A 115,343-nucleotide genomic window follows, 5' to 3' on the forward strand; every position below is an offset into this window, starting at 1 on the left:
CATCAATCAATACCAAAGGCTTTTTTACACCTGCTTTGAAATCAGCATAAGTTGAGTAGTTTTTCAAAACCACTTCTTTGATTGAGCCACCAAGTGTACTAAAAGTAAATTTAGTATCTTGGTTTTCTATGACAATATCTTGCGAAGTTCCAGTTGCAGCAGTGGCAAAATCACCAAACGCAGCTTTCAGAGCAAGTGTATCATTGATGACGTTGGGAGCAGCTATGGTTTTAACGGCAGCTTTTGGGGCAACTGGTGTAGGCTTTTCGGGAGGAGTCTGAGGCATAAAATACATATACCCTGCCCACATACACATCAACAACACTATGCCGATAAGTTGATTTCTATCTACTAATTTTTCCATTAATTTTTGTAATACTTAAAAATACTGTGATTAAACTGATAGTCTTTTGATAAAAGATAGTAATTTGTTTAATCCTAAATAATTCTAAATTTGTGATAAATTGATTTTTATACTAAAAACACTACAAAATTCGCAAAGATTCATTATAATTCCTAATGGCTATTTTTTGTTTGATGAATACTCAATTGCTGCCTTTACAAAATTGACAAAAAGAGGATGAGGATTCATTACAGTACTTTTCAATTCGGGGTGAAACTGTACACCAATAAAATAAGGATGATTAGGTAATTCTATGATTTCAACTAAGCCACTTTCTGGGTTTATACCAGAAACTACCATTCCTGCTGCTTCATAATCTTTCAAATATTTATTGTTAAATTCCCAACGATGGCGATGACGCTCGCTAATATTGGCTTTTCCATAAATTTTACGAGCAAGGGTCTTATCTTTTACTTTACAACCGTATGCTCCTAAACGCATCGTGCCACCTTTATCTGTGATTGTTTTTTGTGCTTCCATTAAGTCAATTACTGGAAATTGCGTTTCTGGATACATTTCTGTTGAATGTGCTTCTTTCAAGCCAATGACATTTCTGGCAAATTCGATACATGCCATTTGCATTCCTAAGCAGATACCGAAAAAAGGAATATTATTTTCACGTACATATCGCACGGCTTCAATTTTTCCTTCAATACCACGCTCACCAAAACCTGGTGCTACTAATACACCATCTAATCCTGCAAATTTTTCTGCTATATTATCTAATTCTAAACTTTCTGAATGAATCCACTCCAAAACAACCTTACATTTGTTGGCTGCTCCAGCGTGAATAAAGGACTCAATAATTGATTTATAGGCATCTTTCAATTCAATATATTTACCTACTAAACCAATTTTTACTTGCTCGACAGGATTTTTAAATCTATCTAAAAAGCCTTTCCATGCTTCCATGTCGGCATCTTGGTCATTATATATGTCAAGCATATATAAAACTCTCGTATCAAGTCTTTCTTTTTGCATCAACAAAGGGACATCATAAATCGTTTCAGCATCCATCGCCTCGATAACCGAATTCTGCTCAACATTACAGAAAAGTGCTATTTTCCTACGAATTTCGGCAGGTAAAGAATGTTCTGTACGACAAACAATAATATCAGGTTGAACGCCAGATTCCTGCAACATTTTTACGGAGTGTTGTGTAGGCTTGGTTTTTAACTCACCTGCCGAACTCAAATATGGAATAAGTGTCAAATGTATTGTTAGGAGATTATCAGAGCCTAAATCCCATTTCAATTGGCGTACAGCTTCCACAAATGGAAGTGATTCTATATCGCCAACACAACCGCCGAGTTCGGTGATTATTATGTCAAAATTGCCCGTTTCACCCAATTGAAGGATATTTCTTTTAATTTCGTCAGTAATATGGGGAATTACTTGAACAGTTTTTCCTAAATAATTGCCTTTACGTTCGTTAGTGATTACATTATAATAAATGCGACCTGTGGTAACGTTATTAGCTTGTGAAGTAGGAACGTTCAAGAAACGCTCATAATGGCCTAAGTCAAGGTCAGTTTCTGCACCATCATCGGTTACATAACATTCGCCATGTTCGTAAGGATTGAGTGTTCCTGGGTCAACATTGATGTAAGGATCAAATTTTTGGATGGTTACTGATAAACCTCTGGCTTGCAGCAATTTGGCAAGTGAGGAGGCGATAATGCCTTTTCCGAGTGAAGATGTTACGCCGCCCGTAACGAAAATATACTTTGGGTTGCGTGTTTGCCCGTTTACTGACATGAGGTTTGTTGTCTTTGATTACGGGATACAAAGGTACGGAATTTTGATGAAATCTCTGTGTTAAAGTTTTAGAAGTTTTTTGACTTTTCTACTAAGTAGCTTATTACCAATTAGTTAATTGATATATTTGATTTTAAAATTACTTTTTTATTTACAATCATAGACATAAGTTTCTTCGTAGTTTTGTTCTTGCCCATCACCTTTACGAGTAACTTTTGTTTTTATAACATAACCCTCAGGATTGTATTCATGCTTGTAATTATAGAGAATATCTCCGTTGTCAGAATAAATTTTTGCAGAAGTGACATTATTTCTATTAGAGAAATAAGTGGTATTTTCAGCTCCTATCGTAGATGAAAAAATAATAAAATAGGCCATAACATTGGCAAAAGGGGTATTCAAATAAGGAGATTTCTTATCATCAAATGTTAAGTTTTCTAATACCGTTCGAGTTTTTGTACCTTCTATTAAACTGATTTTTTTTGTATTGCCAATGGCATCATATTCTATTTTAGTTACTACTACCTCATCAAAAACTGGCAATAATAGGTCTATTTTCTCAATCTGTTTTTTTGTATTCGTATAAACCTTGCTCTTAAATTCAAATGCTTTTCCTCGGCTATCTTTCCCAACAAAACTGATTTGTGATAATGCTCCTTTGGCATCATAATCAAAACCTACATAATATGATTTATCCAATGAATTTGTCGCTTTCTTTGGCAAACCATTTTCATAAGTAATAAAATCGAAATCAGGAAATCCTTCTATTTGAGTTAACTGATTTTTAACATCATAACTAAAGTTATAAATAATGCCATGTCCTTGGTTTGCACTTTTTAGATAACATAATTTTTCTTTGACTATTACCTCCTGATCTTTTAACAGCTTTATTTCATTTTTACCACATGCGAAAAGTAGAACCACTATAAAAAGTGAGCAAAATATCGCCCTGAGGTAAACATTTTTTGAAAATATCATTCTTGAATTTTGGTTATTGAGCTTAGTTCTAATGACTCAAGATAAGATTTATCTGAAACAAAAATCGTGCAAAAAACTTAATTACCGATGTTATATTGGAAAAATATAAATGCCTATTCAATTAATTGTCCATCCATCAAACATTTTTTGGTATTTAACTGTTGAATAAGTATCCAATGATTTAATGAGCATGACCGTAAGTTTAGATTTAGCAAAGTACCGTACAATAGGTGATGGTGATGCCGACGAAATTATACGGAAATTAGTTGAAATCGAAGGTGTTACTTTTTTACGTCAATTAATGCCTTTTTTGTCTGATTTTCAAGATACTAACTTTCTAAATCAGCCAGCAATTCTTCAAAGTTTTTTAGCCAACAATAATTCTTACCCATCTTTTTATGATAAAAAAATGCTCATTCGAGCAACAGACTTTTATCGTGAGAATCAACAAAATATAGGTTTGATTTTAGGGCTTTACTCACTCCCCTATTGCTATTTAGGTGCTGATGGGGCAAAGGTACTCTATTTTTCGGAACGTATAAGGAATGATACTTACAAGCGATTGCTTGAAACGGGTAATTTTTTGAAAGCTGTAATGAATTATGATCATTGGTCGGAGCAACGCATTTTTGCTATTTGCCTGAAAGTCAGACTTTTACATGCAGCTATTCGATATTTTACATTACACAGCAACCGTTGGAACATAGATTGGGGCTACCCAATCAATCAAGAAGATATGTTAGGGACAAATTTGGCTTTTTCGCTCATTGTTTTGCGTGGAATGGAAAAACTAAGTTATCCAGTTGATCATTCTTATGAAACTGCTTATTTAAATACTTGGAATGTGATTGGTTTTTTGTTGGGAGTGAAAGCCGAAATTTTGCCCAAAAACTACCTTGAAGCTGTGAAAGTTGATAAACAAATTGCCAATCGACAATTTAGGCAATCAACTGAAAGTCAGGAACTTATGTCATCTCTGCTTCATGTTATTCGAGGTTTTGCACCTAACTCATTAACTGCTGATTTATTGCAAGAACAATCACGGATGTTACTTGGCGAAAAATATGCTAAAATGCTTGGCATTGCCGAAACAAATATCCCCAACACTTTGTTGAAAGTATATAACACAACATCGGCTTTAATAGCAAAAATATTTTAAAAATACGACGGAGTTTCTACCGCTGCGGCGGACCGCTCCGTCTGATAGCTTAGTTTAAATTGACGGAGTAGGAACTCCATCATACGAAAAATCATGACACAAGAAAAAATAAGACAAGCCTATACTGAATATTTGCTCGAAAATGGCAAACAACCTGAATCAGTTTATACGTTTTGCAAAAAGTTAAAAATCAAAGAAGTTGATTTTTATCAAGAGTATTCTTCATTTCCACAAATAGAAAGCGAAATTTGGAAAGTATTATTCATCGAAGCTCGTAGCTCTGCCGAACAAGAGGAAGTCTATCAAAACTACTCGGTAAGAGAGAAATTATTAGCATTTTTATATACTTGGATAGAGGTTTTGAAGAAAAATCGTAGTTATATATTAAAATCTTACGAAGGTTTTGATAAACCAATCTATGCCAAACGTAATGCACAATTAGTGGATTTTAAGGCTTCATTCTATGACTTTATCAATGAACTTTTGATGGAGGCTAAAGAAACGCGTGAGGTAGAACAGCGGGCAATTCCACAATTATTGCAACGTTATCCAGATTTATTTTGGGCAAAAACGCTCTTTATTTTAGATTTTTGGATTAAAGATACCAGTAAATCATTTGAAAAAACAGACACAATGATTGAAAAAACAGTCAATACGGCTTTCGATTTATTAGGTCGTTCGCCACTTGATTCCTTATTTGATTTAGGTAAATTTATATTTCAGAATCGTAAGTAGAACAAGTTTCAAACTTTTTCTACTCAATAAAAAAAACAAGTCTTAGATTTGTTCTACAAATAAATATGAACTCACAAGAAAGTATCCCCACATCGAAAGTTGCTCGTGCAACGCAGTTTGCTAAAGCTGGTGTAAAAGTTGGTGGTAATTATATTAAACATTATAGCAAAAAAATCTTTGATTCTTCACTTACCAAAGAGCAATTACACCAAGATAATGCCGCTGATGTTTACGATACCCTCAGCAATTTGAAAGGGAGTGCATTGAAAGTAGCTCAAATGATGAGCATGGACAAAAATCTACTTCCGAGAGCCTATACCGACAAATTTGCTATGTCGCAATATTCTGCTCCGCCCTTGTCTGCCCCTTTGGTTATCAAAACTTTCAAAAAATATTTCGACAAATCTCCTACTGAAATTTTTGATACATTTGATTTAAAAGCTGAAAATGCTGCCTCTATCGGTCAAGTACACAAAGCGACCAAAGATGGCAAAAATTTAGCCGTTAAAATTCAATATCCTGGCATTGCTGACAGTATCAGTTCAGATTTGAAAATGGCTCGTCCTTTGGCTGTTCAGTTATTAAATTTGAATGATGCTGAAATTGATAGATATTTTAGAGAAGTTGAAGATAAATTACTCGAAGAATCAAACTATGATTTAGAATTACAACGTTCCGTAGAAATCACGAATGCTTGTAGTCATATTCCTGATTTGTTTTTTCCTAAATATTATCCTCAATATTCATCCAAAAGAATCTTGACGATGGATTGGATTGAAGGCCAACATTTGAAAGAATTTTTAGATACAAATCCTTCACAAGAAGTACGCAATAAAATTGGACAAGCGATGTGGGATTTCTATGATTTTCAGATGCACACGCTGCGTCAGGTACATGCCGATCCACATCCAGGCAATTTCTTGATGACTCAAGATGGTCGTTTAGGTGTGATTGATTTCGGTTGTGTAAAAGTGATACCTGAAGATTATTATACGAATTATTTTGCCTTAATTAACCCTGATACACTGCAAGATGAAGCTGAAATCCAACGTATTTTTTGGACTTTAGAATTTATTGTTGAAGAAGACTCTCCTTCGAAACGAGTCTTTTTTTCAGATTTATTCAAGAAAATGATTGAATTATTAGGGCGACCTTTCAATGTCAATACCTTTGATTTTGGTCAAACTGGATATGTTGATGAAATTTATAATTTCTTTGAATATGTTTCAAAACTTCCCGAACTGAAAGATTCAAAAGCGGCTCGTGGTTCGCAACATGGCTTGTATGTCAATCGAACGTATTTTGGTCTATATACCATTTTGAATGATTTGAAAGCAGAAATAAATACCACCAAACCAGATTGGGTAACACCAAAGCATTTGAAGGCGACCTTGGTTTGATAGATCTATCAAGATTACCGTTTAAATATTGAAGGATATTTGTTCTCCTCTCTCCTACTTGAGAGTATAGAATAAATATCCTTTATTAGTTTAACTTGTGTATTAGTGTGCTTTACTATTTTCAACCCTGGAAGAGTTTATTGTACTAATAAACATCTACGACTTCATAAATTTTGTTTATTCGTCTTTTCTTTTCCCAACAGAATTTACGTTATTCGCACCTCAAAAAAATAAAAATTATGTTTACAGGAATTGTAGAGGCTGTAGCCCAAGTTATTGATATTCATTCAGAAGGGACAAACCTAACTTTTACCTTCGAGTCATCCATTGCTAACGAACTAAAGATTGACCAAAGTGTCTCACATAATGGAGTTTGTTTGACAGTTGTCAGTTTGACAGTTGTCAGTTTATCAGAGTCCACAGTCCACGGTCAACAGTCAACAGTTATTAAATCACCAAACTCAAAACTCAGAACTCAAAACTCAGAACTCTATAAGGTTACTGCCATTGATGAAACTTTGAAAAAGACAAATTTAGGAAAACTGAAAATCGGTGATAAAGTAAATTTAGAGCGTTGTATGCCTGCCAATGGACGTTTTGACGGCCATATTGTACAAGGTCATGTTGACCAAACAGGTATTTGTACCGCTATTGAAGATCAAAATGGAAGTTGGTTAATTTCGTTTGAATATGATACAACAAACAAAAATATAACAGTCGAAAAAGGTTCTATTTGTGTCAATGGTATAAGTCTAACCGTAGTCAATTCAAAAGATAATGGTTTTAGTGTAGCCATAATCCCTTATACCTGGGAACATACTAATTTTCATCAATTGAAAGTTGGAAGTATTGTGAATTTAGAATTTGATATTCTTGGAAAATATATGCAGAAGATATTGGCGAGAAGATGATATAGTATTAATACTGGCAGGGTTCTAAACCCTGCCAGCGTTAGAAATTAACGATTTTCTATCGGCACAAATGGACGAAGCGTTGCACCAGTATAAATCTGACGAGGACGACCAATTGGCTCTTTGTTGGCTCTCATTTCTTTCCATTGACCAATCCAACCTGGCAAACGACCAATTGCAAACATTACCGTAAACATATTGGTAGGGATGCCTAAAGCACGGTAAATGATTCCAGAATAAAAATCTACGTTTGGATAAAGTTTTCTTGAAACGAAATAATCATCGTGTAAAGCTGCTTCTTCTAAACCTTTAGCTATTTCCAATACTGGATCATTTACACCTAACTTACCTAAAATATCATCAGCCGCTTTTTTGATGATTTTGGCACGTGGGTCGAAGTTTTTATAAACTCTATGTCCAAAGCCCATCAATCGGAAACCTGAATTTTTGTCTTTTGCTTTATTAACAAACTTCATTACATCGCCACCATCAGCTTTGATATCTTCCAACATTTCAATCACTTCTTGGTTTGCCCCACCATGAAGTGGACCCCAAAGTGCTGAAATACCTGCTGAAATAGAAGAATATAAATTTGCCTTCGATGAACCAACTAAACGAACAGTTGAGGTTGAACAGTTTTGCTCGTGGTCGGCATGAAGAATCAGTAATTTATTGATTGCTGCTGAAACAACTGGGTCAACATGATAATCCTCGACAGGCAATGAAAACATCATACTCAAGAAATTCGAGCAATAATCCAAAGAGTTTTTAGGATAATTGATTGGATGTCCATGTGATTTTTTATAACACCATGTTGCCAAAGTTGGGAATTTTGCCAACAATCGAATGATATGTAACTCAGTACGGTCTGGAGCTTTGTCATCATAAGAATCAGGGTAAAAGCCACTCATCGCACTCACCAATGAAGACATTACACCCATTGGGTGAGCATTAACTGGGAAGCCATCGAAAATTCTACGCATATCTTCGTTGACCATTGTGTGGGTACGAATATCATGTTCAAATTTGCCATACTGCTCTTTGTTTGGCAATTCTCCATAAATAAGTAGATAAGCAACTTCCAAAAAATTGGCTTTTTCGGCAAGATCTTCTATCGAATAGCCACGATAGTGTAAGATTCCCAACTCACCATCCAAAAAAGTAATGGCACTTTTCGTTGCACCTGTGTTTTTGTAACCGCTATCAATAGTAATGTAGCCCGTTTCATCACGAAGCTTGGCAATATCAATTGCTTTCTCACCTTCCGAACCTTCGATGGTTGGATATTGGTATGTTTTACCGTCAAGTATTATTTCTGCTGTACCAGCCATAAGAAACATTAAAATTATTTTGAAATTACTGAGTTTACTGATGAATTATTTTGCAATTCAGTGACAATAATAGTAAAAAAACTCTAAAATATACCATCAGCCGAAAAATATTTGTTGTAACAACAATGATTTAATTTTGTACCACCAATTTCTCTTATTTTTTTACAAATTCTGATACTTTTATAACCACTTAATCCGTAAAAAAGTTTAGAATTTATTAGGAATGATTTTATATTTCAATAAATATTCGTAGTTTCACTTTTCAGAAAAATAGCCAAACTATGCTTACCGTAATCTTAATTGACGATGAAAAAGGGTGCCTGGATTCCCTCGAAATTGAACTACTCAATTATTGCCCTGATGTAAAAATTTTAGCTAAATGCCAATCAGCCGAAAAGGCACTTGAAGTGTTGGAAACGCTAATACCTGATATGATTTTTTTGGATATTAGTATGCCCCAAATGAATGGTTTTGATTTTTTATTAAAAATACCTAAAATAAATTTTGAAGTTATTTTCTGCACTGCTTATGATGCCTTTGCTCTCACAGCCTTTGAATTTTGTGCCATCGATTATTTATTAAAGCCTGTATCCAAAGATAAGTTGATTCGGGCGGTTGATAAGGTTCGTCAGAAGCAACATAAGCAAGTTGATTTACAAAATTTAGACTTACTGCTGGCTAATATGCGAGGCGGCGTACATCACAAGCCCAATATCGCTGTACCTACTCCCGAAGGTTTGGAGTTTATCGCCATTACAGACATCGTTTATGCCGAGGCGGATGGCAATTATTCCAGAATTTATATGGTTAATAAAGAAAAAACTTTGATTTCTCGCACCCTTAAAGATTTAGAATCGCTGTTATCGAATCATCCTTTTGTACGTATTCATCAATCATATTTGGTTAATTTGACCTATATCAAAAAATACGTAAAAGGAGAAGGGGGCTATGTTGTAATGAATAATGGAACAAGCTTACAGGTTTCAAGAGCTAATCGTATAAAATTAATGGACTTAGTTAGATAACAAATTTGCATTTGCGATTATTTTCACTGCTCATATTTTACCAATTAATTGGTCTTACACTCAGTTTTGCACAAAAAACTGATACTATTTTTCTTTCCCAAAAGCTAAATGATGAGGGCTTCATTGATGCTTCAAAAAAAACGACACTTTTTATTGACTCTACAAGTAAAATCTCTTTAGAAAATATTGATAATCAAGTATTTACAAACTTATCAAATTTCAAATTTGAGCAATTTTCATTTTCTTATAGTCAATATAATTTTTGGCTTAAATTGACAGTAATCAACCCTACCGACTCATTAATAAACATTTTATTTACTACTGGGATACATAAAAGTATGGACGTTTTTATGAAAGTGAGGGGTCAATATCAAAAAATCCAAGAAGTCAAACAAGAATGGCTACCAGATAAGCGACCTTTTCGATTTGATGAAAAATATGTTCCACTGACATTCCAGCCAAATAAAACTTATCAATTACTTATAAAAGTGAGAGAGCATCCTCAATTATATTTCAAGTTAAATCCCACGTTTGTGAGCTATGATTGGGAATATGAAGATAAAGTTAGAGCATTCTTCGATGAATATTTCATCTTGACCCAGGATGGTTTGTACATTTCGGTGTTGGTGTTTGTGGCTATATATATGTTCATCATGTTTTTTGTGGAAGGGAAAAAATATTATGTTTATTATGGTTTTTACCTTTTTTTCTTGGTTTTATTTTCTTTTTGGGCCATTGAACACTCGCCATATACCATCATCATTTTTAGTTATTTTCCTGCTCTCAAATTTTCTGGCAACAACAACACCTATTTGCTCATTACCAATATTTTCTATTTCCTTTTTCATTACGAATTTCTTGAACTACCAAAAATTGCTCCAAAATTTAGCAAAGTTTTGGTCTTTTATATCAAGGTTCTCATTAGCCTATTAATCGTTGACACTTTTGTCAATTTTGTTTTGGAAGATTATTCTTTAGGGGGAAAAATCTGGATTTTAACCCAACCAATTATTGCCATATTTGGTATTTATGGCACTATCCAGCTTTATAAACTGAAAGGACCTTTGCTCCGCTACATTCAGATTGGTAGTACCGTATTGGTTCTTGGTGCTATTTTTGGTTTTCTTGAACAATTATTATTGATAAAGCCGGCTAATAATGTCATCATGCGATTAGCTCCGAGTATTCCATTCAACATCGGTGTTTTGATCGAACTATTCTGCTTTTCAACAGCTTTGGGTTATAAGACTTGGCTTACGCAACGTGACCGAAATCACTTGATGAAATCTGTAAAAGAATCAGAGTTAAGAACGCTACGTTCGCAAATAAATCCTCATTTTGTATTCAATAGCCTTAATTCCATTAAAAGCCAGATTTTACAAGACCGTTCATTAGAAGCCTCCGAATACTTGACTGACTTTGCGACTTTGATGCGTTCGATTTTACAGTTTTCTAAAGAGAAATTTATTTCATTGAGTGATGAATTAGAAACCGCAGTACTTTATATAAAGTTAGAAAAACTAAGGTTTGAAGAAGGTTTTGATTTTCATTATGAACTTCAAGAAGGTATTGATACTGACGAAATTCTAATTCCTCCAATGCTTTTACAGCCTTATATAGAAAATGCCATCAAACACGGTCTCATGAATAAAGAAGGAAATAGAAGCCTGACATTAAGCGTAACTTTAGAGAACCATCAAGTAGTTATAAGTATTGATGATAATGGAATTGGACGTGAACGTGCATCTTTATTAATAAAAAACTCCCCTAAACACCAATCTATGGGTATTAATATCAATAAAGAAAGAATTGAATTATTGAGTTTGACTAATGATTTGCATATCCATATTAATATTATTGATAAGAAATTACCCGATGGAAATGCGGCTGGAACAAAAGTGATAATTTATTTACCTTTTTAAAAACCTTCATTTGCTAAATGAATAAACGAGAAATCATATTGAATCTGATAAGCAATCGTCTTTTACTAAAGATTATGTTTTACGCATTCTTTATATTTCTTAATACTTACTCAGCTTCGGCACAAGTCAAACTTTATTCTACTCTTGAAAAAAAAGGATTTTTAGATTGTTCCAACAATACAATGCTTTGGGTAGATTCTACCGCTAAAGCTCCTATTCAACATATCCCACAAAAGAAATTTGTTGATTTGGAGAAAGTTAAACCTCCAAAAAACTTTTTAAGTGAATATCGTTATGATTATTGGTTAAAAATTACAATCGAAAACCCTACCATTGATACGCTTGATTTATTATTCACAACAGGAGTACATCAATCAAGTACACTTTTCCAAAGTATAAATAATCACATAGTTGCAATTGCCCAAACACAAGAAAAACGATTGACTGACCAACGTTTATTTAGAGCAGATGATCAATATTTTCCAATTCGTTTTTTTCCTAAAACCCAAAGGTTATTTTTTATAAAAGTAAACGATTATCCTAAAGAAAAATTTATTCTTAAACCACTTTTAGTGAGTCGATTTTGGCAGAATCATCACCAAGTTCGGGCATTTTATGAGGAATATATATACATTATTGCTTATGGTTTCTTGATTGCAGTATTATTTTTTGTAGCTTTTTTTGTGTTGATGTTCTACGTGCTTGACCGTCAAAAATATTATTTATTTTATGGTTTTTATACCATATCAATCGCATTATTTAATCTTTGGGAATATGAACATTCGCCCTATTTTCATTTTATTTTTAGTTATTTACCTTTCTTGAAATTTACAGGAAATAGTAATATTTATGCTTTTTTGACTCACATTTTTTATTTTTTATTCATTTTTGAATTTCTCGGACTCAACCAAACTTTTCCTCGAATAGCAAAAATCTTTCAATGGGTCATTGTTTTTTTGACAATAACGTTATTCGCTGATATTATTATCTTGTTTATTATCAAACGTTTAGATTGGAGCATGTGGCTTTATGAGCTTTTCCAAAATATTTTCCCAATCCTCAATATTTTCTTATTAGTGATGATATTTCGAGCAAAAGGGCGTGTTGCTCGAAATATTCAGATTGGGAGTAGTTTTTTAATGTTGGGTGGTTTAGCTGGTTTTCTGACTCATTGGTTTAATAATACACCATTTGTCTTACTACGCATCGACCCGAGTATCTTGTTTGTATTTGGTACACTTCTCGAAGTATTTTTCTTCTCAATTGCGATAGGAATTAGGAGTTATCAAGTTCAAAAAGAGAAAAATTCTTTATTCAAGGCGGTCAAAGAATCAGAGCTTCGCACACTTCGTTCCCAAATTAATCCACATTTTGTGTTTAATAGCTTGAATTCTATCAAAAGTTATATTCTCACCCATCGCTCAGTTGAAGCGGCTGAATATTTGACTGATTTTTCAACCTTGATGCGGTCGATTTTACAGAATTCAAAAGAACAACTCATTTCTTTAAGAGATGAACTCGAAACAACCTTACTTTATATTAGATTAGAACAGTTAAGGTTTGAAGATAATTTTGAATTCATTTATGACTTAGATGTCAATATCAGAACCAATGAAATACTCATTCCGCCTATGCTTTTGCAACCATATATAGAAAATGCTATCAAACATGGACTGATGAATAAAGAAGGCACAAAACGTTTAATTTTAAAAATTGAGCAATCTCAGAAAATCATTATTAGGATTGAAGATAATGGTATTGGAAGAGAGCAATCCTCTTTGTTAAGAGTAAATACACCCAAGTATCAATCAATGGGTATGCACATTAATAATGAGAGAATTCATTTACTAAGCCAAACAAATGATTTACACATTGAAATAGAAATTATAGATAAAAAATCAGCTACTGGAAAAACCGAAGGGACATGCGTAGTAATACAAATACCGATTGAGTAAAAACCCTTTTTAAAAATTTTAGGATTTCCAAATACTCAATCAAACCTACCAAATATCAAGTAAACCTACCAAATAATAATTCTGACTATTTTTATAAATGCTTTCTGTTCAATTTTGGGTATCAATAAACAGCCAAAAAAATAGACATGAAAACATATTATACAAAACCCTTAGTTTGCGACCCACACATGATTTGGTTTGATCACGGAAAAACTTGCATTCAGCCTGAAGAAGTAGTTTATTTGAGTAGCCTTGAAAATTATACTGAATTTCACCTTAGATGTGGTAAAAAAGTAATTTCTTCTCGCACCTTAAAAATTCATGAAGTACAACTTTTAGAAAAAGGATGTTTTGCCCGTGTTCATAGAAAATTCATGCTAAATCTTCAGTATTTAAAACATTTCGAATCAAATGGCGAAGAACATTTCGCACATCTTACCACAGGCGATAAAATTATCGTTTCCAGGAGGAAAGCTAAAAAGTTTGGGTATTAGTGATTAGAAAATTGGTTAATAATAAATAACAACGGCATTAGACTTGTTTCCTATACTATACTCAATCTTTCCATTCGATTGGTCGTTTGGCTGTGCGATAGGCACTTTCATTACAAACCGCACAATCTGGATGGAATGGATAATTAGGTGCTAATTCAACAAATGGCTGAACTCCAACACCGTTGCGTTGAATATATGCTACTTTTTGTGTTACTGCCGATACTTGAAAAAAGCCCAACATAGGCTTTGTATCATCGGAAAGATTTTTGATATTGCCCCGAATAGTAGCGGGTGCAGTATCAAAAATGCCGCCTGAATTGTTGGCTTGTGCATCAATACTTTTCCAAAAGTTATAGGCTTCCCTCGACAAACTCATTTGTTCAATTAACAAATAATAAGGTGTAATATCATCATAAGGAATTTGGGCAATATTTTGTTTTGCCAATATACGACCATTCACTAAATTGTCGGATGCGACCTTTACACATCCTATACATTGTGTAATATTCCAGCAATCTTCGCAACATTTTTTATAAAACCGAACAGGTGGGTCGGTTCGTGGAACTGTATATAGTTCGCAATTACTGGCTTTTTGATAATTTTTCCAGTTCCAACGATAAAAATCGCCCTCTGTTGCAGGGTCTTTTACATCAATATAAATATTGAAATTACCTCTATATTTTGGTCTTGGAGTTGTTGTTAGCTTAAATTCACTATATACTCTATCAATTGGCGGTGAAGGTCGCATCGTTTCGGTAGTACTTGCGTATTCTACGCCATCGCTGGTACGAATATGTAAGGTATAAGATTTACCTATTTGCCCCTGAAAACCATCAGGTGTACTAAATTGCCCACGATTCAAATCCAATAAATCTGTTCGCACATTTTTTTCATCAGTTATCCAAACCTTTGCTGCATTTACAAATCTATCAAATACACTTTCTTTACTATTATATCCTGCCGAAAAACTCAATACAAAATAATGCGGTCCAGGTTGATCGGTTAGTGTACCTTCAAAGACAATTTGAACATCTTTCCCAGTGAGTTGTGGGTCGAAAACATCGACACAAGCAATAAAAATTACACTTAAAAGGGCAATAACGATTTGAGTAATGAATTTCATGAATTTTCTTTATTAATCTATCCAATTGAGTGGCCGTTTGGCGGTTCTATATGGGCTTTCTTTACATTCTTCGCATTCTGATAAATAATTATAATTTCCACCTACATAAAATCCAAATGGTATTATTCCGATATTATTTCTTTGAATGTAAACTACTTTCTGAGTAACTGCCGAAACTTGAAAATAGCCAAGCATTCCATCTGTTTCATCATTCACATTTTTGATATTACCTCTAATCGTTGCAGGTGCTGTATCAAAAATACCGCCTGAATTATTGGCTTGTTCATCAACACTTTTCCAAAAATTATACGCTTCTCTTGACAAACTCATTTGCTCAATCAGCATATAGTAAGAAGTGATATTATCGAATGGTATTTGAGCAATGTACTGCCTTGGTAAGGTTTTACCATTAACAAAATTATCAGATGCCAAAATAATGCAACCCAAGCAAGTATTCACATTCCAACAATCTCCACAACATTTTTTATAAGACAAACTCCCTTCTCCATTTACTACGTAGGCTGCACAAAAATTCGCTTTTTCGTAATGTGACCATTTCCAACGGTAAAAATCTCCTTCGGTCGCTGGGTCTTTTACATCAAGATAAACATTAAAATTTCCTCTATATTTTGGTTGCAGTGTGGTTGTAAGTTTGAATTCTGTATAAACTTTATCGATGGGTGGCGAATACCGCATGGTTTCTGCTTTGCTTGCATAGCTTGTTCCATCGCTCAATTGAATATGCACTTGGTAAGTTTTACCAACTTGCCCACGAAAACCCTCTGGCGTACTAAATTGCCCTTTGTTGAGGTCAATCAAATCTATACGCACATTTTTTTCATCAGTAATCCAAACTTTTGCTGCATTCACAAATTTATCGAAAACACTTTCTTTACTGTTATAACCAGCCGAAAAACTCAACTGAAAGTATTGAGGAATAGCTTGGTCGGTTAAAATTCCTTCAAAAACTATTTTAGGTTTTCCTCCTGTCAATTTTGGGTCATAATTATCAATGCAAGCTGTTAAGCATACACTCAAAATTGCTATGAAAAGCCGAGAGGTGAATTTCATTTTTTAAAATTAAGGTAAAATTCTTAAGCTAAAAATACTCCTATTTTTTAGCATACAATTTACTTTTTATATCATTTCAAATAAGTTTTCATGCTTGTCTAAATCAAAATCTGTTAATATTCAACTTCTATTCCCTAATTCCTATTCAAAACTTAAAATTATAAGAAATCGAAGGAATCATTGAGCCTAAGATCGAAAGTTTGTAAATATCTACCCGATTATAGTATTGGGCATATCGACTTTTAGTTCGAAAGAAAATCGAATAAGCATTTCGAGTATTGAGTGCATTGTAGAGCGAAAAATTCCAACTGCCTTTAAAACGTTGTGTTTTATAAGGATTTGCATCAATATTCATTGCCAAATCTAAGCGGACATAGTTTGGGATATTATTTTGATTGCGATTGGCATAATAAGGTACAACCAATCCTCCTACATAAATCTTTGCAGCAGGATAAGTTATCGGACGCCCTGTACTATAAGTAAAATTGGTAGAAAATGATAGCCGCTTAGTAACTTGATAACTCGCAATCATATTCAAAATATGTGGTTTATTATAGTTTGGTGGAAAATACTCGCCATTATTGATGGTTTCTTCGTCATATTTCCCTTTCACTAAAAATTCTGTTTGTGAATAAGTATAACTCAACCAACCCGTTACCAAACCAATATTTTTCTTTACATATAATTCTGCACCATAAGCACGCCCTGTTCCTTGCAAAATAGATGCTTCTGGAAATTTGTCAAGTAGTAAGTTTGCTCCATCCTTATAATCACTCACATTCGTTAGTTTTTTATAGAAAAATTCTATCGAAGCTTCAATCTTATTATCCTGCAAATTTTGGAAATAGCCTATCGAAATTTGGTCAGCAATTTGTGGTTTCATATAATTATCCGACGACTTCCAACGAGCAGTTGGTAAAGCAGCGGTGGTATTTGAAATCAATTGAATATATTGCCTCATACGGTTCAAACTAAATTTGATAGAAGCGTTTTCATTCAATGAATATTTTGCCGAAAAACGTGGTTCTAAACCTCCATAAGTTTGTGAAAAGCCTTTTCCATTAAGTGTAGAATCAATAATCGTTTCTTTACTTTTGGGTACACCCTCTTGGTATTTATAACTATAACCAGTACCATTATTACCAAAATATGAATACCGTAAACCCAGTAAAATTGAAAACTTTTTGCTTATTTCAATCTCATCATTAGCATAAATGGCTGACTCTAAGGCTCTTTCATTGCGTAAAGTAATTGCATTTATTTGCGAAGCAGAACCATTAGGTGTCAATTTTCCTGGTTGAATTTGGTAATCAATGACACTGACCCCAAAATCAATTTTTTGTTTTTCAGAAGGCAAATAATTGTAATCAACTTTGAAGTTTTTATAAACAATATTTGAAGCCAATTTGAAGGCTAAAGCAGTATCTGGGTTAATGATATTGGCATCATAACGGCTTAATACACCAGAAATTTTTGAAGTCAATTTTGCATTATATGAATGAACCCAAGCTAAAGTAGCATTAGTTGTACGCCAGTTAAAAAGCGATGAAGAAGCATTCACCTCAAGATTTGCCAGTGAGTCGCCTGCGACTTTAAATTTATCAAAACCTGTAAAAGCAGTAAGGGCTATTTTATCTTTTTTCGTGGGGCGAAACTCCAGTTTCGCCGTAATGTCATAAAAATCTGCCTTTGTATTTTTAATATTTTCTTGAGGCAATAATTTAAATAAATACCCAACATAAGAAAAACGACTTGCTACGAAGAAGGACATTTTATCTTTAATTATCGGAGCTTCAACCATCAATCGGCTACTCACCAAACCCACACCCCCTTGCATCGAAAATTGTTGAGCATTGGCATCTTTTAGATTGATATTCAGTACCGATGCCGTTCGTCCGCCATATTGTGCAGGAATACCACCTCGGTAAAAATTCATATCTCGCAAAGCATCTGGGTTAAATACTGAGAAAAAACCCATCAAATGCGAAGAATTGAAAACTGGAGCATTGTCCATCAAAATAAGATTTTGGTCAACATTCCCTCCTCTAACATTAAATCCCGAGGCTCCTTCCCCCACACTTGCCACTCCTGGTAATGAAAAAAGACTTTTAATAATGTCTAATTCACCCAAAAGTGTCGGTAATTTTTTGATATTTTTAATGCTCAAATTCGTTACGCCTGTCTCCAAACGTTTAACATTTTGGGAAGCACTATTGGCCGAAACTACCACTTCATCTAAATCATTGGCCCTTTCATCCATCAAAATATCTAAGGATAAATTATTACTAATATCAACTCGCTGATGTTTTGTAAAAAAACCTTGATACGTAACAGTAATATTGAAAGTGCCTTTTGGAATGAGCAATTGATAACGTCCAAGTGTGTCTGACAACGAGCCATAGCCAGTTTCGTCAATATAAATAGCTGCTCTGGGCAATGGTTTTTCGTTGCTTGTTTGCCGTATCACTCCTGAAAGTGTAAATTTTCGTTGTGCAAAAGTTACTGATAGTGAGAAACTTAAAAAAATAAAAAGAAAACTAATTCCCCAAAGTATAGCTTTTTTCATAAAAAATTGTTGGTATTTTTAAAATTCATTTCTATCAATTACTCATTCAATCATTGGCTTTATTCAAACCTCAAGTGCTTCACTGACTCACCCGAATTGGCCAATTCATTCAACGAATCAATACCGATTTGCAAGTGTCTTTCCACAAAAGCCCCTGTTACTTTTTTATCACTCTCTTCGGTTTTTACTCCATCTGGTATCATCGGATTGTCAGAAACTAATAATAAGGCTCCATGAGGAATAGCATTGACGAAGCCAACTATAAAAATCGTAGCGGTTTCCATATCAATGGCCATTGCCCGAAGTTCACGAAGATAATCTTTGAAAGTTTCATCATGCTCCCAAACTCGACGGTTAGTGGTATAGACAGTACCTGTTTGATAGTCAAGCTCATGTTTTTTTATCATCGAACTCACTGCTCTCTGTAAACGAAACGATGGTAGAGCTGGTATCTCTGGTCGAGCATAATCATTACTTGTTCCTTCACCTCTGATAGCGGCAATGGGTAAAATCAAATCTCCCAATTTTGTTGATTTCTTCAACCCTCCCACTTTTCCTAAAAAAAGCACTGCTTTTGGAGAAACTGCCGTCAGCAAATCCATTATCGTAGCGGCTACTGCACTGCCCATTCCGAAATTAATAATGGTAATATTGCCTGCTGATGCTGTTTGCATTGCTCGGTCTTTGCCTTTTACTTCTACACCATACATTTTGGCAAACATATCAACGTAATTGCCAAAATTTGTTAATAAAATATAAGGTTTAAATTCATCTAAAGGCGTACCTGTGTATCGTGGTAACCAGTTTTTTACAATTTCTTCTTTTGTTTGCATAATCTTAATGACGTAAATTTGTTGTAAAATGCTGTGTTTTGCTTAATCTTAGCAAAGAGCATATTAGAGATTTAAAGCCAAAAACTCATTAAATAGTTCCTACCACTAAAATATTTCCCAGATGACTCCGCTCAATCTCCCATCTTATGATTACAAAACTAAAGAAATTGATGGAAAAACCTATATCCATGATGCCATCAGAAAAAAATATTTGGTTCTGACTCCAGAAGAGTGGGTTAGGCAACATTTTATTCATTTACTCGTAACACATTATGGCTATGCTAAAAGTCTGATTCGTCTCGAAGGAGGACTTGCCTACAATCGTCTGCAAAAACGTTCAGATATTGTGGTTTTTGACAGAGATGGAAAACCATTTTTATTGGTGGAATGTAAGGCTCCAGAAGTAAAAATCAATCAGTCTGTGATTGAGCAAGCTTCACGCTATAACCTTACTTTACGATGTCCTTTTGTAGTAGTTACTAATGGTTTAAACACTTTTTGCTTTGAAATAGACTTTGAAACAGAAAAATTTATTCAATTAAAAGACCTTCCAACGATAGAACGAAGCTAATAAAGCTAATTTTTAAGTTTTTTTATAAATTTTTCATTCTACATTCTGCATTATACATTATTTTTCTTACCTTTGCACCCTCATTTTTGAGGAAAATAAATTTTATCATTAAACACTGTTTTAGTATGTTTCAAAACCAGTATGAGACGGTTTTCATTCTAACTCCCGTTTTATCTGAAACTCAGATAAAGGAAGCTGTCGAAAAATTCAAAAAAACATTGACTGATACAGGTGCAGAGATAGTTCATGAAGAGCATTGGGGTCTTCGTAAATTAACTTACACCATTCAGCACAAGAACACGGGGTACTATGAGTTGATTCAATTTAAAGCAGCTCCTACTACAGTAGCTACTTTAGAAACTGAATACAAACGTGATGAGCGTGTAATGCGTTATTTGACTACGAAATTAGACAAATATGCCATTGATTATAGCGACCGCCGTAGCAAAGGCTTAGTTGGCAGAAAAAATGTAGAATCAGCTCCTGCAGAAAAAGCAGCGGCATCAAACGAAACTAATGACTAAGATGAGAAACAACGCAATGTCACTCGTAAACGACCCTGTAGATAGAAAAGATCAGGCTCGCAAAAAATATTGTCGCTTCAAAAAAGCAGGTATTAAATATGTAGATTATAAAGACGCAAACTTCTTATTGAAATTTGTAAATGAGCAAGGAAAAATTCTTCCTCGTCGTCTTACTGGCAATAGCCTTAAATTTCAGCGTAAAGTGGCTGTCGCTATCAAGCGTGCAAGACACTTGGCATTATTGCCTTTCGTAGCTGATGGACTTAAATAGTTCTGAGTTTTGAATTCTGAGTTCTGAGTTTTTTACTCAAAATTTCTAATTCATAATTTATCATTCATAATTCAAATTGAAATGGACATAATATTAAAAACTGATATTGTTGGTCTTGGATATAAAAACGACATGATTTCTGTAAAACCAGGTTATGCTCGTAACTATCTTATTCCACAAGGTTTTGCTCAGATGGCTTCTGAGTCAAATCGCAAGATTTTAGCAGAAAATCTTAAACAAGCTGCTCACAAAGCAGAAAAAATCAAAACTGCTGCCTTGACATTGGCAGAAGAAATTGGAGATATGGTTATCACGATTCCGATGAAAACTGGCGAAAGCGGTAAAATTTTCGGACGTGTGACTAACACTCAAATTTCTGATTACCTAAAAGATAAAGGTTTCGATATCGACCGCAAGAAAATTGCTATGGAAGATGTGAAATTTGTAGGTGATTTCTCAGCAATTCTTGATCTTCACAAAGAAGTGAAACACAAAGTTGCTGTGAGCGTAGTTTCTGAAGCGTAAGATTCTTACCAAGAAAATATAAAAAGCGTACATTTCGAAAGAGATGTACGCTTTTTTCATATCAACCTCTCAGTAATAGCCAACTTAATCAACTGAGCAGTATTCTGAACATCATATTTAGCAAGCATATTTTTACGATGACTGCTTACAGTGCTGACATCAACAAAAATTAAATCGGCAATTTGCTGATTAGTGAGACCATCAGCAATTTTGATGAGAATTTCTTTTTCTCTGCGTGTGAGCGTAGGTATCGGAGCTTTATCTTGTTTTTTGAGAGCTTGTGAGGCAGAAATACTAAAATAAGTTTTTCGCTGAACAACCGCCTTAATGGCATCAACGATTTCGTATTTAGCGGCATCTTTCAGAATATAACCACTTGCACCGTTATCCATCATTTTTTTGATAATGCTTTTTTCATTATTGATACTCAAAGCAATCACATGAATAGTCGGAAATTTTTCTTTGACCATCTTGCATAACTCTATTCCATTGATGTCAGGCAAATTAATATCCATCACAATCACATCTGGCTGAATATGATTCAGTTTTGCTAAAAAATCCTTCCCATTATCAAAATAATCTGTGCAGTTTATTTCTTTTTCACGTTCAAAAATCGCTTTGATGCCTTCAGTAACAAGCGGGTGGTCTTCTACCAAAAATAAATTAATCATGACTTAGTGGAATTTCGATGTAATACGAACAACCATCATTGGGTTTGGTTTGCAAATCAATTTTACCTTTGAGGTAATCAATACGGTTATAAAGATTCTGAATTCCCATACTCTTTGTTTTATTTACCTGATGTACATCAAAACCAATACCATTGTCCTCAATCGTAATATTAATCTGATTATTTTCTGCTATCACCTGCACCAAGGCTTCTTTTGCCTTTGCATGACGAATAATATTCGTTGTCAATTCTTGAATAACCCTAAATATAGTAGTTTTATAGATATTTTCTAATTCAATCGTATCCAAACCAAAACTTTGATAGGTAAATACAACACCCGAATTTTCAGAAATAGTTTGTATATAATCTTTGAGAGCCTCTTCAAGTCCCAATTTTACTAAACTTTCTGGCATCATATTGTGCGAAACCCGCCTTAATTCTGACAGCGATTCATCTAATAGACTCATGCTTCGCTCAAAAGCTACAGCGTGTTCGTGTTGTAAGATAAATGATGTTTTCATGTTTTGAAATGAGTATTTTACACTTGATAATATACCGCCAAGGCCATCGTGCAAGTCCTTCGCCAATCGACTTCTTTCTTCGTCTTGTCCTTGCAAAACTGCTCGTCCAGCCAAAATTTGTTTTTCATTTTCAAGTTGCCGAAGTTTTTGTTCGTGTAAAATCTGTTCTTGTTTACGTATGCGATTGCGGTTATGTATCCACAGACCAAAGAATATTAAAGCCCCTACCAAAATAACAATCGAGAAAATAAGCAGGCTATTCAGTCGCTTTCTGTATTGGTTTTCATCAGATAATTGATGCAAAGCAACTTCCTTTTTTTCGGTTTCATATTTGGTTTCAAGTTCTTTAGTATTTTTCAGAATAGCGTTGTTCAGACTGATATTTCGCAGTGAATCAGCCAATAAATTATATCTTTCAGCCAAAATTGGGTCTTGATTATTGATCAAAAGCAACTTGGCATATTGTGTATAATATTGCTGTAAATGGTTGATATTTTTAAGTTTTTCGTCTTTTTCAACGGCTTTTTTGATATAACTGAGTGATAATGGATAGTTATGGTTATAGTAATGTGCCACCGAGAGCCAATAATCGGCTAAAGAAGTTCGCTCGGCCGATTGGAGTTGTGGACTTAATTTAGCCAATTCAGTAGCGTGTTTTAGCAGGCTTTCATAATGTTGGGTTTCGACATCGTGGTAACAAAAATTCTGTAAAGCATCAGCCATTGCGATTGCATCATTGAGTTTTTTTGCCAACGCAATTATCTGATTATTAACCGTTTCGGCTTCTTTTCTTCGTTTAAGTTTCCACAAAATGCCTTCTTTGTTTATCAAATGACTCAAATAAAAGCCATCTTCAAACATTTTACTGATGTCTATTGCATGATTGATATATTTTAGGGCAGTCTCTTGTTTATCAGTTTGGGTAAAAATAGAACTTAGGTCATTATATACGTTGGCAATTTTCACACTATCATTGACAGCCTCAAAAATCTTTAAAGATTTAAAATAGTAATTTGTTGCCGAATCAAGTTTTTGCATCAAAGCAAATGTATTCCCCATGTTTTCGTACATAATTCCTTCACGCATTTTATCTTTTTTCTCGACACTAAGCCTTACTCCTTCTCGCAGCAAAACCAAGGTTTGGTCATATTTACCTTCGAGGTTTAGCAATTCTCCTTCGCTCGAAAAATATCGAACAATTCCTCGTAAAAATGACAATTTCTTACTCAACTCATAGCCTTCGAGGTAATATTTACGTGCCGTTTTTATGTCATTATAGGCATATTCATCTCCAATTTTATTCAACAATTTCACTCGATTCGTATCGGGTTTCGAGGATTTTAGTTTTTCGAGCAGCGGAGCCGGCTCGCCTGTTTGTGCCATTGATTCAAAGCACAAAAACGAAATAAAAAAGACATATAAAACTCTGTCTATCAGCTTCATAGTTTCAAGATTCAGCTTCTGAATAATATTTCAAAGATAGGGGTTTATCAACTATTAAAATTCCCCCTTTTGGTGGAAAAAAAATAATTTTTCACCCTATAATTTTGACCCATCAATAAAAAAATCGAATCAACCATGAAAATACTACTTTCTATTGCTCTGCTATTTTTTTCAATACTCACAAATGCACAAAATTCAATTATTAAACTGATTATGGTTAGTGGGCCAAATGCTGGAAATTATACAGCAAATTCAGATAAAACTACTTGCAGTTGTGGACTTACAGGTGAAAAATCTTTTGGGAATCAGTTTTCCCAAAAAGTTGCTAAAGACAATGATTTTTCGAGCCTTCAATTAATTGTTGATGATAAAGATGCTGCTCTAAAAGGCACAAACAATTTTTATATTAAGGTTGCTTTTGGAAAAATTCTAGTTGGCAAAAAATATGAAATTGATGGAAGAAACAGCGGAATTGGATTTACTAAAAAAATGGGAAAAGGTATTTGTACACTAACCAAACATGGTAAAAGTTACGATGCTCATATTGTTGGGGAAACAAGCGATGGCGTAAAGATAGATGCCACTTTGGTCTGTAATAAAACAATGTTTAAGAAAAACGAACAATATATTGAAGAATAGACATGAGAAAACTACTTTTTATACCTATCGCATTGATTATTAGCCATTTAGGGTTTGCTCAATTATCAAATAAATTCCCACCCGAAACAATGGGTTATAAACCTGTTGATAAAGCAGATTGCAATTCGCTCAATATGGCAGGCATTCCACCCATGAATACTTGTTCACAAAAATATAGTAATGGAAAACTGACAATTACTATTACTCTGACTGAATACCCTAAAGGCAATCCAACTATTGTCAATGTCGGTGGAAATGACCAAGGAGATGACCCTTCAGCAGGCTCATATTCTTACGAAAAAATTATAGTCGGAAAAGCAAAAGGAAGCATCACATTTATGAAAAGTAGCAAAATGGCCACTGCTTCAATGGCTATTGACGACAAAATAATTATTGATGTAAATGGAGCCAATCAACCAAATATTGATGCCGTAAAGGCATTAGCTAAAGCAATCAAATTATAAATAAAGCCCCTTAATTACAATGAAAACAATCTTATATATTGTATTTTTTATTGCACTTCTTAGCAAAACTTCAGCCCAAGAAGGTCGCCCTGCATTGGCTTCGGAGACAAACGAGGATGAAAGAGTAAAAAATATTATCAAAAAGGCTTTCCCACACGATTTAGAAAATTGGGAAGTCGAAGACGAATCCAAAACCGATGGAATCACATGGTTTCATAATGGTGGAGAAGCGGCTAATAGCCCATTTATACACCAATATAAAATTAATTATAAACGTAAAAACGTAAGTGAGCAAGAACGCGAAAAGTGGAAGAAAGTAGCCGTTGATGTGCTTGGCATTCAAAAAATGATGGCAGAGACCGAATGCGAAATAGTTGTTACAGTCAATACTTTTTTTACAGAATTTGAGGCCGAAAATCTACAAACAAAAGCCGTATCGCCATTTAATCTTAGCATGGTAGGCCCATTTGAGGCCAAATACTTCGTGGGAAATGGGTGGAAATTAAGCAAAAATGAAACTTTAGAAGAGAATCGCAGAAATTATGTAGTAGAAGCTGCAATTAATAAGACTGTTCCGATGACTCAAATTCAAACCATTCACTTAGATTGTACTGGCTCACCGACTGTTATTGATTTCTTTCTAAAAAATACTGATTTAAAAGCAATACAAGCTCTAGTTGGACAAAACAAAATCATCCAACCAACTAATAATCAGTTAGTTATAAAAGAAAAACCACTCGCCAAACCACTCGAAGGGAACAATGAAATTGAATTTACACTCAACGGAGGTGATTTTAACAATCGAGCTTTCAAGCTAAGACATTCAAAAGATGGCGAATTTGGATATCTACTTAACAACCATCCAAATCCAGCGATTACAGATAATGCTATCACAAGAATTTTGATTCAAGAAGACGACGATTTTGCGACCAAAAACAAAACGGGCTTTCTTGATATTACCATTCCGTTCATTAGAAAAACAGGAGAATTTGAGGTTTTTAAAGGGGCAGAAAAAGCCTCGTTTACTGGTGGAATAAATTGCTGGGATGGGTGTGAATATAGTTTCGATGCCGATGGTATGAAAGTTAATGTTTCGAGATATGATGCAGTTGGTGGTTTTATTGAAGGAACGTTTGAAGGAGAAGTGACTGTGGGATACAAAATAAATCAACCACTTGATAATGACCAAAAAAAACGTCCAAATGCACAAATCAAAGGGAGATTTAAAGTCCATCGAAAAGAAGACAGGTATTGAAAATTTATTTATTTAGATTTAAACTATGAAAAAACTTATTCTACTACTGCTCATAAGCATCTTTGTTGATGAGCATATTTATGCCCAAACCCCTGAAGGCTGGACCAAAGAACAATGGGACGAAGCCGTTGCAGGAAAAGCCTCAAAGTTGTATTTATACTCAGACAAAGATTTGTTGGAGGCATCAGAAGCCTGCATGATTAAAATTCAGTTAATCAAAATTCCGAATGCTGATCCAAACAATGAAACGCCTTCGCTACAAAAAGAGTATCAATATCTTGATTTGCCTCTTGGCGAAGCAAATCCATATACAATTAGCAATTGGAGAATAGTAGAAGGTGGTGGGAATATAGTCGGAATAGACAATAATACTATCAGTTATACCGCTCCCAAAAACAGACCTACGGCAGGTAAAATGCTTATTTCGGTTGATTTAGTACCTAATAGCTCAAATCTTCCCAAAGTACAATTACTAAAAACCCTTTTTTTTGTAGAAAACGAAAGTTCTTTTACGCTTAATATTCCTGTTATTGGCATCATCAATGCAAAATTTACTAATACCAGCAATGGTGGAGTTGCGGGATTAGCAAAAGGTAATATTCCACAAATGGCTTATGACGTAGCAAAATCTAAAGGATACGACCTCAATGCACTTACCAATAATGCTATGTATATCTATAATGCCAGCGAAAATACTTCGGCTATTACATTCTCTGGATTAACTCTTGAGGGCATTGATGGGGGAAATAAAGAGGCTATTCCGAACGCAGGAATATTGGGAATATCCTATAAAGGGAAAGGTGTAGGCAGCTTCCCTTTGGCAGTAGAGCAAAAAGGAGAAAATATTGGAGTAGTGATGAGCTTTATGCAAAAAGGCTGTGGGTGTAGTCGTGATGCTTATTCTGACGATGAAATATATAACTGCACAGGAAAAATAGCAATTACAAAAGATGACAGCAAAACTATTGAAGGAAAATTTAACACAGTTATTTTTTCAGACGATGGTAATGGGCATGTTGTTCGAGGTCGATTACAAGGTAAATTTAAAGCAATGAAAGCCAACTGAATTTGGATTTGGGAATTCGAATTTAACTAACAAAAATTTATACTTATAAATATCATGAAAAAACTTATTCTGTTTTTAATTTTTACTTCTCCTTTAGGGTGGATCGGCATTTCAACTGGGGAACTTTTTGCCCAAGACATTAAAGCCTACCAAAATTATGATTTTGTGGCTGGTGATAAAATCATTTTTTCTGATGATTTATCAGATTCACAAACTGGAGAATTTAGTACACATTGGAAACTCAATGGCGGGCAGGGTGTAGTCAATATGGCAGGAGAAGAAAAAGCCTTTTTTATTACAAAATACTATACAGCTCTTTCGCCAAGGGTTAAAACGCCCAACTACCTACCCAAAGAATTTACAATTGAGTTTGATACTTGGCTTGATGCTGCTTATGATTCAAATAATGGATTAAGCATTTGTTTCAAAAATGGAGAAGATTGTCCTGTAAGAATCATCACAAATAATAGCCAGTGGGTTTGCGAAAACCCAGAAGGTAAACTAACTGGCGAGTTGCCTAAAGGTATTGTAAATGAAGATTATTTCAATAAATGGCATCATGTTGCCATTGCAGTCAAAGGTGGGCAAATCAAAATTTATTGTGACCAATATAGGGTCTTGGTAGTACCCGAAGTCGCCTTCAAAGCCACCACAATAGCTGTTTTGGGAGATGCAAGTGATGGCATGAATATGATGTTTAAGAATTTTAAATTAGCTTCAGGAGGTGATATGAATATGATTGGCAAAGCATTTACTGATGGAAAGTATATTTCGCACGGAATTAATTTTGATGTAAACAAATCTACCATTAAACCTGCTTCGATGGGAGAAATCAATGCTATTGCTAAAATATTGAAAGATAATCCAACCTTGAAATTTGAAGTAGGTGGGCATACAGATACGGATGGCGATGATGCAAGTAACATAAAATTGTCAGAAGCAAGAGCCAATGCAGTAAAGGCTCAGTTAGTAACCTTGGGAATTGACACAGGTCGACTGACAACCAAAGGCTATGGCGAAACCAGACCTATTGCAGATAACAAAACTTTTGAAGGAAAAGCTGAAAATAGAAGAGTGGAGTTTGTGAAAATGTAAAATTAAAATGCCGTCGTTTTTGTTTCAACGGCGGCATTTTGATCAAAACCCAATTCTTCCTCTCGATTTTCTTCTATCCCCTTTTTCGATGTATTCTCGCATATCGGTTAATTCTTTTTCAAATCCCCCTGATAAAATCGGGAAGCGACACCAGCCTCGTGGGTCGAGATTATAGCTATCTAAGTGAAAACTCGGTGCATAACGCTCACGTTTCCATTGGTTTCTACTCCACATTCTAAAGAATTTTTCTACCCAATTGGCCAAAGTTGCTTGATCGAAACGCCCAGCATATTGAGCTTCCATAAACAATAAACATTCCAATGGAGGCTTTTTATCTCTGATAGCCACTCCTTCGATTGAATTCAGCACTTCATAAGGCATCAAATCTTTTTCATCTGTTTGTTTGGTCTCCAATGGTCGTAACTCGGCAGTTGGTTGAAGGCTGTTTACTTTATTTAAACCCTCAATCTTGATATGTTTTCCTTTTACATCACATCCAACAGTTTCGAGCCAAACCAACCATTTTTTTAGCCAAAATTTATCAATTCCTGCAATCGGATTGATACTTCCAGCAGTGTCGCCGTCCATTGTACAATACCCCACCGCAACTTCTGAACGATTTGAAGTAGCAATTAATAAATGATTATGTAAATTTGTTAACAACCAAACACTTGGAGCTCGAACCCTGGCTTGAATATTTTGTAATGCTAAATCGTCGGTTTCCCAAGTTAAATCTCTTCCTATTTGTTTTTCAATAAGGTCTTTATATGTTTCTACCAATCCATTGATATTGACATTATAAAAAGTTGCACCGATATTTTTTGCTAAACTTTCTGCCGATTCATAAGTATCTGTCGAGCTATTTTCAGTGCCTTGATAAATGCTATGAATCATTTTTTCGGCAATTTGCTCAACTGTTGTGCAATCTTGTATTTTTTTAATGAAAAAAAGTTTTTTCTTGAATGCTTCCAAACCAATACTCTCATCAGCCAAACGAATCATCAGACCACATAAAGCTACACACGCACAAGAATCTGCTCCACCCGAAAGCGAAACGGTGAAACCTTGTGAACGAGATTTACGAAGATAATCAAACAAGGCCAAACTCACCGCACGAGCAAATTCTTCTTCTTTTAAAAATCCTCCTCTTTCAAACTTTTCAAGTTCAGCAACTTGTGGAAAAACTGGCTTGATTTCTGGAAAATCAAATAAAGCTGGCACTTTCCAATTCCCTTGCGTTATTGGCGATTTTACTTGCGAGTGATTGACTTTGGGCATTTCTACATCTATCACGGCACTTGTTACATAGAAATCAGCATAACCAAATCGAGGTGAAGACACCAACAAATTTCCGTCAGAAGCAATCATGGCATCTCCATCAAAAATCAAACGACCAGATTCGTTACCAAGTAAATTGGTATAAATATAACTACAAGCAAACGAACGGCTTCCATCAATGACAAATCGCTCACGAGTCACAAATTTTGAAAACGAAAATGGGCTTGCACTTGGATTAAGTATAATATCAACTCCCCTATCAAACATCGCACGTCCAGGACGATTGGCTACCCAAGCATCCTCACAAATCTCAAAGCCAATTCGAACCCCACTCAATTCAAAAACCAAATCACCAATTGGATACTTGAATTCGTCAATTTCGATTTCGTCTCGCACACCCGCCTGCCAACGATGAAACCAACGGTCTTCGTAAAATACGCCATAATTTGGCAAATGTTGCTTACAAACAAAACCTAATATTTTTTTATTAGCTATCAAACAAGCTGTGTTATATACCTTATTATTATATCGAATTGGTAAGCCTACCGAAACAATCATACCCGAAGTATGCTGAACGATTTCAAGCAGGCTTTCTTTGGCTTGTTCAACCAAATCCCATGAATAGAAAGCATCTTCACACCCATAACCCGTGATACATAACTCGGGTAAGCATAATAAACTAATATCCTGTTTATCAGCTTCCTTGATACAATCAATAATATTTTTTTGGTTTTGTTCCCAAGCCAAAGGTGTTTGGTTGAGTGTTCCTGCCGCTACTTTTATGAGTTTCATTAAATAATGAGTGTATGAGTGAATAATTGAATGAGTGAATTAATCGCAATTCTCATTAAATACTCAGGTTTATAAAATATGAACTTAGCCTTATCTGATTATCGCTACAAAGATAACAAAAACTGTGAGGGCTAAGTTTGCAAACACTTTGTTTGTAACACAATTTTCCAAATTGTAATAAGAAAAGGAACAAGTTAGAAATTCATCTTACAAGATAAAAAAATGCTTATCAATATATATTTATTAAAAAACAGAATATATTTATTGTTTATCAATAAATAATTTTTACATTTGTGTCATCAATCATTTAAAAACATAAATATTATGAAAGCACAAACCAAAACAATTTTAGAAATAATCAAATATTTAGCCCTCATAGGTGCAATTGGCTTCTCGATTGAATGTGGAAGTCAAATTTTTTCATTGATAATCAGTTTTTTTAAGCCTGAAGTAGCCGCAAAATTTTATAAAGTAAGTCCAAAAATCTATGAATTAAGAAATTTTGACCTACGGCATTTTGGTTTCACTATAACCTTGATTATTAGTTTCTCCGCCATGAAGTCCTACATTTGGTATTATCTCTTTGATTTTCTAAATAAATTGAGCTTGAAAAATCCTTTCACTATTGAAATCTCAGCAAAGATTCAAAAAATTAGTTATTTGCTATTCGAACTTTGGGTCATTTCATTTATTGGCAATAGTTATATTGGTTTTGTAAGTAAAGAATCAGGTATTGATTTAGCCAATCATTTCAATCATGGTGAATATTTCTTCATGGCAGGAATTGTTTACATCATTTCACAGATTTTCAAACGTGGCGTAGAATTACAAGAAGAAAATGAATTAACCGTTTAAAACCAACTACCATGCCTATAATCGTAAACCTTGATGTGATGCTTGCCAAACGCAAAATGCCATTGTCAGAATTGGCCGAAAAAGTAGACATCACCTTAGCAAATCTTTCTATTCTAAAGACTGGCAAAGCGAAAGCTGTTCGTTTTTCTACTTTAGAAGCCATTTGTGAAGTCCTCCATTGCCAACCAGGCGATATTTTAGAGTTTGTTGCAGAAGATATTAAATAATTTTAAAATAGACGCAACCCTCTTCTCAAGATTTGCATCTAACTATAAACTGCTAATTTTTGCGTGTCAAACCGCTCATCACAAAATAAAAACCACTTGTGTAATAACTATTACCTTGTATTACAAAGTACCGATATATTTGTATCATAAATTATGAAAAAGAAGAGTTAATAATAAAGTAAAACATAAAACTATCTCATTTTGAGATAGTTTTATCTATCAAAATCTGTAACTCAGCGTTTAATTTTTGCATCTAATATTTGAATTTACACAGTATCTATAAAACCAAAGAAAAAATTGAGGATGAGATACGAGATAAAAGGTAATTCGTGAAAAAAGCTATTTCACTAATTCTTAATTTCTATACTCATTTCTAAAACTAAAAGCTATTACAAAACAATTACTTTAATGAAAAAGCTATTACTAACAATGTTACTCGCAAGTGCGAGCCTACTTTCCTTTGCTCAAAACTCTCAAGTTTCATACAAAGGAAAAATTTCGGGAAGCCTCTTCGATGAAAAAAAACAAGCTCTGCCTTTTGCCAATGTTCTACTTTTAAAGGTAAAAGACTCAACGCTCACTAAAGGTGTTGTGAGTGATTTAGATGGGAAATTCAATTTTGACCAAGTTGCCGTCGGGAATGAATCTCAATATATCGTTTCTGTATCAATGGTTGGCTATAAGAAATATTTTTCACCAAAAATTGCTTTAAGCGATGAAAATTTAGAAGTAAAATTATCAACCATTCAACTTGAATTAGACACAAAAAATCTAAAAGAAGTCAGCGTTACGGCAAAAAAACCATTCATAGAACAAAGAGCAGATAAATTGGTTGTCAATGTCGAAGGAAGTTTGGTAGCAACTGGCAATACGGCCTTAGAAGTGTTGCAAAAATCACCTGGTGTATCGGTTGATAACAATGATAATATCAGTGTAAAAGGCAAACAAGGCGTACTTGTTTTGATGGATGGTAAGCAAACGTATATGTCACAGAGTGATTTGGCAACCTTGCTCAAAAACATGAGTAGCGATCAAATTGAGAAAATTGAAATTATCTCAAATCCTTCGGCACGATACGATGCTGCTGGGAAGGCCGTAATCAATATCGTAACCAAGAAAAACAAAAATTATGGTACAAATGGCAGTATTTCAGCAGGATTTTCGGCAAGTTTTCCACCAGTATTAGAGTCTGGACTAAGCAATGACTTCAGTAAAACTGAAACTGTTAAACCTGGTATGATGCCAAAATACAATTCGAGTTTAAACCTCAATAACCGTCAAGGAAAAGTAAATACTTTTGCAAACTTGACTTTTTCAGACAATCAACGTTTCAATAACAATGTTTTGACTCGTGATATTGGTGGCAAAATATTTGAGCAATACGCCGTTCGTTACAATGAAAGTCAGAACTTCAGTTATAAAATTGGCTCTGATTACTATGCCAACAAAAAAACTACGATTGGATTCTTGGTAAATGGTAGTGCTGGAATCTGGCAAAATAATCCAAATACGCCTGTTATAAACACTACTTACATCAAACATGCTGGTAGTACAATTCCTGATTCAAGTCTTCGTACAACTGCCAGTAGTTATCAAACTTGGAAAAATGTAACGCTCAATACAAACTTCAAGCATACGTTTGATTCAACTGGTAAAGAATTAACTGCCGATGTGGATTATTCAATTTATAGTAATTTGAGCCGTGAAAGAGGCATGGATACTCGTTTCTATAAATATATTGATAATAAAGAAACTGAATATGCTTTGCCACTAAACATCACCAGTCATATTCCTAATAAATACAATATTTTTGCATTAAAAACTGATTATGTACACCCTTTGGCAAAAGCAAAGGCTCGTTTGGAAATCGGAGCAAAAAGTAGCTGGGTAAGGTCTGACAATGATATTCAATTTTTCCAAAATGGCTTAGCTGATAAAGGACGAACAAATTTCTTTATTTATCAAGAAAATATCAATGCAGCCTATGTCAATTTCAATAAAGAATTGAGCAAAAAATTGAGTTTACAAGCTGGTTTACGTATGGAACATACACATTCTAAAGGCGAGTCGGTTACACTTAATGAAAGTCGTGAACGTAATTACGTAAAGCTTTTCCCAAGCGTATTTTTAACACAAACAATTAACAAAAACAACCAACTTTCGTACTCATATAGTCGCCGCATCGAACGCCCAGATTATGGTTCTTTGAATCCTTTTATTAATTTCCTTGACCCTTATACCTATCAATTAGGAAATGAATATTTAAAGCCACAATATACCAATTCATTTGAATTGACTCATAGTTTCAAACAAGCTTTTGTAACAAGTGTCGGTTATAGTGTTACGACCGATTTTATGACAGAAGTAATTAAAAATGCAGTAAACGAACCTTTAATCTTAGCAAAAATCAAAAAATACAATAATATTGAAGGCATTGATCCTGAGAAAATAACTTTTGCAACAAGAGACAATATTGCAAAATTTGAAAACATTAATGCGAATTTTAGTTTTCCAATTCCAATTACTAAATGGTGGTCGTCACAAAATAATGTATCGGTATTTTATAATAAATATTCAGGAGCATTGTTAGGTCAAAATCTCAATACTGGACAATGGGCTTATAATTTTTATACCAGTCAAAACTTGAAACTACCGAAAGAATTATCGGCCGAAGTATCTATGTGGTATAACTCTCCCAATATTTATGGGATGATGCAAGGAAGAGCCCAATATGCTGTCAACGCAGGTTTACAAAAAAGTTTTTGGAATAAAAAAGCCAGCCTTAAACTCAACATAAACGACCTCTTCTTGACAAGTTTCTGGGGTGGAAAAACCGATTTTGCTAACGTAAAACTGAACATCCGCAATCGTTGGGATAGTCGTAATGCTCGCTTAACTTTCACCTATAAATTTGGAAATCAAAATGTAAAAGCTGCTCGTCGTCGTAGTACTGCCACTGAAGCAGAACAAGGTAGAGTAAGAACTGGAAATTAAACTATGTATTCTATGATTTCAAAACCTGTAAGGATTAAAAAAATCCTTACAGGTTTTTTATTTGATAAGTCGGTTGTGTGACAACTTATTTTAGGGCGGGACAGTAACTAAATACAAAAAGCCCCAAACTTTCATTTGAGGCTTTTTGCAAGAACTTAAACTATTCTTATGCTTCTTTCGCTTCTTCTCCTTCAACTGATGGAGTTTCGTCTTGAGATGGCTCAACTACGTCAGCAACAGTTTCTACTGGAGCAACTTCGGCTATTGGAGCTTCTTCTACAACCACTGCTGATGATTCATCAGCAATAGTAGCAGTTTCAGTAGTACCTTCAGCTTTTTTACCACCACGACGGCTACGACGAGTTTTAGTAGATTTTTCTTCTACTGAAGTCAATAATGCTTCGTTATAATCAACCAATTCAATCAAGGCAACTTCAGCATTATCACCGAAACGAGTTCCTAATTTGATAATACGAGTATAACCCCCATTACGATTAGCTACTTTCTCAGCAATTTCACCGAATAATGTTTTTACAGCCTCTTTGTCTTGCAAGTAAGAGAAAACAGTTCTACGTGAGTGAGTGCTATCATTTTTCGATTTCGTAATCAAAGGCTCAACATATTTACGCAATTCTTTTGCTTTCGCCAAAGTTGTTTCGATACGTTTGTATTGAATTAATGAAATCGCCATGTTTTGCAACATCGCCTCTCTGTGAGAATGAGTTCTCCCTAAATGGTTGATTGTATTTCCGTGTCTCATTGTTATTTTTTCGTAAGTAACGGTCAAAAAAGCCTAACGCAGTCTCAGCAATTCCACCTATCACGATTATTAATTAATTTACTCGATTACTGCGGTACGATAATATAAAAAAATATCTCCTCACTTTTTACGGCGAGGAGATGATTTAATATCAATCTTCGTCTAACTTGTATTTCATTACATCCATTCCGAAATGTAAGCCTTTATCAGCAACCAATTGTTCTAACTCCGTTAATGACTTCTTACCGAAGTTACGGAATTTCATCATATCAGCTACTTCAAGTCTTGCCAAATCGCCTAATGTACGAATATCAGCAGATTTCAAACAGTTGTAAGCACGAACCGACAAATCAAGGTCTTGCAATGAAGTTTTCAATAACTTACGCATGTGTAAGAATTCTTCATCAACAATATTGTCTTCGTCGTCTTTCTTGGTATCAAATACCATGTTTTCGTCCGTAAACTTCAAGAAGTGTTGAATCAAAATATGAGCAGCTTCTTGCAAAGCTCTCTCAGGATGGATTGAACCATCAGTTTTGATTTCAAGCAATAATTTTTCGTAGTCAGTACGTTGTTCTACACGAGTATTTTCAATGCTATACTTCACATTTTTGATCGGAGTATAAATTGAATCTACAGAGATAAAACCGATAGGCAAATCATTTTGTTTTTGCTCATCAGCAGCTACGTAACCACGTCCTTTGTCAACAATGATTTCGATCTCAACCTCCTTTTGGTCGTCCAAACGAGCGATTACTAAGTCAGGATTTAAAATCTGAAAACTTTGAGTGAATTTACCGAGGTCTCCCGCAGTTAAAACACTTTGATTTTTGATTCTAACTGTAAATTTATTATCTACATAGTCAGAAACTTTTTTGAAACGAACCATTTTAAGATTCAAGATGATTTCAGTTACATCATCTACAACCCCTTCAATGCTCGAAAATTCGTGTAATACCCCCGGAAATCTTACAGAAGTAATTGCGTAACCTTCTAAAGAAGATAACAAAATACGACGAAGTGCGTTTCCGATGGTCACACCATACCCTCTTTCGAGTGGTTTAAACTCGAAAAAGCCATGGAAGTCGTCAGCTTTTTCCATGACAACCTTGTCAGGCATTTGAAATGCTAATATTGACATACGTATGCAGTGTGTTTGTTTTCGTTAACTAAAAGGTGGTTAGCTACACCACCAATAAAAAAACGTAGCTGTGCCACTGTCGTTTTTTTCGACAATGGCACAACCACAAGACAAATATTATTTGTTATATAACTCGACGATTGCCTGCTCGTTGAAGTTTTCAGGTATTTGGTCACGCTCAGGATAGCTGATAAATTTACCAACCATTTCTGTTGCATCCCACTCTAACCAATTGTAACGTTTTGTATTGCGTGCTTTCAAACTATCAGCGATAGTCAATAAGGCCTTTGATTTTTCACGCACACCAACAATTTGGCCTGGTTTTAAAATTAAAGAAGGCACATTTAATACATCACCATCAACCGTAATATGACAGTGAGTTACTAATTGACGAGCAGCACGACGTGTAGGAGCAATACCTAAACGATAAACTGTGTTATCTAAACGACCTTCACAAAGTTTCAACAAGTTATCACCAGTACGTCCTTCTTTCACTGAAGCAAGGTGAAAGAAACGTGCAAATTGACGTTCTAATATACCATAAGTATATTTCACTTTTTGCTTCTCAATCAATTGTTGACCGTACTCTGATTTTTTACTTTTACGACCTTTTCCGTGTTGTCCTGGAGGGTACGCTTTTTTTGTTAATGCTTTACTTGGACCCATTACTGGCTCTCCAAATTTTCTTGAAATCCTTACCTTTGGACCTGTGTATCTTGCCATTTTAATTGATTTTTAAATGAAATAGAGATTGATTAGCCCCAATGTCCAAACTATCAATCGCTTCAATAAGCTGATTTTCAGCAATGAAACAACGGCGAACCGTTTTCTATCTCTAATCTCGTTGGTAAACGAGAGACGTTTTGAATTATTATATACTAAGACAATAAAAGAATGAAAACTTTAAAACGTAAATTTAATGTAAAAACATTAGATTTAAGCTTATCATTTACATTCTTCTATTATTTATTAAACTCTTCTACGCTTAGGCGGGCGACATCCATTGTGTGGAAGTGGCGTTACGTCAGTAATTGTAGTAACTTCGATACCTGAGTTTTGAATAGTACGGATAGCAGACTCACGTCCTGAACCCGGCCCTTTAACAAAAACTTCAGCTTTACGCATTCCTGCTTCGTAAGCTACTTGAGCACAACTCTGAGCTGCCATTTGTGCAGCATAAGGTGTATTTTTCTTTGAACCTTTGAAACCCATTTTACCTGCTGAACCCCAAGAAATTACTTGACCTTGGCTGTTGGTTACAGAAATAATGATGTTGTTGAAAGAAGCTCTGATGTGTACTTGACCTACGGGTTCAACTACGACAATTCTTTTTTTTGCTTTATCTTTTCTTTTTGCTTGTGCCATTGTGACAAAACATTGTTAAATGATTGGCAGTACAGAAAAACCTGTACTCTGTTCGATTTTCTTCCCCTAAAAATAGTGAAAATCCAAATTTTAATCCCATTTAGGAATTGGGGTCTCTTACTTAGTAGCTTTCTTTTTGTTTGCTACAGTCTTACGTTTACCTTTACGGGTACGTGAGTTGTTTTTGGTACGTTGTCCACGAAGTGGTAAACCTTTACGGTGACGAACACCACGGTAACAACCAATGTCCATCAATCGCTTGATAGCCAATTGGACTTCTGAACGCAATTGACCTTCAACAGTCATTTCTTCCGTAATAATACCACGGATGGCATTTGCTTCACTGTCATTCCATTCGCCAGCTTTTTTATCAAAACTGATATTAGCTTTTGTTAAAATCTTTTGTGACGCACTACGACCAATACCGTAGATGTACGTAAGGGCGATTTCGCCTCTTTTTTTGTCTGGGATATCAACACCTGCAATCCTCATAGAAATTAGCCTTGTCTTTGTTTAAACTTAGGATTCTTTTTGTTAATAACGTAAATCTTACCCTTTCTGCGGATAACTTTACAATCAGCACTACGCTTCTTTACCGACGCTTTTACTTTCATTTCAAAATTAAATTAATGAATGAGTGAAAGATCGAATGAGCAAAATAACTTTAAAATAATTCACTCATCCTATCAAAATTACTTATAACGATACGTAATTCTTGCTTTACTTAAATCATAGGGTGACATTTCTAATCTAACTTTGTCACCTGGCAAAATACGGATATAATTCATTCGCATTTTACCTGAAATATGGGCAATTAACTCATGTTGATTCTCTAAACGCACACGAAACATGGCGTTTGAAAGAGCCTCAGTGATAATGCCGTCAACTTCGATATTTGATTGTTTTGCCATTAAATAATTTTTTGGTTATTTGAAAGTGGATATTCGGTGATTTGAAACTTTTAATACTCAAATCGCAACGGCGAACCGTTGACACATCACTACGGCGAACCGTCTCCAAATTTTCAAATTATTTTAATTATGCAATAAATAAATTTTTACTTTTTAAAACTTCTTCGATGTATTGAAAGGTAGTCAATATTTCAGCTTTTCCTTTTCTTACAACTACTGTGTGCTCATAATGAGCTGCTTGCTTACGATCTTCAGTACGAATTGTCCAACCATCGTTTTCTTGTACAACTCCTCTTCTTCCTAAAGTAATCATTGGCTCTATTGCTATTACCATTCCTTCTTGTAATCTTGGCCCGTTTCCACGCTTACCAAAATTAGGTACTTCAGGCGATTCGTGTAAATGTCTTCCAACTCCATGTCCTACTAATTCTCTTACCACACCATACCTAAACTTTTCCGCATAAGATTGAACCGCAAAACTAATATCTCCAACTCTGTTACCTGTTCTTGCTTGCTCAATTCCTTTGAAAAGTGATTGATATGTTTGTTTAAGCAACTCTAACACTTCATTATTTACTTCTCCTACTGTGTAGGTATAAGCACTATCAGCGTGATAACCATTTTTGAAAACACCACCATCAACTGAAACGATGTCTCCATCTTTCAAAACTCGATTACTTGGTATTCCATGTACCACCACATCATTTAAAGAGATGCAAAGACTTGCTGGAAATCCGTATAATCCTAAGAATGAAGGCTCTCCACCGTTATCTTTAATATAATCGAAAGCTACTTTATCTAATGCTTTAGTCGTAACTCCAGGTTCTATCAATTTAGCTACTTCAGCATGAGCTTTACCTAAAATTTCTCCATTCTTACGAATAATTTCTAACTCCTCTTCCGACTTTAGATAAATTATATTATCTTTTTTGCTCATGTTATTTACCTTAGACTGGTATATTTGAAACAGTCTGACGACCTTGAATCCTTCCTGATTCCATCAGACCTTCGTAACGTTTCATCAATAGATAACTTTCAATTTGTTGTAATGTATCTAATACAACACCTACTAAGATTAACAAAGAGGTACCACCGAAGAACGATGCAAATCCTTGTGTCATTCCTAATAAACCTGCTAATGCTGGTAAGATTGCTATTACTGCTAATAAAACACCGCCAGGTAAAGTAATTCTATCTAAAATATTAGCGATAAAGTCTGATGTTGGTTGTCCAGGTTTAACTCCTGGAATAAATCCACCACCTCTCTTCATGTCGTCAGCAATTTGATTTGGATTAATCGAAATCGCTGTATAGAAGAATGTAAAACCAATAATCAAAATAGCATAAATGATACAATATTGCCAAGAGGTAGGGCTATTCATGATAATTGCCCAGCTTTGAAAAGTATCACTTTTTGTACTGTCAGCTAAATAAGTCAGAACTAAACCTGGTATAAACATCAATGCTTGACCAAAAATGATTGGCATTACACCTGCGATATTTAATTTTAGTGGTAAATATTGACGCTGACCTGTCACTACTTTATTCCCAACGATTTGTTTAGCATACTGAACAGGAATTCTGCGGGTTGCTTGTGTAATGGCCACAGCAAACAAAACAACCATAAATAAAGCTACAATTTCAAGAATAAAAAATAAGATTTGACCATTTCCACCTCTTGATTGTGCCTCACCAATAATTGCTCCAGGAAATCTTGAAACAATACCAATCATAATCATCATTGATATTCCATTTCCGACGCCCTTTTCTGTCATTCTTTCACCTAACCACATACACATCACTGTGCCTGCAACAATAAGTAATACTGAACTTACATAGAAAAGGCCTTGACCAATCATAATTGCATCAGTTGGGATCGTTGCACGTACGTAAGTAAGTGCTTGAGCCGCAGCAACCGCAATTGTTAACCAGCGAGTAATTTGATTCAATTTTCTACGACCTGACTCACCTTCTTTTTGTAATTTACTAAAATAAGGCAATGCAAGCGTTAATAATTGAATAGCGATTGACGCTGAAATATAGGGCATAATACCCAATGCCATAATTGAGGCATTCTTAAAAGCACCACCAACTAAAGTATTCAAAAGACCTAATAAGCCATTGCTTTCGGTAAGGTCTTTGAGTTTAGCTACATCAACACCCGGTAAAACCACGTGTGAACCAATTCGGAAAATAAGAATAATCAAAATGGTTTGAAGAATACGATTTCTTAATTCTTCAATTGACCAAATGTTTCGGAGTGTCGTAATGAATTTGTTCATTTTTTTAGGAAAAACAAGGCGTTTAAGTGAAATTACTCAGCTTTACCTGCGTTGAGTTTGTCTTGCAATTCCTTCAACTCATCCCACTTACCATCACGAGCTAATTCAGCTTGAGATGCCCAAGTAGTTGGGTCGTGCATAGCAAATTTTGAACCTGCTGCATCAAGAATTTCTTTAACTTTCTCTGCTGGTGTTGCTGCTAAATCTGCAAAAGTAATAACTCCTGCGTTAATTAGCAAATCTGCAATTTTTGGACCAACACCTTCGATTAATTTCAAATCATCTCCTTCTGCTACTTTCTTTGCTTTTTTAGGTTTTGCTTCAACAACTGCTTCTTCAACTATCGGTGCAGCAACTTTAGCAACAGGAGCAGATGCTTCCTTATTGAAAGTAGCATCTACAGTTGCAGAACCACCTAATTTTTCAATGGCTGCGATAGCAGATGTTGAAAAAGCATTGGCACGTAAGTTAACAACTGCTGTCAATTCACCACGACCTAAGATTTTAACTAAATCTGATTTTGAAGTAAGACCATTGTTGTACAATACTCCTAAATCTATATTATTAATACCTGTTTTATCAAAAAGAGCTTGGATTGTATCTAAGTTAATCGCTTTGTATTCTACACGATTGATATTTTTGAAACCAAACTTAGGAACACGACGTTGTAAAGGCATTTGACCACCTTCAAAACCACGTTTTTGGCTATATCCTGAGCGAGATTTTGCTCCTTTATGACCACGTTTTGCTGTTCCGCCACCGCCAGAACCATGTCCACGTCCTACTCTATCATTTGCTTTTACTGAACCTTTTGCGGGTTGTAATGACTCTAATTTCATTGTAATACGATTATTTTAATCGGTTATTAAATACGCAATTCCGATTTTCGGAACTACTCGGCTATGCCTTTGGTAATTATTAATTAGTAATTATCATTTTATTAGAAAAATCTAAAATGATAGAACTCTTTTATAATTACCAATTTTAAGAATAAAACTTTGAATAGCTTACGCTTCTTCAATGACTAACAAGTGTTTCACTGAGTTAATCATCCCTTGCATTGCAGGATTCAGTTCTTTTTCTATTGTACGGTTCAGTTTTCCAAGTCCTAAAGCAGCAATCGTGCGTTTTTGAACTTCTGGTCTGCCAATTGTACTTCTTACTTGAGTAATTTTTACCTTTGCCATTTTATTATTTATTCAAAGGTTCAAAATTCGATGTTCGATGCTCGATGTAAACATCGAACGTTGAAGACTGAACTTTGAACTAATAAATTATCCGTTAAATACTTTATTCATTTTCACACTACGTTGGAAAGCAATTGTATGTGGTGCACGCATTTGACTAAGTGCATCAATTGTTGCTTTTACAACGTTATGAGGATTTGATGAGCCTTTAGATTTTGCCAATACATTGTGTACACCGGCTGCTTCTAAAACTGCACGCATCGCACCACCTGCAATAATACCTGTACCAGGAGCTGCTGGTTTTACGAACACAAATCCACCTGAGAATTTACCGTGGATTTCATGAGGCACAGTATCATTGATAATTGGCACAGAAACTAAGTTTTTCTTAGCATCTTCAATTGCTTTTGCAATTGCGTCAGTTACCTCATTTGCTTTACCAAGGCCTTGTCCTACAACTCCTTTGCCATCACCTAAAACGACAATTGCAGAGAAACTAAAACGACGTCCACCTTTTACTACTTTTGCTACACGATTAATGGCGACTACTCTTTCTTTGAGTTCTGCCTCGTTTACTTTTGCTTTGTTCATTGATTCAGAATTTCAAGATTAGAATTTTAAACCGCCTTCTCTGGCACCTTCTGCCACAGCCTTCACGTTACCATGATATAAATAACCGTTACGGTCAAATACACAAGCTAAAATACCTTTTTCAGTAGCCTTTTCAGCTATTTTTTTGCCAACTTCTTTAGAGTTATCAACTTTCACACCTTTCAAACCCAACTCCGTAGTTGAAGTAGCAGCCAAAGTAACACCTTTTGAATCATCAATTAATTGGGCGTAGATGGCAGTATTTGAGCGGAATACCGACAAGCGAGGTCTCTCAGATGTACCTGAAACTTTGCGACGGATACTCCATTTTATCTTTTGTCTTCTATCAGTTTTTACACTTGACATTGTTTTTGCTATTTTGAGATTTTCAGAAATAATCGAATTATTTCTTTCGTCTTGTGTCTAATGATTATTTCTTCTTACCTGAGGTTTTACCAGCCTTACGACGTATAACTTCACCAACAAAACGAATACCTTTTCCTTTGTATGGCTCAACTTTACGAAGTGATTTGATTTTTGAAGCTACCAAACCAATCAGTTGTTTGTCTGTACCTTCAAGCGTAACCATCGGGTTTTTACCTTTTTCCATTGCAGTTGTTACTTTCAACTCTGATGGTACAACGAAATAAACGTTGTGAGAAAAACCTAAGCTAAGATCAAGGACATTACCATTATTAGTAGCCTTATACCCTACCCCAACAATCTCCATTTCAGTTTTGTAACCTGTACTTACACCAATAACCATGTTATTAATTAAAGAACGATACAACCCATGAAGAGCTTTGTGACGTTTTTGTTCAGTTGGTCTGTCAACTTTCAATTCGCTACCTTCGATAGCAATTGACATATCTGGATCAACTTTTTGTGTTAGTTCTCCCTTCGGTCCTTTTACAGTAACGATGTTTTGTGCATCTACTGAGATTGTTACACCACCTGGAAGGGTAACTGGTTTTTTACCAATTCTTGACATTTTTTGATAGTTTAAGGCTTCAGAACACTTTCGTCGAAATGACGAGTTATTAAGAGCGGTCAACGAAAAAGAACTATTTTAATGGATTAATACACGTAGCACAATACTTCACCACCTACTTTCAATGCACGAGCTTCTTTGTCTGTCATTACTCCTTTTGAAGTCGAAACGATAGCAATGCCTAAGCCATTGATTACACGTGGAATTTCGGTTGTACCAGCATATTTACGTAAACCTGGTTTTGAAACACGCTTCAATTCTACGATTGCAGATTGTTTCGTAACTGGATTATACTTTAATGCGATTTTGATTACACCTTGAGGAGCAACTTCTTCGAATTTATAACTTTGAATAAAGCCTTTATCGTAAAGTACTTGAGTAATCGCTTTTTTGATGTTCGAAGCAGGAATTTCTACCACTCTATGACGTGCCTTTATGGCATTTCTGATTCTGGTAAGGAAGTCTGCTATTGGATCCGTTGTAATCATTTTTGATATTTAATTTTGGATACCTAAGCCAACATTAAGTAGTATCGTGAGCACGACTTTCTTAATTGGGCTGCAAAATTAGAGAATATTTTTATAAATAGTATTATAATGAAACTTTATTATTGCTAAAAAATAAATATTCTTGAATAAACATAATATTTTCAAAGAATATTAATATTGAGCAGCAACAATTAAATCATTATTACCAAGATGCTTTGGTAACGCCAGGGATTAACCCTTTACCAGCCATTTCACGGAAGGTAACACGGTTGATTCCAAATTTACGCATATAACCTCTCGGACGACCTGTGAGTTGACAACGATTGTGTAAACGAACTGGTGATGCGTTGCGGGGTAATTTGTCTAAGCCAATAAGATCACCTGCTTCTTTCAAGGCAGCACGTTTGGCAGCATATTTTGCTACACAAGCCGCTTTTTTTCTATCTCTTGCTTTTATTGATTCTTTTGCCATTGTATGACTAAATTATAAATATCGAAATCTGAATATTATTTCTTAATGCTTGCAAATGGCATACCCATTGCTTTCAATAGTTCGTATCCTTCTGCATCAGTTGTTGCTGTCGTTACAAACGTTATATCCATCCCTTGGATTTTTGAAATTTTATCAATTGAAATCTCAGGGAAAATGATTTGTTCTTTTACACCAAAGGTATAATTTCCACGACCATCAAATCCTTTATCACTGATACCTTTGAAGTCACGTACACGTGGAAGAGCAATGGCTGTCAAACGATCAAGGAATTCGTACATTTTATCTCCACGCAAAGTTACTTTTACACCGATTGGCATATTTTCACGAAGTTTGAAGTTTGATACGGCTTTCTTTGAAAGGGTTGCTACTGCTTTTTGACCAGTAATCGTGGTAATTTCTTCCAAGCTACTATCAATTAATTTCTTGTCTCCAGTTGCTGCACCAACGCCACGGTTAACTACAATTTTTTGTATTACCGGAACTTGCATCACTGATTTGTAGCCAAACTTCTCTTTCAAAGCTGGAACTACTTCTTTTGTGTATTTTTCTCTTAAACGTGCCATTTTTACTTGGTTTTTTACTGAGGATTTCCGACCCTCACCCCTATGCTTAATTTAATAGATACTTCCGAAATAGAAGTAAAATTAATTCAAACATTTAGGAGAAATTATTATATAAATTTACCTGTCTCTTTCGAGAATCTTTGTAATTTACCTTTGTCGTTTTCTTTACGTCCTGTACGTGTAGCATTGCCTGTTGAAGGATCAACTACCATTACATTACTGATGTGAATCGAACCAGGGAATTCACGGATTTCGCCTTGTGGTGTTGAAGCAGAAGGTTTTACGTGTTTTTTGTGGATGTTTACACCATCAACAACAACACGTTGTTTTTCAGAGATCACCTCGATGATGCGACCACGCTTTCCTTTTGCGTTACCAGCGATAACTTCAACAGTATCGCCTGAGCGTACATGTTGTTTCTGCTGCTTATTGAATTTTCTTTCCATTACTTTTGAATTTGAAAATTTTGAAATTTTATAATTTGAGAATGAAATAGTGGAAACATAAATTTCCCAATCTCAATTAATTCAAATTAAAGAACTTCAGGAGCCAGAGAAACGATTTTCATGAATTGTTTCTCACGCAATTCGCGAGCAACAGGTCCAAAAATACGAGTGCCACGTGGCTCATCTTGGTTGTTTAATAGTACGACTGCGTTGTCTTCAAATCGAATATATGTACCATCCTTGCGACGAACTTCTTTCGTTGTTCTCACAACAACAGCTTTCGACACAGTACCTTTCTTCATATTAGAAGAAGATAGGGCTGATTTCACAGTAACGACAACTTTATCACCGATTGAGGCATAACGTTTGCGTGTGCCACCCAATACACGGATGACAAGCACTTCTTTTGCACCACTATTATCGGCAACACCTGCTCTTGATTCTTGCTGTAACATTGTTTTATTGCTTTTGGGCTGTTAGCTATTGGCAATTAGATATTAACCATCATTAATGAAAGTCAAATACTAAAGGCTAATCGCTAAAAGCAAAATAATTACTTCGCTTTTTCTACGATTTCTACTAATCTCCAATTCTTGTTTTTGCTCAATGGACGAGTTTCCTGAATCTTAACAGTATCACCGATACCAGCTTCATTCTTTTCGTCATGGAACATAAACTTCTTGGTTTTGAGCATAAACTTTCCGTATTTCGGATGCTTCAATTTACGAACAACAGTTACAACACCAGATTTGTCCATCTTGTTGCTTACTACCGTTCCGATACGCTCTTTTCTAAGATTTCTTTCCATTGTTCAGATACTTAATTTCCTGATTTATCAGGGATTTCTATAATTTATCTTGCGTTCAATTCGGTCATCAATTGAGCTATCAATCGGCGAGATTGACGAATACGCATCGGATTTTCGATGGGTGTAATTGCATGAGCAAATTGTAATTTTAAAATTCTGTCTTTTTCAAGAGAGATATTTTGCTCAAGCTGCTCAGACGACAATGCTTTGATTTCTGACTGTTTCATTTGATTATTTAAACTTAACTGAGTCAGGAATTAGGAATTAGGATTTAGGATTTAGGATTTTAAACCTATTGCCTTTTACCTATACTCAGAACTCAGAACTCAGAACTATTATTATTATTCTGCTTCTTCTTGGTAGTCTCTGCGTACAATGAATTTTGTTTGAACAGGTAGCTTTTGAGCAGCTAAACGAAGTGCTTCGCTTGCTAATTCAACTGATACACCTGTTGCTTCAAATAAAATTGTACCTGGTTTAACACTGGCTACCCAGTATTCAGGAGCACCTTTACCTTTACCCATACGAACCTCTAAAGGTTTCTTTGTGATAGGTTTGTCAGGAAAAATACGAATCCATACTTGTCCTTCACGCTTCATTGCACGGGTAACACCGATACGTGCTGCTTCAATCTGACGAGAGGTAATTCTACCTGGCTCCAAAGATTTGATAGCGAATGTTCCGAAAGCGATCTCGTGTCCACGAGTGGCAAGACCTTTGATTCTGCCTTTTTGTTGCTTACGGAATTTGGTTCTTCTTGGTTGTAACATGACGCTATTATATTTTCAGCACTTTGTGCTTAGTTTCAAGTTTCAGATTTTAAAGTTTCAATGGTAAACTCGAAAATTCGAAATTCGTCACTTGAAACCATTTAGTCTGTTTATCTCTTATTTGGACCTGTACCTCTATTGTTATTGTTACGGTTGTTACCGCCTTGACCACCGCCACGATTATTGTTGCGACCGCCTCTATCTCCACCTTTGTCATCACGACCACCTCTGCGATCATCACGACCTCCATCACGTCCGCCGCCTCTACGGTCATCACGTCCGCCACGATTTCCACCGCCTTCGTTTCCTCTTTCAGAGTTAGCTTGGGCAGTACCACCACCTGCTGGAGTCAAATCACGTTTTCCAAAAACTTCTCCTTTGAAAACCCAAACTTTAATACCGATTTTTCCGTAAACAGTTAAAGCTTCTGAGATAGCGTAGTCGATGTCTGCACGAATTGTATGCAAAGGAATACGACCTTCTTTATACATTTCATTACGAGCCATTTCGGCACCTGCCAAACGACCACCTAATTTAACTTTAATACCTTGAGCACCTACACGAACAGCGGCTTGGATAGCTTGTTTCATGGCACGGCGGTAAGAGATACGAGCTTCGAGTTGTTGTGCAATTGATTCTCCGATTAATTTCGCATCCAATTCTGGACGTTTAATTTCGTAGATGTTAATTTGCACATCTTTACTCGTCAATTTTTTAAGCTCTTCCTTGATCTTATCGACCTCGTTACCACCTTTTCCAATGACAACGCCTGGGCGTGCAGTATGGATAGTAAGCGTGATACGTTTTAAGGTACGCTCGATAACTACTTTCGAAATGGCACCTTTTGGAATACGAGCTGAAACGTACTTACGAATTTCTTGATCCTCGACGAGTTTCTCGGCAAATGTTTTGCCACCATACCAATTGGAATCCCAACCTCTGATATAGCCAAGTCTAAAACTTACAGGATTTATTTTTTGTCCCATTGGTAATTTTCTTTACTTTATTAAGCAATACGAGTAGTATATCGTTTGCTATTTGATGAATTAAACTGCACTATCTACAACGATTGTCAGGTGATGTGAACGCTTGCGGATACGATGTCCACGTCCTTGCGGAGCTGGTCTCATACGCTTCAACATACGACCACCATCAATGAAAATTGTTTTTACGATTAAATCGGCGTCTTCAATTTTCGTGTCTTCGTTCTTTTGTTGCCAGTTGGCTACAGCTGATAATAAGACTTTTTTAATGACTGGTGCGGAATGTTGAGGTTGAAATGTCAAAATCCCTAAAGCCTGACTTACCTTCATGCCTCTGATAAGGTCGATTACTAATCTTGCCTTACGAGGTGTGGTAGGGTAATCACTAAGTTTTGCTACTGCTTCCATTTTTTGAATTATGAATTTTGAATTATGAATTATGAATGAAAAGAGTATTATGAACAAGAATTCAAAAACTCATAATTCATAACTCATAACTCATAACTATCTTTTACCTTTATCTTTCTTTGCTACGTGACCACGGAAGTTACGGGTTGGTGAAAACTCACCAAGTTTGTGTCCTACCATGTTATCAGTTACATAAACAGGAATAAATTTATTTCCGTTGTGTACTGCGAAGGTGTGACCAATGAAATCTGGAGAAATCATTGAGCGACGTGACCACGTTTTGATTACTGATTTTTTGCCTGAGTTATTCATATCAACAATTTTCTTGTCGAGGCGAAAATCAATATATGGTCCTTTTTTGAGTGAACGAGCCATTTTATAGTTCTAAGTTCTGAGTTTTGAGTTCTGAATTCTAAAGAAATCAAAACTTTAAAACTGCTTAATGATTATTTACTTCTTCTTGAAATGATTAACTGAGTTGAAGGCTTAGTTTTGTCACGAGTCTTCTTACCTTTCGCTAATAAACCGTTACGTGAACGTGGATGACCTCCCGAAGCACGACCTTCACCACCACCCATCGGGTGATCAACTGGGTTCATAGCTACACCACGAACTCTTGGACGAACACCTAACCAACGCTTACGACCTGCCTTTCCGTAGGTTACGTTCATGTGGTCTGCATTTGAAACAGTTCCAACAGTTGCGATACAAGTTGCTAAAACCATTCTCATTTCGCCTGATGGCATTTTCAAAGTAACATATTTGCCATCTTTCGCCAATACTTGAGCGTATGTACCTGCACTACGTGCCATTTGAGCACCTTTGCCAGGTTGTAACTCGATATTGTGAATGATTGTACCAAGTGGCATATTGCCGATTGGAAGTGAGTTACCAATTTCAGGAGCAACTGATGAACCTGAGATGATTGATTGACCTACTTTCAAACCTTGAGGAGCAATGATATAAGCTTTTTCGCCGTCTGTATATTGTACTAAAGCGATACGAGCCGTACGGTTTGGATCATACTCAATAGTCTTTACTTCAGCCGAAACATCAAATTTATTTCTTTTGAAGTCAATCAAACGATATTTGCGTTTGTGGCCTCCACCGATATAGCGAGCTGTACGGTGTCCTTCGTTGTTACGTCCACCCGACTTTTTGATTGATACGATCAAACTTCTTTCAGGCTTGCTTGCCGTGATTTCAGAGAAATCAGGAGCAATGCGGTGACGTTGACCGGGTGTGTTTGGTTTAATTTTCTTGATACCCATTGTTTCAATACCTTGTGTCTTAAAGACAGTAAGGGAATTTTAATTTGCGTTTGAAATTTTGCACCTACTTAAAGTAGATATACTTTTTTCTAAGCTCTTATTATTTTACTCCTTTAAAAGAGTAGGCTTACAAATTTTCGTAGAAGTCAATCATATCTCCTTCTTTAAGCGTAACGATTGCTTTTTTGAAGGTTGATGTTAAACCTGATGATGCTCTTCCACGTGTCATTCTCGATTTCTTTTTGCCGATTTGACGAACAGTGTTTACGTCTGTAACGCTAACACCATACATTTTCTCAACTGCTTTTCCGATTTCGATTTTGTTTGCGTTCATGTCCACCTCGAACACAAATTTACCAGTTGTGGTAAGCTTTTGTGATTTTTCGGTAACGATTGGTCTTTTGAGTACGCTCATTTCTGTATAATTTATGAATTAAGACTAAAGCTTAGTTCAATATTGATTCAATTTTTGATATTGCACCTTCGCTGATTAAGATTTTGTCAGCATTAATCAAGTCATACGTACTTACTTCGTCTGCACTTAATACTTTTGTTTTTGGGATATTACGAGCCGATAAGTAAACATTATCATCATAAGTTGGAATGATAAACAATGTTTTGCTACCTGTCAATGACAATGCACCAAGAAATGTTAAGTATGATTTTGTTTTTGGAGCAGAGAAAGTAAAGTCTTCAATGATTGAAACATTATTTTCTTTTACTCTTGAAGAAAGAACTGATTTACGAGCTAAAACCTTGATTTTTTTATTCAATTTGAAGTCGTAATCACGTGGAGTTGGACCGAATACACGACCACCACCTACGAAAATTGGAGCTTTGGTTGAGCCGTGACGAGCACCGCCTGAACCTTTTTGACGAACAATCTTCTTAGTAGAACGATTGACTTCTGCTCTTTGTTTTGCCTTGTGCGTACCTTGACGTTGGTTAGCCAAATAGTGTTTTACATCTAAGTAAACTACGTGTTGGTTTGGCTCGATTCCGAAAACATCGTCTGCCAACGTTGCCGTGCGACCTGTTTCTTTTCCGTCTTTGTTTATTACTGATAAATTCATTGGTATCTACTGCATTTTTTCGATGTCGTTCAGTTTCGACCTTTAGCCCTTAATTTCTAAATAAATAGAAAATCAGTTTGGGTATTATTTATGTAATGTAATGTAAGAGTTCTTTGCTCCTGGAATTGAACCATTCACAATGATCAAATTTTGCTCTGTCATCACTTTCAATACTTTCAAGTTTTGAATTGTAGTACGAGTATTACCCATACGACCACCCATTCTAACACCTTTAAATACACGTGATGGGAATGAACAAGCTCCAATCGAACCTGGGTGACGACCTCTGTTGTGCTGACCGTGTGTTTGACCACCAACCCCAGCAAATCCATGACGTTTCACAACCCCTTGAAAACCACGTCCTTTAGAGTTTCCAGATACATCTAAGAAATCTCCTTCTGCAAAAACATCTTCTACACGAATTGTTTCTCCAAGACTATATTGTTTTTCAAATTCTTTGAACTCAATCAATTTACGCTTAGGTGTTGTACCCGCTTTTTTGAAGTGACCAACAAGTGGACGGCTCGTGTTTTTCTCTTTCTTTTCGCCGTAACCTAATTGAATGGCAGTGTAGCCATCTTTCTCTTCGGTACGAACCTGAGTTACAACACAAGGACCTGCTTCTATCAAAGTACAAGGTACTGCTTGACCTTCTGCGTTGAAGATAGTTGTCATTCCAACCTTCTTTCCAATAATTCCAGACATGGTATTTTACGCTTTATTTTGCTAATGTAACCTATAAATCTAATCGTTCCGGCACAGTCTTTCTGAACTGGGGTGCAAAATTCGTAAAAATTTTGCTTGATAACAAATTATAGGCCAAAAATAATTTACTTTTTTTCAGAGGTTGATTTTCATCAACTTAAACTTTGCACAACAAACCACTTGGGTAAGGTCGTAATAAGGTGCAGGATGATTCCTTGTTGCCTTGTTGTGATTCCTGTAAATGTTCAATAGCTTTCGGAGACCGTTTCAAATGAGTGAATTCTGAAAGAGCAATGCCCTTTATTTTACTCTCAACAGTCAATAGTCAAATTGGTTTCCTGAATGATTCAAGACTTCATTTGACCACAGAAGATTACTCCGTTTCTTAATGAGGATGCAAAGGTAGGATTTTGTTTTTTTATATGCAAATATTGTGTGAAAATATTTTTTAAATTATTTACGGGATATCTCTATTCTATTTTTTTTGAAGTTTTGTTCTGAGTGTTTTTTTATACTCTTCTATGTTTTTACATTTCCCACAGAGTAAAATCGCCCTTTCTTCCGCTTGAATTGCCTCATCATATTTTTTCAATCTGTTCAAAATGTGTGCTTTTGTGTCAAAATATTCTGGTTCTTCTTTTATTTTAATTGCTGTATTTATTAATTTAAGCGAAAGGTCAGTGTACATGTCTTCCTGATAGATATTCCATGAAATATTATTCATGTAATTAATAACACGCCATTTTACTCTTGTGATAAGATATTTTTCAAGTTCTTTTTCAGGCAAGTTTTTTATTCCATAAATCGTAAGGAGTCTTTTAAAAAAAGTGATCGAAATCTCTTCTATTTTTTGCTTATCAAGTGATAATAATTTATTTGTGTATTTGACTAAAAGCGAGTCTCTGCATTTACCATCATAATAACTATTATCTTCTAATAATTCATAAATTTTATCATTTTCTAAAGAGGTCAATCTCCCAAATAAATCTGCATTTGATTCTATATCCAAATCGAGTCCTTTCAAATCATTCCACTGTTGAGTACAAAAATCACTTAAATACAAATTTTCAATACTTTGTAAAAATCTTCTATAAGTAATCATATCTCGAAAATACTTATTTTTAGAAGATTTTAATGACATATTTTTAAAATATTGAAAACATAAATCATTTACATCTCTTGACCAAGTTATTATAATTGGCAGAAAACTCTCTGAAAAAATAGAATCTTCAGGCATTACTTTCAAATAATTTATCAGATAATCATTTTCTCTATTGGCAAAATCATAGATTGATTCATTTATTGCTAAACTTTTCACTAAAATAGGTTTTAGTAATGTTTTATCTTCTGATATTTTATATTGGTACTTTAGAACCCATAAATCACCTAAATATTTCTTTAATTCATTGTCTGAATATTCTGCTCTTTCTTTTAAATCATAATGTCCTTTGAAATCAAGAATGTCATCAAACTTTTCTTTTAGATGCTTTTTTGGGTCATTTTGTACTGATACTTTTATTTCGTTGAGAATAAATTCGCTATCTATTTCTTGTGAAAAAGAACTTACTTGTATAATAAAACTTGTAAGTGACACTAAATATATTTTCCTTAAAACCATTTTACTTCTTATTTAAATAAGTGGTAAAATAACCACATTCATGTATAATTTCTTGATAGTATTTAGTTGATTTAAAATTGGTTTTTAATTCAGCAAAGTATTTCCCTGCTTTAAAATCACCTTTATAGTTTTTAGGTCTGATCCGATAAAACTCATTTTGCTCGCATTTTGCAAGCATAAATGTACACATTGCTTTAAATTCAATATTATTACTTGTTACGAGGGCTTTTTTGTAATAATTAGAGGCTAATTGACAATCATATATCCTACTATTTAACCTACTCCGTTCTTCGTCAGACTGATAGTCTAAATAGTCGAAATTAACGTCATAATTAAAGGCAATGCCTGTTTCATAAAATATTCGAGCATTACCAAAATTCGTAATATTGTAATAACCATTAGCCACTTCAAATAATAAGCGTGCTTTTTCTTCCGCATTTGTAAGTCTATTACTCTCCCTTTTTTTATTATCCATTCTTTTCAAAAAAGATAAAATCGTAAATTTCTCTTTTTGTTCTGCTTCATGGTCACAATCATGACAATCGTTGATATGTATAAGAAATGGGTCGCCTAATAAAATATCATTTCCAGCTTTTGGATTTCTTTCGAGTTTTATTATTCCTTCTGATATATTATCATCATAAACATTGATAATAGCTTGGGTTTCTAATAGTCTATCTTCTGAATAAGCATATTGCTTTTTTAAGAGTTTTTCATATTCATTCTTAGCAGGTGTATTGATAAATTTTATAGTTTTCTCAAGATTGTTATAGTCTTCATAAAAAAACTTTACACAATGAGTTTCCCAGCATTCTGCTTTCAAATATTCTTTTTGTTTTTTATAAATCATTGAAAAACGACTACTTAACCACTGTTTAGCTGTAGTTTTTCTTAAATAAATATCTGCTTCATCCTTTAATATTAATTGAATTGCAGGTAATAATTCTATTTCTGTTTTTTCATTTAACACTGTTTGGGCTTTTATCTTATTAATAGCCCGATATAATGTTATACTATTTTTCAGAAGTGTATTAGATGATTTGCTTTCTGCTTGTGCAAATTGTATTTCTGCATTTTTCAAATCATTTGATAGACTAAATAGATAGCCTAAAGCCAAATGCCAAATAGCTACTTTTTTATTTTGTTGATATAATAATCCTTTTTGAATTGTCTGTATTAAATCAACACTGAGCTTTTCATCTACCAACGCTATTGCTGAGCCATTTAAAATTCGTTCCTCTTCTTTATTTATAGCACGAGTTAGTAATACATCAAGATAAGGACTATCAATATTTAGTGATGCTATTTCTTTAATTGCACGAACCTCGTCGTTTATATAGCCCATCATAAATAGCAGAGTGGATTTTTCTTTATTGTTTTTTGCTAAAAGCAATGATAACTTAAAATCGGCTTCCTCTTGAGGATGAAAACTCCACAAAGCAGTTTCTTGCATCAATTGGCAATTTTCAAAGATTAATGAATAATAATAATTTGAAGTAGCATACTCTTTCCTTTTATATAATGCAGCAGCTACATACCCCAATGCTCTATAATAAGTGTTACTATTAGAGCTAAAAATAGCTTTGTTTTTTATGAAAAAAGCCTCACATCCTTTATAATCTTCATTGAAATACAATAAACGTATTACTTGAAAAAGATAACGTTCTTTGATAAAAACAGATTTAACATTTGCTTCTTGCCTACTGCCTCCCTTAATCAATTTTAAAAGCAAATCATTGTTTTTAAATGTAAGAGGTTCGTAATTCCAATTGCTATTAGCATGATTAGAAAATATTTCACAACGAAGAGCAAAGCCCAAATAAAACAAAAAATCAAGGCTTTTATCTTTATCATCATAAGTCAAAATAGCATTTTTCCTTAAATGTTCACTAATTTGAATATTGGGATTTTTTAAGAAAAAAATCAGTGTATCTATTTGAGGTAATGTGCTTGAATACAACATTTTTTTGATAGTTGTAGTATCAAGTTGTTTATCAAAATAATTATACCAATCAGTAGTGTTTTGTTCATAAAATCCTTGAATTCTTTCAGTATCACCATAATATGAGGATGTTGGTGTTCTGAAAAAAGGCTCAAGTTTTTTTTCTTGAATAAGTTCTGGTGCAAATAGAGAATTATCATAATCTCGACCATATCCATTACTAAAAAAATCACCATCGGCACAAAATGCAAAAAATAAAACGACACTAACGGAAAAGAGAACTGACTTGAAAAAATTCTTCATGTGAAAAATGTGAAATATTTGCAGAGTCTAAGTCAAAAAATATAGTATTTGAAGGATGTTTTATATATTTTGAAAGCAAATTTGCCGCGTGGAAAAGCTCTTTTTGGGTGATTTTTTCAATAACAATTTCATCATTTTTTTGAAAATAAATCCCTTTCCAATACATCCCTTCTAAAAATTGAAAATGTTGTTTATCAATTTGTTTTATAAAAATTTGTCGCTTTAATTCTTCATCATCAATTTTTGAAAGTAAATTAATAATTCTACGATTTCTCAAAACATATCCCCAACGAAAAATTGGTAAAGCAACATCCAAAAACAATGGGTAATTTTTAACATATTTGACATATTGGCTTGCATCATAGTTATTATAAATCGAATTTCTATCAAGATTTCCGAGTTTACCCATATTATAAAACATTAGGACTCCTTTATCGCAAGGAGGAATTCCAGTTTTTGAGTAATATTTTATTTGATGTAATCGAATAGTGACAGAAATAGTATGCTCATATTTCTCTTTTAAATTCTTCAAGAAATCAAAATATTTAGACTTTGTTTCATCGCTCCAGTCACAATCTATCTGAATTTCTTTGTTACTCTTAATGCCAATTATTGTATTAATTTTATCTAGCAATTCGAGTGTTCGATTAGAAAGGTCTCTTATTTCTTTCTCAGAAATATTTGTAAAAACCTCATTTTTAATATAGATAACTGGAGTTATTGAAGTGTTTTTGAAGGAGAAATTTGTAAAATCAACTTTAGCTACTGGTATTGGTTTCTTGTCCCATTTAATATCAAAATACCTAACATAGATAGTACGTACATTAGTCAATAAGTCAGTTTCATTCTTAGTTAAAGAAACTGAAGTCTTCCAATAGTAAAATGAATATCTTCCATCGCCATTTGTTGTTTTATTACAAGATAATAAACATGAAGTTAATATTATTAAATACGTGAATGTGGATTTCATAAATTTTATACAATATCAACTTCTATCCTGACCCTACTTCAACTTCACCGTCCAAACCTCAAAACGAGTCTTATTCGGACTATAGATAAATAGTTTATTATAAGCCTCCAAATAAGAAATGGCTGGTAGTCCACTGGCTTTCAAGGGTTTATCGCCTAAAGTATTTCCTTTTATATCGAAAACTGTATTGTTTTTCCCATCAAAAACAGCAATTAATCTTAAATCATTACCCAAATCGAAATAACGTAATTGCGATTTCATAAAATTGGTGCTTTCGATTTTAATGACCGAATTGCCTTGTTTATTGAAAACAACCAAAGAAGTTGGTGTTCGACGAACGATAAACCAATCTCGGCGATTTTGGTCAAATAATACTTCAAAAACAGTTGCTTTATCGGGGCGTTCTATTTGAATATTTTCATTCTCACGATTATTTCCCGCCATATCTACCTTTTTGATTTCACCAATTTCCGAAACTAATGTTAAGATAGAATTTTGGTCTTTGCCTTCTTCAATGACCATCGAAACGGGACGAGCCGTAAGTGGCACCTTCGGAAACCCTTTCAAACTATGCCCTTGCTCATAGATAATATCCAAAGTGCCGTCTTTCTGTAAAACAGCCAAATAAGTATTATTTTTGAATTTTACGGGCAAAATTTGTATAATGTCATTGAAATTTCCCGAGGTATTTATTTTACTAATTTTCTGCGTTTCTTCATTAATCATAAAGATATTGCCTGTACCATCTGCTACATAAATCTTTGTTTCACTGGCTGCAACGGCTTTTACACCTCCACTAACAGGTACATTCGGAAAGTTTGCGACCAAACCCGTAGCATTATCACGAGTAAAAAACACTAAATTGTTGGGCGTGGTACTTAAATAATGTAACAAACCATTTTGAAAATAATCCGTAGGGATTAAATAACTACTTGTCAGTGGCTGATTGACAGCTACTTTATTGATTGCTTTGGCAGCATTGCTAACCATAAGAACTTGATTATCAGCCTGCTGCAATAATATTTCGTCGGCTGCATTTAATGGATTTTTAATGACGTTTGGATAACCCACAAAAGCGGCATTGCTTGTGAGGCTATCTTGCAGGAAGTATTTATTAACTAATATTTCACGTCGAGTTTGAGGGATTTTTTCAATCAAAAACTTTGTCCCGAAGGTGCTGTTGATGACAAAGTTTTCAAAAGCCATGAATCGAATCGCTTTGGCTCTCGCTTCATGTTTAATCGTAGCACTTTGCCATTTAGGAGGTAATGAATAATAGATATTATTCCAAACTCTTTGTGGACTAATGATTCCTGTAAACTGAGCTTGTGGACTTAATTTCTCAATAAAATCTCGATAAATACCTAACTTTGCCCAAGTTTGACCAGTGTTCAGATTATTTAAGTACTCTCGCATGGCATCATCGCTACTGGCAAGAATAATATAATCATCTTTTTGTGTGTAATAACAGTCGGAAAAACCTCTAAAAATTGAGCCGAAAAGCATCGCTGGCAATTGACTAATTTCAATTTTTCGTACATAATTATTCAAATAAGTAAAAGGTTTGGGCTTGAAATAAGAAGATAATTTTTCGGAAGAATTGGCAAAATCTTCAAACAATGTCAAGGCCTCAGCCGAATCTTCGGTTTTGATTAGCAATATTTTCTTTGAAGGTTCATCGGCTGAGGTTTCCATTTCACACATCACTACTTCGTCTTTCAAAATTGAATAAAAACTATTCAAATTGGCATTTAAGAGACGATTAACACTATCTCGTTCGGCCAAAAGTTCTTGCTCGTTCCTTTGCATATAATTATTAAAATCCTGTGCAAGTCTTAGTTTATTATGAAAACTCATGCGAAAAGTAATCGCAGTGTTTTCTGGAATCAGGTCGGTACAAGTAAATGGTAGTGGCTTTTGTCGTCCAAAAATACCCAGAAATGGAATATTATTGGTGCCACGTGAATAAATATAGGCCGAAACTATATTTGGCACTTTTTGTTTCTCGAATACAATATCGGGGTTGCGAGGTGTGATGTTTCCAAAAAATTCAATCAAATTGGGTGACAATTGAGAAGGCAAAATATCTGCAACATCTTGTAAACTTCTACTTTTGAAATAAATATGAGCCGTTCCTCGGCGACTTTCTTTGAATGGTACTCTCTCAATAGCTACTCCCGATTTGATTCGATTGATCACTTCTTCTAACAGAACTTTTGAACCACTGCTAATCAAAAAATCGTCATGAACAAAAAAATTAAATAGTAAACGACTATTATTTCCATACAATTCGTTGATATGAATACCTTTATAAGTACGACCATAGATTTTTCTTTTAGAAACATCAGGTTGCATAAGAGCATTCAAGAAATTTCCGTCACCAAAAGCTCCTGCTGGAACATAAATGATATATTCAAGGTTCTTTTTATTTTCTCGGTGAAGTGAATATGTAATAAGTTTTTTCTCTATAAATTTCTTTGCTGTTTCTTCATTATCAACGCTTCCCACAAGGGCAGTGAGTTGGGCAAGAGCATCATAAAAAACTGGAACATCTGATAGTTGAGTTGGGTCGTTATGCTTTTTATCAAATAAAGATTGTTGAATTTGGGAGCTTTCGACAACTAAAAAAGCGTTATCAGGCACATAATTCCAAGCATCGTTGAGGGGAGCAAACCAAATTTTATAGGCTATAAATATCGCCACAAGCGATAATACTCCATTGATATACCACAGATATTTAGCTTTTATCATAATCAAAAGTCGAAAGTCAAGGCTTGTAAGTCGATGGTTTTGGATAAATTATCGACTGATTATCTACAATGTCTGATTTTAAATTTTTAGTTGGTAGATTTGCAAAAATAAGTAATTAAAGATGTAATGTTCAAGGTTTAAAGTCCAAAGTTTAAACTTGATAAATAAAAATGATACAATTAGATACAATATGTGCGTTATCGACCCCACAAGGCATTGGAGCAATCGGAGTAATTCGTGTTTCGGGTGAGCGTACTTTTGAGATTGTCAATAAAATTTTCAAAGGAGGTTCTCGAAGCAAAGATCTAAGTAAAGTTGATTCACACACGATTCATTTTGGTACGATTAGAGATGGAAATGTGATTGTCGATGAAGTTTTGATAGCAGTTTTTAAAACTCCTAAAAGTTTTACAAAAGAGGATGTCGTAGAAATTTCTTGTCATGGGAGTGACTATATTATTAGATATATTCTGAAACTTTTACTACAAAATGGCTGCCGAATGGCTCAAGCCGGTGAGTTTACGCAACGAGCTTTTTTGAATGGACAGTTTGATTTGGTGCAAGCCGAAGCCGTGGCCGATTTGATTGCCGCCGATTCGGAAGCTGCCCATAAAACTGCCATGAATTTGATGAGAGGCGGTTTCTCAAATCAATTGAAAGTTTTACGAGAAGAGTTGATTCATTTTGCCAGTTTAGTAGAATTAGAATTAGATTTTGGGGAAGAAGATGTAGAATTTGCTGAAAGAGATGATTTAAAATCTTTAATATTGAAAATTCAGAATTTTCTGAAAAATTTAATAGACTCTTTTGACGCAGGAAATGTCATCAAAGAAGGAGTGCCTGTGGCAATTATTGGGCCACCTAATGCAGGAAAATCAACTTTATTAAATGTCTTGTTGAATGAAGAAAAAGCCATCGTCACCGAAATTGCAGGCACCACCCGTGATGTGATTGAAGATGTACTTTTTATTGAAGGAATCAAATTTAGATTTATTGATACGGCAGGAATCAGAGCAACAAAAGATGTAGTGGAATCAATCGGAATTGAACGCTCGAAAGAAGCGATGCGAAGAGCTGAGATTGTGCTATTATTGACTGATAATCAGGCAATTAACGAGGACTTTATTGCAGATTTTGACGAAGCTAAGATTATTAAAGTTAGGAATAAAATTGATTTATTAGGTAGTTCCACCTCTCTCCTAACCCCTCTTCTACAAGGAGATGGGGATAAAAAAGTCAAGCCCCTCTCCTATGAGGAGAGGGGTTGGGGTGAGGTAAACCTCTCCAACTTAAAGTCTCCTTTCATATCTGTTTCCACTGATTTACTCAAAAAAGCAAGAGAATTGAGACAGAATTTGACAGAAGCAGAAGAATTACTTTGGAAAATATTGAGAAATAGACAATTAAATAATCTAAAATTCAGAAGGCAGCATCCACTTGAAGAAGGATATATTTTAGATTTTTATTGCCATGAAGCAAAACTGGGAATTGAATTAGATGGTGGATATCATAATCAAAAAAAACAAAAGAATTATGATACTGTTCGGTCAATGGATATTGGTTTGGCTTATGGAATAAGAATTATTCGATTTACAAATGAAGATATTCTAAATAACATTGATTTTGTATTGAATGAAATAGTGAGTATGACCTCACCCCTAACCCCTCTCCTACGAGGAGAGGGGAATGAAAAAGTAAAGTCTATCTCTAACGAGGAAAATGGGCAGAACGAGGTAAACAAAAACATTCAACAGTTAAACATTTCAGCTAAAAACAATATAGGAATTGAAGAATTAAAATCAGCAATTGTTGCCAAAGCACGAGTAAAAAAACAAGCTGATACCATGCTGACAAATCTAAGGCATTATGAACACTTGGTAAAAGCAAATGAAGCTTTAACTGAGGTTTTAAATGGTTTAGATATAGGTATTACAGGTGATTTTCTTGCCCAAGACATTCGACTTTCTTTGCATCATTTAGGGGAAATTACGGGTAGTATCACCAGCGATGATTTATTAGCAAATATTTTTAGCAAATTTTGCATTGGAAAGTAACCGACCAAAAGAAGCAAATAGTAAACACATAAAAAAGACAGCTAAACGCCTAATATTTAGGTATTTAGCTGTTTTTTGTTGCCTGTTTGTTTTGTTTTGTTATTGGTTTATTTTGTTTATATTTGTACCTCATTTGTACCTCAACGGAATTTTGTACCTCGAATCCATTTTTTAGGCGAAATAACTGGACACTTTTAAACACTTATTAACAAATAAATACTAATGAGTTCAAATATCAAGCTACAAAGGATATGCCAGCAATGCGGTAATGAATTTACAGCCAAAACAACCGCCACAGCTTACTGTTCAAAGCAATGTAATAGTAAAGCATACAAAGCAAAAATAAGAGCAGGAAAAGTTGAGGTAAGCGACAAAGAAACGAAGCAGATTAAAAACAAACCTATTGAGGACTTGAAGGCTAAGGAGTTTTTAAGTGTTCGGGACGTTGCCAAACTTATTGGCTGTTCTCGACAAACAATTTATACGCTTATCAATATTGACAAATTGAAGGCAATAAATTTATTAAAAAAGAAAACCATTATTAGACGTTCAGACATTGATAAACTATTTGAGCAACCAAAACCACCACAAAAACTTCAACAGCTTATTAAGTATAATATTGAGGACTGTTACACAATTACGGAAGTACAAAACAAATTTGGAATATCAGATTCTGCACTCAATAATATTACTAAGCGAAACCACGTACCAAAAATAAGGAATGGTAAATATACATACGTACCGAAAGTAATTATTGATAAACTATTGAGTTGATATTAAATAATAAAGGACAAAATGGCTACGAAAGTAACACTTCGACAAAAGGCAATTTCTAAAAACAGACATAGCTTGTATTTAGACTTTTACCCTCCAATTATTGACCTCAACACAGGCAAGCCAACTCGAAGAGAGTTCTTAGGCTTTTACCTTTTTGATAAGCCTAAAAGCCCTACTGAAAAACACCACAATAAAGAAACCTTGGCTGTAGCAGAAAGTATCAGACAGAAGCGACAAAATATTTTGGATAAACCCGAAATATACACAGGCTACGAGCAGGAGCAGTTGAGGTTGAAAGAGCAGGGGGAACAAAATTTTATTGAATATTTCAAAAAGTTAGTCGATAAGCGAAAAGCATCGAACCACGATAACTGGATTTCAGCTTATAAATATCTCAACGCTTTTACTAAAGGTACGTTACGAGTAAATGACCTCAACGAAAAGTTTTTCTATGAATTCAAGGAATATCTACTGAGCACACCAAGCAACAAAAGTGAAAAAGCCATTCTTTCACAAAATTCGGCAGTATCGTATTTTAGTAAGGTGAAAGCAGCGTTGAAACAGGCTTTCAAAGATGGTATTCTACAAACTGACCTCAACACAAAAATAGAGTCAATCAAAACAGCAGAAACTCAAAGAAACTTTCTGACAATTGAAGAACTCAACCAACTTGTAAAGACCGACTGTAAAAACCCTCTTCTCAAAAAGGCGGCAATATTTTCGGCACTTACAGGGATACGACACAGTGATATAAAAAAGTTAATTTGGAAGGAACTTGAGTATATAGAAGGGAATGGATATTTTATTCAATTCATGCAGCAAAAAACAAAAGGAGCCGAAATGATGCCAATATCAGAACAAGCGTATAACTTGTTGGGTAATCGAAAAGAAGAGACGAGCAAAGTATTTGAAGGTTTGAAATATTCAGCGTATGAAAATCAACTTTTGAAAGAATGGATACTAAATGCTGGGATATCAAAAGATATTTCCTTTCATTGTTTTCGCCATACATACGCTGTAATACAACTAAGCAAAGGAACTGATATTTATACCGTTAGCAAAATGCTGGGGCATCGAGACTTGAAGACCACCCAAATTTATGCCAAAATAATTGATAAAACCAAGCGTAAAGCAGCCGACACGATACAATTAGATTTTTAATTACACTTTAAATAATTGGAATTTATGGGATTTTTAGAAAAAGCGGAACACTTCATTAGCCAACTTCAATATTCGCTGGCGATTGAGTCTGAACCTATAATTAATATCAATGGTGTTAATTACAATTTAACTTTACATCCAGATATTTTCAATAAACTAACAACAGAATACAAGGTAGATTTTCCATTCCATTATCGGAATAAAATCATTGAGTTAAAAATTCTAATGAATAAAGAACAAATTACGAGAGATGATGCTTTAGAAATTATCAAAAATTATATTAGTACATATTCCCTAAACCTTCCATCTTTAATATTTTCTCACCAATATTACCTTCTATATAAACTTTTTGAAATAAACCAAAAAGAGCTCTCTAACTTTGAGAAGCTCAGGGAAGTTATGAAAATAAATTATAGTGAAGCAGATACACTAGAAATAAAGGATTTAATATTAAATAAACAATTTCAGCCATTGATTCAACAATTAGTCCTTTCTGTAGAAGAAAAAAAGAAAGAAATGTTAATAGAATTGTTGGAAACAATAGAAGGAAAATCAAGTATTGAATCTTCAAAAAATGTTTTAGACACAAACCAAGAAGAACTTCCAGTTTCAAATTTAGGACATAGAGAAATCGCCTTACTTTACTATTATACAGATAAAAAAATTAATGCAAATAACGCCAAAGCTATAGCTGAGAAATCTGGACATAGTAGTGGCATAAAATTACTGGAACATTACAATCTAATTTGTACAAGTGATTTGAATATTACCAACCATAGATTTGCGGTAAAAAACATTGAAAACGTTTTAAAATTACTAAATGATAATCCAAAAGCAAAAGCAAAAGCTGAAAAGGATTTACAAGGCGCCAAGCTAATAAAAAAATAAACTACTTATAATCAAACACTTACAAAATAGTCAACCAGTTGCAACCAGTTGCACCACTTCACTATTTTTAGTTTTACTGCCATAAACTTAAAACAAGTACATGGCACAATCATTTAATCCCTTCGAAGTTTTAGAGTTAAGACTTAACTCCATCGAAGACCTCTTATTAGAATTAAAGCAAAAGCTAATCCCTCAATCACCCGCCCAGTCCGACCAATGGTTCGACATCAACGAGTTATGCAATTACCTGCCTGATAAACCCAAAAAATCAACTGTGTACGGATGGATTCACACGGGTATGGTACCAGTCCACAAAGGCGGAAAAAAATTACGATTTCTAAAAACAGAAATCGATAATTGGTTGTTGCAAAATAGAAAGAAGACTTTGGCAGAATCGGCAAGCGAAGCAGACGCATATCTATTGAGACGTAAAACCAAAAATCGGTACGGAAAAGCCCCTCCTAATGAAGCCGTGAGTGTAGCAGTTCAGCAAATTTTATTCCCTCAAAAGGTTGACCCATTGCCCTAATTCCTATCGATTCAACAAGCCGCTGCTTTTTTGAATTTGGCTGTGCCAACTATGTACACGAAAGTAAGTCGAGGTGATTTGATTTTCTTTAAAAAGTCAAAAAACTTTACTTCTCAAGAACAAGCCTTGTTAAATATTTGACATCGGGAAAACTCTGGGCGAAGAACAACATCATTAATAATACTTTAAATTACAAAAAACAATGATAAACGAATATACATTCATTCATCATGAATGTCAAATTGCAAAGGACTTAAAAATGCCCACTGACAAGTTTCATGAGATGTTAGATAAACATAATATCACTCGAAAAGGATGGGCAACCACTGAATTTATGATTATGGGCTATATGAAAAATATTATAGTGCATAATTTCAGAACACCAGAATTGCCGGGTGAACGAGAGGTCGTATTTTCCGAAGCGGGTCGAAAGTGGGTGAAAAAATTAATAGTATTACTTAACACTGATAAACCTGACCCTTGGATTGAATACTATAACTAAAGAAAGTATCTTCAGTATAACTAATGAAGGCGAAGAAATTTTTAGATTTTATATCCCCGAATATAACAAGATTGGAAAAACGTTTTCCTCGCCACTGCGAGCAGATACAAATCCATCAGCAAGTATTTTTAAATCCGATTCAGGAATGTACTTGATTAAGGACTTCGCAGAAGGAAAGGTTTTAAATGCTATTGATTTTGTAATGATTCTTAAGAATATTGACTTTTATGGGGCAATGAAACTTATAAATCAGGACCTCCAGTTGGGTTTGTCAGAAGCAGTAAAAAAAGTAGATTTTGAAGGAGGAACACTTGAATATTGGGAACAATATAATGTAACAAGTGAAGTCTTAAATAAGTATGAAGTTAAATCTTGGGAAAAATTTAAGACAAATAATGGAATTGAGGTTCGTGCAACCAAAACAAATCCAATTTTCTCTTTCAAAATTGCTGATGCTTATAAAATTTATATGCCACTGGCAAGAGATAAGAAATTTAAGCATCAATGGGTTGGACAAAAATCGAAAGAATATTGTAATGTTTTTGGAATATCTCAACTGCCTGAGCATTGTACTACGATTTTGATTACTGAAGGATTGAAAGATTGTATCGTAGCAAATTCAAATCTGAATGATGATGGAATTTGGGCAGTTGGCATCGACAACGTTGCAACAGGAATTGACTCAAAAACCTTGGGATTACTGAAAAGTAAGTGCGATAACTTAGTGTTATCTCTTGATATTGACGAAAAAGGATTAGAAGGAAGTAGTAAAAAGTCCACAATGTATGGATTACGAAATTTTATTCTACCATCAATATTGAAGGATTCTGGTGGGAAAGACATCTCCGATTGGTTTCAATTGAAGTTGGAAAAACAAACGCTCCTTGATGAATTAGGAAGAGTTCTGGCGAGTTCAGAACCGCCTATTTCAAAGGAAAAAGTTGGAAGAAGTCCAATTTTGATGAAACTTTTAGAGAGTGAACAATTGATAGCTAAGTATGCATCAGAGGAAATAATTTATTCACCTCCTTTGATTTCACATGGCGAAACACCAGTAATTCGGGAGGGTACAATTAATATTGTCCAAGGAAAATATGGAAGCCATAAGACAAGAATTGTAGAACTATGTTGCAGCTTATTATTAAGTGAGCCTAACTGTACGAGTGATTTTCTTGGATTACAAAAGACTGATAGTAAGCAAGTTACAATTATTTACATTGATACCGAACGTAACCTAAAAGAAGAATTTCCTACAGGGATTCTGTCGATAAAAAACAAGGCTTGTATTGATATAAATACAAAGACTTCAACGTTTAGGTTTACATCTATCAAATCCATTGAAAGAAGTAAGAGGTTGGATGCAGTGAAAGATTTTGTAAATGCAGTTAGGGCAGAAACTGACAACCATATACTGGTAGTGTTAGATGTTGCAACCGATTGTGTGGCAGACTTTAATTCTCCTTCTGAAAGCATGAAGTTATTTGATTATCTTGGTAATCTATGTGATAACTTTAATGCAACGTTCCTGTTAATACTTCACGAGAACCCAAACTCGGAAAAAGCTCGTGGGCATACAGGAACTGAAGGTGCAAACAAGGCCTCAACCGTTATCCATATAGGATTTGAGAAAGATGGTAAGAATCAAGACACTGAACTTATCAAGTTGAAGTTCTTGAAGATTAGAAGTGCAAAGCGTGCTGAACCTTTATATTTGGTGTATTCAGATATAGCTAAAGGGTTGATTTTGGCAGATAAGGAACTGGTAAGACAGAAGACGGCAGAGCGTCGTCAGGTAGCGGATGTTGAGATGGTAGCTGAAAAAATAGGAGATATTTTTAAAGAAGCGACCATGCCTCAAAAAGAACTGATTGAAATATTAAAAACTGAGTTTGAATGTTCAGATAATACCTTGAAAGAAAGGTTGAAAGATATCGAGGAGCAGCAAATTGAGATTACAAATATAAGGTCAGAACCATGTACAATCAAAACTCATAGTGCCCCTGGTAAAGCAACTTACTATGAATTAGTCGTACAAACAATAGAAGAATAAATTTTATTACCACCCAACCAATCCAAACCCTTATACAGGCAATTGTTTTGGTTGGGTATAAACCGAATTTTCCAATGAAATTTTGTGGAACAATAACAGAAGTATTTCCATTAATGGAAATGACAATTAATGAAAAACCGAGTAAAAAAGTAGAATTTCTACTTGAGTATGAGTCAGGACAGTGGCCTAAAAATATAGTGGTTGAGGTCTGGAATGATAAAGTTGATAATCCTAATATTATTGTTGGGAATAGAGTAGCGGTAGAGGTCAACTTAAAATCAAGAAAAATGGGGGATAGATATTTCAATAATATCACAGCCAATCGCATTGATTTAGTAGAAGATAAGGTAGCTTAGTAGCTGATACCAAAACATAGGAAAATGCCTAATGTTACCCTTTAAACTTATCTATTATTGTGTAACGTTAGGCAAAAGCCTATGTGTTTAATAAGAATTTTTGATGTCTCAAAATATAGAGATTATGACAGAACTTAATGAAAATCAAAGGAAGGCAGTAGAATTTAGTGGCAAACATCTGCTTCTACTGGCAGGAGCTGGGACTGGCAAAACTAAAACCATCATTGCTCGTGCTGTCGATTTAATTTCCAAAGGTGTTTCTCCAAACAAAATTTTAATCCTAACTTTTACAAAGCGTTCTGCCCAAGAAATTGTAACAAGGATTGAATCTTCATTGGGACCTAATCAAGCAAGGAATCTATCGGGAAGCACTTTTCATTCTTGGTGTAATCATCTACTACTTTCCCATCCGAACGAATTTGGGTTGAAAGATTTTACTATTATAGATGAAGATGACCAAGTAAATATAATGAAGTTGATATGTGGAAAAAATAACCTTCAATTTGAAAATCTGAGGATTAAACCCCAAAACTTGGTTGATATGTATTCCTTTGCACGCAACACTAAGAAAAATCTTACAGAAACTATAAAAATCAAGTTGTTGGCAGACCTAAAGGATGGAGAACTTGAAAAAGCCTTGCAAGAAATCAAGCCGAATATAGAAGTAATTTTGAGAAGTTACGAAGCGAAGAAGAAAGAGCGAAACTACTTAGATTATGATGATATATTGCAAATAGTGGCTAAAACCCTGCAAAAAGACGAAAATGCAAGAAAAATTATTGGCAGTAAATATGAACACATTTTAGTGGATGAAATGCAGGACACTAACCCTTTACAATGGGATTTGCTAAATCCTTTTCAAGATTATTGCCATCTCTTTTGTGTGGGCGACGATGCACAATCAATTTATTCATTTCGAGGGGCGGATTTTAAGAATATCCATCATTTCAAAGAAAATGTGAAGGATTCAGAGGTATATAAACTCGAAGATAATTATCGCTCGACACAAGAGATTTTAGATTTATCTAACTGGCTTTTGGAGAAATCTCCACTCAAATATGATAAAAAACTAAAAGCAGTAAGAGGTGTTGGGATTATACCACAATTGGTCAATGTTGAAAGTGAATGGGAAGAGGGGTATTTTGTAGCAGATAAAATTTTAGACAATTACCATCATAAAAATAAAGAATTTAGGCACCATTTAGTATTATCACGTTCACAATTCTACACGAGAAGTTTGCAAGCGGTATTCATTGAAAAGAAAATTCCATTTGTTACTTATGGTGGTAGAGGTTTTATGGAATCGGCTCATTTGAAAGACTTATTTGCAGCTTTAAGAGTTGTTAATAACAAGAACGATGAAATTGCTTGGATGAGGTTTTTAACCCTTTGGCAGGGTATTGGGGATGTAAGAGCCTCCAAATATCTTGAGCAGATTTTAGGCTTTAATAGCATGGAAGAATGCTTATCATGGTTGCAATCGTTAACTGGTGCGAGTGAACAAAAACTGGCTCAGACCATCAAGAGCATTTTTGATAATAAGCAAGATTTAGTGCAAGCGGTGCATGTGGCGTATGAAGAATTGAAGGAAAGATTATCTGTAAAATACGTAGAAGACTGGGAAAATAAAAGAAAGCCTGATTTTCCTGTTTTAGAAATTTTGGCAAGTAAATACTCTAATTTAAGTGAATTTATTACAGAATGCTTATTGGACAATTCACCTAAAATAAACAATTCGCCAACTCTACAAAAGTCTAAAATTGAGCAAAGCGAGAATAAAGATAAAGTTATAATTTCGACCATTCACTCAGCCAAGGGATTAGAAGCTGATACTTGTTTTGTGCTGAATGTGTCGCCAATGCAATATCCTCTAAGCTACTCGATTGGTAATCTTGATGAAGTGGAGGAAGAGCGACGAATCTTGTATGTTGCCTTAACCAGAGCAAAGGATGAATTGATTGTAACACGTAGCAAGAAATCAATTTATGCAGAAAATTATCAGGTGGAAAATCAAACAGTTGAAAGCTATTTTCTGAATGAGTTACCAGATAATTTAGTCGAACAAAAATCACTCGGCACAAAGCAATGGGGAATAGAAAAATCTGATAATCAGCAAAATAATGCAGTAGATTTCGGAATGGATTTTTCATGAAAAGCTCTAAATGAAGCAACCCAACCAAGCTAATTGCGTATTTAGACTATTGTTTTGGTTGGGTTATTTGTTTAAATTAGATTATTCTTTTGTGATGTATATATAACAAAATTAGAGCTTGCAAGATTGAGACTGTCAAATAACTGAGGTAAAAATTACCCTCTGATTGTATAGTTAAATGATTATTTTACCAAATTTATCACAAAATTTAAGTCTAAAAAATTACAATTCAATAAATTTTGGTAGATTTAGGCAATTCAATATCAAAATAAGGAATTATTAAATCATGACCCATGAGTCCAAGTTAGAGAAAGAATAAAATTATATTTTGGTGACCTAATTGATATAGTATTTGGAAAAAAAAAGCCCATAAAATAACCCTATCAGTATGATATTTCAATGATAAAATCTTTGACTAATGGAAAATCCTAATTTATTAAATGATATTGAAAAAGCTTTGAGAGAGTATAAAATACCTCAATTAAACGTTGGACGGTCTATTGATAATGAGATACGAATTCAAAACGATAAAATAAGTAAGAGTCATGCAAGACTTACACAATGTAGTACAAATACCTTCCTCTTAGAAGATTTAGATAGTAAAAATGGGACATTTATAAATGATTTGAGGATAACACGAAAAATAATTGATGCAAATACAAAAATTAGATTTGCAGAAAGTAATTATCAATTGAATGACTTACTTTCATTATATATTCCTAAAGCGAATCCTATTATTTCTAAAAAAACGAATCCTTTAGATTTTACGGAAGAGTTCAGTGCATTAAAACAAGTCTATGAGCAGTACCCTAAACTAAAAAAAGAGGTAAAAAATAGAGATAAGACTATTAGAACAGGGAGTATTATCCTGTCTTCTGTAATAGGTATTAGTGCTGTCCTTACTGGTGGGGGGAGCATACCAATATTGTCAGTTTTGTCAGGTGCTGGTTTAGGAATGCTTATTCCTACATTAAGTTCAACTATTCTTTCAACAGAAGAAAAAATAGAACTTATTGAAAAAGAATATCGAGAAAAATACCGGTGCCCAAATCCTAATTGTCAAGAACCATTTGGGAACAAAGAATGGGAACTTCTTGCGAGAATGAAAGTGTGTAATCGTTGTAAAGCGATATGGATAAAATAAATTTCAAAAAAAGACTTACCTTTCTCATACCAATTTGATTAATTAATGAAAACGAAATTTATCCAATTTTAAATAAAACAAATCATGTCAAATTTAACTGAAAGTACAGACGTTTTAGAGAATACTACTCAAGAAACTAAATCGAAACTATCTAAAGTATTTTCAAATAGAAAAGCCAATGCTATCATTACAGCAGGAATTCTTTCTGGAGGCGGAGTTGCCGCTTTTACTTGGGGATTGGCAAAAGATGAAACACATACTGCACCCGTTAATCCAACAATAACCACAGATTCAACGTCTGTAAATACAGATAGCACACAAGTATTACAAGCTGCATTGGAAGTACCAGTGAAGGATGGCATTATAAAGCCTTCGGAAAACGTGTGTATAGCAATAGTAAATGATGGTATGGACTTTGAAACAGCATTTAATACTGCCCGCACAGAAGTAGGACCCGGTGGCGTTTTTTCGTGGAATGGAAATGTTTATAATACCTATTACAAAGAAGAATGGATGAGTTTATCGTTAGAACAACGTCAAGATTTTCTACATGATATTGGATTTTCTCCTATAAATCATTTGCAAAATACTAATAATGATTTAAGCATTGTAGAAGAACCTACACACTTTATTGAAACTACCCTTAATGGGCATAGAGTAGTTGGGGTTGATGTTGATAACGATGGTATTATTGACTCAATCGTCTATGCAACTGTAGATGGAACAAAAATAATGATTGTTGATTCACATGGAAATGAGGCTTTAGATACAATCATAACCATTGATTCGATTACAAATGAAACAATAAAAGTTGAGGCTATTGAAAATCCAGAAATTTTGACAAATTTACAGTTTCAAACAATGATTGACGAAATGAATATTTCGGATGATTTTGGCAAAGCAATTGAAGATAGTGTGGATTATGAAGGTATTACATCAGACGATGATAATAATGAAGATAATGATGAGGTGGAAGTTGATAACACGAACTTCGTAAATGATGATGACAATGATTTTGTCAATGATAGTGATTATATCAACAATGGAAATATAGATGATATGAATTAATATTAGCTCGGTTAATTATCAAATTTAGAATGAATAATTTTAAAAACACCTTAATGACATGCCAAAACTGTAACAAGTTAATAATGGTCAAGACATCTGATTGGAGCAACGGAAAAATACAATGCTCACATATAGGTTGCGGCTATGTCAATATACTAAGTTCTCATTATTATTATAGTGAAAACATCACACAGAATTTATCCGAATTTGGTAAGTTAGTATATAAAAATGACCCATCTTATGAGTATTTTCTCAAATTGGGTAAAAATGTTATTGGTGTGGCGGACGACTGTGATGTAAAATTAGAACGATTCATTCACAATAATAAATGTTTTATAAGTCGACGACACAGCACAATAGAGGTTATTTTTGATAAGTGGAATGGATTGTTTAGATACAGAATAAGCGACGGTGCTAACGATACTCTTTCCAACGCCTATAAAAAGAGTCTAAATGGTACAAAAATAAATGACCTATCATTGAAAGAAAATGAAATTGTTGATGTGCCGAATAAAGGAATTATTAATATAGGAGGTATGGATAAATTTGAAGTATCTCCTTATATTATCCCAGAAAAAATATTAAATAACTACAGGGTTAATGTCACTTTTGATGAAGATAGCACTCAATAGTTCTCTTATAAAAATTATTTTTATGAACTTCATATTCCACCAAAATACAAAAAATATAATATGGAAGTCGCAATAAAGACACCTATTTCATTTTCAGAAATAGGTCAAAGGAGTAATAATGAAGATAGCTTATTTCCTAATCAAATCTTTAATGAAAAATCGAACCGATTGTTTGTTGTTTGTGATGGAATGGGTGGAGCTGACCAAGGTGAAGTGGCAAGTAAAATAGTTTGTGATGGAATCGTCGACATTTTTTCTCAAAATAGAAAAGCAAAAATCAGTATTGAATTTGTAGTTGAGGCATTAAATTCTATACATGAGAAAATGAAGGAATATCTGCATCAAAATCCATTTGTGAACAGAATGGGAACAACGCTTGCACTATTAAAGTTGGATGAAAATGACACTACGGTGGTACATATCGGAGACAGTAGAGTATATCAAATAAGAAAAGGAAAAATAATATTTAAAACTAATGACCATAAACAGGTAAATGAAATGGTCAAAGCGGGTGTCATAACATCTGAACAAGCGAAGACTCACCCTTGGCGAAATAAATTGAGTAAAGCTATTATTTGCCAAAGCGTTGAAAAAAGTCGTATTGCTACACCTGAAATTAATTTTATTAGTGATATACAAAAAGATGATTATTTTTTCTTGTGTAGCGATGGTGTCTTGGAAGGAATTGATGACCAAATACTTACAATAATTTTGAATTCTGATAAAGAAAATCAAATAAAAGTAAATGAAATTTTAGATATTTGTAAAAATCAATCAAAGGATAACTATTCAGGACACCTCATACAAATAGATATTACCTAATAGCATATAAATACTACTATGAATTCTTTTTATTTTAATATCTACCTTTTGTTGATAACTCTTACAATAAACGCACAACCTTCCCAAAGTTACGCAGTAATAGTTGGTATTTCGGATTACAAGATATTGACCAATAAATCAGGTGATTTAATCTATGCTAAGTATGATGCCTTAAAATTTTTACAATTTCTTAAAACCCCAAAAGGTGGAAACATACCAGCTTCAAACATTATTTTTTTGAGCAATAGCGATGCGACTAAAGCCAAGATAATGACTTCATTAAATCTGTTTAGGAAAGCACATAAAAATGACAAGGTAATTTTTTACTTTTCAGGTCATGGAATTGATAAGGGCTTTGTACCCTATGATGTTTCTGCAACGAATAGCAATTCTATTTTATGGCATGATGAAATTAAGAATGCTTTTAAAGATTGTGATGCCAGCATCAAGATTTGTTTTGCAGACGCTTGTCTATCAGGAAGTATGAAAACATTAAGTAATACAACGAAATCAGATGATAAATCGGTGGATAAAAATGATAGTAATGTTGCCATGATTCTTTCCTCTCGCTCTTCACAAAATTCCCTTGAAAGTAATGCAACTAAGGGAGGTGTTTTTACTTATTTTTTATTGAAAGGACTAAATGGTGGAGCAGATAAAAATAGTAATTATATCGTTACCATAAGAGAGTTATACACATATATGTCACCAAGAATTCAAAAAAGTACGCCCAATGCACAATCGCCAGTTTTTTACGGCAAATTTTCTAATGACTTACCAATGTCGTATCTTTGAAACCCTAAAAAATTGTATAAATGAGTATAACAACCTTTGCAGAATTCTATAAACGTTACCCGATAAAACCTAATGACGATTCTTATGTCTTAGGAAGTGGAACTTATGGAAAGGTAATAAAGGTTGAAGACCAAGTGGAGACAGAATGGGTTGCTGTTAAAATAAGCGAGTTCAAAGGCAATGATACCAAGTCTTTGAAATCCGAAGTTGAAATAGCACAAAAAATCCCTCGTCAAGTAAATATTGCAAGATACGACACTTGTTATCGTTTAGAAACGACTACAAATATCTGTGATTTTGCAATAATGAAGTTCTATCCAGAAGGGAATCTTCTACATTTACTCAAAAATACCCAATTAAATAATCATCAAAAAGAGGAGCTTATAAGAGGTATTTTATTGGGGTTGCAACACCTGCATAAACACAGAATTGTCCATCGTGATTTTAAGCCTGCGAATATTTTAATTTCGAGAGATACAAGTGGTAAAATTATTCCTAAAATTGCTGATTTTGGATTAAGTAAATTGGTACAAGAAGAAGAAATTGAGAGTTCTGATTTTGATTTAAGTGATGGTCGAGGTACACCATCGTACAAAGCACCTGAGCAAATTGAAGGTGGAAAAGTAAGCTTTAATTTAGATATTTGGGCTTTTGGAGTTATTTTATATGAAGTTTTTGTAGGGGAAAAACCCTTTATTATAAACTCTAAAACGGGAAGTGATCAGTCACTCAAAAGGGAAATTGAACATAAAATAGTTACTGTTGAAATTCCACATAAAATTAATAATATTCCACAGCCATTTCAATTGATGATAAGGCGATGTTTAGTAAAAGACATTCATATTAGGGCGAGAAAAGTAGAAGAATTATTAGATATTTTAGATGGAGTAGCTCAACTAAAACAAGAAGCCGAATTATTGATGGCTACTCATAAGTATGAAGATGCAATTTTTGTTTATAATGATATTTTAAAAAAGAGAGAACACGATAAAAAGGCTATCGAAGGGGTTAAAAATTGTCAAAAGTATATTTACGAATATACTATCCAAAAACTATTATCTGATGCTAATGATTTCTTGAATAGAAAAGAATATGACATAGCTGAGGCGAAATACAATGAAGTAAGGATTTTAGAACCAAATAATTTGATAGCTTTAGATGGAATAAAAAAATGCGAGAATGAACGCCTTCCTCAACCTAAGTTATCCAATGAAGAATTGACAGATATTTGGGAAGAATCAACTGACATATACATTGATTCTAAGCCAGCGATACAACAAAATACTCCAATAATTCCAAATAGCAAAAAAGTATTACCTAATCAAAAAAATGCCAATTATAATTCGAATGTGGTCTTTTCAATTATAGGATTAGTGGCTCTTCTATCTATTGGATTTTATTGGTCATCTAATAAATCGGATTCAAAAACCACTCAAACAGAACAATCAACAACCTCATTAAACCCAGTTTTGGAGGTTCCCAATACTAATCAACTCTCGTCAAGTTCAGCTATAAAAACAAATAAAATTATTCAACCAAACACAAAAAAGAAAAATGACAATTTACCAATACCGCAGGAGCAAATTGTAACATCTTTACCCATAAAACCCCATGTTGAAATAAATGTATCGGACAATTCAGCCTTAGAATTGCAAAAATTACAAGAAGAATACGATATATTGATTGATAAGGGTATCAATGCTATTAATAATGGTAATAATAAAACATTGGCAATAAATACATTTAGTCTTGCAAGGCAAAAAGCCGATTTAAACCCTAAAATCAAAAAAAATAAGGCAGAAAATGCCTATAATGTATATTATAGTAAAGGTAATCGAATTTTTGAAACCGACGAATATAGTGGTGCATTATCATGGTTTTTAGTAGCCCAATCCCTAATAAGCACACCTGATGTAAGTAAAAAAATAAAAGAATGTAATAACAATTTATAAATAAATGTATGCAAAAATTAATTATGAAATTACATCTACTAAAATCAGTATTTATTTTTTGTAGTCTGCTACTATTGGTCATTCATCCAAGATATAGTGCAGCAAAATCACTTGTAAATATTGTAGCTATAGATGATGAATATGACCGTTATAAAAAGAAAGGCGATGAATATTTAAAAAAAGGCGATTATATCAATGCAAAAAAGCAATATAAAAATTGTTTAGAAGTACCAGGTTTTGAAAATGATGAATATGCCCGTAAAAAAATTGTTTTATCGGATGAATGTATTGCTTTGAAAGAACAAGCGGAGAGTCTATTACAGAAAGATAATGCTACCAAAGGAGTTCCACTTTTGAAAGAAGTTTTAGGTAAAAATCCAGAAGATATTGAAACAAAAAAAAAACTAACTGATTATTGGAAGTCTAATGGTAACAAGTATTATGGTATAGAAAAATTTCAAGACGCTCAAAATAGCTACAAAGAAGCTCTAAACTATGCCGAAGACAAATATACATTGGCAATTCTTATTCAAAACTGTGAAGATAAATTAAATAAAGAAAAAGAATTGCTTCAAAAAAAACAAGATGAAATCAGTACAGTAAAGCAAGAGCAAATTCCACAAAAGAACGAGACACCTATCATATTAAAAAAAGAAATATCTGATGGTACAATTGTCAAAGTGAAAAATAAGACTTTTCCTAAAATTTTAGTTGGCATAATAGGGGTTGGAACAGGGACTTATGCCTATCTTACTAATAGTAAGTATTCAAAAGAATTATCAGACTTTAAAACATTTGAAAGTGCTTATGACCCTGATGGTGATGGTTTTATTAGAAATAGTGATAGTTATCAAGAATGGCAAAAAAAATACGATGTTCTAAAAACATCACAAAAAAGTAAACAAATGATTATTAATACATGTCTTGGAATTTCAGCTACAGCATTAATCGTAGAAACAATTTTATTATTAAAGAAACCAAAAACCAAAAAAGGCTTATCTTTTCGTGCAAATCCTCACAATGTTGGATTAGCTATTAGATACGATTTCCAAAAATAAAAAAATATGAGCATATTAAATAAATACTTAATAAAGATATTAAATCTATTTCTAATATTTTTTCTTTTGGGATGCCAATTAGAATTACCTATTCTTAAAACTTTAAAAACCTGTCAAAATCCAAGTTCTCTATCTTCAGTTGTTGATGTTACTAATCCAAAAATGTACACTTTTTCACTTGGTGGTGTAACAGACGATATAGTCTCAATTACATGGAAGATTACAACATTAGCGGGAGTAAGTGTTAATCAAACAACAGTTAAAACCTATAATCCCTATGTATTTACGCTAACTAATGAAGGCTCATATCACGTGAGTGCTGAAATTATAACAATCTGTGATGAAACAACATTATTAGCTAATAATATTTTAGTTTCTAAGCAGTGTCAAAAACCGACAAATATTATACTTTTGTCTAACACCAGTTCTAAATATACTTTCAGAATTTCCGGAAATACAACAGATGTAGCTTATGTTTCATGGAAAACTACGAATGCAATAGGAAGCGTTATTAATCAATTAACAAATAATAATGCTGATGATTTTGAAACAGTTTTCTCAGAAAGTGGTACATATACAATTAGTGCAGATATATTTACCGCATGTGGTAATAAATTATCATACAAAGTGGATTATACTTACGTTGCACCTGCATTTTCTCTTGAAAAAGTTTGGGATAAGAGTTTTGGTGGAAATGGAAATGATGGAATAGCAGCTATGACTGTTATTTCTGATGGAGGGACATTGATTGCAGGGTGGTCAGATTCCCAACCGTCGGGTGTCAAAACTGTATCTTATAATGGAGGACTAAATGACTTTTGGGTTATTAAAGTGGATGCGTCGTGGTCAATGGTTTGGCAAAAAGGTTTTGGGGGTACAAGCAATGAATTGTTATCTACCATAACAAGTACCTCAGATGGAGGAGCTTTAATTGGAGGTTTATCAAATTCTGCGGCATCAGGTAATAAGACATCTGGAAACAGTGGAGATTATGATTATTGGGTTATGAAAATTGATGCAAGTGGGAATAAACTTTGGGATAAAACATTTGGAGGAAGTCAAACAGACTATTTGAAATCTATTGTGGTAACTTCTGATGGTGGAGCTATTTTAGGAGGATTTTCTAATTCAAGTATATCAGGAAGTAAAACAGCTTCTGATTACTCTGGTGGTGATTATTGGGTGGTTAAAATTGACGGAAATGGTAACAAATTATGGGATAAAAGTTTTGGTGGCTCAGGATTTGACGATTTAAACTCAGTTTATACAACTTCAGATGGAAGCATATTACTTGGTGGCTTATCATTTTCAGGTATCTCTGGAAATAAAACATCAAATGCGGGTGGTGGAGCAGACTCATGGGTAATAAAACTTAATTCCCAAGGAACTAAAATTTGGGAGAAAAGCTTTGGTGGTGCAGGAAACGAAGCGATTAATGCTATCTCTTATACTAATGATGGATATGTTCTCTTAGGTGGTATTACGGGTTCAACTACTTCTGGTTCGGTGGCCACTGAAAGTGACTTTTGGTTAGCTAAAATTGATGCCAATGGTAATTCTCAATGGGAGAAACGTTATGGAGGAAGTGGTGGTGAATCAATAAGTACACTCGCAGTAACATCAGAGAATACATATATATTAGGTGGATATTCTACCTCTAACCAATCTGGTAATAAAACTACCGTTGGCTATGGGGATTATGATTATTGGATAGTAAAAGTAGATGCAAATGGTAATAAATTAGCAGATAATACATTTGGAGGAAGTGGTTATGATGACCTTTCTCATTTATTTATTTCCCCTCAAAAAGAAATCTATCTGGGTGGAAAATCTGATTCACCAATTTCTGGAAATAAGACTGCTCCAAATTATGGGCAAAAAGATTTTTGGATTGTGAAAATTAAGTAAATTGTGATTACTATTAAAATAATAATTTTAGTAAAGACTTTGCCTTTAAATTATAGGGATGATTAGGATTAGATGCCATAGTTTCAAATGCTATTTTCATTTTACTCCTATCATTCTTTTTCAAATAAGCCAAGGCAAGGTACCAATCAGAATTATCTCTTATTATTTTCAAGGTACATATTTTTGATTTTAATAGAGCTCTAATAGCACTATTTGCATCATTTTTAGCTAAAAAAGAAACACCTAAGTAATAATTTTTAATAGCTAATTCGTCGCTATTCTTAGAATTAACCTGTTCCAAATAATGCAGGGCTTCATCATATTTTCCATCATGATAAGAATCAATACCATTTTTAGTATTAGATTTTAGTTCAAATGGAATACTTTTTACTTGAAAACCATCATCCAAATTAGGTCGATAATTTTCCTCAAAAGCCTGTTGAGAGTTTGTTATGTTGAATTTTAGAAAAAAAATAGTTACACTTAAAATTAATAGTATTGACGCTGCAATAGACCAAATTTTTATTTTAGAGTATCTATTCTGATTTATAACAGGCATTTGTACAAATTTACCTGTTTTTACGCTTTCTTCTTCAAAATATTTGCTTTTATGTCTTTTCAATGCAACATCAAGTTGATTTTCAATACTAAGCATTTTTAAACCAAAACGTAGTTCCTTTTGTAATTTGACTTCATCGGCTAACTCACTATTATGGTTCATTTCATTCTCAAAATCCAAACTATCAGCTTCCGATAACTTATCCTCTAAATAAGCCTCAATCAATATAAATTGCTCTACTGTCATTTTCATAATTACATGTTTTTTGTATGGTTGATATACAAGGCTTTTAACTTTTCTGTACAGTCGAAACGTTTTTGCTTAGTTGAACTTTCTTTCATACCTAATTTTTCTGCAATGTCTTTCAATGATAATTCTTCAATATAAAACCATTCTATCACATTCTGACAATCGTTTTTAAGCCTATTTACAGCTAATCTAACAGCCTTAATAATTTCAGCTTTTTCTAAATCTTCTTGGATATTGTAAGTATCGGCAAAGTTAGGGTTATCAGAAATTTGAGTGCTATTTTTCACTCGATACGAATTCAACTCATTTAACCAAACTTTCTTACAGTAATCAAAAATTACAGTTGTAAGTTTAACATTTTCCTGAAATTGAAACCTTCCAGTTTCAATATTAATTAGAAAATTCATTAATCCTTTTTGAAATGCATCTTCTGCATCCATTTCGGAGCCTTTATTAGAATTGACCCAATGAGAAAAGGAGCGTAACAAATTTTTATATAAATAATCGTAGGCAAGAGAGTCTCTTTTTTGCAAAGCTTCATAAAAAACACGATTATTAGAAAAATCCATATTGAGTTTTATTAAGAGAAGTAGAATTAATACCCAAAAATATTAAATTTTGGATAGCCAATCTGTTTATCTTAACCTTTTTTCTTACCCATACAGATATTATTATATCTTTATACATTGAGATATTAAAAGGTAAGTCGAAAACATGCTAAATACTTTGATGAGGGACAAGATTTTGTATGACAAAGCAAAACTGAATCTGTAAATTTGGTTAAAATTGAAATTAAATACTTCAATTGTTAGGTATTCAAATATGGAAAAGTATAAAGAGAAGGCAATGTTAAATAGCAATGCGAGTAAAACGCTTACTTACCCAACCACTACAAACTCATATTTAGACAATTGTTTTGGTTGGGTTAATTACCGCTAAATAAATCACCTTTTCTGAAAACATTTTTTCTTGGTATATTGCAAAATAAAGTAAATACTACGACGCTGTTAATAACATCCTAACCTTGATGGCAAATCAAAATCCAGAACAAATCGCAAGAGATAATATCGACAAAGCTTTGATTGCTTGTGGCTGGATTATTCAAGGTATCAAGCAAGTTAATCTTTATGCAAATGTCGGCGTTGCTGTGAAGGAATATTTGACCGATGTTGGTCCTGCTGACTATGTATTGTTTGTAGATGGCAAGCCTTGTGGAGTTATTGAAGCCAAACGAGAGGAAGAAGGACATCGGATGAATGTCCATGAAGAGCAAGGTGAAGATTATGCCAATGCCAAACTCAAACATCTAAAAAATGAGCCGCTTCCTTTTGTATATATTAGTACAGGAGAAATAACTCGGTTTACAGATTTCACCGACCCGAAACCAAGAGCAAGAGAAATTTTTAGCTTTCATCGCCCCGAAACTTTGCGAGAATGGCTAAAAAAAGGTAAATCCCTCAGAAAAAGATTATTGGATTTGCCAGCCTTGCCGACAGAAGGCTTGAGAGATTGCCAAATCAGTGCTATCACCCAATTAGAAACTTCATTCAAGCAAAATAGACCAAGAGCCTTGATACAAATGGCTACTGGTTCGGGTAAGACTTTTACAGCAATTACATTTATTTATAGGCTTTTGAAGTACGCCAAAGCCAAACGTGTGCTATTTTTGGTAGATACAAAAAATCTTGGTGAACAAGCAGAACAGGAATTTATGTCATTTGTACCTAATGACGATAATCGTAAATTTACTGAGCTGTATAGTGTTCAACGCTTAAAATCAAGCTACATAGCCACTGATAGCCAAGTTTGTATCAGTACCATTCAAAGGCTTTATTCTGTTTTGAAAGGTACGGAATTGGATGAAAAAGCGGAGGAAGAAAACCCTAATGAGTCCCGATGGCTATCGGGACAACCCAAAACAATTCCACCGATTGAGTATGATGGCAAAATGCCTATCGAGTTTTTTGACTTCATTGTGATTGATGAATGCCACCGCAGCATTTACAATCTATGGAAACAAGTATTAGAATATTATGATGCTTTTGAGGTGGGTTTAACTGCCACGCCTGATAAACGCACTATTGGCTATTTTGACCAAAATTTAGTAAGTGAATATTCTCACGAAATGGCAGTTGCCGATGGTGTAAATGTGGGCTATGATGTCTTTATCATTGATACCAAAGTAACCCAACAAGGAGCAACACTTTGGAAGGGTGAGTACATTGAGCATCGTGAGCGACTGAGCCGCAAGAAAAGAAGAGAATTGCAGGATGAAGACGAGCATTATTCATCACAACAATTAGACAAGGATATTGTTAATCCTAATCAAATAAGAACCATTATCAGGTCATTTAAGGAGAATTTGCCACATATCTTCAAAGATAGATTTGACAAAGATGGTAATTTTGAAGTACCCAAGACCCTTATTTTTGCTAAAACTGATAGTCACGCCGACGACATCATTCAGCTTGTGAGAGAAGAGTTTGCTGAGGAAAATCGCTTCTGCAAAAAGATAACTTATGGCTCAGACAAAGATAGAAAAGATGCTGATGATAAGGTAATTGAGAAAGGTGAAGACCCCAAAAGTACATTAGCACAGTTTCGCAACGACTACAATCCACGTATAGCAGTAACGGTTGATATGATTGCCACTGGTACTGATGTAAAACCTTTGGAATGTTTGCTTTTTATGCGTGATGTGAAGAGCCGAAACTACTTCGAGCAAATGAAGGGCAGAGGTACTCGTACCATTGATTTAGATAGTTTGAGGAAAGTTACGCCCACAGCCAAACACACCAAAGACCATTTTGTGATTGTTGATGCCATCGGTGTTACCAAGAGTTTGAAAACTGATAGCAGACCATTAGAAAAAAGACCAGGTGTACCACTCAAAGACTTGCTTCAAGCCATTGCCGTTGGTGCAAGAGAAGAAGATTTGTTTACTTCACTCGCTAACCGACTCACAAGATTAGACAAACAAATTACTGAAAAAGAGAAAAAGAAGTTTGCTGAAAAAGCCGACGGAAAAACAGTTTCGCAGGTAGTGCATGAACTACTCAATGCCTTTAATCCTGATGTGATTGAGGCTATAAAAGATAAGATTGAGATAGAAATGGCTGGCGAAAGTCCAGAAGAGAAACATTCAGCATTTATTGCTCAACATTCGTTAATGCTCAACGAAGCTGCCAGAGTTTTTACTGGCGAACTCAATGAATATATTGAAAATGTAAGAAAAGCCCATGAGCAGAAAATAGACCTAATGAACCCCGATGAGGTCATAAAAATAGGTTGGGACAAAGACAACAAAGATAAAGCAAATGAACTCATAAAGGATTTTGAGGCATGGATGCAGCAACACAAAGATGAGTTGGTAGCATTGCAGATTTTCTACAATCAGCCCTATCGTCGTCGTGAGCTTACATACAGCATGATTAAGGAAGTGCTTGAAAAACTCCAAAATGATAAACCTGCACTTGCACCAATGAGTGTTTGGCGAGCTTATGAAGCCTTGGAGCAATGCAACGGCTCTGCCAAAAACGAACTCACAGCCATTGTTTCTTTGCTACGAAAAGTGAGCGGTATTGATGAAACCCTCACTATTTTTGATAAAACAGTGGACAAGAATTTTCAAGATTGGGTGTTTCGCAAGCAAGCAGGAGCAACCAAATTTAATGAAGAGCAAATGACATGGCTACGTATGATAAAAGACTACGTAAGCAGTAGTTTTCATATTGAAAAAGATGATTTTGACCTCGACCCATTCAACAGAAATGGTGGTTTGGGTAAGTTTTACCAGTTATTTAAAAATGATTACGAGTTGATTATTAATGAATTAAACGAAGTATTGGCAGCATAATGAATGAAGAAATAAAATTACCGAAAGGGTGGAAAATAGTTGAATTTAAAGACGTTTGCAATAAAATTGGAGATATTGACCATAAAATGCCTGTACAACTCTCATCTGGCTATCCTTATGTTTCAACTAAAGATTTCACTGACGATTTAAAAATCTCTTTTGATAATGTTAAATATATATCTAAAGAAGATTACTTGAATCTTTCAAGAAAAATTAAACCAGAAAAGGGCGATATTATTTTTCCAAGATATGGGACAATTGGCAAAAATATACTTGTTAACTTCGATAAAGAGTTTTTGGTATCATATTCCTGTGCAGTCATTAAACCAAATCATAATTTAGTGCTATCAAAATATATTTATCTTTATTCTCTTTCTCCAAAGATTACTGAAGAAATTAGAAAATACACGGTAGAAACAACTCAAGCAAATGTTGGTATTTCCTCAATTAAAAGTTTTATATTTCCCCTCCCACCCCTCGCCGAACAAGCCGCCATTGTAGCCAAAATAGAAGAATTGTTGAGCGATTTAGAAAATGGGAAACAGCAATTACTTACGGTACAAGCACAACTAAAAGTCTATCGTCAAAGTTTATTAAAATGGGCTTTTGAAGGCAAATTGACCAATAAAAATGTAAAAGAAGGTGAGTTGCCAAAGGGGTGGAAGTGGGTAAAGATTACTGATATTGCAGAAAATAATAAACACTCTTTAAAAGCTGGTCCTTTTGGTTCATCGCTAAAAAAAGAGTTTTATGTAAACGCAGGATACAAAATATATGGTCAAGAGCAAGTAATAAGTGATAATGCTTTTTTTGGTGATTATTTTATCAATGAAGAAAAATACGAAGAATTAAAATCTTGTAAAATAAAACCCTTTGATATTCTGATAAGCTTAGTTGGAACTGTTGGTAAAGTTTTGATTCTACCAGGAAATTGTGAAGCAGGAGTTATTAATCCACGGCTTATCAAAATTACACTAAACAAGGACATTTATTTGCATAAGTTTTTCAAATATTACTTTGAAAGTTCTTATGTAAAGAATTTTTATGGTTCAAAAGCACAAGGAACAACTATGGATGTTTTGAATTTGGGAATAATAAAAACTATTCCTTTTCCTCTCCCACCACTCGCCGAACAACAACGCATTGTAGAAGAATTAGAAAGTAAGCTAACGGTTTGTGATAAAATCGAAGAAACCATCAGCCAAAGTCTTGCCCAAGCCGAAACCCTACGGCAAAGTATCTTGAAGAAGGCATTTGAGGGGAAGTTGGTGTAAAATAAAGTTAGAGTATAAATAAATTCGCTAATTATAATTACATATTTTCAAACCTCAAACATCTACAATTATGGCAGATACTTACAAAGTTGTAACCAGCCTTTACGCCGAAACTTTCGGAAGAATTGATGAAAATGGCAAGGGTAAATCAAAAAACAATACTATCTTGATGGGGTCGTATGTAAAAATGCTCAACGAAGAAAATGGGAATTGGCAGAAGGTACAAGCATTTAGTATTGAAGGTTGGATAGACAAAAACAGCCTCGGTGATTCGCCCGACTTCAAGTGTTTCTTTGTAGATGTGGGTCAAGGAGATGCAGCATTGATAGAAGTTGGTAATGACGTAAATGGAATGAAAATTTTGATTGATGGCGGTCCATCAGATAATTTAGGTAGATACCTCAATAAATGGCAATACAGATATTATCTAAATAATGATATAAAAGTACATTTTGATTATGTCTTTATAAGTCATTTTGATAAAGACCACTATAATGGTTTGATAGATATTATCAATGACCCTCACTATACTTTTGGTACTATTTATCATGCAGGAATTGCAAAGTTCAACTCTGATAAGGCATCATTTCCTAAAGACGAATATGAAACAGAATTAGGTAATAAAGTAAAAGTTGGTACAAAATACTATCTAACAACCCAATTTGATACATTAGCAGAGTTTAATGCTCTCAAAGAAAAAGGTGGAATGTTAGATTTATTGGAAAAGTTTTTGTCAGCCGTAAATAATGCAAACAATCAGGGGCGTTTGCAAAATTTTGGTCGCTTGGATTTTAGTTCTTCTATTCCTTCAAGACAAATTAATGGCAAAACGTTTGCAATAGATGTTTTAGCACCTGTACCATCACAAATCTCAGAAGGTCGTGTTTATAAATATTTCGGTGATGAAGCTCATACTATTAATGGACATAGTATTGTTTTGAAACTAAAATTTGGGAACAACTCATTTCTTTTTGGAGGTGATTTAAATATCCCAGCAGAAGAGCATTTAATAGCACATTATGGTGGAAATAGCCCCTTTGAAGTTGATGTAGCAAAATCGTGTCATCACGGTGCTTCCGAATTTACAACTGAATTTATGGCACACGTCAATCCACTGGCTACTGTAATATCATCGGGAGATAATGAGTCCTATTCTCATCCACGTGCAGATGCCATTGGCTGTGCGGGTAAGTATTCACGCTCAAAACGTCCTTTGGTATTTTCAACAGAATTGGCTCGTTCATCAAATGTCAAGACTGATGAAATAAAATATGGTATGATAAATTTAAGGTCTAATGGCGTTGAAATTGTTATGGCACAAATGAAAGAAGCACCAAAAAAGGGAGAAGTTTGGGATTTGTACAATGTTAAGGTATAGACTGTAATAATTCTGGATAAAATCATAAGATAATATGAAAAATAATTCGGTAGGCTTTTCAAGTAATTGAAGGAAATTTAGGTGACATTCTTTGGGATGTATGGTGGAATTAATTATTTGACGCTTACCGATTTTTTTAAAAGTATGAGTATCGAAAGAGTGCAACGTTTACTGAAAGAAAAAGAAAATATCCGTCTTGAATTCAAGGAGGCTAAAACTGCTTTGCCCAAAAGTTTGTTTGAAACCATCTGTGCCATGCTCAATCGTGAGGGTGGAGATGTTATCTTGGGAGCAAATGATAATGGTAGCATTACGGGCATTGAACAAACCCAAATAGATAGTATGACTAAAGATTTGGTCAATTTATCAAATAATCCTCAAAAACTCGACCCACCATTTATCCTATTTCCAGAAACCTACGAAATAGATGGACAATGGCTTATTCATATCCAAGTTCCGTCGAGTTCACAAATCCATAAAACAGTCAATATTGTCTATGACCGTAGCCATGATGGTGATTTTAAGGTAACACAAGCCAATCAAATCGCTCAGATATACAACCGCAAAAACAACTATTTTACTGAGGGAATCATCTATCCAGCCTTGCGTTTTGAAGATTTTAATGAAGCCTTATTTCCTAAAATTAGGAACTTAATTCGTAGTCAAAATTACAACCATCCTTGGCTCACATTAAGCGATAAACAGTTGCTCGAAACAGCAGGTTTATGGAGACAAGATTTTCTAAGTGGAAAAGAAGGTTATACTTTGGCGGCGGCATTGTTGCTTGGTAAAGATACAGTCATTCAGCAGATTTTGCCACAGTACAAAATTGATGCTTTGGTCAGAATTCAAGATATTTATCGCTACGACGACCGTGAGTATATCCAAACCAATCTGATTGATGCCTATGAGCAACTGATGGCATTTGTAGCTAAGCACTTGCCCGATAAATTTTATATGGAAGATGACCAACGAGTAAGTTTGCGTAATAAGATTTTCAGAGAAATCGTTGCCAATCTTATTGTCCATAGAGAATATGTCAATGCTCAGCCTTGTTCTTTCACAATTTATGCCGACAGAATTGAAGCCATAAATGCCAATAACCCACATGGCGATGGAGTTATTGACCCTAATAATTTTGCTCCATTCACTAAAAATCCTTCCATTGCCAAATTTTTCATTCAACTTGGGAGAGGTGATGAGTTAGGTTCTGGTGTAATAAATGTCAATCGCCTCATCAAATCATACTCCAAAGCAGGGAAAGTACAATTTATTGAAGGTGAAGTTTTCAAAACAATTATTCCTTTTGATGCAACTGTACAAAAAACACTAATTGACGAAACAAATGAGGGTGGAGAAGCTACTGATAGTACAAATGATATAATAAATGATACAGTAAATGATACAGTAAATGATACAGTAAGTAATACAATAAAAATTAGAATGGTATCTATTATTAAACGACTTGCAGTTGAAACAGGTATTAATTCTAATGATTTAGCAAAAGCATTTGGTGTAGAGGCGGTTACAATAAGAAGAGATATACAAAAAATAAACAAATTAGTTAAGAATAGAGGCCCTAAACTTGGTTATGAATTAACTGAGTATATGAAATCAAAATTAGAAAAGAAGGTATAATAATATGACACAAAACACATCAAGTATAGTAAGTAAAGTATGGAGTTTCTGCAATCCTTTACGGGATGTAGGTGTAAGTTATGGAGATTATTTGGAGCAACTTACCTATTTGTTGTTTTTGAAAATGGCTGACGAATATAGCAAGCCACCACATAATCGTCAACTAAACATACCAACGGAGTATAACTGGGAAAGTTTGACCTCCATCAAAGGAGCAGCTTTAGAACTGCACTATGCAACACTTTTAAGAGAATTAAGCACCCAAAAAGGTATTTTAGGACAGATTTTCACCAAAAGTCAAAACAAAATTCAAGACCCTGCCATGCTTGCCAAAATCATTGATATGATTGATAGTGAACAATGGTTGGTAATGGGTGCCGACGTAAAAGGTGATATTTATGAAAAGCTGTTGGAGCAGAATGCACAAGATGTAAAAAGTGGTGCAGGTCAATACTTTACACCACGTCCATTGATTCGGGCAATGGTAGAATGTATTCAGCCTCAGCCAATGAAAACCATCGCTGACCCAGCTTGTGGCACGGGTGGTTTCTTTTTGGCAGCCTATGATTTTTTGGTAGCCAATAATAAATTAGATAAAGACCAAAACATTTTTCTGAAACACTCCACCTTTTTCGGAAATGAAATCGTAGCAGGAACAAGGCGATTGGCTTTAATGAACTTATTTCTTCATAATATTGGTGATATTGACAGCGATAATTTTATTTCACCTGCTGATGCTCTTATTGCAGCTTCGCCGACAACTTATGACTATATTTTAGCCAATCCACCATTTGGTAAAAAGAGTAGCCAAACATTCACTAATGATGATGGAGAACAGGAGAGAGATGATTTAACCTATAATCGTCAGGACTTTTGGGCAACAACCAGTAACAAGCAATTGAATTTTGTGCAGCATATTCGTACTATGCTCAAAACCACAGGCATGGCAGCAGTAGTGTTGCCCGATAATGTTTTGTTTGAAGGTGGAGTGGGTGAAACCATTCGTAAAAAACTGCTTGAAACAACAGATTTACATACTATTCTTAGATTGCCAACGGGTATTTTCTATGCCCACGGAGTAAAGGCAAATGTTGTATTTTTTGATAATAAACCTGCCAGCAAAGACCCTTGGACAAAAGAAGTTTGGGTGTACGACTACCGCACCAACATTCATCATACACTCAAGAAAAATCCATTAAACCTTGAAGTTTTGAAAGACTTTGTGGCGTGTTATAATCCATCAAACAGATTCAAACGAAAAGAAACATTTAACGCCGAAACTAATCCAGAAGGTAGATGGCGGAAGTTTACTTATGAGAAAATTATAGCAAGAGACAAAACCAGCTTGGATATTTCTTGGCTCAAAGACAAGTCATTAGCTGACCTTGATAACCTCCCTGACCCAGATATTATCGCCGAGGATATTATAGAAAACTTAGAAGCAGGCTTAGAAAGTTTCAGAGGAATCATGGCTTCATTGAGTATGAAGTAAGAGGTTTTGTAACCCAACCAAAACAATGGCTATATATGGGGTTTGGGTTGGTTGGGTATGGTTTTCATATATTTCTATTCTAAGATACCCACAAATTTTAGTTTGAAATCATTATGCATTTATGGGGTCAATATTTTAGAATTTTTGAGAATTTGGTATTTAGAAAGTAGTTGTGCAACAGTTACCTATGTTGTGCGTCGTTGTTTTGTCTGGCACGGTACTTTTGTTTACTGTTGTTCTCAGTTTTTTTATTAAAAGGGTTTATTGAAAAATCCAAATTCTGGGTCAATGAGTAATGCTCTGTCTAAAAAACTATTAAATTCTTCACATGAAGTTTCGGGTAAAAGCGAACAAGAATAACACGAAGCTAAATTTGTTCCTCCAATTCCTTGTCCGTCCGAATGATAACAAACTGGGTCAGAAGCACAGTCTTGACTTCGGAATAGTGCTGAATTTAAAATCTTTTCAAATGATGATGGATTTGATTGTGTAATAATTCCTCCATAACTACCTTCTGCCCCTGCAACTGTATAAAGTAAAACACCTTGCATATTATCACTATCTACGAAAAGTCTTTCATTTAATGAAGTTGAAGCATAACCACATAAAAACTCTAACTCTTTAATTATCAAGTGAGAAAGTGTATGAATTAATATGAATTTAGCTAAATGTTTAGGATTGCTAAATTTATCATTCTGTAATATTTCAGATGTTATAATTCGTTCTGAAATTTTGTCTATTCTTGATTTGAATTTATTACTTTCACCATAATATTTATGAAACCATGCTTCAATTTTGTCTTTATCAAGGTTAATGAAAATTCCTTCTCCGAAACTTTCTGTTGCTAACAAGTGCGGAGTATTAATTGCTTGTGATGATGTATATTTAACTTTTATGTTAGATTGTGTGTCGCCTTCAGCAATAAATAAATCTTTGTCAAACGGTTCTTGCCTTGTAAATGCCGTTTGTACAGTTGTTAGCTTTAAACGTTTCACCTTAATAAGTGTGGATATTCCTAATTCAGAAAGTGTTTCAGTTTCTTGATTTTCATACGTTAGACTATTTTGTAGCTCATCAATATAGTTTGGATTTTCCAAAATAAAGTTAAATTCTTTTAATCGGTATTGTATTTCAGCTTCAAAAGCCTCTTCTATTTTTTCGTCTATAAATTCGTCTAAAGTTTGTTTTTCGTATTTACTGAAAGCTGTATAAATTATTTCTTTACTGACACCACTTGATAGCAAATTTCTAATTGTAACTTTTTCTTCTTGCTTAATTTCTTGAATTTTCTTTGGTAGATATATGCTATTAATGCAAAGCGGGTAATAAACACTATTACTTGTTCTTATTACTGGTTTGAATTGCTTCGTTTTGTCTTTATTAATTCGCAAACCAAATAAACCTGCAAGGGTAACTTCTCTACCTTTTGTTTTACAATCAGCACTTGCACATTTAACCCTAATGCCTGCTAAGTCGGCAAATGTTTCTGAACGCAAGTATCTTAAATCTTGTTTTTCACAGCATTTTTCGGTGTAATCTATTTTAATATTTCCACCGTCTGCATCCTCTTCTTTAACATTTTTCTCGGCAATATTCCAGAATTCCCAAGGTATATCTCTAATTCCTCCATTGGGTGATGTCATTATAAAACGAACTTGTTCTAATTCAAAATATTTTTTCTTTCTATTTTCTGTTTTGGCTTTTTCAAAACAATGATAACATTTTGGTTTAATGAATTTTATTCCTGCATCATTTTCTTTGAATTTTTCTAAAGTTTGATGCCAGTTTTTCCACCAATCACGAATATTTTTAAATCGTTCACAATTAGGGCAATACATCCATTCAGGAAAGTATTTAGCACTGGCAACTCTCTTTGTTTCTAATGGAATACTATCATTTGGAATATATGGATTTGCAATATTAGTCGGCACTCGAACAAACTTTTGAAGACTTTTAAAATGCACTTGAAGCCGTTTCAACAAACGATTATCTTCAATTATGTATTCATCTTGGTCAAAAATTCTTGAATTATCGAAAAAATATTTCCATTTGTCAAATTCTTCAACTATCAATGCACCTTTTGACGTTTCTAAAATAGAACCTACTCCGCCATAGGCACTTAACATTTTTCTTGTTTGTGATTGAATATATTTTGCCATAATTTTTAGTTATTAGGGATATATTGAAATGATTCTTTAATCTGAATAAATGTGTCAGCATCTACTTCTCGCATTGATTGCATCACAATCCAATCATCAACATCAGATACGCCCACTTGGGTAGGTCGCTTCATTAATTCGTCATATTTTTTAAGACCAATATTTTGTACTCTTTCAATCCAATCATTTGCTAAAAAATCAATTCTATTTTCAAAAAAAGTATATTCATTGGTATAATTTTCAAATCGTTTTTTCAAAAATGATTTCAATTCATTAATATGTTCCTTTTGAAAATATTGTGCGTCATTATTTTGATTAAGACCTGGTATTTTATGCCTTACAAATGTTACCATTAATGTTGTAAGCATTTTATCTATTGTGTTCTCTGTAAAAGGTGTTACACTTAGTGGCTCAATTCCTTTGTAAAATGCCTGATGGAAAGGGATATAATGTTCAAAATATGATTTATCTCTTGCTCTGTTTGGGTCTAAAAATGTAATTACCAAACCTTCAACTTTTCTACCAACACGGCTGGAAGCCTGAATATATTCCGCAATATTTTTTGGCATTCCATTAACGAGCATCAAATTTAGTCTGCCAATGTCAATTCCAACCGAAAACATATTGGTTGCAAGCACTAAATCAATCGAATTTGAATTTACGGCTTTATATTTTGTTCCTTTTTTACTATCTCTATTTTCTAATTCAAATTTATTTTCTAACTGTTTTAATACCGCTTTAATTTTGCTACTTTCTATTCTTGCAGTAAGTTCTTCTGTTCTGTCCTCTAAACCAATATGATTATATATAAATTGATTGTTTCTTCCAAATAATCTTGTCTGCAAAGTTGCCGTATTTACAATAATTTCATCACCTACTTTGTTTCTAATTTTACCTACATCTTTTAAAGAATTATAATAAGAAACAACCGTCCAATAATCATCAAGCGGTTCGCCATTTTCAATTCGGGCTTCCAACAAATGAGCTAAAAGTTGTAATTGTGTATCAATAGCTGTTTTGCCAACGGGCATAAAACCAACATATTTTCTTTTGCTTATTTCCTTAGCTTCTTTTGCAAAAAAACTATCGTTATATCCAATGCCCGATGGAGGGAAAATATTTACTTTTCTTCCTCCATATAGTTGTTCAATTTGCTGTTTTGTATTTCTTGTTGTTGCTGTGGAAGCTATAATTTTGGGAGTCAAATTTTTAACTTCTTTTGTACAAAGTTTTTCAACTGCACTTTCAAATATTCCAACGATTGAACCTAATGGACCACTTAATAAGTGTAATTCATCTTGAATAATTAAATCAGGAGGAAGTTTATCATCATCTAAACTATTAAAAAATCTGTGGGCTTCTCCTTTCCATGCTATTTGAGCAAACTTATCAACAGTTGCAAATAAAAGAGTGGGTGGGTGTTGAAATAGCATTTCATCCACAACTTGAACTGGAATTTCCTTATGGCACGAACATTTTTTATTTAAGCATCTCATTTTAAATTTCCTGCTGTCTGCATCAAAACCATAATCACCTTCGGAAATGAGTTTTGTACCACACCAAGGGCAAGCCGAAATTTGAAATGTATTTTTATTTTCAGGTTTACCATTTTGTTTTCTACATTCACTTTCTATTTCATCAACAATTTTTTCTGCGTCTGAAAGTTTTCCCGGAGTTAATTGATTACCCACCCATAAGCCAATGCTGATAGGCTCATTTTTGAGTTCAGAGGTGTAGTTTTTTCTCAAAAATTCTAATGAAGCAATTAACTTTGAAGCTCTTTCAAATTGTTGTGCTGTTAATAATCTTAAAGTATAACGCATAATAACTGAAACACCTTTTGAAGCGTTTTCATCGTTCATCATTCGCCTCCAAACAATTGTAAATGCAGTAACAGCTAAATATGCTTCGGTCTTCCCGCCACCTGTTGGAAACCAAATTAAATCTACGATTTCTTTTCTATCTTCTGATTGGGTTTCTGTAATACCTCTTATGCTTAACAAAAGAAAAGCTAACTGAAATGGTCTATATTTTGGTGTTTTTTCAGTTAAGCCTTTGCTATCAAGCTTTTTGTAATCATAATTTTGAAAAAAAACTAAACTATCATAAGGTATTGATGAGTTTATTTCTGAAATATCTTTTTCTTTTTTAGTAAAGTCGTTATCATTGGAAATTATGATTTGAATAAGCATTGCAGTATTTGCAAATTGAAAAGCACGAAAAACGGTATCATTTTCTAAACATTTAATATTTGATTTTAAACGGTTGTAATTGCTATCCAGTCTTGCAATAATTCTATTACCAATTTGTTTCCCATTTTCAGAATTTGCTTCATTTTTTAATTTTTGTCCACCAATCCAATTTCCGTACAATTCAACAAAACCATATAATTGTTTTATTACTTCTTCTTTACTTATGCCGCTGAATAAGGATAGATTCTTAATATTAAGCGATTTATCAAGTAGTTGAAAATCTTTTGGATTTTCAAAATCTATTTCAGTAAAATCGTTTTTTGTTTCCTTTACGTTATATTCTGGTGCAAAGGTTGTCTGTAATAAATTTAATTCTTCATTCCATTTTACTGAACAATTATGACCAATACCATAACTTTTAACATCTTTATAAAGGAAGTTCAATTCCTCAGCTTCAATGTCAAATGGATTTAATTCTTCATTAGATTTATAAGGAAGTAATTTGTTGGATTTTATACTGATACCAACTTGAAATAAGCATTTGGAATTCAATTCAGGTGTTTTTGTCGTAAACCTTTTTGAAGATTGTTTGGCAGATAAATTTACTAATTGAATTTTAACGTATTTATTTCCTTTTGCAAAATATGTTTTAATATTATAACCAAGTTTCAAATCCTTATGTGATTTATCTAAAATAGGTAATTCGATAGGTGATTCTGTATCAATTATTTTAATAATTGTTGAATATTCAAAGCTTTTTCTTTTCCAAATTCTACCAATTAATTTGGCGAAAATTGAAATATTTTCCTTTATTGGTCTTTCTTTAAAACTTTCAGTTTTTTTGTAGTCGTCAAATTGTAAAAACTCACCACTTCTTGGTGTATTCCTACCCCCTTTATCACCTTTTAATTCCCTTATAAGCGATAAATATCCATCTTCAAATTTTAAAATATCTTTAAATGGAAATCGTGCATTATCATCTACAAAAGTATAATATTCATTTTCCGATATTTTGATTTTAATATCTATTTGATTTTCAGGTGTATAGTAAAATCCTCCACTAAATTCAACTTCAATGGTTTCAATAGATTTGTCAATGCAGAATGTTAAACCAAGATTATTTGGATTAAAATGATTTTGACTAACTTTATTTTCGTCTGCACTTGTATGGTGTTCTTTTGGTGGTTCAATATCTCCATTGTTTTGAACATCCAAATTATTATCATCTGCTATTGAATTATTTGCTTCTTCTGTTTCTTCTCTTACTTGGTTATCATCTTCAATTTCTAAGGTATCGCATAAGGTTTTCTCTGGAAAAATTATCGCTGAATAATAGCGTTGTAATGGATAATCTGAAATGATTTCTTCATTTTCGAGCAAACCAAAACTATCAGAACCAGGTCCAATTAATCCTTTATAAATACGGTTTTGAAATATATCTCTTTGCATAATTAGTCTATAATTTCTTCCAAAATTTTAATACTCTTAATAGTTCTCATTGGGGCTCCAACTTGAATAATTTCTTTAATTTGATTATCACCAAGCCAATCAAGCATTTTACCTTTTTCATTAGTTAATATATAGGTGTTTATTTCCTCACTCAATTCAACACCTGCCTTTATAATCCTGCCTGAATACTCTGTTTTTATAGCTAAAATATCTTTTATATTTTGATTCAGTTCAATATTGTTTACAGTTTTAATAATTGCAACTAAATCCAATTTTTTCATCGGAAATTTAGTTTTATTATCTAATTTTAGCCAATTTTCTAATCTATTTTTGTCAACAGTTAGCCCATTAAGTTTTACTTCATCGTAAAGGTTGTCAATAAGATACCCAAATCCTTTTGAAGTAAAATATTCTCGCAAAGAGTTTTTCCAAAGTAAAGAATAGTAATCAACTCTTGAAAAAAGCTCTTTTTCATCTGTTATTTTTATAATATCATGTAAAGTTTCTTTGTCAGGGTTTTGATAAATACGCACTTTATCGCCTTTTATTAGCTGATTTACCTCTTTATGATACTCTTCGTAACCTTCAACATAAACATTTTTAGATTCTCTTTCCTTTATTTTTTTCGTTTCTTCCTCAAATGTAATCTCGTAAAATATTTCTTCTCTCTTTGAAAAGTTGAAGTTTTCAGTATCAATTAAATATTTAATCCAGTCGTCGATGTTTTCAATATTTATTTGTTGCGTTTCTGGATAATGTAAACCACAAATTTTTTCTCTTTGAATTGAACGAAGGTCAATCTCATCTCTCTTTTTAAAATTATGAAGATAATAATTAAGAGATTTTGCTTCCTCGTTATAACATAATATTTTTGTTTGAAGGTTGCTAAAAAGTATCTTTTGAAGTAACACATCAGGATAAATTCCATTGCCAAATAAGGACAAAAATAAATACTTTTTATCATCCGCTTCTCTATTTGTATATTCTTTTAATGTTATTACTTTTGTTTGTTTCAAACCTGAATATGGTTGTTCAGACTTAGGCTGATTAAATAAATGAGAAAGATTTTGCAGGTTATTTACCTTTATTCCTTGCTGTTTATCTTCTAACTGCATACATTTTTGAATCTCTCTTTCACAATCAGATTTAATTGACCTTGGAACTACAATAAAATCAAAGGCTTCATTGTTTTTGAAATAATTAGCCTTTTGGTTAGTCGTCTTTATTAGAATAATTATTTTCTTATATATATTTCTTAGCTTTTCAAAATCATCTTTATAGGGGATTTCAATGTTGTAATATTCATCTTGAAACACTTCTTCTGCTTCCTTTTCAAAAGCCGATAATATTTCGTTTGCTCTTGCTCGAATACGATTTTCGTTATTAAATGCAGTAATTGGGTAAATTTTACGAATATATTTTAAAAGCGACTTTAAGTTTATAAGGTTATTATATTGAAATTCTTTTTGAGTAACAAATGTCGTGAAATTTGCAATTTCCAGACTTAAATCTGAATGCAAAATGGTTTCTAATTCTATATTTTGGTAATTATTATTTTCAAATAATTTCAGTTCAGGTAGTGTCCATTTCCATTTTAATACCTCAAAGTTTTCATCTGATTCCATATCCTGTGTTCCAATAAAAATGCAATAGTTAAATTTCTTTTGTCGATAGCTTTTTGATATTGCAGAAATGGATTGCAGATATTTATTATCTCCGATGAAAATAATTGTATCAATCGGTATATCATGAGAAATAAAATGGTCTTTGATAGTTCCAAAATCATTAACCACAATTAGTATTGGGTCAAATGGAGAATCTGGGTAAATCTGACCGCTTTTATTCATATAAATAAATGGGATATAGTCGGGTATTTTATTTAAAATATCATTTTTTGAAGCTACGATTATAGTTTTTGTTGGCTGTTTTAATGGTAAACAGTTGTCTTTAATTGAAATTTGAGTAAGAATGGCTTCAAATTGCTTATAAAGTTGAAACATTCTGTTTTCAAATTTTTGTACCCTCGTTTGATTGAATCTTACTTCTTCTAATTTATCAGAGTATTTCGATGACAATAGAATATAATCATTTATATTTTTCAATATAACCCTTTTTGTTGTACCCAAAGGAAGTATAAAAATTTGTTCGTTTTCAATCTTTTTAATAGTCGAAATTCGACCATCGTTTTTATTGATAACTATATCGTTTACGTTTAAATTTATTTCAGCTTTTATATTTTTGTCAATACAGTGAAGTAAGGTTGGTAGGATTGTAGGAATGAAATAAAGTGGAAATTTGCTATTATGGGGTGTTGTAATTTGAAGAATACTCCGTTCAGATTGTAATACTGAATGTATAATAAATGTGTTTACAATATTAAAATTAGAGGATTGAAATATTGAAAAATAGAATTGTTGTTCAAGTTTTATTTTGCTTTTTTTAATTAATTTATTAAAATAGTCTTCGTCCAAAAATTTCATGTTGTAAATTAGTTCTTTTGAGGTCAGTCAGTAGTTGTTTAAGTTTAATCAAGTTAAATTCTTTTTTGTGTCCTATGTAGTTTGATGGTTTGTTCTACAATGACGCATAATGATTGTATTGCCGCAGTAGTTAGCAACGCTGTTTATTGCGGCAATACGTGTTAGGCGAAGGTTTTTGAGGCAAAAAAGACTTCATTTCGCCTAACTCCTAAATATACGAAAGTTTTGTCGTATGTTCTGTATTAATTAGGACTATTTCGACAATATATTGTACTTTATGTGTGGCACTTTTTATATTTTTAATCAAATAGTTAACATATCAGCATTAAATATTATCAGCAATAGTACAAATTAAAAATGAATCAACACTTTTAATTTTAACATGTTTATTATTCGGTAATATAATTATATGAATGTATCCTATTAAACAGTTCTGCGTATGTCTGAGAATAATACAAATTGTAGTTTGGTGATTATCCTAATAACTTATAATTAAGCTCATACCCACCCAACCAAAACATTGCCTGTATATGGTCATTGGCGTAGTTGAGTCCCTATATTATTAAATAAACGACCACACCGAATTAATACGTCTTCATAATTTTTCTATTAAAAACACTAGAAACTCACAAAAAAAATATGTAAAAATACATCTGCCACAATTTTTTAATATTATGCCTATTCTAACCGTTAAGAAACAAACCTATCAATTCTATGATATTCTACTATTATTACGTCATTTGGGCAATCCTAAACCTTAACGATGCTTTTTCTACCAGTAAACCGGAGAGGATTACAGTTTATTATGATGATTTCTACAAAAAAGAGTGGTTCGCCAACTTCTCAAACTATCCTATAAAATTTGTGCATTTTGAACATCATTCAAATCGTGCTAACCATATTATACTGCGTACCAACTATGAGGCTAAAACCTATAAAATTTACTTGGTAAATACTGATTTGTTACATGACATTCATGGTATTGAAAATTATAGAATCAAAGGTTTATCCTATTTGAAGGGTAATATGTCTGTTATAACCATCAAAAGCATGACAGATAAAAATGTGGTCAAATTACTGACCCACGAATTTTCACATGGTAGAGGATTACCCCATTGTGAACATAAAAATTGTATTATGAACGATGCAAAAGGTAAGTACAGTAACTTGAAAAACTGTAATGAATTCAAAGAAACCTGCCTACTTTTCATCAAAAAAGAGTCAAAATTAAAGATTTAAGCTTTCTATTAGAATCCTCTTCCACAGCATCTTCTGAATTATTTAGATACCCCTACCTATAGTATCTACAAAACATATCCCCCATAACTAATTTTAATATCAATACCCCCATAGGTTAGAAATACTTCTCCAAAAAATCTAAATATCCATATAAGAGTAATACAGGTCTCATTCATTAGCCCCCTGCCTGCATAAGGAGAGGTGTGGCTCCGCCCGTATAAGCAAAATGACAGGTAAATTAATAGACTCATTCAATCATTGGTATTTTCAATGAGGATTAATTTCTGTTTTTCTGCAAGCTATGAATAAATATATAGCTTAAACTACAAAAGAGACTCACAACCAATCGTTCAAAAACCATTTTTCACTTAAACATTTTATCAATTATGTTAACTGTAACCAATTATCAACAACGTTCTTCAAAGGAAGAAAAAACTTATTTTGCACTTGAGCTGCAATCGGATGATTTAGAATTTGTGATTTCCCAAGCCACAGGCAGATATTATGTTACTGCCAGAAAATGCTGGATTTCTACCACCTTCAACGAAGAAATATGCAAAAAAATGATTGGTAAATCAATGGTTGGTTCAATTGCTAAAGTACAATGCGAGCCTTACGAATTTACAATTCCTGAGACTGGTGAAGTTATTACAAGACAACATCGCTATGATTATTCACCTACTGAACAAGGTTCTATGGAAGCTGTCGTATTGCAAAATCAAGAACTAGTATTTGCCTAAACAAACCATCAAAAACATTTTGAGGAGTAGAGTCTTATTGGCTTTACTCCTTTTTTATTTCACCTTAAATCAATTTCAATCATGCGATTACAACAAGCAGAAAGAAAAAATGTCAAAATCAAACTTGGTTTGCAAGGGTCGAGTGGCAGCGGCAAAACGTATTCAGCTTTGCTATTAGCTTACGGTTTGACTAATGACTGGTCAAAAATAGCCATCATTGATACTGAAAATCATTCAGCCGAATTGTACAGCCATCTTGGAGCTTACAATGTTCTAAGCCTTGAACCACCTTTTTCACCAGAGAGGTACAAAGAGGCTATTGAAGTTTGTAAAAAGGCTCAAATGGAAGTTATAATCATAGACAGCATAAGCATGGAATGGGATTATGTTTTAGAGCAACATTCTCAGTTGGCAGGAAATTCCTACACCAATTGGGCAAAGTTTACTCCTCGACATCATTCATTTGTACAATCGCTTTTGCAGGTCAATGCTCATGTAATTTGCACGCTACGGGCTAAACAAGATTATGTACTCAATGAAAAGAATGGAAAGTTTGTTCCAGAAAAAGTTGGATTAAAAGCAATTCAACGTGATGGACTTGATTATGAGTTAACTATTGTCTTTGAAATTGACATCAAGCACAATGCTACGGCGACAAAGGATAGAACCGAACTCTTTGTTGGAAAAACTGAATTTAAAATCAGTGCCGCAACTGGTAAAGAAATTTCTGATTGGTGTAAAAAAGGAATTGTAATTGAACCTGATTATCAGCCATTTATTGATGCTTGTCAGACCGTTGATGAATTGAGAGACCTGTATATGAACTCCACAGAAGAGATTCAAAGTAAGTATCGGAATCAGTTCAATCAAAAGAAATATCTCCTTCAAGTACCCATTGCAAATTCATTAAACCCTCAAAATTATAGTCAAAATGGAACTACAAGTCGTGTCTAAACCTCCCATAATTCTCCCTGAATCTGTATTTGATTCAACTGATATTCCTTTTATACAAGCCAATACAGTTGTGGTTAGGCAACAAGAGTTAGCCGATACACATCTAATACCTGTCTATGTAAAGGATAATGAGCCTGTTATCTCACATCAAGATTTTATCAGTTGTACACAGGAAATTGTACATCAGTTGTATCGGAGTGAGCAAGTATTACAGCCAAGCATTAGAGTTTCACACCCAATTAAAGGAAGAACGCCAGAAGCAAAGGATAAACCAGCAAAAGACCTATTGGAACACGAGAAAACCATTTACTATGAAAGAATGGCTTTTGTGATTGAAATTCCAAGCATTAAAGATACCATCAATGGAAATGAGTTATCGTTGACAATCGGCGGAGTAAAAAGTTATAGTTTAGATAACCTCTACAATAGGAAAGGTTCAGATGAACATTTCAAAGTTTTCATCGGCTTTCAAAATAAAGTGTGTTGTAACCTCTGTGTTTGGACTGATGGATATTCAGGTGACCTCAAGGTAAAAAATACTGCTCAACTAATGAAAGGCATCTACGATTTGGTCGCAACGTACAAAGCAGAGAAGCAACTTTTTGCCTTACAAAATCTGCTGCATTATAGTCTGACCGAGCATGAATTTGCTACCTTGATAGGAAGGGCGAAGTTATACCAATATCTTCCTTTGATGGAGAAAAAGCAAATACAGCCATTATCATTCGGTGATACTCAAATTGGAATGGTTGCCAAAGATTATTACCAAGATAAAAGTTTCTGCCGTAGAGATGATGGAAGTATCAACTTGTGGAATGTGTACAATCTATTTACAGGTGCAAATAAGCAAAGCTACATAGATACATTTCTTGACCGAGGTGTAAATGCTTTTGAGTTTGTAGAAAATTTAGCACAGTCAATTGAGAGTAAAACAAATAGTTGGTTTTTGAATTAAGTACAAGGGGCTGGTAGCAATATCAGCTCTTTTAAATTTTATGATGATGGAGGATAAATTAGAACCAAGAATAATCATTGACCCATTTTCTTTATTAGTGGTCAACTCCAAAGGAGAGTTAAAGAGGATTTATTGTCCATTTTTGGCGAGGTGCATGATTCCCATAAAAAACCTCCTCCTAAATGAAGCGTATGCAATAGATATGGTAAAGACAGAAATGAGTGAAGAGATTATTTTTATCATTCAGGGGAAGCCATACTTGCATTCTTACTTCAATATTTTACCGTAGTGCTACATTGGGTTTATGCTGTATTTTTTTATACTTTTTTTTGAGACGGTTTTACCCTCTAATCAAAACCACTGAAAAAAAAGTAACCATTTTATCATGTATTATAATTTCCACACATGATTCAATAATTATAACTTAATTTACTGTCCAAAGATTAAAATTTTGAGGTATAAACTAAAATCTTCTAATTGTTTACACATTAATAGAAATTGTTTCAACATCAATAGTTATTTTTGTAGATTAGTTTGTATTAAATTAAATCAGACAAGTTTATTTATAATCAGTTTTTTGGAACTTCTGTACCTTATTTGTACCTTAAACCCATAACTAACTGATAGTCAGGACTAATTACTTTCTGCATTGGAAAGTGATTTATCTCATAGCATGAGTGAAATCATTGTTAAATATTTACGATTATTTATAAATTTTTACATATAATCGATAATTCACCAAAGTAAACACATGAGTTTTTCAGAACAATTATTCGAACAAATAAAAGATTTTTCGTCACCAAAAGAAATCAGTTGGATAGAAAGTAAAGTCAATGGAAATTTGCAATCACTGCAAACGGCATTTGTTGCCACACCAAGATTTGTTAGCAAAACACCTATTCAATCGACCGATATCATCAATGATGTTTCTATCAACAACTGGTCTTTAGATAGATTAGTAAGGGTTTATTTATTATCACTCTTAGATAGTACTGATAAAGATATTTATACCAAAACGCTTGATACACTCTTTGAAACTGCCGAAAATAACGAAGCAGTTGCCTTAATTTCCGCACTTCCATTTTTTGCTTATCCTGACTATTGGCTTTTACGAGCAACCGATGCGGTGAGATCAAATATTGGTTTGGTTTTCGATGCCATTGCATTTCAAAACCCCTATCCTATGCAAAATTTCTCTGAATTGGCATGGAATCAATTAGTTTTGAAATGTATCTTTAATGATAAACCTATTCACCGTATTCAAGGCTTGAATGTGCGAGCTAACCAAGAATTGGCAAATTCGATTTCTTACCTTGCCCATGAGCGTTGGGCAGCAGGTCGAACAATACCCGCTCAGGCATGGCGTTTGGTTAGTAGATTTATGAATGAAACGATTTTTAAAGATATTTGTACCTTATTTGTATCTCAAAAACCAAATGACTCAATTGCCGCAGTTTTGGTTTGCAGTGAAACTGATTTTCTTCCAGCCAAAGAAGAACTTAAAAAATATCACGAATTGAATAGTAAAGCCTTTAGCTGGCAAATGCTTGAGGCTTAGAAAAAAATTTAACACCGAATCGAAATCGCATTAAGACAATGTGTCAAAAACATACAGAAATATCACAAAATCCTTCACATTTTGAAGGTACGGCCGAAGAACTCGAATTGTCAAAGACAGTACAGGCAAACTATACTGACTACATCAAAGATATGAAATTCTTTGACCCACATATTCACATGACCTCTCGAACAACCGACGATTATACCGCTTTAATTGACGCAGGTGTGGTGGCAATCATAGAACCTGCTTTCTGGTTGGGTCAGCCTCGCACGGGTTTGGCTTCTTTCAAAGACTATTTCAGTAGTTTAGTTGGTTGGGAACGCTTTCGTTCATCACAATTTGGAATTAAGCATTATTGTACCATTGGCTTAAATTCACGAGAAGCAAACAATGAAGCATTGGCAGAGCAAGTGATGGAAATTTTACCTTTATTTCTTTATAAAGAAGGAGTAGTTGGTGTAGGGGAAATTGGTTTTGATGATCAAACTGCTGCCGAAGAAAAGTATTATCGTTTGCAGCTCGAATTATCGAAAGAAGCAGGTTTACCTGTGCAAGTTCATACGCCTCATCGTGATAAAAAGAAAGGAACCGAATTGAGTATGTCGATTGCTTTAGAACACGGAATCGACCCCAGTATGGTAATTATTGATCATAATAATGAAGAAACAGTAGAAAGTGTGCTTGAAAAAGGCTTCTGGGCAGCATTTACGATATATCCATTTACAAAAATGGGCAACGAACGTATGGTAGAAATCGTAAAAAAATACGGTTCGGAAAGAATAATGGTAAATTCAGCAGCCGATTGGGGAATTAGTGATCCACTGGCAGTTCCAAAAACTGCTGCTTTGATGAAAATTAAAGGTATTTCTGACGCAGATATTAAATTGGTAACTTATCAAAATGCTATTGATGCTTTTGCTCAAAGTGGACAAATAAATGTGGCTGACTTTGAAACACCAGTAGTGATTGACCAAAGTTTGAAGTTCAACGGAAATACTGTTTTACGTGGCGGACAAATTCCAAGAGTTGATAAAAATTCGATTTTTATTAATTAAGTGATACTTTTCAATCATTACAACAATTGAATAAAGCATTGAACCTAAAAGCATACTTACAACTAACCAGACCTGCCAATATTATTACGGCTATTGCTGATATTTTGGCAGGAGTTGCCATTGCAACCTTTTCTTTTTCGATAGAAGACATCAATCCAACAAAAGTCGTTTTTTTATGTATTTCTACCATAGGATTATATGGTGGTGGAATTGTTTTCAATGACATTTTTGACTTAGAATTAGACAAAATTGAACGCCCCGAAAGAGTAATTCCGAGTGGAAAAATTAGTAAAAAAAATGCAATCATTTTTGGTATTTTGCTGTTAACTTTAGGGGTATTTTCGGCAATGAGTAATAGCCTATTTAGTAGTGCAATTGCCTTATTTATAGCCATTTGTGCTTTAGTTTACGACAAATTTGGTAAATATCATTCTTTTTTTGGCCCAATCAATATGGGTCTTTGTCGAGGAGGGAATTTGATTTTGGGAATGAGTATCATCGAAAATAGTATTCCGCAATGGTGGTGGTTAGGAATTTTACCTGTTTGCTATATTGCAGCGATTACGATGATTAGTCGAGGCGAAGTACATGGCGGCAATAAAAATACGCTTTATTTTGCAGCATTGCTCTACGTTATCGTCAGTACTTGCCAGTTATTGATTGCTTTTCAACTTAATCATTTATTGGTCACAGCAGCATTTGTTGCTTTACATATTTTCTTGATTTTTAAACCATTAATTAATGCGATATCAAACCCAATTGGCCCAAATATCGGAAAAGCGGTAAAAGCTGGTGTACTATCGCTCATAGTCATGGACGCTGCTTGGGTAAGCGTTTCAGGCAATATTAATTTGGCAATCGGAGTTTTAATTTTACTACCCATTTCAATAAAAATAGCAAAGATTTTTGCAGTAACTTAGCTTTTCAAAAACAATATTATCTATTTTCTTGATTCAACCCTTAAAATGAACATTATTCAACAAGCCTTTCAAGTACCTTATTCATTCAATATAGTTTTTACAAAAGACCTTTTTTCGACTGATAATCAAGAGTTTAATGTTTTTTTGAGCAATTTTGGTGATACCCGCTTTCAAAAGAAAATACTATTTTTAATCGACGCAGGTGTTGCAGAAAACCATCCTTCGCTGATCGCATCAATCAAAGGGTATTTTAATAATAATACAGTCATTACTTTGGTTGATGAAATCTTAGTGATGCCCGGTGGCGAACTTGTGAAAAATGACAATTCTTACTTAGATCAAACACTTTTAGCAATCAATAAATACGGTATTGACCGACATTCTTTCGTAGCGGCGATTGGTGGCGGAGCTTTTTTAGATATGGTAGGTTATGCTTCATGCATTGCTCATCGGGGTGTAAAACACATCAGAATTCCAACAACCGTCCTTTCGCAAAATGACTCTGGTGTGGGAGTAAAGAACGGAGTGAATTTCTTAGGAAAAAAGAATTTTTTAGGTACTTTTTCTCCCCCAGTAGCTGTTTTCAATGATTCAAATTTTCTAACATCACTCTCTGACCGAGATTGGCGTTCGGGTATTTCAGAAGCAGTAAAAGTAGCTTTGATAAAAGATTTACCTTTTTTTGAATGGTTGGAAGCCAATGCTGAGGCAATGACTTCACGAGATATGAAGGTGATGAATGAACAAATTTTTCGTTCGGCAGCATTGCATACCAACCATATTTCAAGTGGTGACCCTTTTGAAATGGGCTCTGCTCGACCTTTAGATTTTGGACATTGGGCTGCTCATAAATTAGAATATTTGACCAATTTTGAGATTCGTCATGGCGAAGCGGTAGCAATCGGTATAGCCCTTGATTCTATTTATTCACAACTTATTGGACTTATTTCGCAAGCGGATGTTAATAGAATCATTTCTCTGCTCAAAAATTTAGGATTTACACTTTACCACCCATCACTTGGCGAAAATGACAAGTTGAATCTTTGGGAAGGTTTGAATGAGTTTAGAGAGCATTTGGGTGGACAATTGACCATCACCATTTTAGAACAATTAGGCAAAGGAAAAGAAATCCACGAGGTTGATTTTGAAATCATGAAACTTGCCGTTGACGAACTTGAAAAAACGATTTAGAAATTATGAAAACTGTATTCGGACATCTCACCTATTGTAGTAATATTCATCCTGGACAAGATTGGAAGGAACATTTTTCGGTTTTAAAAAGCAGTATTCCTGAAATAAAAGCCGCAGTATGTCCGCAGGAAACTATGGGAATTGGCCTAAGATTGGCTAATCAAGCAAGCATTGATTTATCGGAAAAATCTAATTTTGAGGAATTCAAAAATTGGCTTGACACCAACAATTGTTATGTATTTACGATGAATGGTTTTCCTTATGGAAATTTTCATAATGTGGTGGTGAAAGACCAAGTTCATGCTCCTGACTGGACAACTACCGAACGAACAGATTATACCATCAGAATTTTTGGTTTATTAGCGAAATTACTTCCCGAAAATTTAGAAGAAGGCGGTATTTCAACTTCTCCTCTTTCCTATCGTTTTTGGTGGGAAACTCCTGAATTATTAGAAGACACTACTAAAATTGCCACAAAAAACATTCTTTTAGTAGTAGAATCTTTAATTGATTTAAAGGAAAAAACTGGTAAAACACTTCATCTTGACATCGAGCCTGAGCCTGATGGAATTTTAGAAAATTCACAAGAGTTTATTGAATGGTACAAGAATTTCTTGATTCCAATGGGAATTGAACAACTGAAAAACAAAGGTTTTTCAAGAGAAAAAGCCATCGAAGCAATCAAAACGCATATTCAATTATGCTATGATGTTTGTCATTTTGCTGTCGGTTTTGAAGCTCCACAAGATGTCATTGATAGCTTGGAAAGAGAAGAACTTAAAGTTGGAAAAATACAAATCAGTTCGGCTTTGAAAGTCGATTTTTCAAGCGATGCCGAAGAGAAACTCAAAGTGATTGCTCAATACAACGAACCAACGTATTTACACCAAGTGGTAGCTCAGAGAAAAGATGGAAGTTTTCAAAAATTCCAAGATTTGACCGAAGCCATTGATGGATTTGATTCGAATATCAGTTCGTGGCGAGTGCATTTTCACGTACCTCTCTTTTTAGAACAATATGGTTTATTAGGTTCGACACAATCAGATATTGTTGATACAATCAATGTTCATAAACAAAAACCATTTACCAATCATCTCGAAATAGAGACATATACTTGGGGCGTATTGCCGCATGAGTTTCAAGTTCCTTTAAATGATTCAATTATTCGTGAGATTAATTGGGTAAAAGGGCTTTTATAATTTTTTAACCGCTGACTTAAACAAAGTTTAGCAGAGAGTTTTTAGCTCTGTGTAACTCCGTGCTAAACTCATAAAACTCTGTGGTTAACTTTTTCCAAAACTCAAAAAATGAAGAAAACAGTAGTTATTGATATCGTAGGTCTTAGCACAAGTGTGATTGGTGAATTTACGCCTTTCCTGCAAAAATATATTGCCAAAAATCGCCTTACCCATATCAAACCTGCCTTTCCAGCCGTAACGACTACCGCTCAAAGTTGTTATATTACAGGAAAAAATCCTGATGTGCATGGCATTGTGGGCAACGGTTGGTACGATCGTGAAGCATGTGAAATGAAATTTTGGAAGCAATCGAACAAGTTGGTTCATGCAGAAAAAATTTGGGAAGCTGCAAAGCGAAAGAATCCAAAATTTACAAGTTCCAAAATGTTTTGGTGGTATAATATGTATTCTTCGGTTGATTTTTCAGCTACTCCTCGACCACAGTATCATTCAGATGGTGTGAAAATGCCTGATTGTTATACTTTTCCTGCTGATTTGAGAGAGAAATTACAAGCAAAATTTGGTACTTTTCCCTTATTCAAATTTTGGGGACCTAATACAAGCATTGATTGTTCTAAATGGATTGCCGATGCTGCTTTAGAAGTTGATAAAGAAAATGACCCTACACTCACGCTTATTTATTTACCCCATTTAGATTATTGTTTACAAAAATTTGGTGTTGATTTTAGCAAAATCAGGAAAGATTTGCTTGAAATTGATGCTTTAGTGGAAGAAATAGTGAATTATTACGAGCAAAAAAGTGCCAACATTATTTTGCTTTCTGAATATGGCATTAATAATGTGAGTCGTCCGATTCATATTAACAGAATTCTAAGAGAAAATGGTTTACTTTCTGTCAGAGTCGAAAGCGGTCATGAATTACTTGATTGCGGAGCATCGAAAGCCTTTGCCGCTGCCGATCATCAAATCGCTCACGTTTATATCAATGATTTGGCAGAAAAAGCACGTATAAAAAGTATTTTAGAAAAAATTGATGGTGTTGCTGTGGTAATGGATGAAGCAGAAAAGCAAGAAAATCATATCAATCATGACAGGGCAGGAGATTTGGTTGTGATGGCAAAAGCAGATAGTTGGTTTACCTATTATTATTGGAATGACGATAAATTAGCTCCTGATTTTGCTCGCAGTGTGGATATTCATAACAAACCTGGCTATGACCCTGTGGAAATGTTTATGAATCCTGCCAATCCTTTTATAAAATTACGTGCAGCCTATAAATTAGCTCGAAAACTTCTCGGATTTAGATATCGAATGGATGTAATTCCTTTGGACGCCACTCTTATCAAAGGCTCACATGGAACGCTTGATATTGGTAAAGAATTTTATCCTGTTTTGATAAGCAGTCAAAATCAACCGAATGAAATCGCAGCCACTGATGTTTATAATGTCATTTGGAACAGCATTTTTGAGGAGAAATAAAAACATTCTCCTCAAAAATCAATCATTTATTATTGACGTAGAAATAACGTATTCGGCAAGTATGTCCCACACTTTGGGTATTTTTTTCTTTGGAAATCTTTAATTCCAAAGTATGTTCACCATTTGCTAAGGTGTTTTCAAGCGTGCAAAACCATGGTAAATGCAGGGATTTACTCCATTGGGTAAATAAATCATACTTTTTCCAGTTTTTCCCATCAACTCGGTATTCAACAATACCTGCATCTTGGCCTGCCGCAACTGCAATTCCAATTACATTTCCATTGAATTTTAGCTTTAAAGTACTGCCCATTTTTTCACTAACCAACATTGGCACATCTACAAAATCATTGCGAGTACCTGTCCCATCATTCGGATTCCATTTTTCAATAATTGACCAATTTTTATCTTTTTTTGCCAAAGAAATATCTAAAAAATGGCCATTAGTATAAGAAAACTGATTTAGTTTTTCAGGTAATGAATAGTTGATGATTTTATCATCTGGGTCAAGGTGTCCAGCAAATGCTTTATCAAGTAATGCAATGATTGACTTAGCATAAATACCTTGTCCAAAAGGCGATGGATGGAGATTTTTAAAATCATTTTCCCAAGTAAATTCCTTATTATTGATTCTTTCGGTTACTTCTTTCGCTAAATTTATTGTTGGAATTTGGTAATAATTGGCAACTTTTTCATGATTCAGTATCACTTGTGGAATTTCACCTTTATTATACCGCTCTATTTTTTCGGGGTCAACAAAGTGCATAAAAACAATTTCAACTGCAGGATTTTCAGTTCTAATATGTCGCACAATTCCTTCCATTGCCATTATTTGTTCATCCGAACTGGTTCCATTTGTTTGGTCATTAACGGCAGCCTCCACAAACAATAAATCAATTTTCCCTTTTGAAAGTACATCTTTTTCCAATCTAAAAGCATCAGGTACACTGCCAAACGAAGGTATTCCTGCCGTTACAAAATCAAAAGTAGTTTCTTTGAAACGATTTTTAAGATAAGCAGTCACGCTATCACGCCAACCATGATTAAAGGTTATCGAACCTCCTAAAAAAGCTACACGATTTTGCTTATTTTGATTAAAACTGATTTTACTATTAGGCAATCCTTTATGAAATTGTTGGAAATCAGATGAATTGAGAATGCTACTATTAATAGTATGATATTTGATAAAATCTGCCACCATTTGAGGCGTTTCAATATCGAAATGATGTCCATTTAATGTTTGTTCTCCTTTTGTACAGGGTATTACAGTGGCAATACCGCCCAATCGAATGTATTTATTGACCAAGAGAAATGTATTTTCTTCCACTGGCACAATCTCATCATTCAAACCAATGGCATGTAAAACTGGCACTTTTGCTTTTGCTAATGCCTCCAAATTATCAATTGGATTATTTGAAAAACGCTTAGCTTCTTCATCATTTGCAAAACCATACTCTTTTTTTAGCATTTCCCAATCTGTTTTACTACCCATCCCTTTTCCAAAACCTGCGGGCCAACTTTTAAAATCACAAACAGGAGCTTCGGTATAAATACAAGCTACTTTTTCTGGGTTTCTTTTTGCCCAATTATAGACATATAAACCACCTCTACTGATTCCTTCTAAAGCTACATGCTTCTTTAGATTGTATTTATGCGTAATAAAATCATAAAATTTATCCCAAATTGCCATTGCTTTAGGACTACCATATTGATTATCTACATTAATAAAAACCAGATAAAATCCTTGTGCAATTAACAAACTATCAGCATCAGTGTGCCAATCAAGAAATTGAGCCTTCCAAATCCACGGATTTTCTGAATGAGTTTTATTTGGCAAAATTATGCTTACTTCTCTTCCCTCAAAAGTAAAATCTTGACGCACGAAACCATGCCATTTTGATTCTTTAATAGCCTTATTTTCAAGCGTTTGACCGAACAATTGACCTGAAAAACTAAGAAAAATAAATAGTAAGTAAAAGGTATTTTTCATAAGAACATTTTTTCCGAATAAGAACCTAAATAGCTGCATTTGAATTTATGCTTGATTTTAAAATTCAATTTATGAAATAATTTTTATAGTAATGCCTGTGAAGCAAAATTTCATTTCACTCGAATCATAAAGTGCCTTGCCTAATGATAAATAATATTTCGCTATCAAAAATTGGTGTAATTTTGCATTTAGTCAAATTCTACATTGTTTTATGCCACATCTCCGAACTGTAAATATTACCCGCTATGTCACGCCTTTGCGTGAAGGTGGTTCGCTGCCCGCTATTGTCGAGGCTGATGATGGTTTTTTATATGTACTTAAATTTCGTGGGGCTGGTCAAGGCGTAAAAGCATTAATTGCCGAGCTTATCGGTGGAGAACTGGCACGTGCTTTGGGTTTGAAAATGCCCGAAATTGTATTTGCTACACTTGATGATTCTTTTAGCAAAACCGAACCCGATGAAGAAATCCAAGATTTACTGCAAGCCAGTGTTGGTTTAAATTTGGGTGTCCATTACCTTTCTGGTTCAATTACTTATGACCCAATTGTAAAAACGATTGAGCCCAAAATTGCTTCAAAAATTGTGTTGCTCGACTATATTTTGACCAATGTTGACCGCACAGCACGTAATACAAATATGCTCGTTTGGCACAAAGAATTATGGTTGATTGATCATGGTGCATCTCTTTATTTTCACCATTCATGGGAAAATTGGGAAGAACAGTCAAAAAGACCATTTGCCGCAATTAAAGACCACGTACTTCTAAGCCAAGCCACTGAAATAGATGCGATTTTTGAAGAGTTTTGTGCCACAATTACGCCAAAACTCATTAATGAGGTGGTAAGTCTGATTCCCGATGAATGGTTGAGCGATTATTCAGTCGCAGATTCTCCAGAAGAACGCCGTCAAGTATATGCTCAATTTATTGAAACAAGAGTAAAAATGATCGATTTTGTAATAAAAGACATTGAAAATGCAAGAAAATCAACTATATGAGTATGCCGTCATTAGGGTTGTGCCAAGAGTTGAGCGTGAAGAATTCCTAAACGTTGGCATCATTCTCTATTGCAAAAAACAAGGTTTTTTACAGGCAAAATTTATTTTAGACAAACACAGGCTCGGAGTTTTTAATAAAGAATTGGACTTTGAAGAATTAGAAAAATACCTCCAAACTTGGGAGAAAATTTGTATTGGTGGAAAAGATGGTGGCCCAATCGGACTATTGCCCATTGCCTCACGTTTTCGTTGGCTTACTGCTACACGAAGTACCATTATTCAAACCTCCAAGACACACCCTGGTTATTGTAAAAATGCACAAGAAACCCTCGATTGCCTTTTTGAAACTTTGGTGCTTTGCTAAAAAACAATTCCCTTTCAAGAATAATTGAGTACATAAAGTTGTTATTCTGAAAAAGATATATAATTTAGCATTAAAAATATTTTTTATGGAATTAAATACACTTGAACTTAAAAATGATCTTCACGCATTGGTAAGTAATACGAATGATGAAGATGTTTTGCTTCGTGTAAAGGAATATTTTACCGAATTAAAAAACAAAGAAGACTGGTGGCATTCGCTTACTTCACAACAAAAAAATAATGTAGAGATTGGCACGCAACAGTTAGAAAACAGGCAGAAATTCTCTAACGATGAAGTTCGTATAGAAGTCAATAAATTGTTGAAGCGAAAATGAATCAAGCGAAAGAAATTTATTGGTCTGCCTTAGCGAAAGATACATATTCTGAACTTTTAAAATATTTGTTAGATAATTACCCTTCCGAAATTGCTATCAATTTTGACGATAAAGTGAATGATTTAATCAATCGTCTTAAATATTTTGACCAACTTTGCCCTCCTTCAAAAATTGTTGTAAACTACCATAAATGCGTCATCAATAAACAAAATTCTTTGATTTATAGAATCAATAATAATCACATTGAAATTGTAGCTTTTATTGATAATCGAAGCGATTTTTCTTATTAAATAGCTCTAATGAATTCACAAATACTCCAAGATTTAGTTAAAATGCAAATGCCGTTTGGTAAATACAAAGGCACTTTGATCTGTGATTTACCAGAATACTACCTGATTTGGTTTCAAAACAAAGGTTTTCCCGAAGGAAAATTAGGGATGTTGCTCTCGACCATGTATGAAATTAAATTGAATGGTTTAGAATATTTATTAAAGCCTTTGAAAAAGCCATTTTGACAAAAAATAGTACTATATGGATAGAAATACGCCATTTTGACAGCAATTCTTTATTGGCAAAATTATTGATTAAAGGGAGATTAAAAAAAGCCTCAAAATTATTTATAATTTTATACAAAAAGGAGACATAATGCTGTCGTTTTTAACTTCTTCCATTAGCGAAGAAAATACCTTTCAAAATCCTGCAAATGATGATGACCTTTTGGATGCTTATTCAAAGACCATTACAAAAGTAGTCGATAAAACAAGTAATTCGGTAGTTCAGATTAAAGTGCTGAAAAAGCCAGTTCAAAATGCCAACCCAAGATTAAGACAAGGACAAGAAGCTGGTGGCTCTGGCTTCATTATCTCAAGCGATGGTTTTGTGATAACTAATAATCATGTGGTTAGTAATGCCTTGAAGGTAGAAGTTGGCATGATGGACGGTAAAATTTATGAAGCTTATGTGATTGGCACAGACCCTTACACCGATATTGCCGTCTTGAAAATCTATGGTGATTCATTAAAACCACTTGCATTTAGTGATTCTGATAAACTAAAAGTTGGACAAATTGCCGTCGCCATTGGTAATCCTTTAGGATTTCAATATACAGTGACAGCAGGAGTAGTCAGTGCATTGGGACGTACCTTGAGAAGTGAAACCGGAAGGATGATTGATGATGTCATTCAAACCGACGCTTCTTTAAATCCAGGAAATTCAGGTGGACCATTGGTCAATTCTCGTGGTGAAGTCATTGGCGTAAATACAGCAGTTATCGCCCAAGCCCAAGGGATTTGCTTCGCAGTATCAGCCAATATCACCAAATATGTTGCGGGCAAACTTATTCTTGAAGGAAAAGTAAAAAGAGCTCAATTAGGTATAGCGGGGCAAGTTGTCAATTTATCTGAGCGAATGATTGCCTATAATAAGCTTACTAAATCAACGGGTGTTTATATCAGTGATGTTATTCCCGATGCAAATGCTAAAAATGATGAATTAAGAAGAGCTGACATCATTATTGGTATCAATGATATTTCGACTGCTTCCATAGAAGATTTGCATCGCATACTCAATGATGAATTAATCAACAAAGTTGTGATAGTGAATATACTTCGTGGTGGCATCAGTAAAAAAGTATCAGTATTAGCAGGTGAGTTAAAATAAAATCAAAAAACTTTTCTTGATACTTATACAAACTATCTATTGATAATTCCTGTTATTTCAATGAAATAAACCATTCAAATAGATGTCAGAAATAAAAACAGCCCTTATCACAGGTGGCTCAAAAGGAATTGGCTATGGCGTTGCCGAAACTTTAATAAAAGAAGGCATAAAAGTTGCCATCACCAGCCGTTCGCAAGCAGCAGCCGATGAAGCTGCGGCAGAATTAAACAAAATTAAAGAAGGTTATGCACTTGGAATTGTTTCAGATGTTAGAAATTTAACATCACAACAAAGTGCTGTTGATGCTGTCATCAACACTTGGGGAAGACTCGATTATTTCATTGCCAATGCAGGTGTAGGTCACTTCGCTCCTATCCAAACGCTTTCGACAGAGCAATGGCACGAAATGATTGACATTAATTTAACTGGTGTATTTTATAGCATAAAAGCGTCTTTAGAAG

108 protein-coding genes and 1 pseudogene (2 of these 109 cut by a window edge) are annotated in these 115,343 nt (G+C 34.0%); 59 read left to right on the forward strand and 50 right to left on the reverse strand.

Annotation, left to right across the window (positions count from 1 at the left end; translation table 11 throughout):
- From yidC to ACQUQZ_RS16240, 3 genes are all read right to left on the reverse strand, one after another.
- On the reverse strand, nt 1-364 hold the 5' end (the start) of the coding sequence (gene yidC / locus ACQUQZ_RS16230; RefSeq protein ID WP_435356075.1) for a membrane protein insertase YidC. It extends 1,502 nt beyond the left edge of the window; only the first 364 of its 1,866 coding nucleotides appear in the window; it begins with the start codon at nt 362-364; its stop codon lies off the left edge, out of view.
- Between the two features lie 159 nt (nt 365-523).
- On the reverse strand, nt 524-2,161 hold the full coding sequence (locus ACQUQZ_RS16235) for a CTP synthase (RefSeq protein ID WP_435356076.1): 1,638 nt from the start codon (nt 2,159-2,161) through the stop codon (nt 524-526).
- Nucleotides 2,162-2,308: 147 nt separating this feature from the next.
- Entirely contained in the window at nt 2,309-3,139 is an 831-nt protein-coding gene (locus tag ACQUQZ_RS16240) for a hypothetical protein (RefSeq protein WP_435356077.1), read from the reverse strand.
- Between the two features lie 184 nt (nt 3,140-3,323).
- On the opposite strand from ACQUQZ_RS16240, the gene ACQUQZ_RS16245 reads away from it, so the two are divergent.
- From ACQUQZ_RS16245 to ACQUQZ_RS16260, 4 genes are all read left to right on the forward strand, one after another.
- Entirely contained in the window at nt 3,324-4,298 is a 975-nt protein-coding gene (locus ACQUQZ_RS16245; RefSeq protein ID WP_435356078.1) for an oxygenase MpaB family protein, read from the forward strand.
- A 93-nt stretch (nt 4,299-4,391) separates the two neighbouring features.
- Nucleotides 4,392-5,033, forward strand: a complete 642-nt coding sequence (locus tag ACQUQZ_RS16250; RefSeq protein WP_435356079.1) for a TetR family transcriptional regulator C-terminal domain-containing protein — start codon at nt 4,392-4,394, stop codon at nt 5,031-5,033.
- A gap of 65 nt (nt 5,034-5,098) precedes the next feature.
- Entirely contained in the window at nt 5,099-6,433 is a 1,335-nt protein-coding gene (locus ACQUQZ_RS16255) for an ABC1 kinase family protein (protein WP_435356080.1), read from the forward strand.
- Nucleotides 6,434-6,672: 239 nt separating this feature from the next.
- Entirely contained in the window at nt 6,673-7,344 is a 672-nt protein-coding gene (locus ACQUQZ_RS16260) for a riboflavin synthase (protein WP_435356081.1), read from the forward strand.
- Between the two features lie 47 nt (nt 7,345-7,391).
- On the opposite strand, the gene ACQUQZ_RS16265 is transcribed toward ACQUQZ_RS16260, so the two are convergent.
- A complete protein-coding gene (locus tag ACQUQZ_RS16265) occupies nt 7,392-8,675 on the reverse strand; it encodes a citrate synthase (RefSeq protein WP_435356082.1) in 1,284 nt (427 codons plus the stop codon).
- A 281-nt stretch (nt 8,676-8,956) separates the two neighbouring features.
- Here ACQUQZ_RS16265 and ACQUQZ_RS16270 point away from each other — a divergent pair, with 281 nt between their 5' ends.
- The 4 genes from ACQUQZ_RS16270 (at nt 8,957) to ACQUQZ_RS16285 (ending at nt 14,071) form a co-directional block, all read left to right on the forward strand.
- A complete protein-coding gene (locus tag ACQUQZ_RS16270) occupies nt 8,957-9,700 on the forward strand; it encodes a LytR/AlgR family response regulator transcription factor (RefSeq protein WP_435356083.1) in 744 nt (247 codons plus the stop codon).
- A gap of 11 nt (nt 9,701-9,711) precedes the next feature.
- On the forward strand, nt 9,712-11,622 hold the full coding sequence (locus tag ACQUQZ_RS16275) for a histidine kinase (protein ID WP_435356084.1): 1,911 nt from the start codon (nt 9,712-9,714) through the stop codon (nt 11,620-11,622).
- Between the two features lie 17 nt (nt 11,623-11,639).
- Nucleotides 11,640-13,577, forward strand: coding sequence for a sensor histidine kinase (locus ACQUQZ_RS16280; protein WP_435356085.1), 1,938 nt, complete (start codon nt 11,640-11,642; stop codon nt 13,575-13,577).
- A gap of 146 nt (nt 13,578-13,723) precedes the next feature.
- Nucleotides 13,724-14,071, forward strand: coding sequence for a LytR/AlgR family response regulator transcription factor (locus tag ACQUQZ_RS16285; RefSeq protein WP_435356086.1), 348 nt, complete (start codon nt 13,724-13,726; stop codon nt 14,069-14,071).
- Nucleotides 14,072-14,132: 61 nt separating this feature from the next.
- On the opposite strand, the gene ACQUQZ_RS16290 is transcribed toward ACQUQZ_RS16285, so the two are convergent.
- The 4 genes from ACQUQZ_RS16290 to ACQUQZ_RS16305 all read right to left on the reverse strand — a co-directional run bounded on the left by ACQUQZ_RS16290 (nt 14,133) and on the right by ACQUQZ_RS16305 (nt 19,664).
- Nucleotides 14,133-15,194 (reverse strand): DUF4249 domain-containing protein, encoded by a 1,062-nt coding sequence (locus ACQUQZ_RS16290; RefSeq protein ID WP_435356087.1) that lies wholly within the window; start codon nt 15,192-15,194, stop codon nt 14,133-14,135.
- Nucleotides 15,195-15,206: 12 nt separating this feature from the next.
- Nucleotides 15,207-16,265, reverse strand: a complete 1,059-nt coding sequence (locus ACQUQZ_RS16295) for a DUF4249 domain-containing protein (protein ID WP_435356088.1) — start codon at nt 16,263-16,265, stop codon at nt 15,207-15,209.
- A gap of 145 nt (nt 16,266-16,410) precedes the next feature.
- Nucleotides 16,411-18,831, reverse strand: coding sequence for a TonB-dependent receptor (locus ACQUQZ_RS16300; protein WP_435356089.1), 2,421 nt, complete (start codon nt 18,829-18,831; stop codon nt 16,411-16,413).
- Between the two features lie 59 nt (nt 18,832-18,890).
- Nucleotides 18,891-19,664, reverse strand: coding sequence for an AMP nucleosidase (locus ACQUQZ_RS16305; protein ID WP_435356090.1), 774 nt, complete (start codon nt 19,662-19,664; stop codon nt 18,891-18,893).
- Between the two features lie 121 nt (nt 19,665-19,785).
- On the opposite strand from ACQUQZ_RS16305, the gene ACQUQZ_RS16310 reads away from it, so the two are divergent.
- The 4 genes from ACQUQZ_RS16310 (at nt 19,786) to rplI (ending at nt 21,555) form a co-directional block, all read left to right on the forward strand.
- Nucleotides 19,786-20,235 carry a type I restriction enzyme HsdR N-terminal domain-containing protein gene (locus tag ACQUQZ_RS16310; RefSeq protein WP_435356091.1) on the forward strand — a complete coding sequence of 150 codons (450 nt, stop codon included), beginning with the start codon at nt 19,786-19,788 and terminating at the stop codon, nt 20,233-20,235.
- 125 nt (nt 20,236-20,360) lie between these two features.
- The gene (gene rpsF, locus ACQUQZ_RS16315) at nt 20,361-20,759 is read left to right on the forward strand and encodes a 30S ribosomal protein S6 (RefSeq protein WP_435356092.1); all 399 of its coding nucleotides are present in this window, start codon (nt 20,361-20,363) and stop codon (nt 20,757-20,759) included.
- Nucleotides 20,760-20,775: 16 nt separating this feature from the next.
- The gene (gene rpsR, locus ACQUQZ_RS16320; RefSeq protein ID WP_435357664.1) at nt 20,776-21,030 is read left to right on the forward strand and encodes a 30S ribosomal protein S18; all 255 of its coding nucleotides are present in this window, start codon (nt 20,776-20,778) and stop codon (nt 21,028-21,030) included.
- Nucleotides 21,031-21,111: 81 nt separating this feature from the next.
- The gene (gene rplI, locus ACQUQZ_RS16325) at nt 21,112-21,555 is read left to right on the forward strand and encodes a 50S ribosomal protein L9 (RefSeq protein ID WP_435356093.1); all 444 of its coding nucleotides are present in this window, start codon (nt 21,112-21,114) and stop codon (nt 21,553-21,555) included.
- Nucleotides 21,556-21,611: 56 nt separating this feature from the next.
- On the opposite strand, the gene ACQUQZ_RS16330 is transcribed toward rplI, so the two are convergent.
- Entirely contained in the window at nt 21,612-22,226 is a 615-nt protein-coding gene (locus ACQUQZ_RS16330) for a response regulator (protein WP_435356094.1), read from the reverse strand.
- On the reverse strand, nt 22,219-24,189 hold the full coding sequence (locus ACQUQZ_RS16335) for an ATP-binding protein (RefSeq protein ID WP_435356095.1): 1,971 nt from the start codon (nt 24,187-24,189) through the stop codon (nt 22,219-22,221). Before ACQUQZ_RS16335 ends, ACQUQZ_RS16330 begins: the two co-directional genes overlap by 8 nt.
- Nucleotides 24,190-24,324: 135 nt before the next feature.
- Here ACQUQZ_RS16335 and ACQUQZ_RS16340 point away from each other — a divergent pair, with 135 nt between their 5' ends.
- From ACQUQZ_RS16340 to ACQUQZ_RS16360, 5 genes are read left to right on the forward strand one after another with little or no spacing between them, the layout of a single operon-like run.
- Nucleotides 24,325-24,828: a hypothetical protein gene (locus ACQUQZ_RS16340; RefSeq protein WP_435356096.1), complete on the forward strand. Its 504-nt coding sequence runs from the start codon at nt 24,325-24,327 to the stop codon at nt 24,826-24,828.
- Between the two features lie 2 nt (nt 24,829-24,830).
- Nucleotides 24,831-25,292, forward strand: a complete 462-nt coding sequence (locus ACQUQZ_RS16345) for a hypothetical protein (RefSeq protein WP_435356097.1) — start codon at nt 24,831-24,833, stop codon at nt 25,290-25,292.
- A 19-nt stretch (nt 25,293-25,311) separates the two neighbouring features.
- Nucleotides 25,312-26,547 carry a hypothetical protein gene (locus tag ACQUQZ_RS16350; protein WP_435356098.1) on the forward strand — a complete coding sequence of 412 codons (1,236 nt, stop codon included), beginning with the start codon at nt 25,312-25,314 and terminating at the stop codon, nt 26,545-26,547.
- Between the two features lie 25 nt (nt 26,548-26,572).
- Complete coding sequence (locus ACQUQZ_RS16355; protein WP_435356099.1) at nt 26,573-27,613, forward strand: hypothetical protein; 1,041 nt, start codon at nt 26,573-26,575, stop codon at nt 27,611-27,613.
- Between the two features lie 54 nt (nt 27,614-27,667).
- Nucleotides 27,668-28,708 carry an OmpA family protein gene (locus ACQUQZ_RS16360; protein WP_435356100.1) on the forward strand — a complete coding sequence of 347 codons (1,041 nt, stop codon included), beginning with the start codon at nt 27,668-27,670 and terminating at the stop codon, nt 28,706-28,708.
- 42 nt (nt 28,709-28,750) lie between these two features.
- Here ACQUQZ_RS16360 and nadE read toward each other — a convergent pair whose 3' ends face one another.
- Nucleotides 28,751-30,778, reverse strand: coding sequence for an NAD(+) synthase (gene nadE, locus ACQUQZ_RS16365; protein WP_435356101.1), 2,028 nt, complete (start codon nt 30,776-30,778; stop codon nt 28,751-28,753).
- Nucleotides 30,779-31,102: 324 nt separating this feature from the next.
- Here nadE and ACQUQZ_RS16370 point away from each other — a divergent pair, with 324 nt between their 5' ends.
- The 3 genes from ACQUQZ_RS16370 to ACQUQZ_RS16380 all read left to right on the forward strand — a co-directional run bounded on the left by ACQUQZ_RS16370 (nt 31,103) and on the right by ACQUQZ_RS16380 (nt 34,854).
- Complete coding sequence (locus ACQUQZ_RS16370) at nt 31,103-31,633, forward strand: DUF2975 domain-containing protein (protein ID WP_435356102.1); 531 nt, start codon at nt 31,103-31,105, stop codon at nt 31,631-31,633.
- 11 nt (nt 31,634-31,644) lie between these two features.
- On the forward strand, nt 31,645-31,860 hold the full coding sequence (locus ACQUQZ_RS16375; RefSeq protein WP_435356103.1) for a helix-turn-helix domain-containing protein: 216 nt from the start codon (nt 31,645-31,647) through the stop codon (nt 31,858-31,860).
- A gap of 408 nt (nt 31,861-32,268) precedes the next feature.
- Nucleotides 32,269-34,854, forward strand: coding sequence for an outer membrane beta-barrel protein (locus tag ACQUQZ_RS16380; RefSeq protein WP_435356104.1), 2,586 nt, complete (start codon nt 32,269-32,271; stop codon nt 34,852-34,854).
- 166 nt (nt 34,855-35,020) lie between these two features.
- Here ACQUQZ_RS16380 and rplQ read toward each other — a convergent pair whose 3' ends face one another.
- The 33 genes and pseudogenes from rplQ to ACQUQZ_RS16545 form a co-directional block, all read right to left on the reverse strand.
- Nucleotides 35,021-35,614 carry a 50S ribosomal protein L17 gene (gene rplQ, locus ACQUQZ_RS16385; protein WP_435356105.1) on the reverse strand — a complete coding sequence of 198 codons (594 nt, stop codon included), beginning with the start codon at nt 35,612-35,614 and terminating at the stop codon, nt 35,021-35,023.
- Between the two features lie 151 nt (nt 35,615-35,765).
- Complete coding sequence (locus ACQUQZ_RS16390) at nt 35,766-36,755, reverse strand: DNA-directed RNA polymerase subunit alpha (RefSeq protein ID WP_435356106.1); 990 nt, start codon at nt 36,753-36,755, stop codon at nt 35,766-35,768.
- 117 nt (nt 36,756-36,872) lie between these two features.
- The gene (gene rpsD, locus ACQUQZ_RS16395) at nt 36,873-37,478 is read right to left on the reverse strand and encodes a 30S ribosomal protein S4 (RefSeq protein ID WP_435356107.1); all 606 of its coding nucleotides are present in this window, start codon (nt 37,476-37,478) and stop codon (nt 36,873-36,875) included.
- Between the two features lie 246 nt (nt 37,479-37,724).
- The gene (gene rpsK, locus ACQUQZ_RS16400) at nt 37,725-38,120 is read right to left on the reverse strand and encodes a 30S ribosomal protein S11 (protein WP_435356108.1); all 396 of its coding nucleotides are present in this window, start codon (nt 38,118-38,120) and stop codon (nt 37,725-37,727) included.
- A 117-nt stretch (nt 38,121-38,237) separates the two neighbouring features.
- The gene (gene rpsM, locus ACQUQZ_RS16405) at nt 38,238-38,612 is read right to left on the reverse strand and encodes a 30S ribosomal protein S13 (protein ID WP_188763497.1); all 375 of its coding nucleotides are present in this window, start codon (nt 38,610-38,612) and stop codon (nt 38,238-38,240) included.
- Between the two features lie 5 nt (nt 38,613-38,617).
- Nucleotides 38,618-38,734 carry a type B 50S ribosomal protein L36 gene (gene ykgO, locus ACQUQZ_RS16410; protein WP_055144362.1) on the reverse strand — a complete coding sequence of 39 codons (117 nt, stop codon included), beginning with the start codon at nt 38,732-38,734 and terminating at the stop codon, nt 38,618-38,620.
- Between the two features lie 78 nt (nt 38,735-38,812).
- Nucleotides 38,813-39,031 carry a translation initiation factor IF-1 gene (infA, locus tag ACQUQZ_RS16415; protein ID WP_015027350.1) on the reverse strand — a complete coding sequence of 73 codons (219 nt, stop codon included), beginning with the start codon at nt 39,029-39,031 and terminating at the stop codon, nt 38,813-38,815.
- 127 nt (nt 39,032-39,158) lie between these two features.
- Entirely contained in the window at nt 39,159-39,968 is an 810-nt protein-coding gene (map, locus tag ACQUQZ_RS16420; RefSeq protein ID WP_435356109.1) for a type I methionyl aminopeptidase, read from the reverse strand.
- A 10-nt stretch (nt 39,969-39,978) separates the two neighbouring features.
- Complete coding sequence (gene secY, locus ACQUQZ_RS16425; RefSeq protein ID WP_435356110.1) at nt 39,979-41,313, reverse strand: preprotein translocase subunit SecY; 1,335 nt, start codon at nt 41,311-41,313, stop codon at nt 39,979-39,981.
- A 404-nt stretch (nt 41,314-41,717) separates the two neighbouring features.
- Nucleotides 41,718-42,152: pseudogene (rplO, locus tag ACQUQZ_RS16430) on the reverse strand (50S ribosomal protein L15); the annotation flags it as partial.
- 168 nt (nt 42,153-42,320) lie between these two features.
- Nucleotides 42,321-42,500, reverse strand: a complete 180-nt coding sequence (rpmD, locus tag ACQUQZ_RS16435; RefSeq protein ID WP_435356111.1) for a 50S ribosomal protein L30 — start codon at nt 42,498-42,500, stop codon at nt 42,321-42,323.
- Nucleotides 42,501-42,587: 87 nt separating this feature from the next.
- Nucleotides 42,588-43,091, reverse strand: a complete 504-nt coding sequence (rpsE, locus tag ACQUQZ_RS16440; protein WP_435356112.1) for a 30S ribosomal protein S5 — start codon at nt 43,089-43,091, stop codon at nt 42,588-42,590.
- 18 nt (nt 43,092-43,109) lie between these two features.
- A complete protein-coding gene (rplR, locus tag ACQUQZ_RS16445) occupies nt 43,110-43,457 on the reverse strand; it encodes a 50S ribosomal protein L18 (RefSeq protein ID WP_435356113.1) in 348 nt (115 codons plus the stop codon).
- Nucleotides 43,458-43,521: 64 nt separating this feature from the next.
- Complete coding sequence (gene rplF / locus ACQUQZ_RS16450) at nt 43,522-44,082, reverse strand: 50S ribosomal protein L6 (protein ID WP_435356114.1); 561 nt, start codon at nt 44,080-44,082, stop codon at nt 43,522-43,524.
- Between the two features lie 86 nt (nt 44,083-44,168).
- Nucleotides 44,169-44,570 carry a 30S ribosomal protein S8 gene (gene rpsH, locus ACQUQZ_RS16455; protein WP_435356115.1) on the reverse strand — a complete coding sequence of 134 codons (402 nt, stop codon included), beginning with the start codon at nt 44,568-44,570 and terminating at the stop codon, nt 44,169-44,171.
- Between the two features lie 202 nt (nt 44,571-44,772).
- A complete protein-coding gene (rpsN, locus tag ACQUQZ_RS16460) occupies nt 44,773-45,042 on the reverse strand; it encodes a 30S ribosomal protein S14 (RefSeq protein WP_435356116.1) in 270 nt (89 codons plus the stop codon).
- A gap of 35 nt (nt 45,043-45,077) precedes the next feature.
- Nucleotides 45,078-45,626, reverse strand: coding sequence for a 50S ribosomal protein L5 (gene rplE, locus ACQUQZ_RS16465; protein WP_435356117.1), 549 nt, complete (start codon nt 45,624-45,626; stop codon nt 45,078-45,080).
- A 107-nt stretch (nt 45,627-45,733) separates the two neighbouring features.
- Nucleotides 45,734-46,072, reverse strand: a complete 339-nt coding sequence (gene rplX, locus ACQUQZ_RS16470) for a 50S ribosomal protein L24 (protein WP_435356118.1) — start codon at nt 46,070-46,072, stop codon at nt 45,734-45,736.
- Nucleotides 46,073-46,158: 86 nt separating this feature from the next.
- Complete coding sequence (gene rplN / locus ACQUQZ_RS16475) at nt 46,159-46,527, reverse strand: 50S ribosomal protein L14 (RefSeq protein WP_015027362.1); 369 nt, start codon at nt 46,525-46,527, stop codon at nt 46,159-46,161.
- Between the two features lie 98 nt (nt 46,528-46,625).
- A complete protein-coding gene (gene rpsQ / locus ACQUQZ_RS16480; RefSeq protein WP_435356119.1) occupies nt 46,626-46,880 on the reverse strand; it encodes a 30S ribosomal protein S17 in 255 nt (84 codons plus the stop codon).
- A gap of 44 nt (nt 46,881-46,924) precedes the next feature.
- A complete protein-coding gene (rpmC, locus tag ACQUQZ_RS16485) occupies nt 46,925-47,107 on the reverse strand; it encodes a 50S ribosomal protein L29 (RefSeq protein ID WP_435356120.1) in 183 nt (60 codons plus the stop codon).
- A gap of 114 nt (nt 47,108-47,221) precedes the next feature.
- The gene (gene rplP / locus ACQUQZ_RS16490) at nt 47,222-47,650 is read right to left on the reverse strand and encodes a 50S ribosomal protein L16 (protein ID WP_435356121.1); all 429 of its coding nucleotides are present in this window, start codon (nt 47,648-47,650) and stop codon (nt 47,222-47,224) included.
- Nucleotides 47,651-47,760: 110 nt separating this feature from the next.
- Entirely contained in the window at nt 47,761-48,636 is an 876-nt protein-coding gene (gene rpsC, locus ACQUQZ_RS16495) for a 30S ribosomal protein S3 (protein ID WP_435356122.1), read from the reverse strand.
- 60 nt (nt 48,637-48,696) lie between these two features.
- A complete protein-coding gene (rplV, locus tag ACQUQZ_RS16500) occupies nt 48,697-49,041 on the reverse strand; it encodes a 50S ribosomal protein L22 (RefSeq protein WP_435356123.1) in 345 nt (114 codons plus the stop codon).
- 96 nt (nt 49,042-49,137) lie between these two features.
- Complete coding sequence (rpsS, locus tag ACQUQZ_RS16505) at nt 49,138-49,416, reverse strand: 30S ribosomal protein S19 (protein ID WP_238804278.1); 279 nt, start codon at nt 49,414-49,416, stop codon at nt 49,138-49,140.
- A 71-nt stretch (nt 49,417-49,487) separates the two neighbouring features.
- On the reverse strand, nt 49,488-50,312 hold the full coding sequence (gene rplB / locus ACQUQZ_RS16510) for a 50S ribosomal protein L2 (protein WP_435356124.1): 825 nt from the start codon (nt 50,310-50,312) through the stop codon (nt 49,488-49,490).
- 127 nt (nt 50,313-50,439) lie between these two features.
- Entirely contained in the window at nt 50,440-50,727 is a 288-nt protein-coding gene (rplW, locus tag ACQUQZ_RS16515; RefSeq protein ID WP_435356125.1) for a 50S ribosomal protein L23, read from the reverse strand.
- A gap of 31 nt (nt 50,728-50,758) precedes the next feature.
- Nucleotides 50,759-51,385, reverse strand: a complete 627-nt coding sequence (gene rplD / locus ACQUQZ_RS16520; RefSeq protein ID WP_435356126.1) for a 50S ribosomal protein L4 — start codon at nt 51,383-51,385, stop codon at nt 50,759-50,761.
- An 84-nt stretch (nt 51,386-51,469) separates the two neighbouring features.
- Nucleotides 51,470-52,090, reverse strand: coding sequence for a 50S ribosomal protein L3 (gene rplC / locus ACQUQZ_RS16525; protein ID WP_435356127.1), 621 nt, complete (start codon nt 52,088-52,090; stop codon nt 51,470-51,472).
- 475 nt (nt 52,091-52,565) lie between these two features.
- Entirely contained in the window at nt 52,566-53,708 is a 1,143-nt protein-coding gene (locus ACQUQZ_RS16530; RefSeq protein WP_435356128.1) for a hypothetical protein, read from the reverse strand.
- Nucleotide 53,709: 1 nt separating this feature from the next.
- Nucleotides 53,710-55,953, reverse strand: a complete 2,244-nt coding sequence (locus ACQUQZ_RS16535; RefSeq protein WP_435356129.1) for a hypothetical protein — start codon at nt 55,951-55,953, stop codon at nt 53,710-53,712.
- A complete protein-coding gene (locus ACQUQZ_RS16540) occupies nt 55,916-56,923 on the reverse strand; it encodes a hypothetical protein (RefSeq protein WP_435356130.1) in 1,008 nt (335 codons plus the stop codon). The genes ACQUQZ_RS16535 and ACQUQZ_RS16540 overlap by 38 nt, the downstream gene beginning before the upstream one ends.
- 33 nt (nt 56,924-56,956) lie before the next feature.
- A complete protein-coding gene (locus tag ACQUQZ_RS16545) occupies nt 56,957-59,674 on the reverse strand; it encodes a hypothetical protein (RefSeq protein ID WP_435356131.1) in 2,718 nt (905 codons plus the stop codon).
- 170 nt (nt 59,675-59,844) lie between these two features.
- Here ACQUQZ_RS16545 and mnmE point away from each other — a divergent pair, with 170 nt between their 5' ends.
- The 17 genes from mnmE (at nt 59,845) to ACQUQZ_RS16630 (ending at nt 79,522) form a co-directional block, all read left to right on the forward strand.
- Nucleotides 59,845-61,728 carry a tRNA uridine-5-carboxymethylaminomethyl(34) synthesis GTPase MnmE gene (mnmE, locus tag ACQUQZ_RS16550; RefSeq protein WP_435356132.1) on the forward strand — a complete coding sequence of 628 codons (1,884 nt, stop codon included), beginning with the start codon at nt 59,845-59,847 and terminating at the stop codon, nt 61,726-61,728.
- Between the two features lie 222 nt (nt 61,729-61,950).
- Nucleotides 61,951-62,502 (forward strand): helix-turn-helix transcriptional regulator, encoded by a 552-nt coding sequence (locus ACQUQZ_RS16555; RefSeq protein ID WP_435356133.1) that lies wholly within the window; start codon nt 61,951-61,953, stop codon nt 62,500-62,502.
- Nucleotides 62,503-62,523: 21 nt separating this feature from the next.
- On the forward strand, nt 62,524-63,666 hold the full coding sequence (locus ACQUQZ_RS16560; RefSeq protein ID WP_435356134.1) for a tyrosine-type recombinase/integrase: 1,143 nt from the start codon (nt 62,524-62,526) through the stop codon (nt 63,664-63,666).
- Nucleotides 63,667-63,690: 24 nt separating this feature from the next.
- Nucleotides 63,691-64,554, forward strand: coding sequence for a hypothetical protein (locus ACQUQZ_RS16565; protein ID WP_435356135.1), 864 nt, complete (start codon nt 63,691-63,693; stop codon nt 64,552-64,554).
- Between the two features lie 100 nt (nt 64,555-64,654).
- The gene (locus ACQUQZ_RS16570) at nt 64,655-65,083 is read left to right on the forward strand and encodes a helix-turn-helix domain-containing protein (RefSeq protein WP_435356136.1); all 429 of its coding nucleotides are present in this window, start codon (nt 64,655-64,657) and stop codon (nt 65,081-65,083) included.
- Between the two features lie 259 nt (nt 65,084-65,342).
- Nucleotides 65,343-65,585 (forward strand): hypothetical protein, encoded by a 243-nt coding sequence (locus ACQUQZ_RS16575; RefSeq protein ID WP_435356137.1) that lies wholly within the window; start codon nt 65,343-65,345, stop codon nt 65,583-65,585.
- The gene (locus ACQUQZ_RS16580; RefSeq protein WP_435356138.1) at nt 65,569-67,635 is read left to right on the forward strand and encodes a hypothetical protein; all 2,067 of its coding nucleotides are present in this window, start codon (nt 65,569-65,571) and stop codon (nt 67,633-67,635) included. Before ACQUQZ_RS16575 ends, ACQUQZ_RS16580 begins: the two co-directional genes overlap by 17 nt.
- Before the next feature lie 74 nt (nt 67,636-67,709).
- Nucleotides 67,710-67,991 (forward strand): DUF3127 domain-containing protein, encoded by a 282-nt coding sequence (locus tag ACQUQZ_RS16585; protein WP_435356139.1) that lies wholly within the window; start codon nt 67,710-67,712, stop codon nt 67,989-67,991.
- 124 nt (nt 67,992-68,115) lie between these two features.
- Complete coding sequence (locus ACQUQZ_RS16590; RefSeq protein WP_435356140.1) at nt 68,116-70,143, forward strand: ATP-dependent helicase; 2,028 nt, start codon at nt 68,116-68,118, stop codon at nt 70,141-70,143.
- A 418-nt stretch (nt 70,144-70,561) separates the two neighbouring features.
- The gene (locus ACQUQZ_RS16595) at nt 70,562-71,287 is read left to right on the forward strand and encodes an FHA domain-containing protein (RefSeq protein ID WP_435356141.1); all 726 of its coding nucleotides are present in this window, start codon (nt 70,562-70,564) and stop codon (nt 71,285-71,287) included.
- An 84-nt stretch (nt 71,288-71,371) separates the two neighbouring features.
- Nucleotides 71,372-72,355 carry a hypothetical protein gene (locus ACQUQZ_RS16600; RefSeq protein WP_435356142.1) on the forward strand — a complete coding sequence of 328 codons (984 nt, stop codon included), beginning with the start codon at nt 71,372-71,374 and terminating at the stop codon, nt 72,353-72,355.
- 83 nt (nt 72,356-72,438) lie between these two features.
- On the forward strand, nt 72,439-72,987 hold the full coding sequence (locus tag ACQUQZ_RS16605) for an FHA domain-containing protein (RefSeq protein WP_435356143.1): 549 nt from the start codon (nt 72,439-72,441) through the stop codon (nt 72,985-72,987).
- 60 nt (nt 72,988-73,047) lie between these two features.
- Nucleotides 73,048-73,809 carry a PP2C family protein-serine/threonine phosphatase gene (locus ACQUQZ_RS16610; RefSeq protein ID WP_435356144.1) on the forward strand — a complete coding sequence of 254 codons (762 nt, stop codon included), beginning with the start codon at nt 73,048-73,050 and terminating at the stop codon, nt 73,807-73,809.
- An 18-nt stretch (nt 73,810-73,827) separates the two neighbouring features.
- The gene (locus ACQUQZ_RS16615; RefSeq protein ID WP_435356145.1) at nt 73,828-74,604 is read left to right on the forward strand and encodes a caspase family protein; all 777 of its coding nucleotides are present in this window, start codon (nt 73,828-73,830) and stop codon (nt 74,602-74,604) included.
- A gap of 20 nt (nt 74,605-74,624) precedes the next feature.
- Nucleotides 74,625-76,556 carry a serine/threonine-protein kinase gene (locus tag ACQUQZ_RS16620; RefSeq protein ID WP_435356146.1) on the forward strand — a complete coding sequence of 644 codons (1,932 nt, stop codon included), beginning with the start codon at nt 74,625-74,627 and terminating at the stop codon, nt 76,554-76,556.
- 8 nt (nt 76,557-76,564) lie between these two features.
- Nucleotides 76,565-77,614, forward strand: a complete 1,050-nt coding sequence (locus ACQUQZ_RS16625; protein WP_435356147.1) for a tetratricopeptide repeat protein — start codon at nt 76,565-76,567, stop codon at nt 77,612-77,614.
- 162 nt (nt 77,615-77,776) lie between these two features.
- On the forward strand, nt 77,777-79,522 hold the full coding sequence (locus ACQUQZ_RS16630) for a hypothetical protein (RefSeq protein WP_435356148.1): 1,746 nt from the start codon (nt 77,777-77,779) through the stop codon (nt 79,520-79,522).
- 13 nt (nt 79,523-79,535) lie between these two features.
- Here ACQUQZ_RS16630 and ACQUQZ_RS16635 read toward each other — a convergent pair whose 3' ends face one another.
- Together ACQUQZ_RS16635 and ACQUQZ_RS16640 are read right to left on the reverse strand one after the other, a co-directional pair.
- Entirely contained in the window at nt 79,536-80,333 is a 798-nt protein-coding gene (locus ACQUQZ_RS16635) for a hypothetical protein (protein WP_435356149.1), read from the reverse strand.
- A gap of 2 nt (nt 80,334-80,335) precedes the next feature.
- Complete coding sequence (locus tag ACQUQZ_RS16640; RefSeq protein ID WP_435356150.1) at nt 80,336-80,899, reverse strand: RNA polymerase sigma factor; 564 nt, start codon at nt 80,897-80,899, stop codon at nt 80,336-80,338.
- Between the two features lie 458 nt (nt 80,900-81,357).
- On the opposite strand from ACQUQZ_RS16640, the gene ACQUQZ_RS16645 reads away from it, so the two are divergent.
- The 5 genes from ACQUQZ_RS16645 (at nt 81,358) to ACQUQZ_RS16665 (ending at nt 89,968) form a co-directional block, all read left to right on the forward strand.
- Complete coding sequence (locus ACQUQZ_RS16645; RefSeq protein ID WP_435356151.1) at nt 81,358-84,186, forward strand: DEAD/DEAH box helicase family protein; 2,829 nt, start codon at nt 81,358-81,360, stop codon at nt 84,184-84,186.
- On the forward strand, nt 84,186-85,460 hold the full coding sequence (locus ACQUQZ_RS16650; RefSeq protein ID WP_435356152.1) for a restriction endonuclease subunit S: 1,275 nt from the start codon (nt 84,186-84,188) through the stop codon (nt 85,458-85,460). The genes ACQUQZ_RS16645 and ACQUQZ_RS16650 overlap by 1 nt, the downstream gene beginning before the upstream one ends.
- A 70-nt stretch (nt 85,461-85,530) precedes the next feature.
- Nucleotides 85,531-86,838 carry a hypothetical protein gene (locus tag ACQUQZ_RS16655; RefSeq protein ID WP_435356153.1) on the forward strand — a complete coding sequence of 436 codons (1,308 nt, stop codon included), beginning with the start codon at nt 85,531-85,533 and terminating at the stop codon, nt 86,836-86,838.
- A 144-nt stretch (nt 86,839-86,982) separates the two neighbouring features.
- Entirely contained in the window at nt 86,983-88,476 is a 1,494-nt protein-coding gene (locus ACQUQZ_RS16660) for an RNA-binding domain-containing protein (protein ID WP_435356154.1), read from the forward strand.
- Nucleotides 88,477-88,480: 4 nt separating this feature from the next.
- Entirely contained in the window at nt 88,481-89,968 is a 1,488-nt protein-coding gene (locus tag ACQUQZ_RS16665) for an N-6 DNA methylase (RefSeq protein ID WP_435356155.1), read from the forward strand.
- 251 nt (nt 89,969-90,219) lie between these two features.
- Here ACQUQZ_RS16665 and drmB read toward each other — a convergent pair whose 3' ends face one another.
- The 3 genes from drmB to ACQUQZ_RS16680 are packed head-to-tail and all read right to left on the reverse strand — an operon-like array spanning nt 90,220 to nt 98,248.
- Nucleotides 90,220-92,127: a DrmB family protein gene (drmB, locus tag ACQUQZ_RS16670; protein WP_435356156.1), complete on the reverse strand. Its 1,908-nt coding sequence runs from the start codon at nt 92,125-92,127 to the stop codon at nt 90,220-90,222.
- Between the two features lie 5 nt (nt 92,128-92,132).
- Nucleotides 92,133-95,768, reverse strand: coding sequence for a helicase-related protein (locus ACQUQZ_RS16675; protein WP_435356157.1), 3,636 nt, complete (start codon nt 95,766-95,768; stop codon nt 92,133-92,135).
- A gap of 2 nt (nt 95,769-95,770) precedes the next feature.
- Nucleotides 95,771-98,248: a hypothetical protein gene (locus ACQUQZ_RS16680; protein WP_435356158.1), complete on the reverse strand. Its 2,478-nt coding sequence runs from the start codon at nt 98,246-98,248 to the stop codon at nt 95,771-95,773.
- A 714-nt stretch (nt 98,249-98,962) separates the two neighbouring features.
- Here ACQUQZ_RS16680 and ACQUQZ_RS16685 point away from each other — a divergent pair.
- The 10 genes from ACQUQZ_RS16685 (at nt 98,963) to ACQUQZ_RS16730 (ending at nt 109,541) form a co-directional block, all read left to right on the forward strand.
- Entirely contained in the window at nt 98,963-99,487 is a 525-nt protein-coding gene (locus tag ACQUQZ_RS16685; protein WP_435356159.1) for a hypothetical protein, read from the forward strand.
- Nucleotides 99,488-99,873: 386 nt separating this feature from the next.
- Entirely contained in the window at nt 99,874-100,227 is a 354-nt protein-coding gene (locus tag ACQUQZ_RS16690; RefSeq protein WP_435356160.1) for a hypothetical protein, read from the forward strand.
- 81 nt (nt 100,228-100,308) lie between these two features.
- The gene (locus ACQUQZ_RS16695; protein WP_435356161.1) at nt 100,309-101,181 is read left to right on the forward strand and encodes an AAA family ATPase; all 873 of its coding nucleotides are present in this window, start codon (nt 100,309-100,311) and stop codon (nt 101,179-101,181) included.
- Nucleotides 101,159-102,136, forward strand: a complete 978-nt coding sequence (locus ACQUQZ_RS16700) for a DUF3871 family protein (RefSeq protein WP_435356162.1) — start codon at nt 101,159-101,161, stop codon at nt 102,134-102,136. Before ACQUQZ_RS16695 ends, ACQUQZ_RS16700 begins: the two co-directional genes overlap by 23 nt.
- Nucleotides 102,137-102,887: 751 nt before the next feature.
- Nucleotides 102,888-103,694, forward strand: coding sequence for an EboA domain-containing protein (locus ACQUQZ_RS16705; protein ID WP_435356163.1), 807 nt, complete (start codon nt 102,888-102,890; stop codon nt 103,692-103,694).
- Between the two features lie 38 nt (nt 103,695-103,732).
- Entirely contained in the window at nt 103,733-104,752 is a 1,020-nt protein-coding gene (locus ACQUQZ_RS16710; protein ID WP_435356164.1) for a TatD family hydrolase, read from the forward strand.
- A gap of 26 nt (nt 104,753-104,778) precedes the next feature.
- Nucleotides 104,779-105,672, forward strand: coding sequence for a UbiA-like protein EboC (gene eboC / locus ACQUQZ_RS16715; RefSeq protein WP_435356165.1), 894 nt, complete (start codon nt 104,779-104,781; stop codon nt 105,670-105,672).
- Between the two features lie 45 nt (nt 105,673-105,717).
- Entirely contained in the window at nt 105,718-106,863 is a 1,146-nt protein-coding gene (locus tag ACQUQZ_RS16720; RefSeq protein WP_435356166.1) for a 3-dehydroquinate synthase, read from the forward strand.
- A 5-nt stretch (nt 106,864-106,868) separates the two neighbouring features.
- Entirely contained in the window at nt 106,869-108,062 is a 1,194-nt protein-coding gene (gene eboE, locus ACQUQZ_RS16725; protein ID WP_435356167.1) for a metabolite traffic protein EboE, read from the forward strand.
- Nucleotides 108,063-108,170: 108 nt separating this feature from the next.
- A complete protein-coding gene (locus ACQUQZ_RS16730) occupies nt 108,171-109,541 on the forward strand; it encodes an alkaline phosphatase family protein (protein ID WP_435356168.1) in 1,371 nt (456 codons plus the stop codon).
- Nucleotides 109,542-109,563: 22 nt separating this feature from the next.
- On the opposite strand, the gene ACQUQZ_RS16735 is transcribed toward ACQUQZ_RS16730, so the two are convergent.
- Nucleotides 109,564-111,528 (reverse strand): SGNH/GDSL hydrolase family protein, encoded by a 1,965-nt coding sequence (locus ACQUQZ_RS16735; RefSeq protein WP_435356169.1) that lies wholly within the window; start codon nt 111,526-111,528, stop codon nt 109,564-109,566.
- A gap of 211 nt (nt 111,529-111,739) precedes the next feature.
- Between ACQUQZ_RS16735 and ACQUQZ_RS16740 the strand changes: the two genes are divergently transcribed.
- From ACQUQZ_RS16740 to ACQUQZ_RS16770, 7 genes are all read left to right on the forward strand, one after another.
- Nucleotides 111,740-112,525 carry a HipA family kinase gene (locus ACQUQZ_RS16740; RefSeq protein WP_435356170.1) on the forward strand — a complete coding sequence of 262 codons (786 nt, stop codon included), beginning with the start codon at nt 111,740-111,742 and terminating at the stop codon, nt 112,523-112,525.
- Nucleotides 112,503-112,889: a DUF3037 domain-containing protein gene (locus ACQUQZ_RS16745; protein WP_435356171.1), complete on the forward strand. Its 387-nt coding sequence runs from the start codon at nt 112,503-112,505 to the stop codon at nt 112,887-112,889. The genes ACQUQZ_RS16740 and ACQUQZ_RS16745 overlap by 23 nt, the downstream gene beginning before the upstream one ends.
- Nucleotides 112,890-112,974: 85 nt before the next feature.
- Complete coding sequence (locus ACQUQZ_RS16750) at nt 112,975-113,223, forward strand: hypothetical protein (protein ID WP_435356172.1); 249 nt, start codon at nt 112,975-112,977, stop codon at nt 113,221-113,223.
- Nucleotides 113,220-113,513, forward strand: coding sequence for a type II toxin-antitoxin system RelE/ParE family toxin (locus ACQUQZ_RS16755; protein WP_435356173.1), 294 nt, complete (start codon nt 113,220-113,222; stop codon nt 113,511-113,513). Before ACQUQZ_RS16750 ends, ACQUQZ_RS16755 begins: the two co-directional genes overlap by 4 nt.
- Nucleotides 113,514-113,522: 9 nt before the next feature.
- On the forward strand, nt 113,523-113,738 hold the full coding sequence (locus ACQUQZ_RS16760) for a DUF3820 family protein (protein ID WP_435356174.1): 216 nt from the start codon (nt 113,523-113,525) through the stop codon (nt 113,736-113,738).
- Between the two features lie 130 nt (nt 113,739-113,868).
- The gene (locus tag ACQUQZ_RS16765; RefSeq protein ID WP_435356175.1) at nt 113,869-114,882 is read left to right on the forward strand and encodes a S1C family serine protease; all 1,014 of its coding nucleotides are present in this window, start codon (nt 113,869-113,871) and stop codon (nt 114,880-114,882) included.
- A gap of 82 nt (nt 114,883-114,964) precedes the next feature.
- A protein-coding gene (locus tag ACQUQZ_RS16770) for an SDR family oxidoreductase (protein ID WP_435356176.1) crosses the window boundary here: on the forward strand, nt 114,965-115,343 show its 5' portion. Its footprint extends 329 nt past the window's final position; 379 of the gene's 708 nt are visible here — the first part of the coding sequence; it begins with the start codon at nt 114,965-114,967; its stop codon lies beyond the right edge, outside the window.

Origin of the sequence: Emticicia sp. SJ17W-69, assembly GCF_051209875.1 — a bacterium.
Classification (GTDB): domain Bacteria; phylum Bacteroidota; class Bacteroidia; order Cytophagales; family Spirosomataceae; genus Emticicia.

Excerpts from the sequence above, each read along its gene's own strand:
- ACQUQZ_RS16280 (WP_435356085.1), top strand. The coding sequence starts at position 11,640 with ATGAATAAACGAGAAATCATATTGAATCTGATAAGCAATCGTCTTTTA.
- rplX (WP_435356118.1), bottom strand. The coding sequence starts at position 46,072 with ATGGAAAGAAAATTCAATAAGCAGCAGAAACAACATGTACGCTCAGGC.
- ACQUQZ_RS16270 (WP_435356083.1), top strand. The coding sequence starts at position 8,957 with ATGCTTACCGTAATCTTAATTGACGATGAAAAAGGGTGCCTGGATTCC.
- ACQUQZ_RS16250 (WP_435356079.1), top strand. The coding sequence starts at position 4,392 with ATGACACAAGAAAAAATAAGACAAGCCTATACTGAATATTTGCTCGAA.
- ACQUQZ_RS16255 (WP_435356080.1), top strand. The coding sequence starts at position 5,099 with ATGAACTCACAAGAAAGTATCCCCACATCGAAAGTTGCTCGTGCAACG.
- ACQUQZ_RS16655 (WP_435356153.1), top strand. The coding sequence starts at position 85,531 with ATGGCAGATACTTACAAAGTTGTAACCAGCCTTTACGCCGAAACTTTC.
- rplR (WP_435356113.1), bottom strand. The coding sequence starts at position 43,457 with ATGTCAAGTGTAAAAACTGATAGAAGACAAAAGATAAAATGGAGTATC.
- rplC (WP_435356127.1), bottom strand. The coding sequence starts at position 52,090 with ATGTCTGGAATTATTGGAAAGAAGGTTGGAATGACAACTATCTTCAAC.
- ACQUQZ_RS16245 (WP_435356078.1), top strand. The coding sequence starts at position 3,324 with ATGAGCATGACCGTAAGTTTAGATTTAGCAAAGTACCGTACAATAGGT.
- rplP (WP_435356121.1), bottom strand. The coding sequence starts at position 47,650 with ATGTTACAACCAAGAAGAACCAAATTCCGTAAGCAACAAAAAGGCAGA.
- infA (WP_015027350.1), bottom strand. The coding sequence starts at position 39,031 with ATGGCAAAACAATCAAATATCGAAGTTGACGGCATTATCACTGAGGCT.
- drmB (WP_435356156.1), bottom strand. The coding sequence starts at position 92,127 with ATGGCAAAATATATTCAATCACAAACAAGAAAAATGTTAAGTGCCTAT.
- ACQUQZ_RS16305 (WP_435356090.1), bottom strand. The coding sequence starts at position 19,664 with ATGCAAACAAAAGAAGAAATTGTAAAAAACTGGTTACCACGATACACA.
- ACQUQZ_RS16295 (WP_435356088.1), bottom strand. The coding sequence starts at position 16,265 with ATGAAATTCACCTCTCGGCTTTTCATAGCAATTTTGAGTGTATGCTTA.
- ACQUQZ_RS16730 (WP_435356168.1), top strand. The coding sequence starts at position 108,171 with ATGAAGAAAACAGTAGTTATTGATATCGTAGGTCTTAGCACAAGTGTG.
- rpsD (WP_435356107.1), bottom strand. The coding sequence starts at position 37,478 with ATGGCAAGATACACAGGTCCAAAGGTAAGGATTTCAAGAAAATTTGGA.
- rpsH (WP_435356115.1), bottom strand. The coding sequence starts at position 44,570 with ATGATTACAACGGATCCAATAGCAGACTTCCTTACCAGAATCAGAAAT.
- ACQUQZ_RS16600 (WP_435356142.1), top strand. The coding sequence starts at position 71,372 with ATGTCAAATTTAACTGAAAGTACAGACGTTTTAGAGAATACTACTCAA.
- ACQUQZ_RS16300 (WP_435356089.1), bottom strand. The coding sequence starts at position 18,831 with ATGAAAAAAGCTATACTTTGGGGAATTAGTTTTCTTTTTATTTTTTTA.
- ACQUQZ_RS16560 (WP_435356134.1), top strand. The coding sequence starts at position 62,524 with ATGGCTACGAAAGTAACACTTCGACAAAAGGCAATTTCTAAAAACAGA.
- ACQUQZ_RS16685 (WP_435356159.1), top strand. The coding sequence starts at position 98,963 with ATGATATTCTACTATTATTACGTCATTTGGGCAATCCTAAACCTTAAC.
- ACQUQZ_RS16360 (WP_435356100.1), top strand. The coding sequence starts at position 27,668 with ATGAAAAAACTTATTCTGTTTTTAATTTTTACTTCTCCTTTAGGGTGG.
- ACQUQZ_RS16535 (WP_435356129.1), bottom strand. The coding sequence starts at position 55,953 with ATGAAGAATTTTTTCAAGTCAGTTCTCTTTTCCGTTAGTGTCGTTTTA.
- rpmD (WP_435356111.1), bottom strand. The coding sequence starts at position 42,500 with ATGGCAAAGGTAAAAATTACTCAAGTAAGAAGTACAATTGGCAGACCA.
- ACQUQZ_RS16620 (WP_435356146.1), top strand. The coding sequence starts at position 74,625 with ATGAGTATAACAACCTTTGCAGAATTCTATAAACGTTACCCGATAAAA.
- ACQUQZ_RS16545 (WP_435356131.1), bottom strand. The coding sequence starts at position 59,674 with ATGATAAAAGCTAAATATCTGTGGTATATCAATGGAGTATTATCGCTT.
- ACQUQZ_RS16660 (WP_435356154.1), top strand. The coding sequence starts at position 86,983 with ATGAGTATCGAAAGAGTGCAACGTTTACTGAAAGAAAAAGAAAATATC.
- ACQUQZ_RS16390 (WP_435356106.1), bottom strand. The coding sequence starts at position 36,755 with ATGTCAATATTAGCATTTCAAATGCCTGACAAGGTTGTCATGGAAAAA.
- ACQUQZ_RS16530 (WP_435356128.1), bottom strand. The coding sequence starts at position 53,708 with ATGGTTTTAAGGAAAATATATTTAGTGTCACTTACAAGTTTTATTATA.
- ACQUQZ_RS16565 (WP_435356135.1), top strand. The coding sequence starts at position 63,691 with ATGGGATTTTTAGAAAAAGCGGAACACTTCATTAGCCAACTTCAATAT.
- rpsM (WP_188763497.1), bottom strand. The coding sequence starts at position 38,612 with ATGAGGATTGCAGGTGTTGATATCCCAGACAAAAAAAGAGGCGAAATC.
- ACQUQZ_RS16765 (WP_435356175.1), top strand. The coding sequence starts at position 113,869 with ATGCTGTCGTTTTTAACTTCTTCCATTAGCGAAGAAAATACCTTTCAA.
- ykgO (WP_055144362.1), bottom strand. The coding sequence starts at position 38,734 with ATGAAAGTAAAAGCGTCGGTAAAGAAGCGTAGTGCTGATTGTAAAGTT.
- rplI (WP_435356093.1), top strand. The coding sequence starts at position 21,112 with ATGGACATAATATTAAAAACTGATATTGTTGGTCTTGGATATAAAAAC.
- ACQUQZ_RS16265 (WP_435356082.1), bottom strand. The coding sequence starts at position 8,675 with ATGGCTGGTACAGCAGAAATAATACTTGACGGTAAAACATACCAATAT.
- ACQUQZ_RS16335 (WP_435356095.1), bottom strand. The coding sequence starts at position 24,189 with ATGAAGCTGATAGACAGAGTTTTATATGTCTTTTTTATTTCGTTTTTG.
- ACQUQZ_RS16585 (WP_435356139.1), top strand. The coding sequence starts at position 67,710 with ATGAAATTTTGTGGAACAATAACAGAAGTATTTCCATTAATGGAAATG.
- ACQUQZ_RS16720 (WP_435356166.1), top strand. The coding sequence starts at position 105,718 with ATGAACATTATTCAACAAGCCTTTCAAGTACCTTATTCATTCAATATA.
- ACQUQZ_RS16350 (WP_435356098.1), top strand. The coding sequence starts at position 25,312 with ATGAAAACAATCTTATATATTGTATTTTTTATTGCACTTCTTAGCAAA.
- rplF (WP_435356114.1), bottom strand. The coding sequence starts at position 44,082 with ATGTCAAGAATTGGTAAAAAACCAGTTACCCTTCCAGGTGGTGTAACA.
- ACQUQZ_RS16695 (WP_435356161.1), top strand. The coding sequence starts at position 100,309 with ATGCGATTACAACAAGCAGAAAGAAAAAATGTCAAAATCAAACTTGGT.
- rplW (WP_435356125.1), bottom strand. The coding sequence starts at position 50,727 with ATGAGCGTACTCAAAAGACCAATCGTTACCGAAAAATCACAAAAGCTT.
- ACQUQZ_RS16740 (WP_435356170.1), top strand. The coding sequence starts at position 111,740 with ATGCCACATCTCCGAACTGTAAATATTACCCGCTATGTCACGCCTTTG.
- ACQUQZ_RS16355 (WP_435356099.1), top strand. The coding sequence starts at position 26,573 with ATGAAAAAACTTATTCTACTACTGCTCATAAGCATCTTTGTTGATGAG.
- ACQUQZ_RS16710 (WP_435356164.1), top strand. The coding sequence starts at position 103,733 with ATGTGTCAAAAACATACAGAAATATCACAAAATCCTTCACATTTTGAA.
- rpsR (WP_435357664.1), top strand. The coding sequence starts at position 20,776 with ATGTCACTCGTAAACGACCCTGTAGATAGAAAAGATCAGGCTCGCAAA.
- ACQUQZ_RS16605 (WP_435356143.1), top strand. The coding sequence starts at position 72,439 with ATGGTCAAGACATCTGATTGGAGCAACGGAAAAATACAATGCTCACAT.
- ACQUQZ_RS16340 (WP_435356096.1), top strand. The coding sequence starts at position 24,325 with ATGAAAATACTACTTTCTATTGCTCTGCTATTTTTTTCAATACTCACA.
- rpsK (WP_435356108.1), bottom strand. The coding sequence starts at position 38,120 with ATGGCACAAGCAAAAAGAAAAGATAAAGCAAAAAAAAGAATTGTCGTA.
- rpmC (WP_435356120.1), bottom strand. The coding sequence starts at position 47,107 with ATGAAACAGTCAGAAATCAAAGCATTGTCGTCTGAGCAGCTTGAGCAA.
- ACQUQZ_RS16615 (WP_435356145.1), top strand. The coding sequence starts at position 73,828 with ATGAATTCTTTTTATTTTAATATCTACCTTTTGTTGATAACTCTTACA.
- eboE (WP_435356167.1), top strand. The coding sequence starts at position 106,869 with ATGAAAACTGTATTCGGACATCTCACCTATTGTAGTAATATTCATCCT.
- ACQUQZ_RS16240 (WP_435356077.1), bottom strand. The coding sequence starts at position 3,139 with ATGATATTTTCAAAAAATGTTTACCTCAGGGCGATATTTTGCTCACTT.
- ACQUQZ_RS16555 (WP_435356133.1), top strand. The coding sequence starts at position 61,951 with ATGAGTTCAAATATCAAGCTACAAAGGATATGCCAGCAATGCGGTAAT.
- ACQUQZ_RS16260 (WP_435356081.1), top strand. The coding sequence starts at position 6,673 with ATGTTTACAGGAATTGTAGAGGCTGTAGCCCAAGTTATTGATATTCAT.
- secY (WP_435356110.1), bottom strand. The coding sequence starts at position 41,313 with ATGAACAAATTCATTACGACACTCCGAAACATTTGGTCAATTGAAGAA.
- ACQUQZ_RS16540 (WP_435356130.1), bottom strand. The coding sequence starts at position 56,923 with ATGAAATCCACATTCACGTATTTAATAATATTAACTTCATGTTTATTA.
- ACQUQZ_RS16235 (WP_435356076.1), bottom strand. The coding sequence starts at position 2,161 with ATGTCAGTAAACGGGCAAACACGCAACCCAAAGTATATTTTCGTTACG.
- ACQUQZ_RS16640 (WP_435356150.1), bottom strand. The coding sequence starts at position 80,899 with ATGGATTTTTCTAATAATCGTGTTTTTTATGAAGCTTTGCAAAAAAGA.
- rplB (WP_435356124.1), bottom strand. The coding sequence starts at position 50,312 with ATGGGTATCAAGAAAATTAAACCAAACACACCCGGTCAACGTCACCGC.
- ACQUQZ_RS16625 (WP_435356147.1), top strand. The coding sequence starts at position 76,565 with ATGCAAAAATTAATTATGAAATTACATCTACTAAAATCAGTATTTATT.
- ACQUQZ_RS16370 (WP_435356102.1), top strand. The coding sequence starts at position 31,103 with ATGAAAGCACAAACCAAAACAATTTTAGAAATAATCAAATATTTAGCC.
- ACQUQZ_RS16375 (WP_435356103.1), top strand. The coding sequence starts at position 31,645 with ATGCCTATAATCGTAAACCTTGATGTGATGCTTGCCAAACGCAAAATG.
- ACQUQZ_RS16680 (WP_435356158.1), bottom strand. The coding sequence starts at position 98,248 with ATGAAATTTTTGGACGAAGACTATTTTAATAAATTAATTAAAAAAAGC.
- mnmE (WP_435356132.1), top strand. The coding sequence starts at position 59,845 with ATGATACAATTAGATACAATATGTGCGTTATCGACCCCACAAGGCATT.
- ACQUQZ_RS16650 (WP_435356152.1), top strand. The coding sequence starts at position 84,186 with ATGAATGAAGAAATAAAATTACCGAAAGGGTGGAAAATAGTTGAATTT.
- ACQUQZ_RS16590 (WP_435356140.1), top strand. The coding sequence starts at position 68,116 with ATGACAGAACTTAATGAAAATCAAAGGAAGGCAGTAGAATTTAGTGGC.
- rplN (WP_015027362.1), bottom strand. The coding sequence starts at position 46,527 with ATGTTACAGCAAGAATCAAGAGCAGGTGTTGCCGATAATAGTGGTGCA.
- rplE (WP_435356117.1), bottom strand. The coding sequence starts at position 45,626 with ATGGCACGTTTAAGAGAAAAATACACAAAAGAAGTAGTTCCAGCTTTG.
- ACQUQZ_RS16690 (WP_435356160.1), top strand. The coding sequence starts at position 99,874 with ATGTTAACTGTAACCAATTATCAACAACGTTCTTCAAAGGAAGAAAAA.
- ACQUQZ_RS16595 (WP_435356141.1), top strand. The coding sequence starts at position 70,562 with ATGGAAAATCCTAATTTATTAAATGATATTGAAAAAGCTTTGAGAGAG.
- ACQUQZ_RS16750 (WP_435356172.1), top strand. The coding sequence starts at position 112,975 with ATGGAATTAAATACACTTGAACTTAAAAATGATCTTCACGCATTGGTA.
- rpsC (WP_435356122.1), bottom strand. The coding sequence starts at position 48,636 with ATGGGACAAAAAATAAATCCTGTAAGTTTTAGACTTGGCTATATCAGA.
- rpsE (WP_435356112.1), bottom strand. The coding sequence starts at position 43,091 with ATGAACAAAGCAAAAGTAAACGAGGCAGAACTCAAAGAAAGAGTAGTC.
- ACQUQZ_RS16345 (WP_435356097.1), top strand. The coding sequence starts at position 24,831 with ATGAGAAAACTACTTTTTATACCTATCGCATTGATTATTAGCCATTTA.
- rplV (WP_435356123.1), bottom strand. The coding sequence starts at position 49,041 with ATGGAAGCAGTAGCAAAACTTAGTGATTACCCTACCACACCTCGTAAG.
- ACQUQZ_RS16290 (WP_435356087.1), bottom strand. The coding sequence starts at position 15,194 with ATGAAATTCATTACTCAAATCGTTATTGCCCTTTTAAGTGTAATTTTT.
- ACQUQZ_RS16635 (WP_435356149.1), bottom strand. The coding sequence starts at position 80,333 with ATGAAAATGACAGTAGAGCAATTTATATTGATTGAGGCTTATTTAGAG.
- rpsQ (WP_435356119.1), bottom strand. The coding sequence starts at position 46,880 with ATGGAAAGAAATCTTAGAAAAGAGCGTATCGGAACGGTAGTAAGCAAC.
- ACQUQZ_RS16705 (WP_435356163.1), top strand. The coding sequence starts at position 102,888 with ATGAGTTTTTCAGAACAATTATTCGAACAAATAAAAGATTTTTCGTCA.
- nadE (WP_435356101.1), bottom strand. The coding sequence starts at position 30,778 with ATGAAACTCATAAAAGTAGCGGCAGGAACACTCAACCAAACACCTTTG.
- map (WP_435356109.1), bottom strand. The coding sequence starts at position 39,968 with ATGAGCAAAAAAGATAATATAATTTATCTAAAGTCGGAAGAGGAGTTA.
- ACQUQZ_RS16645 (WP_435356151.1), top strand. The coding sequence starts at position 81,358 with ATGGCAAATCAAAATCCAGAACAAATCGCAAGAGATAATATCGACAAA.
- ACQUQZ_RS16380 (WP_435356104.1), top strand. The coding sequence starts at position 32,269 with ATGAAAAAGCTATTACTAACAATGTTACTCGCAAGTGCGAGCCTACTT.
- rplD (WP_435356126.1), bottom strand. The coding sequence starts at position 51,385 with ATGAATTTATCAGTAATAAACAAAGACGGAAAAGAAACAGGTCGCACG.
- ACQUQZ_RS16755 (WP_435356173.1), top strand. The coding sequence starts at position 113,220 with ATGAATCAAGCGAAAGAAATTTATTGGTCTGCCTTAGCGAAAGATACA.
- ACQUQZ_RS16330 (WP_435356094.1), bottom strand. The coding sequence starts at position 22,226 with ATGATTAATTTATTTTTGGTAGAAGACCACCCGCTTGTTACTGAAGGC.
- ACQUQZ_RS16735 (WP_435356169.1), bottom strand. The coding sequence starts at position 111,528 with ATGAAAAATACCTTTTACTTACTATTTATTTTTCTTAGTTTTTCAGGT.
- ACQUQZ_RS16700 (WP_435356162.1), top strand. The coding sequence starts at position 101,159 with ATGGAACTACAAGTCGTGTCTAAACCTCCCATAATTCTCCCTGAATCT.
- rpsS (WP_238804278.1), bottom strand. The coding sequence starts at position 49,416 with ATGGCTCGTTCACTCAAAAAAGGACCATATATTGATTTTCGCCTCGAC.
- ACQUQZ_RS16630 (WP_435356148.1), top strand. The coding sequence starts at position 77,777 with ATGTACACTTTTTCACTTGGTGGTGTAACAGACGATATAGTCTCAATT.
- ACQUQZ_RS16665 (WP_435356155.1), top strand. The coding sequence starts at position 88,481 with ATGACACAAAACACATCAAGTATAGTAAGTAAAGTATGGAGTTTCTGC.
- rplQ (WP_435356105.1), bottom strand. The coding sequence starts at position 35,614 with ATGAGACACGGAAATACAATCAACCATTTAGGGAGAACTCATTCTCAC.
- rpsN (WP_435356116.1), bottom strand. The coding sequence starts at position 45,042 with ATGGCAAAAGAATCAATAAAAGCAAGAGATAGAAAAAAAGCGGCTTGT.
- ACQUQZ_RS16285 (WP_435356086.1), top strand. The coding sequence starts at position 13,724 with ATGAAAACATATTATACAAAACCCTTAGTTTGCGACCCACACATGATT.
- ACQUQZ_RS16745 (WP_435356171.1), top strand. The coding sequence starts at position 112,503 with ATGCAAGAAAATCAACTATATGAGTATGCCGTCATTAGGGTTGTGCCA.
- ACQUQZ_RS16760 (WP_435356174.1), top strand. The coding sequence starts at position 113,523 with ATGAATTCACAAATACTCCAAGATTTAGTTAAAATGCAAATGCCGTTT.
- ACQUQZ_RS16310 (WP_435356091.1), top strand. The coding sequence starts at position 19,786 with ATGACTCCGCTCAATCTCCCATCTTATGATTACAAAACTAAAGAAATT.
- rpsF (WP_435356092.1), top strand. The coding sequence starts at position 20,361 with ATGTTTCAAAACCAGTATGAGACGGTTTTCATTCTAACTCCCGTTTTA.
- ACQUQZ_RS16570 (WP_435356136.1), top strand. The coding sequence starts at position 64,655 with ATGGCACAATCATTTAATCCCTTCGAAGTTTTAGAGTTAAGACTTAAC.
- ACQUQZ_RS16675 (WP_435356157.1), bottom strand. The coding sequence starts at position 95,768 with ATGCAAAGAGATATATTTCAAAACCGTATTTATAAAGGATTAATTGGA.
- ACQUQZ_RS16575 (WP_435356137.1), top strand. The coding sequence starts at position 65,343 with ATGCCCACTGACAAGTTTCATGAGATGTTAGATAAACATAATATCACT.
- ACQUQZ_RS16610 (WP_435356144.1), top strand. The coding sequence starts at position 73,048 with ATGGAAGTCGCAATAAAGACACCTATTTCATTTTCAGAAATAGGTCAA.